Annotated in this window: 121 protein-coding genes and 2 pseudogenes; 85 read left to right on the top strand and 38 right to left on the bottom strand. The window is 59.9% G+C overall.

From position 1 onward, the window contains the following. Positions 1 to 684: 684 nt before the first annotated feature. From msrQ to ACTIEN_RS11415, 4 genes are all read right to left on the bottom strand, one after another. Complete coding sequence (gene msrQ, locus ACTIEN_RS11430; protein WP_439523262.1) at positions 685 to 1,296, bottom strand: protein-methionine-sulfoxide reductase heme-binding subunit MsrQ; 612 nt, start codon at positions 1,294 to 1,296, stop codon at positions 685 to 687. A gap of 15 nt (positions 1,297 to 1,311) precedes the next feature. Further along, positions 1,312 to 2,217: a protein-methionine-sulfoxide reductase catalytic subunit MsrP gene (gene msrP / locus ACTIEN_RS11425; RefSeq protein WP_439523261.1), complete on the bottom strand. Its 906-nt coding sequence runs from the start codon at positions 2,215 to 2,217 to the stop codon at positions 1,312 to 1,314. Positions 2,218 to 2,396: 179 nt separating this feature from the next. Beyond that, complete coding sequence (locus ACTIEN_RS11420; protein ID WP_439523260.1) at positions 2,397 to 2,834, bottom strand: VOC family protein; 438 nt, start codon at positions 2,832 to 2,834, stop codon at positions 2,397 to 2,399. Then, a complete protein-coding gene (locus ACTIEN_RS11415) occupies positions 2,831 to 4,327 on the bottom strand; it encodes an FMN-binding glutamate synthase family protein (protein ID WP_439523259.1) in 1,497 nt (498 codons plus the stop codon). Before ACTIEN_RS11415 ends, ACTIEN_RS11420 begins: the two co-directional genes overlap by 4 nt. Before the next feature lie 100 nt (positions 4,328 to 4,427). Between ACTIEN_RS11415 and ACTIEN_RS11410 the strand changes: the two genes are divergently transcribed. The 3 genes from ACTIEN_RS11410 (at position 4,428) to ACTIEN_RS11400 (ending at position 6,427) form a co-directional block, all read left to right on the top strand. Next, on the top strand, positions 4,428 to 4,874 hold the full coding sequence (locus ACTIEN_RS11410) for a DUF302 domain-containing protein (RefSeq protein ID WP_439523258.1): 447 nt from the start codon (positions 4,428 to 4,430) through the stop codon (positions 4,872 to 4,874). A 184-nt stretch (positions 4,875 to 5,058) separates the two neighbouring features. Continuing rightward, positions 5,059 to 5,547 (top strand): fasciclin domain-containing protein, encoded by a 489-nt coding sequence (locus tag ACTIEN_RS11405; RefSeq protein WP_439523257.1) that lies wholly within the window; start codon positions 5,059 to 5,061, stop codon positions 5,545 to 5,547. Positions 5,548 to 5,692: 145 nt separating this feature from the next. Next, on the top strand, positions 5,693 to 6,427 hold the full coding sequence (locus tag ACTIEN_RS11400; RefSeq protein ID WP_439523256.1) for a BglII/BstYI family type II restriction endonuclease: 735 nt from the start codon (positions 5,693 to 5,695) through the stop codon (positions 6,425 to 6,427). Here ACTIEN_RS11400 and ACTIEN_RS11395 read toward each other — a convergent pair whose 3' ends face one another. The 4 genes from ACTIEN_RS11395 to ACTIEN_RS11380 all read right to left on the bottom strand — a co-directional run bounded on the left by ACTIEN_RS11395 (position 6,428) and on the right by ACTIEN_RS11380 (position 10,471). Beyond that, positions 6,428 to 7,090 carry an MT-A70 family methyltransferase gene (locus ACTIEN_RS11395; protein WP_439523255.1) on the bottom strand — a complete coding sequence of 221 codons (663 nt, stop codon included), beginning with the start codon at positions 7,088 to 7,090 and terminating at the stop codon, positions 6,428 to 6,430. A 174-nt stretch (positions 7,091 to 7,264) separates the two neighbouring features. Next, on the bottom strand, positions 7,265 to 9,880 hold the full coding sequence (gene clpB, locus ACTIEN_RS11390) for an ATP-dependent chaperone ClpB (RefSeq protein ID WP_439523254.1): 2,616 nt from the start codon (positions 9,878 to 9,880) through the stop codon (positions 7,265 to 7,267). A 130-nt stretch (positions 9,881 to 10,010) separates the two neighbouring features. Further along, complete coding sequence (locus ACTIEN_RS11385) at positions 10,011 to 10,259, bottom strand: hypothetical protein (protein ID WP_439523253.1); 249 nt, start codon at positions 10,257 to 10,259, stop codon at positions 10,011 to 10,013. Further along, positions 10,259 to 10,471, bottom strand: a complete 213-nt coding sequence (locus ACTIEN_RS11380; RefSeq protein WP_439523252.1) for a hypothetical protein — start codon at positions 10,469 to 10,471, stop codon at positions 10,259 to 10,261. The genes ACTIEN_RS11385 and ACTIEN_RS11380 overlap by 1 nt, the downstream gene beginning before the upstream one ends. Before the next feature lie 105 nt (positions 10,472 to 10,576). On the opposite strand from ACTIEN_RS11380, the gene pyrF reads away from it, so the two are divergent. Then, complete coding sequence (gene pyrF / locus ACTIEN_RS11375) at positions 10,577 to 11,293, top strand: orotidine-5'-phosphate decarboxylase (RefSeq protein ID WP_439523251.1); 717 nt, start codon at positions 10,577 to 10,579, stop codon at positions 11,291 to 11,293. Here the strand turns inward: pyrF and ACTIEN_RS11370 are convergent. After that, a complete protein-coding gene (locus ACTIEN_RS11370; protein ID WP_439523250.1) occupies positions 11,278 to 11,676 on the bottom strand; it encodes an NUDIX domain-containing protein in 399 nt (132 codons plus the stop codon). The two genes, pyrF and ACTIEN_RS11370, sit on opposite strands and share 16 nt — an antisense overlap. 67 nt (positions 11,677 to 11,743) lie before the next feature. Between ACTIEN_RS11370 and ACTIEN_RS11365 the strand changes: the two genes are divergently transcribed. After that, positions 11,744 to 12,997, top strand: a complete 1,254-nt coding sequence (locus tag ACTIEN_RS11365; RefSeq protein ID WP_439523249.1) for a DNA polymerase IV — start codon at positions 11,744 to 11,746, stop codon at positions 12,995 to 12,997. A gap of 3 nt (positions 12,998 to 13,000) precedes the next feature. Here ACTIEN_RS11365 and ACTIEN_RS11360 read toward each other — a convergent pair whose 3' ends face one another. From ACTIEN_RS11360 to ACTIEN_RS11335, 6 genes are read right to left on the bottom strand one after another with little or no spacing between them, the layout of a single operon-like run. Continuing rightward, positions 13,001 to 13,318, bottom strand: a complete 318-nt coding sequence (locus ACTIEN_RS11360; RefSeq protein WP_439523248.1) for a DUF3775 domain-containing protein — start codon at positions 13,316 to 13,318, stop codon at positions 13,001 to 13,003. 60 nt (positions 13,319 to 13,378) lie between these two features. After that, positions 13,379 to 14,110: an SDR family NAD(P)-dependent oxidoreductase gene (locus ACTIEN_RS11355; protein WP_439523247.1), complete on the bottom strand. Its 732-nt coding sequence runs from the start codon at positions 14,108 to 14,110 to the stop codon at positions 13,379 to 13,381. After that, entirely contained in the window at positions 14,107 to 14,673 is a 567-nt protein-coding gene (locus tag ACTIEN_RS11350; protein WP_439523246.1) for a DUF3833 family protein, read from the bottom strand. Before ACTIEN_RS11350 ends, ACTIEN_RS11355 begins: the two co-directional genes overlap by 4 nt. A gap of 4 nt (positions 14,674 to 14,677) precedes the next feature. Next, complete coding sequence (locus tag ACTIEN_RS11345) at positions 14,678 to 15,910, bottom strand: MFS transporter (protein WP_439523245.1); 1,233 nt, start codon at positions 15,908 to 15,910, stop codon at positions 14,678 to 14,680. Beyond that, positions 15,910 to 16,665, bottom strand: coding sequence for a DUF1365 domain-containing protein (locus ACTIEN_RS11340; RefSeq protein WP_439523244.1), 756 nt, complete (start codon positions 16,663 to 16,665; stop codon positions 15,910 to 15,912). The genes ACTIEN_RS11345 and ACTIEN_RS11340 overlap by 1 nt, the downstream gene beginning before the upstream one ends. After that, on the bottom strand, positions 16,662 to 17,960 hold the full coding sequence (locus ACTIEN_RS11335) for an NAD(P)/FAD-dependent oxidoreductase (RefSeq protein ID WP_439523243.1): 1,299 nt from the start codon (positions 17,958 to 17,960) through the stop codon (positions 16,662 to 16,664). The genes ACTIEN_RS11340 and ACTIEN_RS11335 overlap by 4 nt, the downstream gene beginning before the upstream one ends. Before the next feature lie 283 nt (positions 17,961 to 18,243). On the opposite strand from ACTIEN_RS11335, the gene ACTIEN_RS11330 reads away from it, so the two are divergent. Both ACTIEN_RS11330 and ACTIEN_RS11325 read left to right on the top strand, forming a co-directional pair. After that, positions 18,244 to 18,732: a sigma-70 family RNA polymerase sigma factor gene (locus tag ACTIEN_RS11330; RefSeq protein WP_439523266.1), complete on the top strand. Its 489-nt coding sequence runs from the start codon at positions 18,244 to 18,246 to the stop codon at positions 18,730 to 18,732. An 8-nt stretch (positions 18,733 to 18,740) separates the two neighbouring features. Then, the gene (locus ACTIEN_RS11325) at positions 18,741 to 19,394 is read left to right on the top strand and encodes a ChrR family anti-sigma-E factor (RefSeq protein WP_439523242.1); all 654 of its coding nucleotides are present in this window, start codon (positions 18,741 to 18,743) and stop codon (positions 19,392 to 19,394) included. 58 nt (positions 19,395 to 19,452) lie between these two features. Here the strand turns inward: ACTIEN_RS11325 and lpdA are convergent, their stop codons facing one another. From lpdA to ACTIEN_RS11290, 7 genes and pseudogenes are all read right to left on the bottom strand, one after another. Then, positions 19,453 to 21,192 carry a dihydrolipoyl dehydrogenase gene (lpdA, locus tag ACTIEN_RS11320; RefSeq protein ID WP_439523241.1) on the bottom strand — a complete coding sequence of 580 codons (1,740 nt, stop codon included), beginning with the start codon at positions 21,190 to 21,192 and terminating at the stop codon, positions 19,453 to 19,455. A gap of 13 nt (positions 21,193 to 21,205) precedes the next feature. Then, complete coding sequence (aceF, locus tag ACTIEN_RS11315) at positions 21,206 to 22,474, bottom strand: dihydrolipoyllysine-residue acetyltransferase (protein ID WP_439523240.1); 1,269 nt, start codon at positions 22,472 to 22,474, stop codon at positions 21,206 to 21,208. 19 nt (positions 22,475 to 22,493) lie between these two features. Next, positions 22,494 to 25,154, bottom strand: coding sequence for a pyruvate dehydrogenase (acetyl-transferring), homodimeric type (gene aceE, locus ACTIEN_RS11310; RefSeq protein WP_439523239.1), 2,661 nt, complete (start codon positions 25,152 to 25,154; stop codon positions 22,494 to 22,496). Positions 25,155 to 25,335: 181 nt separating this feature from the next. Continuing rightward, a pseudogene (gene dld / locus ACTIEN_RS11305) lies at positions 25,336 to 26,376 on the bottom strand (D-lactate dehydrogenase); the annotation flags it as partial. Between the two features lie 15 nt (positions 26,377 to 26,391). Further along, entirely contained in the window at positions 26,392 to 27,021 is a 630-nt protein-coding gene (locus tag ACTIEN_RS11300; RefSeq protein WP_439523238.1) for an FAD-binding protein, read from the bottom strand. A gap of 136 nt (positions 27,022 to 27,157) precedes the next feature. After that, positions 27,158 to 27,634: a TRAP transporter large permease subunit gene (locus tag ACTIEN_RS11295; protein ID WP_439523237.1), complete on the bottom strand. Its 477-nt coding sequence runs from the start codon at positions 27,632 to 27,634 to the stop codon at positions 27,158 to 27,160. A gap of 118 nt (positions 27,635 to 27,752) precedes the next feature. Next, positions 27,753 to 28,792: pseudogene (locus ACTIEN_RS11290) on the bottom strand (TRAP transporter substrate-binding protein). Between the two features lie 318 nt (positions 28,793 to 29,110). Here ACTIEN_RS11290 and ACTIEN_RS11285 point away from each other — a divergent pair. Continuing rightward, positions 29,111 to 29,899 (top strand): FadR/GntR family transcriptional regulator, encoded by a 789-nt coding sequence (locus tag ACTIEN_RS11285; protein WP_439523236.1) that lies wholly within the window; start codon positions 29,111 to 29,113, stop codon positions 29,897 to 29,899. A 12-nt stretch (positions 29,900 to 29,911) separates the two neighbouring features. On the opposite strand, the gene ACTIEN_RS11280 is transcribed toward ACTIEN_RS11285, so the two are convergent. Beyond that, on the bottom strand, positions 29,912 to 30,700 hold the full coding sequence (locus ACTIEN_RS11280) for an exodeoxyribonuclease III (protein ID WP_439523235.1): 789 nt from the start codon (positions 30,698 to 30,700) through the stop codon (positions 29,912 to 29,914). Positions 30,701 to 30,846: 146 nt separating this feature from the next. Next, a complete protein-coding gene (locus tag ACTIEN_RS11275) occupies positions 30,847 to 31,752 on the bottom strand; it encodes a LysR family transcriptional regulator (protein WP_439523234.1) in 906 nt (301 codons plus the stop codon). A 213-nt stretch (positions 31,753 to 31,965) separates the two neighbouring features. Here ACTIEN_RS11275 and ACTIEN_RS11270 point away from each other — a divergent pair, with 213 nt between their 5' ends. Continuing rightward, the gene (locus ACTIEN_RS11270) at positions 31,966 to 32,409 is read left to right on the top strand and encodes a DUF4399 domain-containing protein (protein ID WP_439523233.1); all 444 of its coding nucleotides are present in this window, start codon (positions 31,966 to 31,968) and stop codon (positions 32,407 to 32,409) included. Positions 32,410 to 32,459: 50 nt separating this feature from the next. Here the strand turns inward: ACTIEN_RS11270 and ACTIEN_RS11265 are convergent, their stop codons facing one another. From ACTIEN_RS11265 to ubiA, 7 genes are all read right to left on the bottom strand, one after another. Continuing rightward, positions 32,460 to 33,020, bottom strand: a complete 561-nt coding sequence (locus tag ACTIEN_RS11265) for a type 1 glutamine amidotransferase domain-containing protein (protein ID WP_439523232.1) — start codon at positions 33,018 to 33,020, stop codon at positions 32,460 to 32,462. 87 nt (positions 33,021 to 33,107) lie between these two features. Next, positions 33,108 to 35,135: an FAD-dependent oxidoreductase gene (locus ACTIEN_RS11260; RefSeq protein WP_439523231.1), complete on the bottom strand. Its 2,028-nt coding sequence runs from the start codon at positions 35,133 to 35,135 to the stop codon at positions 33,108 to 33,110. A gap of 66 nt (positions 35,136 to 35,201) precedes the next feature. Continuing rightward, positions 35,202 to 36,383 (bottom strand): TIGR03862 family flavoprotein, encoded by a 1,182-nt coding sequence (locus ACTIEN_RS11255; protein ID WP_439523230.1) that lies wholly within the window; start codon positions 36,381 to 36,383, stop codon positions 35,202 to 35,204. Further along, complete coding sequence (locus tag ACTIEN_RS11250) at positions 36,380 to 37,708, bottom strand: mechanosensitive ion channel family protein (protein WP_439523229.1); 1,329 nt, start codon at positions 37,706 to 37,708, stop codon at positions 36,380 to 36,382. Before ACTIEN_RS11250 ends, ACTIEN_RS11255 begins: the two co-directional genes overlap by 4 nt. A 314-nt stretch (positions 37,709 to 38,022) precedes the next feature. Then, on the bottom strand, positions 38,023 to 38,349 hold the full coding sequence (locus ACTIEN_RS11245) for a hypothetical protein (RefSeq protein WP_439523228.1): 327 nt from the start codon (positions 38,347 to 38,349) through the stop codon (positions 38,023 to 38,025). Next, on the bottom strand, positions 38,336 to 40,252 hold the full coding sequence (locus ACTIEN_RS11240; RefSeq protein ID WP_439523227.1) for an OmpA family protein: 1,917 nt from the start codon (positions 40,250 to 40,252) through the stop codon (positions 38,336 to 38,338). Before ACTIEN_RS11240 ends, ACTIEN_RS11245 begins: the two co-directional genes overlap by 14 nt. A 59-nt stretch (positions 40,253 to 40,311) precedes the next feature. Continuing rightward, positions 40,312 to 41,277: a 4-hydroxybenzoate octaprenyltransferase gene (gene ubiA, locus ACTIEN_RS11235; protein ID WP_439523226.1), complete on the bottom strand. Its 966-nt coding sequence runs from the start codon at positions 41,275 to 41,277 to the stop codon at positions 40,312 to 40,314. A gap of 12 nt (positions 41,278 to 41,289) precedes the next feature. Between ubiA and ACTIEN_RS11230 the strand changes: the two genes are divergently transcribed. The 3 genes from ACTIEN_RS11230 (at position 41,290) to ACTIEN_RS11220 (ending at position 44,038) form a co-directional block, all read left to right on the top strand. After that, a complete protein-coding gene (locus ACTIEN_RS11230) occupies positions 41,290 to 42,009 on the top strand; it encodes a 16S rRNA (uracil(1498)-N(3))-methyltransferase (RefSeq protein ID WP_439523225.1) in 720 nt (239 codons plus the stop codon). 64 nt (positions 42,010 to 42,073) lie between these two features. Next, positions 42,074 to 42,604, top strand: coding sequence for a hypothetical protein (locus tag ACTIEN_RS11225; RefSeq protein ID WP_439523224.1), 531 nt, complete (start codon positions 42,074 to 42,076; stop codon positions 42,602 to 42,604). Between the two features lie 63 nt (positions 42,605 to 42,667). Continuing rightward, on the top strand, positions 42,668 to 44,038 hold the full coding sequence (locus ACTIEN_RS11220) for a glutamate--cysteine ligase (RefSeq protein ID WP_439523223.1): 1,371 nt from the start codon (positions 42,668 to 42,670) through the stop codon (positions 44,036 to 44,038). Between the two features lie 40 nt (positions 44,039 to 44,078). Here ACTIEN_RS11220 and ggt read toward each other — a convergent pair whose 3' ends face one another. From ggt to ACTIEN_RS11205, 3 genes are all read right to left on the bottom strand, one after another. Next, entirely contained in the window at positions 44,079 to 45,656 is a 1,578-nt protein-coding gene (gene ggt, locus ACTIEN_RS11215; RefSeq protein ID WP_439523222.1) for a gamma-glutamyltransferase, read from the bottom strand. Between the two features lie 318 nt (positions 45,657 to 45,974). After that, positions 45,975 to 46,409 carry an ATP-binding protein gene (locus tag ACTIEN_RS11210; RefSeq protein ID WP_439523221.1) on the bottom strand — a complete coding sequence of 145 codons (435 nt, stop codon included), beginning with the start codon at positions 46,407 to 46,409 and terminating at the stop codon, positions 45,975 to 45,977. Beyond that, entirely contained in the window at positions 46,390 to 46,728 is a 339-nt protein-coding gene (locus ACTIEN_RS11205; RefSeq protein ID WP_439523220.1) for an STAS domain-containing protein, read from the bottom strand. Before ACTIEN_RS11205 ends, ACTIEN_RS11210 begins: the two co-directional genes overlap by 20 nt. A gap of 93 nt (positions 46,729 to 46,821) precedes the next feature. On the opposite strand from ACTIEN_RS11205, the gene ACTIEN_RS11200 reads away from it, so the two are divergent. Continuing rightward, complete coding sequence (locus tag ACTIEN_RS11200) at positions 46,822 to 47,985, top strand: thiolase family protein (protein ID WP_439523219.1); 1,164 nt, start codon at positions 46,822 to 46,824, stop codon at positions 47,983 to 47,985. Between the two features lie 87 nt (positions 47,986 to 48,072). Beyond that, positions 48,073 to 48,531, top strand: coding sequence for a GAF domain-containing protein (locus ACTIEN_RS11195; RefSeq protein WP_439523265.1), 459 nt, complete (start codon positions 48,073 to 48,075; stop codon positions 48,529 to 48,531). 626 nt (positions 48,532 to 49,157) lie between these two features. On the opposite strand, the gene ACTIEN_RS11190 is transcribed toward ACTIEN_RS11195, so the two are convergent. Both ACTIEN_RS11190 and ACTIEN_RS11185 read right to left on the bottom strand, forming a co-directional pair. After that, positions 49,158 to 49,655 (bottom strand): hypothetical protein, encoded by a 498-nt coding sequence (locus ACTIEN_RS11190; protein WP_439523218.1) that lies wholly within the window; start codon positions 49,653 to 49,655, stop codon positions 49,158 to 49,160. Beyond that, positions 49,652 to 50,332 carry a LexA family transcriptional regulator gene (locus tag ACTIEN_RS11185; protein ID WP_439523217.1) on the bottom strand — a complete coding sequence of 227 codons (681 nt, stop codon included), beginning with the start codon at positions 50,330 to 50,332 and terminating at the stop codon, positions 49,652 to 49,654. The genes ACTIEN_RS11190 and ACTIEN_RS11185 overlap by 4 nt, the downstream gene beginning before the upstream one ends. A 337-nt stretch (positions 50,333 to 50,669) precedes the next feature. Here ACTIEN_RS11185 and ACTIEN_RS11180 point away from each other — a divergent pair, with 337 nt between their 5' ends. Further along, a complete protein-coding gene (locus tag ACTIEN_RS11180; RefSeq protein WP_439523216.1) occupies positions 50,670 to 50,816 on the top strand; it encodes a hypothetical protein in 147 nt (48 codons plus the stop codon). 14 nt (positions 50,817 to 50,830) lie between these two features. On the opposite strand, the gene ACTIEN_RS11175 is transcribed toward ACTIEN_RS11180, so the two are convergent. Next, positions 50,831 to 51,400: a hypothetical protein gene (locus tag ACTIEN_RS11175; protein ID WP_439523215.1), complete on the bottom strand. Its 570-nt coding sequence runs from the start codon at positions 51,398 to 51,400 to the stop codon at positions 50,831 to 50,833. Positions 51,401 to 51,717: 317 nt separating this feature from the next. Between ACTIEN_RS11175 and ACTIEN_RS11170 the strand changes: the two genes are divergently transcribed. From ACTIEN_RS11170 to ACTIEN_RS10830, 69 genes are all read left to right on the top strand, one after another. After that, on the top strand, positions 51,718 to 51,969 hold the full coding sequence (locus tag ACTIEN_RS11170) for a hypothetical protein (protein WP_439523214.1): 252 nt from the start codon (positions 51,718 to 51,720) through the stop codon (positions 51,967 to 51,969). After that, complete coding sequence (locus ACTIEN_RS11165; RefSeq protein ID WP_439523213.1) at positions 51,962 to 52,816, top strand: ParB/RepB/Spo0J family partition protein; 855 nt, start codon at positions 51,962 to 51,964, stop codon at positions 52,814 to 52,816. The genes ACTIEN_RS11170 and ACTIEN_RS11165 overlap by 8 nt, the downstream gene beginning before the upstream one ends. After that, positions 52,809 to 54,962 (top strand): transposase domain-containing protein, encoded by a 2,154-nt coding sequence (locus ACTIEN_RS11160; protein WP_439523212.1) that lies wholly within the window; start codon positions 52,809 to 52,811, stop codon positions 54,960 to 54,962. The genes ACTIEN_RS11165 and ACTIEN_RS11160 overlap by 8 nt, the downstream gene beginning before the upstream one ends. Then, positions 54,959 to 55,735 (top strand): AAA family ATPase, encoded by a 777-nt coding sequence (locus tag ACTIEN_RS11155; protein WP_439523211.1) that lies wholly within the window; start codon positions 54,959 to 54,961, stop codon positions 55,733 to 55,735. Before ACTIEN_RS11160 ends, ACTIEN_RS11155 begins: the two co-directional genes overlap by 4 nt. After that, the gene (locus ACTIEN_RS11150) at positions 55,735 to 56,277 is read left to right on the top strand and encodes a hypothetical protein (RefSeq protein ID WP_439523210.1); all 543 of its coding nucleotides are present in this window, start codon (positions 55,735 to 55,737) and stop codon (positions 56,275 to 56,277) included. Before ACTIEN_RS11155 ends, ACTIEN_RS11150 begins: the two co-directional genes overlap by 1 nt. Further along, positions 56,262 to 56,651 (top strand): hypothetical protein, encoded by a 390-nt coding sequence (locus ACTIEN_RS11145; protein WP_439523209.1) that lies wholly within the window; start codon positions 56,262 to 56,264, stop codon positions 56,649 to 56,651. The genes ACTIEN_RS11150 and ACTIEN_RS11145 overlap by 16 nt, the downstream gene beginning before the upstream one ends. After that, positions 56,632 to 56,895 (top strand): hypothetical protein, encoded by a 264-nt coding sequence (locus ACTIEN_RS11140; protein ID WP_439523208.1) that lies wholly within the window; start codon positions 56,632 to 56,634, stop codon positions 56,893 to 56,895. Before ACTIEN_RS11145 ends, ACTIEN_RS11140 begins: the two co-directional genes overlap by 20 nt. Then, complete coding sequence (locus ACTIEN_RS11135) at positions 56,892 to 57,125, top strand: DNA-binding domain-containing protein (RefSeq protein ID WP_439523207.1); 234 nt, start codon at positions 56,892 to 56,894, stop codon at positions 57,123 to 57,125. The genes ACTIEN_RS11140 and ACTIEN_RS11135 overlap by 4 nt, the downstream gene beginning before the upstream one ends. Beyond that, on the top strand, positions 57,122 to 57,445 hold the full coding sequence (locus tag ACTIEN_RS11130; protein WP_439523206.1) for a hypothetical protein: 324 nt from the start codon (positions 57,122 to 57,124) through the stop codon (positions 57,443 to 57,445). The genes ACTIEN_RS11135 and ACTIEN_RS11130 overlap by 4 nt, the downstream gene beginning before the upstream one ends. Continuing rightward, positions 57,438 to 57,680: a hypothetical protein gene (locus tag ACTIEN_RS11125; RefSeq protein WP_439523205.1), complete on the top strand. Its 243-nt coding sequence runs from the start codon at positions 57,438 to 57,440 to the stop codon at positions 57,678 to 57,680. The genes ACTIEN_RS11130 and ACTIEN_RS11125 overlap by 8 nt, the downstream gene beginning before the upstream one ends. Further along, a complete protein-coding gene (locus ACTIEN_RS11120; protein ID WP_439523204.1) occupies positions 57,681 to 57,911 on the top strand; it encodes a hypothetical protein in 231 nt (76 codons plus the stop codon). Further along, complete coding sequence (locus tag ACTIEN_RS11115) at positions 57,908 to 58,123, top strand: hypothetical protein (protein WP_439523203.1); 216 nt, start codon at positions 57,908 to 57,910, stop codon at positions 58,121 to 58,123. The genes ACTIEN_RS11120 and ACTIEN_RS11115 overlap by 4 nt, the downstream gene beginning before the upstream one ends. Continuing rightward, positions 58,104 to 58,766 carry a DUF3164 family protein gene (locus tag ACTIEN_RS11110; protein ID WP_439523202.1) on the top strand — a complete coding sequence of 221 codons (663 nt, stop codon included), beginning with the start codon at positions 58,104 to 58,106 and terminating at the stop codon, positions 58,764 to 58,766. The genes ACTIEN_RS11115 and ACTIEN_RS11110 overlap by 20 nt, the downstream gene beginning before the upstream one ends. 29 nt (positions 58,767 to 58,795) lie before the next feature. After that, a complete protein-coding gene (locus ACTIEN_RS11105; RefSeq protein ID WP_439523201.1) occupies positions 58,796 to 58,981 on the top strand; it encodes a hypothetical protein in 186 nt (61 codons plus the stop codon). A gap of 5 nt (positions 58,982 to 58,986) precedes the next feature. Beyond that, positions 58,987 to 59,400 (top strand): ASCH domain-containing protein, encoded by a 414-nt coding sequence (locus ACTIEN_RS11100; RefSeq protein ID WP_439523200.1) that lies wholly within the window; start codon positions 58,987 to 58,989, stop codon positions 59,398 to 59,400. Continuing rightward, on the top strand, positions 59,397 to 59,852 hold the full coding sequence (locus ACTIEN_RS11095; RefSeq protein WP_439523199.1) for a gp16 family protein: 456 nt from the start codon (positions 59,397 to 59,399) through the stop codon (positions 59,850 to 59,852). Before ACTIEN_RS11100 ends, ACTIEN_RS11095 begins: the two co-directional genes overlap by 4 nt. Further along, the gene (locus ACTIEN_RS11090) at positions 59,849 to 60,085 is read left to right on the top strand and encodes a helix-turn-helix domain-containing protein (RefSeq protein ID WP_439523198.1); all 237 of its coding nucleotides are present in this window, start codon (positions 59,849 to 59,851) and stop codon (positions 60,083 to 60,085) included. Before ACTIEN_RS11095 ends, ACTIEN_RS11090 begins: the two co-directional genes overlap by 4 nt. Continuing rightward, positions 60,082 to 60,336, top strand: a complete 255-nt coding sequence (locus ACTIEN_RS11085; protein ID WP_439523197.1) for a hypothetical protein — start codon at positions 60,082 to 60,084, stop codon at positions 60,334 to 60,336. Before ACTIEN_RS11090 ends, ACTIEN_RS11085 begins: the two co-directional genes overlap by 4 nt. Further along, positions 60,329 to 60,691 (top strand): helix-turn-helix domain-containing protein, encoded by a 363-nt coding sequence (locus tag ACTIEN_RS11080; RefSeq protein ID WP_439523196.1) that lies wholly within the window; start codon positions 60,329 to 60,331, stop codon positions 60,689 to 60,691. The genes ACTIEN_RS11085 and ACTIEN_RS11080 overlap by 8 nt, the downstream gene beginning before the upstream one ends. A 105-nt stretch (positions 60,692 to 60,796) precedes the next feature. After that, positions 60,797 to 61,411 (top strand): holin-associated N-acetylmuramidase, encoded by a 615-nt coding sequence (locus ACTIEN_RS11075; protein ID WP_439523195.1) that lies wholly within the window; start codon positions 60,797 to 60,799, stop codon positions 61,409 to 61,411. Further along, positions 61,411 to 61,977 (top strand): holin family protein, encoded by a 567-nt coding sequence (locus ACTIEN_RS11070; protein WP_439523194.1) that lies wholly within the window; start codon positions 61,411 to 61,413, stop codon positions 61,975 to 61,977. Before ACTIEN_RS11075 ends, ACTIEN_RS11070 begins: the two co-directional genes overlap by 1 nt. A 34-nt stretch (positions 61,978 to 62,011) precedes the next feature. Beyond that, complete coding sequence (locus ACTIEN_RS11065) at positions 62,012 to 62,350, top strand: DUF2730 family protein (RefSeq protein ID WP_439523193.1); 339 nt, start codon at positions 62,012 to 62,014, stop codon at positions 62,348 to 62,350. Continuing rightward, positions 62,347 to 62,649 (top strand): hypothetical protein, encoded by a 303-nt coding sequence (locus ACTIEN_RS11060; RefSeq protein WP_439523192.1) that lies wholly within the window; start codon positions 62,347 to 62,349, stop codon positions 62,647 to 62,649. The genes ACTIEN_RS11065 and ACTIEN_RS11060 overlap by 4 nt, the downstream gene beginning before the upstream one ends. Before the next feature lie 3 nt (positions 62,650 to 62,652). Further along, complete coding sequence (locus ACTIEN_RS11055) at positions 62,653 to 63,234, top strand: phage protein Gp27 family protein (RefSeq protein ID WP_439523191.1); 582 nt, start codon at positions 62,653 to 62,655, stop codon at positions 63,232 to 63,234. Beyond that, positions 63,231 to 63,530, top strand: coding sequence for a DUF6527 family protein (locus ACTIEN_RS11050; protein WP_439523190.1), 300 nt, complete (start codon positions 63,231 to 63,233; stop codon positions 63,528 to 63,530). Before ACTIEN_RS11055 ends, ACTIEN_RS11050 begins: the two co-directional genes overlap by 4 nt. Then, positions 63,530 to 63,766 (top strand): hypothetical protein, encoded by a 237-nt coding sequence (locus tag ACTIEN_RS11045; RefSeq protein WP_439523189.1) that lies wholly within the window; start codon positions 63,530 to 63,532, stop codon positions 63,764 to 63,766. The genes ACTIEN_RS11050 and ACTIEN_RS11045 overlap by 1 nt, the downstream gene beginning before the upstream one ends. After that, the gene (locus ACTIEN_RS11040) at positions 63,763 to 63,927 is read left to right on the top strand and encodes a hypothetical protein (protein ID WP_439523188.1); all 165 of its coding nucleotides are present in this window, start codon (positions 63,763 to 63,765) and stop codon (positions 63,925 to 63,927) included. The genes ACTIEN_RS11045 and ACTIEN_RS11040 overlap by 4 nt, the downstream gene beginning before the upstream one ends. After that, positions 63,927 to 64,178, top strand: coding sequence for a hypothetical protein (locus tag ACTIEN_RS11035; RefSeq protein ID WP_439523187.1), 252 nt, complete (start codon positions 63,927 to 63,929; stop codon positions 64,176 to 64,178). The genes ACTIEN_RS11040 and ACTIEN_RS11035 overlap by 1 nt, the downstream gene beginning before the upstream one ends. Next, positions 64,178 to 65,827, top strand: coding sequence for a hypothetical protein (locus ACTIEN_RS11030; protein WP_439523186.1), 1,650 nt, complete (start codon positions 64,178 to 64,180; stop codon positions 65,825 to 65,827). The genes ACTIEN_RS11035 and ACTIEN_RS11030 overlap by 1 nt, the downstream gene beginning before the upstream one ends. Then, on the top strand, positions 65,827 to 66,051 hold the full coding sequence (locus tag ACTIEN_RS11025) for a hypothetical protein (protein WP_439523185.1): 225 nt from the start codon (positions 65,827 to 65,829) through the stop codon (positions 66,049 to 66,051). Before ACTIEN_RS11030 ends, ACTIEN_RS11025 begins: the two co-directional genes overlap by 1 nt. After that, entirely contained in the window at positions 66,051 to 66,185 is a 135-nt protein-coding gene (locus ACTIEN_RS11020; RefSeq protein ID WP_439523184.1) for a hypothetical protein, read from the top strand. The genes ACTIEN_RS11025 and ACTIEN_RS11020 overlap by 1 nt, the downstream gene beginning before the upstream one ends. Before the next feature lie 10 nt (positions 66,186 to 66,195). After that, positions 66,196 to 66,453: an Acb2/Tad1 domain-containing protein gene (locus ACTIEN_RS11015; protein ID WP_439523183.1), complete on the top strand. Its 258-nt coding sequence runs from the start codon at positions 66,196 to 66,198 to the stop codon at positions 66,451 to 66,453. A 13-nt stretch (positions 66,454 to 66,466) separates the two neighbouring features. Then, on the top strand, positions 66,467 to 68,104 hold the full coding sequence (locus ACTIEN_RS11010; protein WP_439523182.1) for a DUF935 domain-containing protein: 1,638 nt from the start codon (positions 66,467 to 66,469) through the stop codon (positions 68,102 to 68,104). 426 nt (positions 68,105 to 68,530) lie between these two features. Then, entirely contained in the window at positions 68,531 to 69,391 is an 861-nt protein-coding gene (locus tag ACTIEN_RS11005) for a phage head morphogenesis protein (RefSeq protein WP_439523181.1), read from the top strand. Further along, a complete protein-coding gene (locus tag ACTIEN_RS11000) occupies positions 69,388 to 69,903 on the top strand; it encodes a phage virion morphogenesis protein (RefSeq protein WP_439523180.1) in 516 nt (171 codons plus the stop codon). Before ACTIEN_RS11005 ends, ACTIEN_RS11000 begins: the two co-directional genes overlap by 4 nt. A 103-nt stretch (positions 69,904 to 70,006) precedes the next feature. Beyond that, positions 70,007 to 71,080 (top strand): phage protease, encoded by a 1,074-nt coding sequence (locus ACTIEN_RS10995; protein WP_439523179.1) that lies wholly within the window; start codon positions 70,007 to 70,009, stop codon positions 71,078 to 71,080. Continuing rightward, entirely contained in the window at positions 71,077 to 71,463 is a 387-nt protein-coding gene (locus tag ACTIEN_RS10990) for a capsid cement protein (protein ID WP_439523178.1), read from the top strand. Before ACTIEN_RS10995 ends, ACTIEN_RS10990 begins: the two co-directional genes overlap by 4 nt. Before the next feature lie 12 nt (positions 71,464 to 71,475). After that, positions 71,476 to 72,450: a capsid protein gene (locus tag ACTIEN_RS10985; RefSeq protein WP_439523177.1), complete on the top strand. Its 975-nt coding sequence runs from the start codon at positions 71,476 to 71,478 to the stop codon at positions 72,448 to 72,450. A 12-nt stretch (positions 72,451 to 72,462) separates the two neighbouring features. Next, the gene (locus ACTIEN_RS10980; RefSeq protein WP_439523176.1) at positions 72,463 to 72,855 is read left to right on the top strand and encodes a hypothetical protein; all 393 of its coding nucleotides are present in this window, start codon (positions 72,463 to 72,465) and stop codon (positions 72,853 to 72,855) included. 97 nt (positions 72,856 to 72,952) lie between these two features. Then, positions 72,953 to 73,384, top strand: a complete 432-nt coding sequence (locus ACTIEN_RS10975) for a gp436 family protein (protein WP_439523175.1) — start codon at positions 72,953 to 72,955, stop codon at positions 73,382 to 73,384. Further along, complete coding sequence (locus ACTIEN_RS10970) at positions 73,384 to 73,818, top strand: phage tail terminator protein (protein WP_439523174.1); 435 nt, start codon at positions 73,384 to 73,386, stop codon at positions 73,816 to 73,818. Before ACTIEN_RS10975 ends, ACTIEN_RS10970 begins: the two co-directional genes overlap by 1 nt. Next, positions 73,815 to 73,994 (top strand): hypothetical protein, encoded by a 180-nt coding sequence (locus ACTIEN_RS10965; protein ID WP_439523173.1) that lies wholly within the window; start codon positions 73,815 to 73,817, stop codon positions 73,992 to 73,994. The genes ACTIEN_RS10970 and ACTIEN_RS10965 overlap by 4 nt, the downstream gene beginning before the upstream one ends. Beyond that, positions 73,991 to 74,920 carry a phage tail tube protein gene (locus tag ACTIEN_RS10960; protein ID WP_439523172.1) on the top strand — a complete coding sequence of 310 codons (930 nt, stop codon included), beginning with the start codon at positions 73,991 to 73,993 and terminating at the stop codon, positions 74,918 to 74,920. Before ACTIEN_RS10965 ends, ACTIEN_RS10960 begins: the two co-directional genes overlap by 4 nt. 17 nt (positions 74,921 to 74,937) lie before the next feature. Continuing rightward, positions 74,938 to 75,267, top strand: coding sequence for a hypothetical protein (locus ACTIEN_RS10955; protein ID WP_439523171.1), 330 nt, complete (start codon positions 74,938 to 74,940; stop codon positions 75,265 to 75,267). Continuing rightward, positions 75,264 to 75,605, top strand: coding sequence for a DUF1799 domain-containing protein (locus ACTIEN_RS10950; RefSeq protein ID WP_439523264.1), 342 nt, complete (start codon positions 75,264 to 75,266; stop codon positions 75,603 to 75,605). Before ACTIEN_RS10955 ends, ACTIEN_RS10950 begins: the two co-directional genes overlap by 4 nt. Further along, positions 75,602 to 77,590: a phage tail length tape measure family protein gene (locus ACTIEN_RS10945; protein ID WP_439523170.1), complete on the top strand. Its 1,989-nt coding sequence runs from the start codon at positions 75,602 to 75,604 to the stop codon at positions 77,588 to 77,590. The genes ACTIEN_RS10950 and ACTIEN_RS10945 overlap by 4 nt, the downstream gene beginning before the upstream one ends. Next, a complete protein-coding gene (locus ACTIEN_RS10940; protein ID WP_439523169.1) occupies positions 77,590 to 78,243 on the top strand; it encodes a hypothetical protein in 654 nt (217 codons plus the stop codon). Before ACTIEN_RS10945 ends, ACTIEN_RS10940 begins: the two co-directional genes overlap by 1 nt. Positions 78,244 to 78,247: 4 nt before the next feature. Beyond that, entirely contained in the window at positions 78,248 to 78,850 is a 603-nt protein-coding gene (locus ACTIEN_RS10935) for a hypothetical protein (protein ID WP_439523168.1), read from the top strand. Further along, entirely contained in the window at positions 78,850 to 79,248 is a 399-nt protein-coding gene (locus ACTIEN_RS10930) for a DUF6950 family protein (RefSeq protein WP_439523167.1), read from the top strand. The genes ACTIEN_RS10935 and ACTIEN_RS10930 overlap by 1 nt, the downstream gene beginning before the upstream one ends. Continuing rightward, positions 79,245 to 82,553, top strand: a complete 3,309-nt coding sequence (locus tag ACTIEN_RS10925) for a hypothetical protein (protein ID WP_439523166.1) — start codon at positions 79,245 to 79,247, stop codon at positions 82,551 to 82,553. Before ACTIEN_RS10930 ends, ACTIEN_RS10925 begins: the two co-directional genes overlap by 4 nt. Beyond that, positions 82,544 to 83,152: a hypothetical protein gene (locus ACTIEN_RS10920; protein ID WP_439523165.1), complete on the top strand. Its 609-nt coding sequence runs from the start codon at positions 82,544 to 82,546 to the stop codon at positions 83,150 to 83,152. Before ACTIEN_RS10925 ends, ACTIEN_RS10920 begins: the two co-directional genes overlap by 10 nt. Continuing rightward, entirely contained in the window at positions 83,149 to 84,051 is a 903-nt protein-coding gene (locus tag ACTIEN_RS10915; protein ID WP_439523164.1) for a hypothetical protein, read from the top strand. Before ACTIEN_RS10920 ends, ACTIEN_RS10915 begins: the two co-directional genes overlap by 4 nt. A 10-nt stretch (positions 84,052 to 84,061) precedes the next feature. Beyond that, positions 84,062 to 86,695, top strand: coding sequence for a LamG domain-containing protein (locus ACTIEN_RS10910; protein WP_439523163.1), 2,634 nt, complete (start codon positions 84,062 to 84,064; stop codon positions 86,693 to 86,695). 1 nt (position 86,696) lies between these two features. Further along, a complete protein-coding gene (locus ACTIEN_RS10905; protein WP_439523162.1) occupies positions 86,697 to 86,984 on the top strand; it encodes a hypothetical protein in 288 nt (95 codons plus the stop codon). Next, a complete protein-coding gene (locus tag ACTIEN_RS10900) occupies positions 86,981 to 87,535 on the top strand; it encodes a hypothetical protein (RefSeq protein ID WP_439523161.1) in 555 nt (184 codons plus the stop codon). The genes ACTIEN_RS10905 and ACTIEN_RS10900 overlap by 4 nt, the downstream gene beginning before the upstream one ends. Next, entirely contained in the window at positions 87,522 to 87,974 is a 453-nt protein-coding gene (locus ACTIEN_RS10895; protein WP_439523160.1) for a hypothetical protein, read from the top strand. Before ACTIEN_RS10900 ends, ACTIEN_RS10895 begins: the two co-directional genes overlap by 14 nt. Further along, positions 87,971 to 88,447, top strand: coding sequence for a hypothetical protein (locus ACTIEN_RS10890; protein ID WP_439523159.1), 477 nt, complete (start codon positions 87,971 to 87,973; stop codon positions 88,445 to 88,447). The genes ACTIEN_RS10895 and ACTIEN_RS10890 overlap by 4 nt, the downstream gene beginning before the upstream one ends. Then, a complete protein-coding gene (locus ACTIEN_RS10885; protein WP_439523158.1) occupies positions 88,440 to 88,814 on the top strand; it encodes a DUF1353 domain-containing protein in 375 nt (124 codons plus the stop codon). Before ACTIEN_RS10890 ends, ACTIEN_RS10885 begins: the two co-directional genes overlap by 8 nt. A gap of 136 nt (positions 88,815 to 88,950) precedes the next feature. Next, on the top strand, positions 88,951 to 89,772 hold the full coding sequence (locus tag ACTIEN_RS10880; protein WP_439523263.1) for a DNA adenine methylase: 822 nt from the start codon (positions 88,951 to 88,953) through the stop codon (positions 89,770 to 89,772). 100 nt (positions 89,773 to 89,872) lie between these two features. Further along, positions 89,873 to 90,442 (top strand): hypothetical protein, encoded by a 570-nt coding sequence (locus ACTIEN_RS10875; protein WP_439523157.1) that lies wholly within the window; start codon positions 89,873 to 89,875, stop codon positions 90,440 to 90,442. A gap of 208 nt (positions 90,443 to 90,650) precedes the next feature. Then, entirely contained in the window at positions 90,651 to 92,381 is a 1,731-nt protein-coding gene (locus ACTIEN_RS10870) for a DNA methyltransferase (RefSeq protein ID WP_439523156.1), read from the top strand. Between the two features lie 189 nt (positions 92,382 to 92,570). Next, the gene (locus tag ACTIEN_RS10865) at positions 92,571 to 93,143 is read left to right on the top strand and encodes a helix-turn-helix domain-containing protein (RefSeq protein ID WP_439523155.1); all 573 of its coding nucleotides are present in this window, start codon (positions 92,571 to 92,573) and stop codon (positions 93,141 to 93,143) included. Then, a complete protein-coding gene (locus ACTIEN_RS10860; RefSeq protein WP_439523154.1) occupies positions 93,143 to 93,766 on the top strand; it encodes a LysE family translocator in 624 nt (207 codons plus the stop codon). Before ACTIEN_RS10865 ends, ACTIEN_RS10860 begins: the two co-directional genes overlap by 1 nt. Next, a complete protein-coding gene (locus ACTIEN_RS10855) occupies positions 93,763 to 94,140 on the top strand; it encodes a GFA family protein (protein ID WP_439523153.1) in 378 nt (125 codons plus the stop codon). Before ACTIEN_RS10860 ends, ACTIEN_RS10855 begins: the two co-directional genes overlap by 4 nt. Positions 94,141 to 94,144: 4 nt before the next feature. Continuing rightward, positions 94,145 to 94,768, top strand: a complete 624-nt coding sequence (locus ACTIEN_RS10850) for a LysE family translocator (RefSeq protein ID WP_439523152.1) — start codon at positions 94,145 to 94,147, stop codon at positions 94,766 to 94,768. Positions 94,769 to 94,779: 11 nt separating this feature from the next. Next, positions 94,780 to 97,218 carry a GcvT family protein gene (locus ACTIEN_RS10845; RefSeq protein WP_439523151.1) on the top strand — a complete coding sequence of 813 codons (2,439 nt, stop codon included), beginning with the start codon at positions 94,780 to 94,782 and terminating at the stop codon, positions 97,216 to 97,218. Further along, positions 97,215 to 98,087, top strand: coding sequence for a homocysteine S-methyltransferase family protein (locus ACTIEN_RS10840; protein ID WP_439523150.1), 873 nt, complete (start codon positions 97,215 to 97,217; stop codon positions 98,085 to 98,087). The genes ACTIEN_RS10845 and ACTIEN_RS10840 overlap by 4 nt, the downstream gene beginning before the upstream one ends. A 107-nt stretch (positions 98,088 to 98,194) precedes the next feature. Beyond that, on the top strand, positions 98,195 to 100,639 hold the full coding sequence (locus ACTIEN_RS10835; RefSeq protein WP_439523149.1) for a GcvT family protein: 2,445 nt from the start codon (positions 98,195 to 98,197) through the stop codon (positions 100,637 to 100,639). A gap of 94 nt (positions 100,640 to 100,733) precedes the next feature. Beyond that, a complete protein-coding gene (locus tag ACTIEN_RS10830) occupies positions 100,734 to 101,378 on the top strand; it encodes an RluA family pseudouridine synthase (protein ID WP_439523148.1) in 645 nt (214 codons plus the stop codon). Positions 101,379 to 101,486: 108 nt separating this feature from the next. Here ACTIEN_RS10830 and ACTIEN_RS10825 read toward each other — a convergent pair whose 3' ends face one another. After that, positions 101,487 to 102,926 carry an aldehyde dehydrogenase family protein gene (locus ACTIEN_RS10825; protein WP_439523147.1) on the bottom strand — a complete coding sequence of 480 codons (1,440 nt, stop codon included), beginning with the start codon at positions 102,924 to 102,926 and terminating at the stop codon, positions 101,487 to 101,489. A gap of 129 nt (positions 102,927 to 103,055) precedes the next feature. Here ACTIEN_RS10825 and ACTIEN_RS10820 point away from each other — a divergent pair, with 129 nt between their 5' ends. Continuing rightward, complete coding sequence (locus tag ACTIEN_RS10820; RefSeq protein WP_439523146.1) at positions 103,056 to 103,709, top strand: peroxiredoxin; 654 nt, start codon at positions 103,056 to 103,058, stop codon at positions 103,707 to 103,709. Positions 103,710 to 103,819 lie beyond the last annotated feature (110 nt).

Genomic DNA, 103,819 nt, shown 5'->3' with positions numbered 1-103,819 from the left:
ACTGACATCAATCGGCGTTTTTCTCCGTTTGTATGTGCTTCAGTCTCCTAAGAAACCGAAGAACCGTACAAACAGTGAAGCTGACACTCCATAATCGGTGCTACCGCTTCGCTACTTGAGCACAATATCATCTCGCGACGACACCAACCCAGGCACCAAAACATTCACACCTAAGAGCGTGATATACAGACGTCCGTTCGTCGAAACAAACCAAACCGCCCGCATATCTCTTCAGATATTAGCAATGTCAAAGAGCAACCCAGAGACAAAAACCAGACCAGTGCGCCCTAACTTACCGGCGCGCCCGCCCTGATATACCCCTGAATTATCCGCCTTCAAGTCCTTCCGAACCTCAGTCCGTCGTCCCTTCCGTCGTCCCCGCGTCCGCCTCAGCAGCGCCGGTGAAGGGGCTTTTAGGCCCAACTCCGGACACCCGCAAGCAGAAAATTCACGAAAGAGGGAAAAAACTTCATTTTTTCAATTTGTGCATAAAAACAGGCATTTGGAGCAATTTTCACGACCTTCAGACAGGTCGTTGCGCAAGAAACCTTCCCGTGACCCCAACATGTAGCGGTAGGTCAAAGCGACTCCGCTAGGGACGGATCAATGGTTCGGAAATAATATGAAGAGATGGCGCGATTCACGACCGCTTTGCCGGTCAAGATCCGTGTGATTCAGGTTCGATCAGTCCGAAACGGGCTGATGACGGGACATTTTTGACAATACCCAGGTCTTCTCGAGGCGCAGCATCAGAAGTCCGGCGATGGTGATCGCATAGAGAATGGGCTCCCATTGAAACCCTTTGACCAGCAACAGGAAGTGCAACGCGCCCAAGGCTGCGATCGGGTAAACCAACCTGTGCAGCTTGCGCCAGGTGGCAGCCCCCAGTTTGCGCAGGGACCAGTTGTTGGACGTCAGCGCCAACGGTACCATCAGGACAAACCCCGCCATCCCGACAGTGATGTACCAACGCTTCACGATATCTGCCCAGACGTTCTGGAACTGCACGTCCAGAACCAGCCATGTCAGAAAGTGGGCGAGAATGTAGAAGAATGTGATGACGCCAATGGCCCGTCGGAACTTGAGAAGGTTCACTTTGGCCCAGCGCCGCAAAGGTGTGACAGCCAATCCTGCCATCAGCAGCCAAAGGCTCCACAATCCAAGTTGGTGTTCGATCTGTTTGGCGGGATCGACACCAAGGCCGCCTGTCACTCCGAGATAGTAAATCCACACCACAGGCAGAGGCGCGAGTACATAAAGCACCCAAGCCGGCACGCGACGCAGTGCGAAATTCACGTTATCCCGCATGATTCAGTAAAACTCTCTGAGGTTCATACCCTCATACAGGCGCGCCACCTCTTCTTCGTAGCCATTGAACATCAGCGTTGGCTCCCTTTTTGCGAAGAGACCCCCGCCGATGCGCCGCTCGGTCGCCTGAGACCAGCGCGGATGATCCACCTCGGGATTCACATTGCTGTAAAATCCGTATTCAGCGGCACTGTACTTGTTCCACGCTGTTGGCGGCTGCTCTTCCACAAGCGAGATCCGGACAATCGACTTGATCGACTTGTATCCATATTTCCAGGGCACGACCAAGCGCATTGGCGCACCGTTTTGTTTGGGAATGCCCTTACCGTAGAGACCAGTCGCCATAATGGTCAGGGGGTGCATCGCCTCATCAAGGCGCAACCCTTCGACATAGGGCCAGTCAATCACAGGGGACGACAGCCCAGGCATCTCGTCAGGACGCATCGCGGTTTCGAAAGCGACATACTTGGCCGTGGACTGAACACCGACCCAATTCAGAAGGTCGGCCAGTTCGAACCCGTTCCAGGGAATGACCATCGACCACGCCTCGACGCAGCGAAAGCGATAGAGGCGTTCCTCAACCGTCATCTGGGACATGATGTCGGCAAAGCTGTAATCGCCGGGCTTGTCGACCAGACCATCTATGCGCACGGTCCAGGGATCAATCGTCAGCGCGTGCGCATTGCGGGCGGGATCTTCTTTTCCGGTGCCAAATTCATAAAAGTTGCAATAATTGGTGATCTCTTCCCATGTGTTGGGTTCAAGCGCCTCTTGCGCACCGGCGCCCAAAGGCAAGGATCCGGCGATGCCACCTGCCGCCATGCCAGCCATCATCTGACGTCGGTTCAAAAACGCCGAATACGGAGTCACGTTTTCTGCGGTCAGGGTGTTCTTCCATCGATGCGCCATAAAATCCTCATGTCTTGTGTTCCACACATATATAGATGTCGCGCTGCCGCCGTCCAAAGCACAGTGTCTCACTTGTGCGTGGCGGGACTGAAATGTTCGGCGTCAGGGTGCCGCGACCGGCGCAAGCGCTCCCCCTCAGATCATTGATGACCGGACCACGGGGCGGGACTCACCCGTTTCTACGCTACATGCCATTCGGGCGACGCCGCCACGAGCTCTACAGTGTTGCCGTCCGGGTCGCGGGTAAAAAGACCGCGCCATCCGGCCCACTCGAACTCTTGATACTGCGCAGAAAACCCCTGCTCCTCTAACCATGCCTTGGCGTGGTCTTGCTCTTCCCACGGCAGACTAAGCGCCAGATGATGCAAAGAAGATCCGGTGCCAGAGACAGGTTCTGTACCGTCGCCGTCGAAAAGCGCCAGCACCGCGATGTGTCCAGCGAAACTCTCGCCCAGTCGAAAAAAGGATATGCGATCACGCGGACCGCCGTTTGCTCCGCCGGTCAAAGGCTCCAACCCAAGGACACGACCATAGAAGTCGATCATGGCCGCGTAGTCACGACACCGGATCGCGATCTCTCCCAAGGCCCGTGGACGTATGCCAGAGGTTTCCGTCATATCGCGGAGCCTTCTGCGGGGCCTTGCGGCCAAAGATCCGACATAAGCATCGTCCGTCCATCCGGCTGCACCACGCGCACATGGCTTCGCCGCATCAGGCGTGGTTCCCGCACGCCAACCGAGTGCGCGATGGTTTCGACTTCCTTAACCATTTCTTTTGCATAGGCCGCGACGCGCACCTCCTTGTTCTCGACCACAAGGCCGGACTGAAATCGCGGGTTATGTGTCGTGATCCCGGTGGGGCAGGTGTTCCTGTTGCACTTGAGCGCCTGAATGCAGCCCAGCGCAAACATGAAGCCACGCGCCGAGGTCACGAAATCTGCCCCTGTCGCCAATGCCCAGGCCACGTCACCGGGATTGACGAGCTTGCCGCTGGCCACAATCGGAATGCGGTCGCGCAGACCATGCGCATTGCGCAGGTTCGCCACCATCGGAAGCGCTTCGCGAATGCTCATCCCCACAAGGTCGATCAGCGGCATCGGGGCCGCTCCTGTCCCGCCTTCGCCACCATCCAGCGTGATGAAGTCAGGGGCATCAGCCTCACCGCGCCGTGACACTGCTTCGAACAAACCCGCCACGCCCTCTTGGGAACCAACACACATCTTGATGCCCGTCGGTTTGCCCGTGACCTCGCGCACGCGCATGATCATGTCGAGCAGATCATCCCAATCATCGACCTCTTCGTGCCGGTTGGGCGAGATACTGTCCTGCCCCGCCGGGATGCCTCGGACGCTGGCGATCTCTGGTGTGACCTTTTCTCCCGGCAGGATACCCCCCTTGCCCGGCTTTGCGCCCTGGCTGAGCTTGATCTCGAACATCCGCACTGTTTCATGCGCCGCCACTTCGCGCAGCTTGTCGTCGTCCAGCTTGCCCTCTTTGGTTCTGACTCCATACTTCGCCGTGCCGATCTGAAAGACGATGTCGCAGCCCCCGACCAGATGATAGGGTGACAACCCGCCCTCACCGGTGTTCATCCAGATACCGGCCCGCTTTGCGCCGCGGCTCAACGCCTCCACGGCGGGTTTTGAAATCGCGCCATAACTCATGCCCGACAGATTGAAGAACGACCTGGCGCTGAAGGGCACCCGTGCCCCCTCTCCGATGATCTTTGGTTCGGAGCTTGCAAACTGGTTGTCCACTGGCGGGAATGGCGCATTTACAAAGATCGGAGTGCCGACAATCCCGGTGTTGCGGGTCGAACCGAAGGCCACTGTGTTGCCATGCCCTTCGGACGACCGCTTTACCCATTCGCGCTGCGCACGGTTGAACGGCAGCTCTTCCCGGTCCATCGCGAAAAAGTACTGGCGAAAGAACTCGCCCAAGGTCGAAAACAATCCCCGAAACCGCCCCAGCACGGGATAGTTGCGCCGGATCGCGTCGCTGGTCTGCGTGCGATCCAGGATTCCGAGGATCAACACCACCAAAAGCGCAATCCCGATCAGCACCACCAACAGAACGGCCAGAAACTGCAACGCATACATGGCGACACCCATACCAACCTCACATTCAATTCATTGCATTTAAGTTGTGTTTCGGGCTACCCTGACACATCGATCAAACCTTACGGCAAGGCTTGCCACAAAAGGAGACCCCATGAAACGTCTGCTCGCCACACTCGCCCTGACATTCGCGGCATCCACGGTCTCGGCGGCCGACAGGATCAGCTATGACACCGACCAATCCTTCGACGACGTCACATTCGGCCTCGAGAACGCGATCCTCGATGCAGGTTTGGTTATCGACCACGTCAGCCACACCGGTGACATGCTTGAACGGACCAAAGGCGATGTCGGATCGGACGCGACGCTGTTCCTCAACGCTGACATCTACAGCTTCTGCTCTGCGCAAGTCTCGCGCGAGGTGATGGAAGCGGATCCGATGAACATTCTCTTCTGTCCCTACACCATCTTCGTGATGGTCCGCCCTGACACTCCGGACACCACGACCATCGGATTTCGCACCTTTCCGGATGGCCCGATGAAAGAGGTCGAAGACCTGCTCGATGGCCTTGCGAAGGCGGCAATCGGACTTGAGAACTAACGAAACCCTGACGCCGGATCACAAGAATTTCAATTGAAACCCCAAGGGCTTGCGGCTTAGGCGGCAAGCCGTTTTCGTCAAGGCGACTAGGCGGGATTCCCCGCAAATCCAAACCCGTTCGTCCTGCGTTAAACCTTCAGATGTGCGCGACACATCAGAATGAATGACACAAAGGACGACACACATGTTTCGTAAGACAACACTCGCCCTCACCGCTGCAGCATCCATGCTTGTAAGCACCGCTGGCATTGCAGTCGGTCAAACCAAAGATATCGTCGACACTGCCGTTGAAGCAGGATCATTCGAGACGCTCGTTGCTGCCGTTCAGGCGGCAGACTTGGTCGAGACCCTGAAGGGTGAAGGACCGTTCACCGTCTTCGCGCCGACAGACGAAGCCTTTGCTGCGCTGCCGGAAGGCACGGTCGACAGCCTTCTGCTGCCCGAGAACAGAGACCAACTGGTTTCGATCCTGACATACCACGTCGTACCCGGCAAAGTGATGTCGACAGACCTCATGGACGACATGGAAGCAGAGACCGTTCAGGGCGCCTCTGTGACCATTGATCTTGACGATGGCGTCATGGTTGAAAACGCGACAGTGACAACCGCTGACATCGAAGCGTCAAACGGCGTCATCCACGTTATCGACACGGTGATCCTGCCGGAAGGCTAAACCCGGATTGGAACACATCCAAAGGGCGGTCTGCGGGCCGCCCTTTCTTTTCGGTTGGTCACCAAGTTCGTCAACAGTCACAAGAAACGCCACATCCCGATGTATAGCCGCTTGAGATTGCCGGGGGTTGATCTAGGCTGCCGAGATGTTCGACAGCTTGCGGCAAAAAGGATTTGACATTGAAACCCGCAACCATGCGGGCGCGATCCTGTCGATCGACTTTCCAAAAATCTCGGGCGAACTGGAATCCGCCCTGCATGACCTGTGTATCCCGGCTGAAGAGCTGATCGGGTCAGGCGGCGGCGAAGCGCTGTCGACGCAACGTCTGCGCAAACGCCTTTACGAACAGAATTGGCCGAAACACACGTTCGATTTCAGATTGATCGTCGATGGCCGGGAAACGGTCTCCAACAGCCACGAAATCGATCATGTCCGGCGGGGGGCGTCGGGGACGGTTGCGCTTGAAATCGAGTGGAACAACAAGGATCCCTTTTTCGACCGCGATCTGGAGAATTTCCAACGCCTGCATGCCCAATCCGCGATCTCGGTCGGCATCCTGATCACCCGAGGGGCCAGCCTTCAGAACGATTTGCGCGCCATCATTCAGCGCTGCATCGAAAAGCATGGCTTCATCGACGAATCCGACATGGTCGATTCCTTCGGCATGAAGGACCGCACGAGACGGCAGCGGGAAGCTGTTCAAAAGCTGATGGAGCAACAAACCCCGTTTGCCGAAGCCTTTTCGAAACAGTTCGTCAGCGACAAGTTCGGTGCCGCGACAACGCATTGGCAGAAACTGAAAGACCGCATCGACCGGGGGGTCGGCAATCCCTGCCCGCTTCTGCTGATTGGTTTACCGGCGTCTATCGTGACAGAGTGATCACTCCGCCGCCGTTCTGATCGATGAATTGTGCTTGTAGGTTTTCCAGGTCGGCTTGTAGTCATCACTCGCCTGGTTGCCCCAGACCGTCCAGCCGTCGCGGACGCCGCGACCGAACAGTTCCAGATATGGACCCCAGGAACAGCTTTCGATGATCTTGTACTGCTCGTCCGGTTTGCGACTGTGTTCGCGTTTGCGCGTCTTGAGAACGTCGCCATCCGGTTCGTCGGCTTCCATGTAGTTGACCTGCGACCGACCGGGCCCAAGCGTGCGCACGTCCTTGCCCCGCACACCGAACAGCAGGATTTCGGTCACGTTGCGGAAATAGAATCCAACGCCCCGTCCATCCGGTCCGCCATCCTTGCGCACCTTTTCCCAGATGATGTTGGATTTGTATTCGAAACCCCAGGCGTTCAGCACCTTGAGCCCATCCGGAAGCAACGCGTTCGGCACCCAAAGATAGCAATGCGCCCGACCTTCAAGATGCTCGGCCACAGGCAACGCGCAAATCTCGTCGAGTTCCATTGTCGGGTAGCGCGCAAGCCGCTTGTGTTCGGGGGCCACCTTGCCGGTCCGGTTCTGAAACCGCCACGGCGGATCTGCCATGACAGTGGCAAAGCGGTCGTCGCCCAGAAATTTGCGCAGATCGTCCGCAGCAGTCATGACTCACCTCTTCTTGTGGGTTCGTTCTTGTCTAAATCAATATTTTGTATCGAGCAAACAAAGAACGCACACCAACAGCGAAGTCAGTAACAACGCATTCTTAAACAAATGCAAATGGACGACGGCATGAGATCAAAAAAGAAGGGTGGGCAATCAAGCCCACCCTGCACCGGATCAATGCACCACCGCATCATCCGGACGCGGCCGATTCGACGCGGCCACACGATCGCCGATGATAAGCCCATCGGCCCCTGCGGTGACGGAAATCATGTCGCCATCCGAAACGTCCCCGGCAAGCAGCATCTCGGCCAGCGGATCCTGAAGCGCCCGCTGGATCACCCGCTTCAAGGGACGCGCCCCGAAGACCGGGTCATAGCCCTCGTCAGCGAGCCACTTGCGTGCATCTTCGTCCAGCTGAAGGTCGATCTTGCGCGCCGCCAGTCGTCTGAGAAGACGTGCCATCTGAATATCCACGATTCCATGCATATCCTCGCGCTTGAGCCGGTCGAAGATCACGGTTTCGTCCAGACGGTTCAGGAACTCGGGGCGGAAATGCGCCCGCACCGCGTCCATCACGTCGCGCTTGGCCTGCGCGCCATCGGCCCCGTCCGGCAGTTGCGACAGCGCCTGCGACCCAAGGTTCGAGGTCAGCACGATCAGCGTCTGCTTGAAGTCCACGGTCCGACCCTGACCATCGGTCAGCACACCGTCATCAAGCACCTGAAGCAGCACGTTGAACACATCCGGATGCGCCTTTTCGACCTCGTCGAACAGCACAACCTGGTACGGGCGCCGCCGCACAGCTTCGGTCAACACGCCACCTTCGTCATACCCGACATAGCCCGGAGGCGCGCCGATCAGACGGGACACGGCATGTTTCTCCATGAACTCGGACATGTCGATCCGCACCATCGCGTTGTCGTCGTCGAACAGAAACTCGGCCACCGCCTTGGTCAGCTCGGTCTTGCCCACGCCGGTCGGCCCGAGGAACAGGAACGATCCAAGAGGACGGTTCTCGTCGTTCAGCCCAGCCCGCGCGCGACGTACCGCGTTGGCGATGGCCTTGACCGCCTGATCCTGACCGATGACCCGCTTGTGCAAACCGTCTTCCATACGCAAGAGCTTGTCGCGCTCACCTTCGAGCATCTTGGAGGTCGGAATGCCAGTCCAGCGTTCGACCACACCTGCAATCTGTTCGGCGCGCACGGCCTCTTCAACCATGACATCGTCATCAGCATTTTCGGCTTCGGCCAGCTTCTTTTCCAACTGCGGAATCACCCCGTAGGAAAGCTCACCCGCCTTGGCGAGGTTGCCTTCGCGCTTGGCGATCTCAAGCTCGGCGCGGGCGCGGTCCAACTGTTCTTTCACGTCACGCGCAGACGCAAGCTTGTCCCGTTCGGCCTGCCATTTGGCCGTCATCTCGGACGATTGTTCCTGCAGATCAGCAAGGTCTTTCTCGAGCTTTTCAAGCCGGTCCTTCGATGCCTGGTCGTCTTCAAGACGCAAGGCTTCTGCTTCGATCTGCTTTTGCAGGATATCGCGGTCCAGATTGTCCAGTTCTTCGGGCTTGCTGTCCACTTCCATCCGCAACCGCGCGGCGGCTTCGTCCATCAGGTCGATGGCCTTGTCCGGCAGGAAACGGTCGGTGATATAGCGATGCGACAGGGTGGCAGCAGCCACCAACGCATTGTCCGTAATCCGGACGCCGTGGTGCAGTTCGTACTTTTCCTTGATGCCCCGCAGGATCGAAATCGTGTCCTCGACCGTCGGTTCCTGCACCATCACTGGCTGGAAACGTCGGGCCAAAGCCGCGTCTTTCTCAACGTGCTTGCGGTATTCATCCAACGTTGTTGCACCCACGCAGTGCAATTCGCCCCGTGCAAGCGCCGGTTTGAGAAGGTTCGACGCATCCATCGCGCCATCGGCTTTGCCCGCGCCAACAAGCGTGTGCATTTCGTCGATGAACAGGATGATCTCACCCGCCGCAGTGGTCACTTCGGACAGAATGCCCTTGAGGCGCTCTTCGAATTCACCGCGATATTTCGCACCGGCAATCAACGCCCCCATATCAAGCGCCAAGAGACGCTTGTTGCGCAGGGATTCAGGAACGTCCCCGTTCACGATCCGCAGCGCAAGGCCTTCGGCAATCGCGGTCTTGCCCACACCAGGTTCACCGATCAGAACAGGGTTGTTCTTGGTCCGGCGACTCAGAACCTGCATCGCGCGGCGAATTTCGTCGTCCCGACCGATGATCGGGTCGATTTTTCCTTCGCGGGCACGTTCGGTCAGATCCAGCGTGTACTTCTTGAGCGCTTCGTACTGATCTTCTGCATTTGCGCTGTCTGCTGTCCGGCCTTTGCGAATGTCATTGATAGCAGAATTCAAATCCTGAGCGCTGACCGCACCGGCTTCCAAAGCCTCTTTGGCGGGGCTTTTGACCATCGCCAAAGCCATGAGAATGCGCTCAACCGGGACAAAGCTGTCTCCGGCTTTCTTGGCAATCTTGTCGGCCTCGTCGAGCACCTTTCCCGTGGCGCTGTCCAGATAGACCTGCCCCGCATCCCCCGACACCTTGGGAATCTTGGCCATCTTGCCATCCAGAGCCTGGACAACCCGCTCGGGCGCGCCGCCCGCGTGTTGAATGAGGTTGGACGCCAACCCCTGTTCATCGTCCATCAACGCTTTGAGGATGTGTTCGGGCGCAAGCCGCTGATGGCTTTCCCGCATGGCAATCGTTTGAGCAGCTTGGATAAAACCGCGCGACCGTTCCGTGAACTTCTCTAAGTTCATGGCAATCTCCTTCATGTTAAGCGCCCTAAACGGTCCAAACCCGCGCTTGCGGCATTCAGACCTTGTGGGCCTCGCCTAATGAAATGGAGATTGCCGCGCAGAGGTTCAAGTCTCGCCCGACGATACCACCCTATTCAAAGATGACCTCATTGTCGCGGCCTTCCGGACCTGACGGCGTCGGCACCACGTCTGACCCGTCGCCATCCGGGTCTGTGACGACGTCAGGATCGACCGGGGACGGGCTGGTGTCCAGCGGATCAGTCGTGATCTGTTCCGACGGCGGAACCGCTGGTCCTCCTGTCGGCTCTCCAATCCAGATCATCGCGGCGACGAGGGCCACGAAACCCAGCGGGATCATCACATAAAGAATGCGTCGCATCACACATCCTCCGCTTCGGAAACAGTGCCCTCCGTGTCGCTGATCACTCCTGTCGGGGCCTGCGGGACATCGTTCAGATACGGGTTGGCCCTGGAATAGGCGCTCGGGCCGATCGACCAGAGGACAAGGCCAACAAGTGCGACCGCCAGAACAATGATCGCCGCGGGACGCGCAGTCGGTTCGACCTGGTCGGGATTTGTCTTCGTGTTCATGTATGTCTCCTGTGTTGTAGCAAGAACACTTGGCGGCAAGGGATGTTCCTTGACGTGTCGTCGCACGCGGGTAAGACGGGGCAACTTTTGGAAAAGGAACACCAGATGCCAGATGACCGCCTGATTGTTGCACTGGATGTCCCGAATGCCCTGGCCGGACTGGAGCTTGCTGGCAAGCTTGGCGATACGGTGACGTTTTACAAAATCGGTCTTGGCATGTTGACAGGCGGCGGGCTTGCGCTTGCCAATGAACTGAAACAGGATCACGGCAAACGCATTTTTCTGGATATGAAACTGTTCGATATCGGCGCGACCGTTGAGGCGGCGGTGCGCGGGCTGGCCCAGTTCGATCTGGATTTCCTGACCGTGCATGGTGACCCGCATGTTGTGCGCGCTGCCAAGGAAGGCGCGGCGGGATCGGATCTGAAAATCCTTGCTGTCACGATCCTGACGTCCCTTGAACGCAGCGACCTGGACGAAGCCCTGATCCGCGACGGCGACATTCCCGATCTTGTCACAGAACGCGCAGGCCGCGCCTTCGAGGCAGGTGCGGATGGTGTGATCTCATCCCCGAACGAAGCAGCCCTGATCCGCGCCTTGCCGGAATCCGCTGGCCGCTTGATCGTCACGCCAGGGGTCCGTCCCGCCGGTTCCGACCTTGGTGATCAAAAGCGGGTGGCGACTCCGGCCAATGCCATCAGAAACGGCGTCGATCACATCGTCGTCGGACGCCCTGTCTGGAAAGCGCCAAACCCAAGGGCCGCTGCACAAGCGATTGTCTCAGAAATGCAATCCCCGCAGGCCGTTCAGCCGAACGCCTGATCGAGATAGGTCTGCACAATCTGCGCAAAATGCGGGATGGAATCGGGGTGGGCGATGAAGTCTTGCGGTGACATCAGTTGCCACCCCTGACCTTCTGATCCGAATATGATCCGCCCCTCTGCAAGAACGGGCAGATGCGCAGCAAAGAACACGCCGCGTTTGTGTTGCGTCCGCCAGACAAGATCGCGCCGGTCAAGCAGAAGTCCAATCTCTTCGCGTGTTTCGCGCAGCACGCAGACCTCTGCGGTTTCAATGCCGTCGCGCCCTCCGCCGGGCAAGTCAAGCCGCCCAGGCCACGGGATATCCGGCTTGTCGTCCCGGCGCAGCACAACAAGCCGGTCCCCGATGAACAGGATAAGCTTTGCACCGCCAAAGTCCTGCATGAACCAGCCCTTTTGTCTGTTGTGACTGCGGTGTATTCTGGATCTGCACGTTCGGATACCCAACCCCATGCCTGCCCTTTGCCGTGATTGCCTGACTGAATTCGACTCCGGCGCGCGGTGCCCTGCGTGCCGGTCTCCGCGTGTGCTGGCCCATCCGGAACTTTACGATCTGAGCATCGCCCACATGGATTGCGATGCCTTTTACGCCTCGGTCGAAAAACGCGACAATCCCGACCTCGCAGACAAGCCGGTCATCATCGGAGGCGGGCGGCGCGGGGTGGTGTCCACCGCCTGTTACGTCGCGCGGATCAAGGGTGTCCGGTCTGCGATGCCGATGTTCCAGGCGCTCAAGCTGTGTCCCGATGCGGTGATCGTGAGACCGCGCATGGACGCCTATGTCGACGCGTCCCGCGCCATCCGCCAGCTGATGGAAGAACTGACACCCTCCATCGAACCCCTGTCTCTGGACGAGGCATTTATCGACCTGACAGGAACCGCCCGTCTGCATGGCCATCCGCCCGCAGTGATGCTGGCGCGACTGGTCAAACGAATGCGGGACGACTTGAAACTTACCGGATCCATCGGCCTCAGCCACAACAAGTTTCTCGCCAAGATCGCATCCGACCTCGACAAACCACGCGGGTTTTCGGTGATCGGCCAAGCCGAAACCCAAGCCTTCCTGCGGCCAAAATCGGTGCGCATGATCTGGGGCGTCGGCACCGCCACGCAAGAAGCGCTGGACCGCGCCGGAATTCGAACCTTCGACGATCTGCTGCGTTGGGACCTGGACGACCTGACCCACCGGTTCGGCAGCATGGGCCACAGGCTCTGGCACCTTGCGCGGGGACAGGACCAACGGCGCGTGTCCGCCAACAGCCCGATGAAATCCATCTCGAACGAGACCACGTTCCACGAAGACACCAACGATCCCGATCTGTTGGACGGACACCTGTGGCGCATGTGCGAAAAGGTGTCTGACCGCGCCAAGGCCAAGGGGCTGGCCGGGCGCGTTGTGACGCTGAAGCTCAAGAAATCGAACTTTACGCTGGTGACAAAACGCATGTCTCTGGGCGATCCCACCCAGATTGCAGATCGCATCTACCGCACGGCGCGGATGCTTTTCGATCAGGTCGGGGATCAGGGACCATATCGCCTTTTGGGGGCCGGCATCAGCGACCTGAGTGCCGCGGACGGCGCGGATGTATCTGGAGATCTGCTTGACCCGCAGGGCATCAAACGCACCCAGGCAGAACGGGCCACAGACGCGATCCGGAAAAAGTTCGGACCAGATGCAATCCTGAAGGGCCGTGCGCTCAGGTAGGTATCACATCAACTGGTCTTCTTCGTCGATCGCGGAAATGCCCAGCGCCTCTAGCCCGGATTCAAGATGGTCCGACAGGTGCGGCGTTCCGATCAGGTAATCCGCTGTCGGTGTCGTCGCCTCGTTCATCGCGGTTGCGAACGCGTCATCCCATTCCGAAACATCGAACGCGCCCCGCCCGATCCACATGACCGCGACCAGCGCTGCCTGCTCTTCTTCATCCATGCGGTCAATAAAGCCGCGCAGTTCCCCTTCGGCGCGATCCAGCTCGCGGGACATCACGATCACAGCCGCGACCTTGTCTCTACTGATATGTTCCATGTCGAATCTCCCATGTTGTTGTTTCAAACATGGGTGGAAAACGAATCTTTGACTTTGATCTCAAGCAAACAGCCGATAATAGAGCCAGTCTGGCAGGAACTGACTGCCTCGAAAGACCCATGAAAACACCATGGGAAAGCTTCGCTTGAAGGCGTCCGTGTTCATGTGCTCGAAATATTCCCGCGCCGCGTCCTCGGGCTCCATGATGAACGGCATGTTGAAATCGTTCTTGTCGGTCAGACGCGTCTTGACGAACCCCGGATTGACCAACTGTACCCTGACGTTTGTCTTGTGCAGATCGGCGTAGAGCGATTCCGCCAAGGTCATCACACCCGCCTTGGACGAGGTATACGCCGCAGCGCCCGGCAACCCGCGAAAGCCGGAAAGAGACCCCGTCAGAACGATGTGCCCAGCATCGCGTTCGACGAACTTGGGCACAATGGCCCCCATCAACCGCATCGCACCTGTAAAATTGATATCCGCCATCGCGATTGCCTGATCGGCGTCCCAGTTCTTGGCCCCAAACGGCCAGTAGACACCTGCAATCTGCACAACGCCGTCAATGTCGCCCACCGCCTCGGCAGCCGCTTTGACCGAGTCTGCATCAGACACGTCCACGGTCACGACATCCGCCCGACCCGGCAAAGAGTCGGCCAATGTGTTCAGCTTCTCTTCACTTCGGGCCGACAGAACAAGCTGCACACCTGCCGCGCTCATCTTGTGGGCCAGCGCCGCGCCAAGGCCCTCGCTTGCCCCAACCAACCAATACCGTTTGCCTGCCCAATCGCTCACGCTGCTTCCTTCCTGCGCATCGTGGCCACCAACTCGGCCACCTTAATTCCGTACTTACGAAACTGGCTGCGGTTCACGATGGTTCCATTGGGTGCCAGATACATCCAGTCTGTGGTGTCCAGAACATGCCCTCCTTGTTCTGCGGGCAGTTTAAACTTGTACTTGAGTTGAACCGTCGGGCCGCTTTGCATACCTTGCCCCTCGCCCACGACGTCTGCGGCGGTTGCGCCAATACGGCCATCATTGCCAAGGGTCAGGTTCCATTCGCGCAGCACCTCATCGCCGCTGTCATAGACAAAACGTTCGGTCATCACGCCCTTGTTGCCCGTCCACTTGGCGACGAAGTCTCCCACGAACCGCGATGTGACCCGGCCGGTCGGACCATAGATCACCCCTTCGCAAACAATCGGCCCATTCAGGTGGGTGCGCAGATCGAAAGGTTCTCCGATGGCATCCGAATAATCAGAAGGAGATTGGCCGAAGAACCCGAAATACCTGTTTCTGAGGTATCCGAGAATGAGCATCAAAACTGCTCCGAAACAGACGAGAAAGACGGTCTCCATGACGTCATTCCTTTCCAATAGGCGTTGCGACCAAGAGGCCGATCGCCACCAGTTTCAAGGCGCAGGGGACACCTGCATAAAGCAAAGTCAGGGTTGTCAAGGCGATGTCATCGTTGTCCGTCCCCGAAACAAAGCCGCTGGCCTCAAGGATGGGCAACAGCGCAATGGCGGCAAAAGCCAGCGTGAACTTGGACACGAATCCCCAAAGCGCGAATCCTTCGGATGCGTTGGGCGCAACTGTCTCCATCCGGCGGGCGAAAATGGCAGGCAGCAGCGTCAGATCAGCCCCAACCGCCGCACCCGAGGCAAGGCAGATCACTGCAAACCAGATCGTATCGCCACTGCCCAGCATCATCGCAAAGCTGAAGGCGATAATGGCCAGCACCATTGCCGCCAGAAGCGCCCTTTTCGCGCCGATCCGTTCTGCCAAAGCCCCCCAAAGCGGGGCAGCAGCGGCAGCGGCCAAAAAGAACAAGAGCAGCAGCGGACCTTCCCATCCCGGCGCATCCAGACGGCTTTCGACAAAGAACAGGAACAGCGTCGAACTGATCGCGACCGGGCCTGCGTTCACCAGCGCAATCAGCAACAGCCTGCGGGATATCCGGTCGCGCAGGACGACCCCGAAACCCGCACTTGGTTCGGTGGTCGCACCGCGCCATTCGCTGTGCATCGCCAGCCCGGCAATCAGGCAGGCCGCCGCGAAAACCATTGCGTAGGCCATGAACTCCGGCCATGCAAAAGCGAGAACGATCGACGGCATGACAGAGGCCACACAGACCCCAAGCAACGCCCCCGTTTCGCGCCACCGGGCAAGCCTGAGATAACCGGTGTCCCCCCCAAGCGATTGGGCCTTCTGCACTCCGCGTGCATAGAAATTGATGGTCAGAAAGCTGAAAGCGGAAAAGACCAGCGTCAGCATGACGGCAAACCACAGAATGGGATTGGTCGGCGGAGTGATGGCAAACAAGCCGATCATCGCAGCGCCCATGATGGCGAGGGTCACGCCGACCGCCAGCCCCTGGAACCGGCGCACGGCAACAGCCAGTTTGCCCAGCAACGGATCCTGAACAACATCGAAAAGCCTCAGGGCAAACAGCACTGACCCAAGCGCAGCAAGGCTGACACCGTATTCATCGACGTAAAACTTGGGAGCGTGAATATAGATCGGCAAGCCTGCCGCCGCGAGAACCGCTGCAAAGACAGCGTATCCCCCAAGGTTGTGCCGATCCGCCACCACTACTGGCTGACTTCTTCCAAGGGCGGCTTGGGCCGGGTGCGATAGCGCGATCCTTTCCACCACAGCTTGAGCGCCTGCCAATGGATCAACGCCAGAACACGGCGCGACCCAAAAGGTCGGCGGACCACGGACCGCAGGATAGACCCGTTGCTGATGGGCTTGCGCGGGCCTGTCAGTGTGGCGATCAATCCGCCTGCGCCTTGGGTGTAATCAATCCAGATGCCGATCTTGTCGGGGCGGATGTCGAACCGAAACTCGTACCCGCCTTCGACCGGCTGAAAGGGCGAGACATAGAAAATCTTGGTCGCCTTCAACCTGTCTGTTGCTTCGATTGGCCCATTGTCCGGCTTGCGGCACAGATAGGAATGCCGATCGCCAAAGGTGTTGGACACCTCGGCAATCACGGCAACCAGATTGTCCTGCGCATCATGTGCAAGCCAGAACGAAACCGGATTGAACACATGTCCCAACATCCGCGGTTGCGCCAACAGCATCATCCGCCCGTCGGCACGCACCTGATGCTCATCAAGAACCTCGCGCGCCCAGACCGCCCCCCGGCCCTCACCGGGCGTCCCGCCGTGGTCACGATCCTGAAGGCTGGTCAGGTTGCCGGAATTCCGCGAGAACAACCAAGGCGTTTCGGGCGCGGCTTCGGCATCCACCATCACATAGTCAATCGAATATTTGAACGCATTCCCGGTGCTGCCTTTGCGCCCGTGATAGGTGTGACCGATGATATGATCGACCCCGGTCATTCCGCAGCCACCGCAACAGTGCTGCGGGCCCGAAGCGCATCGACCACGTCCACTGCGCTGCCCAGCCCGTCTTCGTGGAACCCGTTCTTCATCCAGGCACCGCAGAACCACGTCCGGTGCGTGCCGTTCATGTCGCGCACCACCTCCTGCGCCGCCAGCGCCTCAAGATCATAGACCGGATGGCGCAGGGTGCATTCGTCATAGATCAGCTCTTCGCGAATGGGCCGCGTTGTGTTGAGCGTCACGAAATGCGGATCACTTTGCGGGATCGGCTGAAGGCTGTTCATCCAGTATGTCAGGTCGATCGTGTTCATTTCTTTCGCCAGCGCCTCGGTGTAATTCCACGACGACCAGCAAATGCGTTTCTTCGGCATCACGCTTGGGTCAGCATGAAGCACAACCCGGTTGGGTTGATACCTGATGGCCCCCAACGCCCGCTTCTCGGTCGGCGTCGCATCCGACAACATCCATAGCGTGTCGTCGGAATGGGTGGCGAACACGACCTCGTCAAACCGCTCCCAGTCTGCGCCATGTGTCTTGACGTCGGCCCCCAATGCATCCCGGCGCACACTATCAATCGGCGCGCCCAGACGCAGGGTGACTCCACGGCCTGTCATCGACGCCTCAAGACGGCGCACATATTCGATGGAACCACCCTGAACAGTGTACCATTGATGCTGACCCGACGCTGACAAGAGCGCGTGGTTTTCCATGAATTGCACCAGCGCATGTGCCGGGAAATCCATCACCTTTTCAACCGGAGTTGACCAGATCGCTCCGGTCAGGGGCAGCAGATAGCAGTCACGGAACCACTCACCCGTGCCCAAGTGATCCAGAAACGCACCAAGGCTCAGACTGCGGTCGCGCGATACATCCAGCGCGGTCCTGTTGAATTTCGCGATGTCGGCCAGCATCCGCAGAAACTTGGGATTCACCAAGTTCTTCTTCTGCGCAAACACCGATCCCAGCGTCGCAAGCGCATATTCGATCCGACCGCCATCCAGACTTGCCGCAAAGCTCATGTTGCTTTTGGTGACAGGCACATCCAGTGATTTGAACAACCGCGCGAGGTGCGGATAGTTTGCATAGTTGAAAACGATAAATCCGGTATCCACCGGCTGATCGCCATTCCGTCCGGCCATGATGGTCCGGGCATGCCCGCCAAGGCGCGGTTCGGCTTCGAACAAGGTGACATGATGGTCTTCGGACAGCATGTGTGCAGCCCCCATCCCGGAAACACCTGCGCCAATCACGGCAATTTTTTTGGCTTCGCTGGCGCGGGCTTCGAAGGGCATAGTCGTCTCGCTTTGCAGATTGTCTAGTTTTGTTTACGCTTCGGGCTGCCTACCGGATGAAAAGAAAAAGAAAAATATATTTGATCCAAACCTGTGCAGGCGGCGTAAATCTCATATGTTCTCGACCATCGTGCTATCGTCGGACTGCGACCCCTCGCCCGTTGTCAACGGACGTAAAATGAGTGACTCGTGTTCGTCAGCCGTGAACGGGACAAAGACTTTGAATGACGGAACGCCATATAGCGTCACGCCTTGGGTGGATGACCTTCTTGCTGTCCGCGAAATGCGGGATGAAGCTGCGTTTATCAGGGTGTTTGAACACTTTGCGCCGCGCGTTAAGGCGTTCCTGATGCGGACGGGCATGGATGCCGCACTCGCCGAAAAGTGCGCCCAGGAGGTGCTCGTGACCGTTTGGAACAAGGCGCATCTTTATGATGCGACACGGGCAAGTCCATCAACGTGGATTTTCACCATTGCCCGGAACAGGAAAATCGACGTGCTGCGCAAGCAGCGCCGTCCAGAGCCCGAAGATTTGACTTGGGGCCCCGAAGCCGAGCCCGTTCAGGAAGATATCCTCGGGTTCCAACAAGAGAGCGAACAACTGGGTCGTGCATTGCGCGATCTACCGGTGAAACAAAGGGAATTGATTGAACAGGCCTATTTTGGCGATCTGTCGCACAGCGAAATCGCCGAACGGACAGGCCTGCCCCTGGGCACAATCAAATCCCGCATCAGACTGGCGCTAGAGCGTTTGCGCCATTCAATGAAGTGACCAATGCTATGACCGTAAAACATCATCTTACAGACGACCTCCTGATGGCGTATTCGGCAGGCGATTTGCCCGAAGCTGTCAACTTGATCGTCGCAACGCATATTTCACTTTGTGACGAATGCCGGGCCGCACTTGGCACCTACGATTCTGTAGGCGGCGCAGTGCTTGAGACCTGCGATAACGTGCCAATGTCCCAAAGCAGCCTGTCAACGGTGCTTGACATGATCCACACGAAAGACACCGAAAAGTTCGAGCCGAAGGTCGAAGCACCCGCCAAGGACAACGTGCTGCCCGAACCGCTTCTTGGATATGTCAAAGGTGGGCTTGAAAACGTCCGCTGGCGCTCTGCCGGTATGGGTGTGAAACAGGCTATCCTTCCCACCACCAAAGACGCGACTGCGCGACTCCTTTATATCCCGGCGGGCACCGCGATCCCGGATCATGGTCATAAGGGGATGGAACTGACTTTGGTGCTCAAGGGCGCGTTTCAGGATGAAGACGGCTATTTCGGACGCGGCGACATCGAAGTCGCCAGCGAGGATCTGAACCACAGACCGGTGGCCGACATTTCCGAAGATTGCATCTGCCTTGCCGTCACCGACGCGCCGCTAAGGTTCAAAGGGCTGGTGCCCCGCATCGCCCAGCCGTTCCTCGGGATATAAGCTCACAGTCAGAACAACGAAAAAGGGGGCCAAGCGGCCCCCTTTTCTATTGCGACGATTACGCCTTTTTCTTCTTCGGCGGCATCAGGTCGGTGATCGTGCCCTCGAACATCTCGGCGGCAAAGTTCACAGTCTCCGACAGCGTCGGGTGCGGGTGTATGGTGTGACCAAGGTCCACCGCATCCGCGCCCATTTCGATGGCCAATGCCACTTCCGAGATCAGGTCGCCGGCGTTGGTGCCGACGATGCAGGCCCCGATCACACGATCATCTTCGGGATCGAACAGCAACTTGGTGATGCCCTCGCTACGCCCGTTTGACAGGGACCTGCCCGACGCCGCCCAGGGAAACACGCCCTTTTCGTACTTGATGCCTTTGGCCTTCGCCTCGGTCTCGGTCACACCGCACCACGCCACTTCGGGATCGGTATAGGCGACCGACGGAATCAGTTGCGCATCAAAGAACCGCTTCTCGCCCGCACAGACCTCGGCCGCGACCTTGCCCTCGTGCACCGCTTTATGCGCCAGCATCGGCTGACCAACCACATCGCCGATGGCGAAGATATGGTTGACGCCGGTGCGCTGCTGATTGTCGACGGCGATAAAGCCACGCTCGTCCACTGCCACACCGGCCTTGTCGGCGTCGATGATCTTGCCGTTCGGCTTGCGCCCCACGGCCACCAGAACCTTGTCGAACGTGTCGGTGAAGGTCTCGCCTTTCTCGTCCTCGAACGTGACCTTGAGACCCTTTTTCTGCGCCTCGACCGCGGTCACTTTCGTCTTGAGATAGATGTTCTCGTAGCGGTCCTTGATCCGGTTGTGCAGCGGCTTGACGATGTCCTTGTCTGCCCCCGGCATCAACTGGTCCATGAATTCGACAACCGAGATCTTTGATCCCAGCGCGTCATAGACACAGGCCATCTCAAGGCCGATGATACCACCCCCAAGAATCAGCATCCGCTTTGGAATATCCCGCAGCTCAAGCGCGCCGGTCGAGTCGATCACGCGCTCATCATCCGGAATGAACGGCAGGTTCACAGGCTCGGACCCGGCGGCAATGATACACTGGTCAAAACTGATGGAGGTCGTCTTGCCGTCCTGTTCGACCTCGATCATGTTCGGCCCGGTGAATTTGCCAAAGCCCTGCACGGTCGTGACCTTGCGGCCCTTGGCCAGACCCTCCAGACCGCCGGTCAGTTTGCCGACAACGTCGTCCTTGAACGCCCGCAATTCATCGAGGTTGATCTTGGGTTTGCCAAAGCTGACGCCGTGACTGCCCATGTCCTCGGCTTCCGAGATCACCTTGGCGACGTGAAGCAGCGCCTTGGACGGAATACAACCAACGTTAAGACAGACACCGCCAAGGTTGGAATACTTCTCGATCAGGACGGTCTTCTTGCCCAGATCGGCGGCGCGGAACGCCGCAGTATAGCCGCCGGGGCCAGAGCCCAGAACCACAACTTCGGCATGGATGTCGCCAGAACCAGAGGCGCTGCCGGTCGCTTCCACGGATTTCGGAGCCTCTGCGGGGGCTTCATCGCCCCCTTTCGGGGACTCTTCAGTCTTTGCGTCCGCGCCTTCCAGAACCATGATCACGGTGCCTTCAGACACCTTGTCGCCTTCGCTGACCTTGATCTCGGTGATCTTGCCCGCCGCTGGTGACGGTACTTCCATCGTTGCCTTGTCGGATTCGAGTTCCAGCAGCGGGTCTTCTTCGCTGACCGTATCGCCGACGCTGACCAGAACGGTCACGACGGGAACATCTTTGAAATCCCCGATATCGGGTACTTTGATATCCATCAGATCGTCCCCCTTACCACATCAACTTGCGCATATCGCCAAGCAGAGTCTTGAGCGTCACGCAGAAGCGCGCGGCCAAGGCCCCATCGACGGCACGGTGATCGTAGGACAGGCTTAGCGGCTGCATCAGGCGTGGAACAAATTCCTCACCGTTCCAGACCGGCGCCATCTTGGACCGCGTCAGGCCAAGAATTGCCACTTCGGGCGCATTCACGATGGGGGTAAAGCTGGTGCCCCCGATGCCGCCCAGCGACGAAATGGTAAAGGTCGCGCCCTGCATGTCCTTGGATTTCAGCTCGCCATCGCGCGCCGCCTTGGACAGGGTCATCAGCTCTTTCGAGATGTCGACCAACCCCTTGCGATCCGCGTCCTTGATCACCGGAACCATCAGCCCGTTGGGCGTGTCCGCCGCAAAACCGATATTGTAGAAGTCCTTCTTGATCAGTTTGTCGCCATCGGGATGGATCGAAGAATTGAACTCCCAATGCTCTTTCAGCGCGGAAACCGACGCTTTGATCACAAAGGAAAGCAGGGTCACGCGATAGCCGTTTTCCTTGGCCATCGTGTCCATTTCCTTGCGGTACTTGTCGAGATCCGTGATATCCGCCTCGTCATTGTGCGTGACATGCGGAATGTTGAGCCAGGACCGATGCAGCGCCGGACCCGAGATCTTCTTGATCCGGGACATTTCCACTTCTTCGACCGGCCCGAACTTTGAGAAATCGACCGCCGGGATCGGCGGAATTCCCATGCCGCCCTGCGCAGCACCCCCACTGGTGGCAGCCGGCGCAACTTGCGATTTCAGCGCCTTTTCCACGTCTTCACGCAGGATGCGACCCTTGCGCCCCGATCCATTGACGAGGTTGAGATCAACCTCCACCCGTCGGGCATAGGCCCGCACGGACGGCGAGGCGCTGATCTTGCCAAAGCCAGCATCGGTCTTGGCAGGGGCCGGAGCAGACGCAGGTGCCGCGGCGGGCGCGCTCTCCTTTGGCGCTTCGGCCTTTGGTTCATCTTTCGGCTTTTCGGCGGGCGCATCGCCTGCGCCGTCACTTTCCAGCACGAGGATCAACGACCCTTCGGACACCTTGTCGCCTTCCGAGACCTTGATCTCTTTCACGACACCGGCGGCAGAGCTGGGCACTTCCATCGTGGCCTTGTCAGACTCCAATTCAACAATCGGGTCTTCCTCGGCAATCGTATCACCCACGCTCACCAGAACTGTCACAACAGGCACATCGTTGAAATCGCCAATGTCCGGCACTTTTACATCAATAGTCATAATCTTGTTCTCCTCCCGCTCACACCAGACGCGGGTTCGGCTTTTCGCCGTCGATGTCATATTTCTTCAATGCTGCTTTCAGGTCTTTCTCACTCACCGCACCTTCGCGGAACAGATCGACCATCGCGGCAGCCGCGATATGATTGGCGTCCACCTCGAAGAACCGCCGCAGGTTTACCCGGCTGTCCGACCGTCCATACCCATCGGTGCCCAGAACCGTGTAACGGCCCGGCACATAGGCGCGGATTTGTTCAGCAAAGTTCTTCATGTAATCCGTTGCCGCGATAATCGGACCTTTTGCACCCTCAAGCAGCTGGGTCACATAAGGCACCTTTTCGTCGGCAAGTGGGTTCAGACGGTTGTGACGCACACAATCCTGACCGTCCCGCGCCAGTTCGTTCAGCGACGTGGCCGACCAGATGTCCGAGGTGACACCAAAATCTTCCTTGAGCATCTCGGCCGCCTTGAGAGCCTGCACCAGAATGGTGCCCGACCCCATCAGATTGACATGCTTCTTGCCCGGTTTGGCCTCTTTCCGCATCCGGTAAAGACCCTTGATGATACCTTCCTCAGCGCCCATCGGCATTTCGGGATGGTGATAATTCTCGTTCATCAAGGTCAGGTAGAAATACACATCCTCCTGATCGACAAACATCCGCTGCAACCCGTTCTGCACAATCACCGCGACCTCATAGCTGAAGGTCGGATCATAGCTGATGCAATTCGGAATGGTGCTGGCCAAGATGTGGCTGTGCCCGTCCTCGTGCTGCAAGCCTTCGCCGTTCAGCGTGGTTCGCCCGGCGGTCCCGCCCAGCATGAAGCCCCGCGCCCGGCTGTCGCCCGCCGCCCAGCACAGATCACCGATCCGCTGGAAGCCGAACATCGAATAGTAGATGAAGAACGGGATCATCGGCACGCCGTGGTTCGAATACGACGTCGCCGCCGCAATCCAGTCGGCCATCGCGCCCGCTTCGTTGATGCCTTCCTGAAGAACCTGACCGTCCAGGCTTTCCTTGTAATACATCATCTGGTCACGATCTTCGGGCGTGTAGTGCTGGCCCAGCGGGTTATAAATTCCCACCGACCGGAACAGACCTTCCATCCCAAAGGTCCGGCTTTCGTCCGGTACAATCGGCACGACGTTCTTGCCGACCTTCTTGTCGCGCAAGAGCGTCGTCAGGATACGGACAAACGCCATCGTGGTCGAAATCTCGCGGTCGCCGGTGGATTCAAGTTGACCCTTGAACTTGTCCAGCGCCGGAATTTCAAGCTTGGGAGCGTTCCGCCAGTCCCGCTTGGGGAATTCGCCGCCCAGATCCTTGCGGCGATCCGCCAGATAGGCTTTCTGCGCATTGTTCAGGCTGACAAACGGGATGTCCTTTTCCAGCTCCTTATCTGTCACCGGAATTTTGAACCGATCCCGCATCGTCTTAAGCTGATCCAGTTGCATCTTCTTCTGCTGGTGCGTGGTGTTCTGGCCTTCGCCAGCTGTGCCCATGCCGTAACCTTTGACCGTCTTGACCAGCAGACAGGTCGGCGTACCTTTGGCCTGGCTGGCCCGCAGGAAGGCATTGTAGACCTTCTTGGGATCATGCCCGCCACGGCGCAGCGCCCAGATCTGGTCGTCGCTCCACTCTTCGACCAAAGCCGCCGTTTTCGGGTACTTGCCGAAGAAATGCTCGCGGATATAGGCGCCGTCCTTGGATTTGAACGTCTGGTAGTCGCCATCGACGGTTTCATCCATCAACTGGCGCAGTTTGCCGGAGGTGTCACGCTCCAGCAATTCGTCCCAACCGCGACCCCACAGCAGCTTGATCACGTCCCAGCCGGCACCGCGGAAATCGCCTTCGAGCTCCTGAACGATCTTGCCGTTGCCGCGCACAGGGCCATCAAGGCGCTGCAAGTTGCAGTTCACAACGAAGATCAGGTTGTCCAACCCTTCCCGATGCGCCAGATCAATCGCACCCCGGCTTTCGGGTTCGTCCATCTCGCCATCGCCCAGGAAACACCAGACCTTGCGGTCCGCAGCGTCAATCAGACCCCGGTTGTGCATGTATTTCATGAACCGCGCCTGGTAGATCGCCATGAGCGGCCCCAGACCCATCGAAACGGTCGGGAACTGCCAGTAATCCGGCATCAGCCACGGGTGCGGATAGGAACTCAGCCCGCCGCCAGCCACTTCGGACCGAAAGTTTTCCAACTCCTCGGTGCTGATCCGGCCTTCCATGAAGGACCGTGCATAAATGCCGGGGATGACATGACCCTGAAAGAACACCAGATCGCCACCGTGGATCGCGGACTTCGCGCGCCAAAAATGGTTAAGCCCTATATCATATAGCGCGGCAGACGACGCGAATGACGCGATATGACCACCGTATTCGCTGCTCACCTTGTTCCGCTTGACCACGGTCGCCATTGCGTTCCAGCGGTTGATGGTGCGGATACGCCATTCCATTTCCGTATCGCCGGGGATGTCGACTTCGTCATCCAGAGCGATTGTGTTCTGATATGGCGTGTTTGCCGAAAAGGGCAGCTTTGCCCCTGCGGCCCGCGCCTGTTGAACCGCCTTGTCGAGCAGGAAATGCGCGCGATCTGCACCATCGCGAAGGATGACGTCCTCTATCGCATCTTGCCATTCCTGGGATTCGACCGGGTCAATATCGTTCGGGGTGTCTTTCATGTGCCCTCTTCCCTTGGCCAGACCTTTTGGTCTTTAGTTTAAATCCCAACCAACCCACACGATTGAATTGGCCTAATGAAGTCAACGCGCCTCTAGCATGCCGGGTTCCCTTGCGGCAGTAGCGCTTCGGCATAACCTCCATGCGTCAGGTGCATAGCAAATTAGTTCAACGCTAAACAATCTAAGCAGCGTAGTTCTTGCAACGCGACATCTTGCCGATACCCGGGTTGAACGAATTGGTCGGATCAATCGACCGGTAAAAGTCTGCAAGATCCGGCTTGGCTTTGTAAATGTGGCCCACATTATGCTCTGCCGGGTATTCCGCCCTGCGCTGGTCCAGCAATTCAAGCATCTCGGCCTTGAGAGCAGCCACATCCACACCCTTCTTCACGATGTAGTCCTGATGCAGAACGTGACAGAAGAAATGCCCATAATAAAGCTTGTGTACCAGCTTGTCGGCGATTGTTGCAGGAAGCTCTTCCAGCCACACACGTTCATTCCGCTTGAGCGCGATATCCAAAGCAAGAATATCCTCCACCTCTTCCCGATGCACAGTCTGATACCGAATCGCGGCGCCGGCGGCGGCAAAACGGTTGAGCCCGGCCATCTTGCCCTCTCGCGGCGTGCATTCAAAGAAATCCCCGTCCCGCTTGGCGAAAAACCCCGCATGGAAGGCACGCGCTTCGGCAATCCCACCATCTCGCATTTTGAGAATGAGGTGATGTTCAAACCGATCCCGATACGCGGTCAGCCGCTTGGGCAACACCTTGGGCGCGAGACGTGACGCGAATTGCATGAACCGATCCGTGAACCCGCGTGTCAGCGCGAACTTGTTCAACCGCGCATCGACCGCGCCCTTGAGTGCGAAAAAGGTCGGAAGCTTGTCGGTTCCGAGCCAGTCGATCATCATGACCGTGTCTTTGCCGTAGGTCTCGGAAATATCGAAAATCTCGCGGTGCATGTATTCGCCGGACACTGGCAGGCTGTCGAACTCCATCAGGATGTGCCGCCGCAACTCTGTCAACGCATCAGGATCGTTCGTCCCGATATAGAATGTCCGCTCGTCGGTATTGATGGGATAGGTATCAAGACGCACCGCGAACACCGCCAGCTTGCCCGCACATCCCGCAGCCTCGTACAGCCGTCGTTTATCGGCATTGAAGCGCGCAGGCGTGTCGGCCTCTACATCGCGCACCCGATGGTGATACTCGGTATCCGACGCGCGTTTGTTGGTGGCCTACAGATCGGCGTCGGAAAACGCACCCGTCTGAACGCGGGTCAGAATCTCTTCGGGTGTATCCCCCAGGGAAATCCCAAGGTGATTGACCAACTCCAACTGCCCGTCTTCGGTGATGCGCGCAAACAGCGACAGCTCGGTATAGCTTGGCCCTCGTTCGATCAGCGATCCACCGGAATTGTTGCACACGCCGCCGATGATCGACGCGCCGATGCAGGATGATCCGATCACCGAATGCGGCTGCCGCCCCAGCGGTATCAGCAGTTTCTCCAAGGCAAACAAGGTCGCCCCCGGCAGGCTTAGCACCTGTTCGCCACCATTGACCGTATGGATCGCATCCATTCGCCGCGTGTTGATCAGCACCACATCCCGATCATAGGTGCCCTTTGGCGTGGACCCTTCGGTCAACCCGGTATTGGCGGCTTGCATGATGACGATCTTGTCTGCGGCTACACAAGCCTGCAAGACCTGCCATTGCTCAAGAACCGTCGCGGGTTGCACCACTGCCAGCGCATCCCCCTCACCCGAGCGGAACCCCTTTCGGAACCGCTCGGTCTGTTTGGCGCCGGTCAGGACATGACGTGTCCCGACCACATCGCGCAATCGCTTCAGAAGGTCGTCGTCCATCATCGGTCTTTTCCCCTACCCAGGCTCAGTAGGCGACAGATGGCAGCCAAGTCGCAAGCCATGGAAGAAAAAAGACCAAGGCCAACCCGGTCAACTGCAACAAGACAAAAGGCACCACCCCGCGGTAGATATGACCCAGCTAGATTTCCGGCGGGCACACACCCTTGAGGTAGAAAAGCGCAAACCCGACCGACGGTGTCATGAACGAGGTCTGCAACGTCACCGCCACAAGGATCACGAACCACACCAGCGCCGCCTCATCCACCACGCCGAACCCCGGAATATCCAGACCCAGCGCATTCACGATCGGACGCATCAATGGCAGCACGATCAGCGTGATCTCGATCCAGTCAAGCACGAACCCCAACAGGAACACGATGAACAAGATCACCAGGATCGTTCCGTTCGGCCCAAAGCCGGTGCCAAGGATCATGTCCTCGATCAACTGATCCCCGCCCATTTCGCACAACACATATGAAAACACTGTCGCGCCAAGGAAGATCGCAAAGATATAGGCGGTGGTGTTGAAGGTCGACTTGAGGACATTGACCAGTTTCGCAACCGTCAGCTTGCGATACCCCAACGCAAGGACGGTCGCCCCATTTGACGGTATCAACCATGATGGTGCCTCCAGCCCTTCGCCAAAGGGAAACCTCCGGCGTCCACGTTTGAAAAATTGAAAAACGAATGAAGGTGCGGCGACCCGACCATGAGGTCGCCACCGATGCGCAGGATTATTTGCGCGGCAGGAAAGCGTTCTCTTTCCACATGGAGTATCCGGCACGGAACGCGTTCATGTCAGCCAGAACCTTGGCAAAGAATTCGTTGTTCGCCGCTTCTTCTTCCGCAACGGCGTTCCAGGTCTGCTCGAACGTATCCAGCATCTCCTGCGACCACTGCTTGACCTCGACACCGTTGTTTTCGACATTGTCGATCAGCGCCGCGTGCTGGATCGCCTCACCTTCGGCAAAGCTGTCCGCCATTGACGCCTTGCAGGCATTGGTGATGATCGCCTTGTGCTGGTCGGTCGCGTCGGCCCAGACATCCTTGTTGATCATCAACTCGAACACGGTCGCCTGCTGGTGCCAGCCGGGGAAGTAGTTGTACTTGACCAGCTTGTGGAACCCGAGGCGGGCATCGAAAACTCGGTCGCGTCAATCGCACCTTTCTCCAGCGCCGGGAAAATCTCGCCCCCCGGAAGCAGCGATGTCGCCACGCCCAGCTTCTGCGTGACCTTGCCACCCAGACCGAAGAACCGCATCTTCAGACCCTGAAGATCCGCCGGTGTGTTGATCTCTTTCGCAAACCAACCCGACGTTTCCGGCGCCAGGATCGCACAAGGCAGGACATGGACGTTATATCCCGCCTGATCGTACATCTCCTGATAGAGGCTCATGCCGTTCCCGTAATACAGCCATGCCATGTATTCGCCCGCTTCGGGGCCAAACGGTACAGCCGAGAATAGCGGCGACGCGGGGATCTTGCCCGCCCAATACCCGGCGTTGGTGTAGCCCGAATTGATCTTCCCGGTGCTGACCGCGTCCAGAATTTCAAACGGATCGACAAGCTTGCCCGGCTCATACACCTTCATCTTGAGCGTGCCGCCCGACATCAGGTCAAGCTGATCCGCAACACGCGGAATGGGCGTGCCCAGACCCGGCAACGCGGTCGAGAACGCGATGGGTGTCTTGAGCAAAAGCTTGTCGGCGGCATGGGCAGCCGAGGCTGTCAGAACAGCCGCTGCCACAGCCAGGCTGGTGAGTACGTTTTTCATGTTTCCTCCTCAGGGTCATCCGGTCAGCGCCGGGGAAATCACCGGGCCGTCAGCCCGAGATGCAGTGGTTCATATTGTTTACCACACATTCAAATCAAAAATTTTGTGACCACTGCCTTCCAAACTCGCCTAGAATGCAGCCGCATACGGTTTCGGAATGAAAAATATTGTTGGAAACAATTTTCGAGCAAACTACTGATTTTAATATTCTTTTTTCGCAACCAGATCCGCGCCAATTGCATGGCTGCGACATTCTCGTTGATCGTTCTGAAGGATCACTTATTTTACCACTACATGACCTGACACGCGGGGCACCCAATGCCGAACTCAGTCGCAAATCTCTTCGGACCGATCGGTCACGAATCGGTGGCGGACACCATTGTCCACCACATCGAAGAGCTGATTGTGTCCGGTGTGCTCAAGGACGGCACGCGCCTTCCCTCGGAACGCACCTTGGCGGACGAAATGAAAGTCTCCCGCCCAAAAGTGCGCGAGGCGCTCAAACGGCTCGAGGAAAACGGGCTGATCATCGTCCGTCACGGAGAAGGCAATTTTGTCGCCCCGCTGGTCGGGTCAGCCATGTCGCCGGCGCTTGTCGATCTCTACGCGCGCCACGTCACCGCATTCGAGGATTATCTCGAATTCCGCCGCGAACAGGAAAGTTTTGCCGCCATGCTGGCCGCCGAACGCGCCACCGAAGAGGATCGGGAGATTCTCAAAGGCATCGTCCGGGAACTCGAAAAAGCCCACGCCAAAGGTGACGCTGAAACCTCACGCGATGCGGATGTCCGGTTCCATGCCGCCATCGTCGACGCCAGCCACAACTCGCTCATGGTCCACACCATGACGGCGATCTATCAGCTCATGGCGCGCAACGTGTTCTACAACCGCGACTTCCTGCGCGCCATCGACGGCACAGGGGAAATGCTGCTCGACCAGCACAAGGCGATTGCCGATGCAATCGTCAAAGGCCAGCCAGAAGATGCATCGGACGCAGCCGCCGATCACATCGATTTCGTCGCCCGAAGTTTCCGCGTCGGTCGTGCGCAGGATCAGAGGGAAACCGTATCGCGCCGCCGCAAGGCATTGCTGAACATGCGCACATGACAACGCAACTCGTCAAAGATCGAATGTCGCAAAGACAGGCGCATGATCGCTGGGTTTTTCCCAGCCTCGCGCGTCTCTGAACACACGACTCGAATGCGCCGCGTTGGAAATGTCCGGCGTCGCCCAGACGTGATCCAACCGCCGACCCTTATCCGCCGCATCCCAATCCTTGGCGCGATAGCTCCACCACGAGTACAGCAACCCCTCGGGAATATCCTGCCGGGTCACATCAACCCAACGTCCCGCTTCCTGCGTTTCACCAAAATGTTCGACCTCGATGGGCGTGTGGCTCACCACCTTGAGCAATTGCTTGTGTGACCAGACATCATCCTCGCGCGGGGCGATGTTCAGATCCCCAACCAAAATGGCCTTTTCCGGGCGTTCGCTGTGAAACCAGTCCCGCATCTCTGTCAGATAATCGAGCTTTTGACCAAACTTCTCATTCACCTCGCGATCCGGCACATCTCCGCCAGCGGGTACATAGAAATTGTGGATCGTCACCCCGTTCTCCAACCGCCCTGCCACATGCCGCGCATGGCCCAGACCGGCAAAATCCTTGTCACCCACATCTTCAATCGGCAGCTTGGACAGGATGGCCACGCCGTTATACCCCTTCTGGCCCCGCGCGATCATGTGGCCATAGCCCAGCGCCTGAAACTGCTCGAGCGGGATCTTGTCGACCGGGCTCTTGCACTCCTGAAGGCAAAGCACATCCGGCGCCTCTTCGGCCAACAGCTTGGCCACCAGTCCTTCGCGAAGGCGAACCGAATTGATGTTCCAGGTGGCAAGGGTAAAGGGCATGACGGCAACTCCGGAAGGTGGACAGGTCGCCAGACACTGCCCCCGCAAGCCCCCGGTCGCAACCCGGAAACCGACACAAAAAAACGCCCCGAGCTATGGCACTCGAGGCGTGAAGGTTGTCTGCGAACAGACGAGGGAGGATTATGTTACCAGTCCTTGGGGCCTTTGTCGGCGAACTGGTGTACGAGGAAGTCGATGAACGCGCGCACCTTGGGCTGGGTAAACCGGCCCGGTGGGTACACAGCATAAATGCCCTGGGTGTCGACAGGCAGGTCCGGGATCGCATCTTCGACCAGCCCCTGTTCCATCGCATCAGCATAAAGGAACGACGGCAAGTAGGCGATGCCAAGACCCGCCACGCAGGCGTTCAGCAAAGATTGCCCGTCATTCACCGAAAGCCAGCCCGCAGTGCGGATCTGACGCTTTTCACCGGACGGCGCGGTGACTTTCCACACATTGCCGCTGGATTGGTTCGAATAATGCAAAAGCTTGTGTTCGTTGAGATCATCGATGCGCCGCGGACGGCCATATTTCTCGAAATATGCAGGCGACGCGATCATCCGCTTTGTGGTCTCGGTCAACTTGCGGGCACGCAGGGTGCTGTCTTCCAGTTCCCCGATGCGCACCGCCATGTCGAACCCTTCGGAAATCAGTTCCACATACCGGTTGTTCAGAACCATGTTGACCGTGATGTCCGGGAAATCCGACAGGAAATTGCCAAGCACCGGAGACAGATGGTTTACACCGAAATCGGTTGCCACGCTGATCCGCAAGAGACCGGACGGATCCGACTGCATGGACGTGACCAGCGCATCGGCCTCGCCTGCATCGTTGAGTACACGGCGCGCGCGATCGTAATACGCCAACCCGATTTCCGTCGGGCTGACACGTCGGGTCGTCCGGTTCAAAAGCCGTGCGCCAAGACGCGCTTCAAGGCTGGACACATGCTTGGACACAGCAGATTTGGAAATGCCCATCTTCTTGGCCGCGTCGGTAAAGCCACCCTGATCCACAACCGTGGCAAAGGCCTCCATTTCGGTAAGACGGTCCATACGTATTCCTCGTGTTTCGTTACGATGGGTATGAAGACCAAATCAGGCGCGACTTTGGCACACTGCCGACAATATCTGGGTTTTCTTGGACAATGTCTTCGGCATGGAAACAGACTTGATCACACCGGAAAGGCCGCCATGACTGGGCGGACCTGCAACCCGGACTATCTTTCCAAGGGGGTTCTCAAAGCGCCTCATTCTGGGAGGATAGACATGAAACACATTCCACTTGGGGCCGCAATCGTGCTGGCCTTTACGTCATTTGCCTTTGCCGGAGACACCCCGTCGACACCCGGCGCAACCGTCTACATCGTCAATCTGAAAGATGGCGATACCGTCCAATCCCCCGTCACCGTTGTCTTCGGACTAGGCGGGATGGGCGTCACACCAGCCGGGGTCGAGAAAGAAGGCACCGGGCATCACCACATGTTCCTGAACCGCGTCTCATTTGGCGACGGGGCAGAGGACGCAGACCTGATCGCCAATGGCATTCCGGCTGACGAAAACCACATCCACTATGGCGGCGGCCAGACCCAGGCCACCTACGATCTGGAACTCGGAGAATATACCATGCAGCTTGTTCTCGGGGATCAATTCCACGTCCCGCATGATCCACCCGTGGTCAGCGACGTGATCACTGTCACAGTCACCGAATAACAAAAAAGCCGGGCGAAAGGCCCGGCTTTTCCGAAATCACGAGGCGGCCCTTATGCCGCACGACGCTGATGTTTTCCCTCTTCGATCTCTTCCACGATCTTGGCCACAAACGCCTTGAGGTCATCCGGCTGACGGCTCGTTACAATCGCCTGATCAACCACAACCTCTTCGTCTTTCCAATTCGCCCCGGCATTCTTCACGTCGGTCTTGATCGAATGGTAGGACGTGGCATCGCGTCCCTTCAGGATACCAGCCTCGATCAAAACCCAGGGCGCGTGACACACGGCGGCAATCGTCTTGCCCTGATCGTGGAACGTGCGCACCAGTTCCAGCACGTCTTCATCGACGCGCAGCAGGTCGGGGTTGATCTGGCCACCTGGGATCACCAGCGCGTCGTAGTCATCAGCTGAGACATCCGCGATCTTGGTGTCGGCCTCGGCCTCGCGGCCCCAATCGCTGCCTTCCCAACCCTTGACGGCCTTTCCGTCAAGCGTCCCAACATGCAGCTTTGCCCCCTTGGCGCGCAACTGATCACGCGGGAATTCAAGCTCGGATTGTTCAAAGCCGTGGGTGGAAATAAGTAGGATCTTCGCGTCACTGATTGCCGGCATGTGGGCCTCCTGATGTGTTGAATGTCCAAGCGGGGCATGATGCCCCGCCGTCTGATCATTCAACGCATCAGGCGAACAACCCGTTCCCTACAGCGCCGCCGCCAACCGCGTGCCCTGATCAATCGCCCGCTTTGCGTCCAGTTCCGCCGCCACATCGGCCCCACCGATCACATGACAGGTCACGCCATTGGCCTCCAAGACATCGGCCAGCGACCGCTCCGACACCTGCCCGGCACAGAGCACTACGGTATCGCAGGCAATCACTTCGGGCCGTTCACGCGCCTCTCCGTAAGAGACGTGCAGCCCTTCAGCGTCGATGCGTTCGTAATTCACGCCCGCCTTCATCTGCACATCCTTCATCATCAGGCTCATGCGGTGAATCCAGCCCGTCGTCTTGCCCAGCCGCTTGCCCGGCTTTTCCGCTTTGCGCTGCAACAGCGTCACCTGCCGGGCCGGTGGGCTGGGCTGGGCGCCCTCTTCCGCCAGACCAGACCGCTGGTCTGCCGGATCGGTGACACCCCATTCCTTCATCCACTCGGGCAAGTTCTCGGTCGGACTCTCGCCTTCGTGCACAAGATATTCCGCCACATCGAACCCGATGCCCCCGGCACCCACAACCGCAACGCGCTTGCCCACGGGCGCCTTGCCGCGCAGCACATCGACATAGCCAACCACGTTCGGCCCGTCCTGACCTTCGATCTGCGGATCACGCGGCAGAACGCCTGTCGCGATGATCACATCGTCAAAGCCTGTCAGGTCCTCTGCCGCTACCGCCTTGCCCAGAACCACCGTGACACCAGTTTCGTCCAGCATCGTGCGGTACCATTCCACGAAGCCCCAGAACTCTTCCTTGCCGGGGATCAGCTTGGCCATGTTCAACTGCCCGCCGATCTCGTCCGCCTTGTCAAACAGGGTCACCTCATGCCCCCGCTCTGCCGCCGTGATCGCCGCCGACAGCCCGGCAGGCCCGGCCCCCACAACCGCAACGCGCTTGGGTGTATCGGTTTGTTCAACCACCAACTCGGTCTCGAAACACGCTTTCGGATTCACGAGGCAGGACGAGATCTTCATCTGGAACGTGTGATCCAGACAGGCCTGATTGCACGCGATACAGGGCGCGATCTGCGCAGCCTTGCCCGCAGACGCCTTGGCCACGAAATCCGGGTCAGCCAGAAACGGCCGCGCCATGCTGACCATGTCGGCACAGCCGGTCGCCAGCACCTCTTCCGCCACTTCCGGCGTGTTGATCCGGTTCGACGTGATCACCGGAATCCCCACCTTGCCCATCAGCTTTTTCGTCACCCATGCAAAGGCCGCGCGTGGCACGCTGGTGGCAATCGTCGGGATCCGCGCCTCGTGCCAGCCGATGCCGGTGTTGATGATCGTGGCCCCGGCCTTTTCGATTTCCTGCGCCAGTTGCACAACCTCGTCATGGGTCGATCCGTTCGGCACGAGGTCGATCATCGACAGCCGGTAGATGACGATGAACTCCGGTCCAACGGCCTCGCGCACCCGGCGGACCACCTCGATGGGCAGGCGCATCCGGTTCTCGTACGATCCACCCCAGCGATCCGTACGTTTGTTGGTGTGGGTCACAAGGAACTGGTTGAGGAAATACCCCTCAGACCCCATCACCTCTACCCCGTCATACCCCGCCTCTTTGCTGCGTTTCGCAGCGGTCACGATGTCCGAGATCTGCTTCTCGATACCCTCTTCATCCAACTCGATCGGCGGGAAAGGAGAGATCGGGGATTTGACGGGGGACGGTGCCACACATTCCTTGCCATAGGCATAGCGCCCCGCATGCAGGATCTGCATCGCGATCTTGCCGTCGGCGTCATGCACCCGGTCCGTCACCATCCGGTGATTGGCGATGTCCTGATCGGTGAACAGCCCCGACGCGCCGGGAAACACGCCGCCCTCACGGTTCGGTGCCATGCCGCCCGTCACCATGAGACCCACACCGCCCCGCGCGCGGGTCGCATAGAACTCGGCCACCCGGTTCCAGTCGCCGGTTTCTTCAAGGTTCGTGTGCATCGACCCCATCAGCACACGGTTCTTGAGCGTGGTGAACCCAAGGTCGAGCGGGGCCAGCATGTGCGGGTATTCGGTCATGGCAGAACTCCTCTGTTGCTGCCACCTGACACGCACCAAGTTGACGTGTCACGCCCCAACGTCACGTCACGGACGGTCATATTCCGCCGCGTGCCGCCCGGCCCAAAGGCCTGTCGCGAAACAGGCGGTCAGCAGATACCCCCCGGTCGGCGCGTCCCAGTCAAGCATCTCTCCGGCGCAGAACACTCCCGGACAGTCGCGCAGCATCAGAGTATCGTCCAACGCATCAAACGAGACCCCTCCAGCGGTCGAGATCGCCTCGTCCATCGGGCGCAAGCCGGAATGACGAACCGGAACCGCCTTGATCACCTGCGCCAATGCCTTGGGGTTATCCGGCAAAGGATGCACGAACTCCCGCAGGATGGCTTGTGCCGCCAAAGACAGCTTGAGAACCCGACGCAGATGGTTCGACAGGCTTGATTTGCCTTTGGGTTTCGACACCCGCTCTGCCACGGCTTGAATGGACAGATCAGGCAACAGGTCCAAAGTCAGCGCAGCACCTTGACGCAAGGCCGGAGCCAGCGGATAGACCCCACCGCCTTCGAGACCCCGTTTCGAAATCACAACCTCACCGCGCGACACCTGATCGCCGGCATGTAACGCAATATTCTTTAGTGGTGCACCAAAATGCCGGTCCATGTGGTTTGACCAAGTAACATTCAATCCGACATTCGATGGCTGAAAAGGCGTCACTGCGATCCCGTTCTCTGCGAAACGCGGTGCCCACTGCCCATCCGATCCAAGCCGCGCCCAGCTGGCCCCACCCAGCGCAAACACCGTCACGCGCGGGGTCAGCACACGGGGGCCGTCGGGCGTGTCGAAATGATGGATATTGTTTTCCCAATCGACCCAGCGCCAGCGCGTGTGCCGCCCCAACCCAAGCCCGTCCAATCGCTCCAGCCACGCCCGCAAGAGCGGCGACGCCTTCATCGCGTGGGGAAACAGACGCCCGGTCGATCCGGTGAAGGTGGTTTGCCCCAAACCTTCGGTCCAGGCCTGCACCTCTTCTGGTCCAAATGCCTTGAGACAAGCGCGCATCGTCGGGTGCAGACCCATACCGTAGGACGCCAGAAACGGCCCGAACGGCTGCATCCTTGTCAGGTTCAAGCCGGACTTGCCCGCCATCAGGAACTTGCGCCCTATGGACGGTTTCGCTTCGACCAGCGTGACCGTGCGACCGCCTGCCAAAAGCGCCTCTGCCGCCATCAGGCCCGCAGGCCCGCTCCCGATGACCAGCGCATCCGTCATTCCGCCGCGGGTGCGTTGCGGAGTTCGACAACGCGGTGGGGATAGGGGATTTCGATATTGTGCTCTTTCAGCGCGTTCCAGATCAGGAACAACACGTCCGAGGCATATTTGTTCTTGCCGTCGTCGATCCCGTTGACCCAGAACTCGACACCAAAATCAATGCCGCTGTCTCCAAAGCCGCGCAGTTCGACATCCGGGGGTTCAGGCTCGTTCAGCACGCCGGGATGGGTGGCGACGGCTTTTGCCACGATGTCGGGGACCAGGTTGATGTCGGTGTCATAACTCACCGAAAACGCCACCTCGATCCGGTTGGCGCTGCCCTGATCGGAATAGTTGATGATCCGCGTGGTGATGAAATCCTCGTTCGGCACCACGATCCAGCGGCCATCAAAGGTCTCGAGGATCATCGCCCGCGCGGTGGTCTTGACGATGGTCCCGGCCTGTCCGCTGTCCAGTTCGACAAAATCACCAACAGTCGCCTGTCCTTCGAGCAGCAGGATCACGCCTGAGATATAGTTTGATGCGATCTTCTGAAGGCCGAAGCCCAGACCCACACCAATCGCACCGCCGAGCACGGCAAGAGAGGTCAGCGGCACACCCATGATGTTCATCAAGAGAATGAAGGCGAGGCCGAAGATGAACAATTCCGCCGCCTTGGCCGCAAGCTGGCGTGTGGCAGGACGCATCGCTTCCTGGCGGCTGAGGAAGGACGCCGACTGATCGTTCGACCAACGCCCCAGCCAGAACAGGATCACCCCCGCCATCACCCCGCGCAACAAAGCCATGACCGAAAACGAAATGTTGCCGAGCGAAATCATCGTGGCGTTCAGCCGTTCGGTCAGCGGATCAAGCAGATCAAAGGCATAAAGCACCATCACGGGCAGCAACACGAAGCGCCCAAAGATCTTCAGGAACGGATCCGACACGATGTCCCGCACGATGATGCGCGCGGCAAGCACGAGGAACAGACGTTTGCCAAAGGCGATCACCGCGCCGGATCCGAAAACCGAGCGGATCACCTGTTCTCCGATCCCCGCCAGTGCGTAGGCAAAGACCGGAAGCAAAAGCGGGACGAACAACAGCAGGTAATGCCTCAACTTCGACAGGATGCTGGTGCTGTCCTTGGAGGGCGTCAGAAGATTGATCAACGGTTTGCGTGCGCGCCGGGCCAGGACCACCGCCGCAAGATAGACCACGACAAGGATCGCGAATTGCGACCAGGCGGCGGGCATCAGCAGCCATGTCACCGCGATCTCATAGCCTTGCAGCACAAACCCCAATGCCTTTTGGACAATGGGGGGCTGCGTGGACAAATCCCATTCCATGACGATTCCCTTGAATTTTCGCCGCGATGTTTCAGCTAAATGCCTTGACCCTCGTACCAGCACAAGCCTCGCGCGCCGGAGGTTCGACCCAGCGACCAAACCTGATCCGATCTGCCCGTTGTGTTTGCGCCCGATTCCGACCGGTGCAAGACAGATAGGTCAACACCTGCACCCCATTGTTTCGCGCGCGAAACATTTGGTCCGGTCCGGCCCTATTAACCTTTGTCACAACGATTTCTTAAGGGTGGTGGTCAAGAATCTTCGTACGAAGATTCTCAGGGAGAAGATTTTTCGTACGAAAAATCTTTTCCGGTTCAGCCCGCGCTTATGCGTTCGACATAGGCGCGCATTTCTTCCGCCTCATGACGTGCATCGCGCAGGCCTTCCATGGCCGCGGACAGCTCGGCTTCGGTCTGGGCCAACTGGTTTGTCAACTCGGCTTCGCGCTGCTGCAGATAGGTGATCGCCTGATCGCGGGTTTCCTCGGCCTCGTGAAGGTCCTGGCTCATACGCTCCAGCTGATCCATGTCGGCCTGACTGACACGGGTAAAGCGATGCACCAGCCAGTTCGCGAACCACCCCAGGCAGAACGCGACAAAAAGTATGATCGCAGTTGTGATGACAAACTCAGTTCTGTTCATCGCTGGAATCCTCTGCGCCGTCGGTCTGTAATGTTTCGTCTGTTGGCGCGGATTGTTCAATGCTTTCCAGCGTGGTTTCTGTCTCAGGCACCGGTTCAGGACGTCGCAGTTTGAATTCGATCCGGCGGTTGGCCTCACGGCCTTCCTCGGTGTCGTTGGTCGCGATGGGCTCTTCTTCGCCAAAGCCGCGCACTTCGTAGCTTGCTGTGAGAACGCGTCGCTGGCGCAGCGCATCGACCACCGCCTGCGCGCGTTCCTGACTGAGCTGCTGGTTCATCACTTCGCGGCCCTGGCTGTCGGTGTGACCGGCGATCACCAGCGGGATGTCTCCACACAACTGCAACAGTTCGGCTATTTCATCCATGATGTCGCGGGTTGCCGAGTCAAGCGTGGCCGAACCCGGTTCAAAGGTGATCTTGCGGTCCCCGATGATCTCGACGATTTGCGACTCGCATTGTTCCGGAGTCGGGATTCCCAGAAGCGGGTCCAACTTTTCCTGATAGACGACGTCGATTTCGAAGCCTTCGGTCTCGCCCAGCTTGTCGGCCAGAAGGCCCGCAATTTCAGAGCTGGCGTTCTGGTCACCGGTGTTGCCATTGATCGACAACGCCTCGGGCGTCACACGGACGGCACCGTTCGACAGGCGCGACAGCGCTTCGAGACCCGCCAGAACCCGGCTTGACCAGTTTGCCGGAAGCGTTTCATCCACCCGTGCAGTGGTGCGCACCGTCGACGATCCGAACGCGGCGCGGGCAAAGCTGTCGGCGGTCTGGCGCGCGATTTCGCTGTTGATGCGGCCGCGCAATTGCACGTCGCCTTCCGGGCTGCGGGTGGCAATGAATTCGGGGATGCCTTCGGGCGCAGCCGAGGGCGGTTTGGGCAGCGTGGCTTTAACGACAAAGACTTCCGGCAGGCCGTTTTCCAACTCTCCGACCACGCGATCAAACAGGTCCGGCTCGGTCCCTTCCAACGCAAACAGCGCGACGTCGGAATCGGCAAAGGTGATTGTACCACCACCCAGCGTGTCGATGGCGCGGATCCCCATGGCGGCGGCGGCTCCCCATTCGTTGGTCGGGGTCCCCAGACCCAGACGACACTCCACCTTGCCTTCAAGCCCGGCTGCTGCCGCAGCAGACAGGATCTCGGCGCGGTCTTGTTCCGTGGGTGCGGCACAGGCATCGAAGCGAAGCCCATCTGCGTCCTTGATAAAGCGCAGCGTGAAAGGCGAGATGACCGGGCGCGGAGCGGTGATGTCAAGCGCGAGTCGCACCTTGCCGTCGGCGCGGCGGGCCAGATCGGCTTCGACCTGGCGGCGGATGTCTTCGTTCCCGACCGCGCCCTTGATGATCACACGCCCAGGTTCGATTGAAATCTTGGAGCGGTCAAGCACCCGCAGAACAGACACGGCGTACTCCAGCGAGTCATCCCAGCCTTCGGGTACGGGATAATCCGCGACCTCCAGAAGGTCCGATATCGGCGCATCGGGGACAGCGCGCGAGATGTCGTTGACCAATTGGTCGCGATCCGTCGCCGCTGGAAGCAAACCGATCATGGACACGCCACTGTCATTGCGCAGCAATTCGATTGAAAAGCGCGGGGGCGCGATGCCGTCCGTGTCGACAATATCGATCTGATCGATCACGCGGGCGGTGTCGACTACCCGACCCGCCGCGCTGAGTGCCTGAAAGCGGGCGGCCTCGGTCGGCGCGGTTCCGATCAGGAACACCTGTAGCCCGTTGGTGTCCACATCCGCCCATGTCAGCGCATCGCGGTCCAGTTCCGTGCGAACCTCCCGTTCAGAACTTTCCTCGACTGCACCGGCGGCAACCCAGGCGGCCCCCAGACTGAGGGCCGCTGCGACGGCAAAGGCACAGAAGAGAATGAAAACAGAAGACAGGCGCATCAACGTTCCGCGTCAGATGAAGGTGCCAAAGCGATACGACGCAGCGCCGGGGAGTGCAATCATACGAAAACTGCGATGGCGAAAAACAGCACAGGGATGAGTCCGGCATTCCGGTTGGAGCGGAACAATTCCAACAGACGGCCATTGTCGTCAAGCTTTAGCCGCCGCATCTGCCACATCATGTGCCACCCCATCGCCCAAGGCCCCCCCAAGGCAAGCACCAGCGCAAAAATCTCGCCACTGGGCGCGGCAAGGATGATCGCAAAGCCCATCAAGGCAACGGTCAGAACCAGAAACCATGCAAGATATTTCGGGGTTTCGTCCCCAAACAGGCGGGCCGTGGATTTCACCCCGATCAATGCGTCATCCTCGGTATCCTGATGCGCGTAGATGGTGTCATAGAACAGGGTCCACGCCATGCCTGCCACATACAAGAACACCGCTGGCCATTGCAGTTGCCCGGTATGGGCGGTCCAGGCCAGCAATGCGCCCCAGTTGAAGGCAATGCCCAGGAAGATCTGCGGCCACCATGTAAACCGTTTGGCAAACGGGTAAATCGCAACCGGAACAAGAGCGATGATCCCGAGGAGAATGGCCTGTATCGGAAAGGTGATCAGAATGCAGAAGGCGATCAGAGACTGGATCACCGCCCAGACCAGCGCCTGCCTTGCGCTCACCTGCCCAGACGGAATGGGCCGCGACGCGGTGCGCGCCACCGATCCGTCGAAATCCCGGTCGGTGATGTCGTTCCAGGTACAGCCCGCGCCGCGCATCAGGAACGCACCTACTCCGCAGCCAAGAACAATCCAGGCATCAAACAGGCGCACCTCGCCAGTGTGCAGCATCGCCAGAAACACCCCCCAGACGCATGGAAGATACAGCAACCACGTCCCGATCGGCCGATCCGCACGGCTCAGCCGCAGATAGGGCCGGGTCCACCTTGGGGCATGGGTGTCGACCCAGTTTCCCGTGACGGCATCAGCGACCTGACCGCTGTGGTCTGGTGTTGTGTGCGGGCCGGGCATATGTGTTGCTCCATGAGTGCGAAAGTCAGGCTTTTTGTAGATCAGCCGCTCGGTGCGGCACAACCGGTTCCTCTGACACGGGAGCAGGCGCATTACCTCTTTGGTGTGATGCGGCTGGACGTGGGTGCGTTTGTCGCGCTGTTCAACGGCACCGATGGCGAGTGGCAGGCAGAGGTGGCCGAGGCGGGCAAACGCAAGGGCATTCTGGTGTGCCGCACGCAGTCAAAACCGCAAAGCGTGCCGCCGGACGTGTGGCTGCTGTTTGCCCCGATCAAGAAAGCCCGTACCGATTTCATTGTCGAAAAAGCCGTTGAAATGGGTGTGCGGCGCATCGTCCCGGTGCAGACGGCCTTCACCAATTCCGAACGGATCCGGCAGGATCGACTTCAGGCGCACGCGGTAGAGGCGGCCGAGCAATGTGGCGCGACCTTTGTTCCCGAAGTCGGCGATCTGACAAAGCTGGACCGACTTTTGACCAATTGGGACAGCACCCGCCAAATCGCGTTCTGTGACGAAAGCCTTGTCGGTGAAACGGGTCGCCTGCCGGACGCGCCGGGGCCATGGGCCATTCTGATCGGACCCGAAGGCGGGTTTTCCGAGGCGGAACGCACGCGGCTGCGGGCGTTGGATCACGCAACGCCCATCAGCCTCGGACCCCGTATCCTGCGGGCCGACACAGCGGCGGTGGCGGCGCTGACCCTGTGGCAAACGACTTTGGGAGACTGGGCATGACGCATTTTCAGTCGACCGAAAATCGCACATCCGTCGACGGATGTGCCACCTTGGTGGCCAAGCCATGAGCTTTATCCGACCCGATGCCCGCGCCGTTCTCCTGCGCTGGCGCGAGGCGCTTGTGGGTGGGGCGATTCTTTTGCTTGGCCTTTACTGGAGCCTTGGCGTCACACCCGGACTGCTGTCCTGGGTCGGCTATCTGGCGCTGTTCCTGGGGGCCGCCCTGCTGTTCGCCGGGTTGCAACGGGGCCGCGCCAGGATGGGCGGGGGTGGGCCGGGGGTGGTTCAGGTGGTTGAACGCCGCATCGGCTATTTCGGGCCACTCAACGGCGGATTGGTGGATCTTGATGCGGTCACGTCGCTTAGTCTTGATCCAACGGAACACCCGTCGCATTGGGTCATCACCCACGAAAACGGGCCTGCCTTACATGTGCCTGTAAACGCAGAAGGCGCGGATGTCCTGTTTGATGCGTTCGCCAGCCTGCCCGGTCTCAGCCCCGGACGCGTCGCTTCGACCTTGAAACACGAGGGCACCAAACCAATTGTGCTCTGGCGCAGGTCTGACCTTCGGGAACGCATCGCGCGCCTGCATTGACAGCCCCTCGAATTCAGCCCAAGGCTGACCCCGATTAAAGAGCAGCAAGACCGGAGATGCGCCATGTCCATTCCACAGTCCGGAGGCGGGCCCATCGAAAACGAGGCCCAACTGGCCGAGTATCTGGCAGACGGCTGCAAGCCCAAAGACGACTGGCGCATTGGCACCGAGCACGAGAAATTCGGCTATTGCAAAGACACGTTGCGCCCGTTGCCCTATGAGGGTGAACGGTCCATCCTTGCTGTTCTGGAAGGGATGCGGGACACGCATGGCTGGTCGCCTGTCATGGAAGGCCCATACCTGATCGGTCTCGAAAAGGACGGTGCGAACATTTCGCTGGAACCGGGTGGTCAGCTTGAACTGTCGGGCGCGCCGCTGGAAACCATTCACCAGACCTGTGACGAGGTGAATGACCACCTGCGCGACGTCAAGGATATCTCTGACAGGATCGGCGTCGGGTTCATCGGCCTTGGCGCGGCCCCGATCTGGCGGCATGAAGACATGCCCCTGATGCCCAAGGGGCGTTACAAGCTGATGGACAGCTACATGGAAAAGGTCGGCACAGCCGGAACAACCATGATGCGCCGGACCTGTACGGTGCAGGTGAACCTCGACTTTTCGAGCGAAACCGACATGGTGCAGAAGATGCGGGTGGCGCTGGCCTTGCAGCCGGTGGCGAACGCGCTGTTTGCCACCTCGCCGTTTTTCGAGGGCAAGCTGAACGGCCACAAAAGCTGGCGCGGCCGGGTCTGGCGTCATCTGGATGATGCGCGCACCGGGATGTTGCCCTTCGTGTTCGAAGACGGATTCGGGTTCGAAGCCTGGGTGCAATATGCGCTCGATGTGCCGATGTATTTCGTCTATCGCGACGGGGTTTACCACAACGCACTGGGACAGTCGTTCCGCGACTTCCTCAAGGGTGAATTGCCTGCGATGCCGGGAGAAATCCCGACCCTGTCGGATTGGGCAGATCACCTGACGACGATCTTTCCGGAAGCGCGGGTCAAGAAATTCATCGAAATGCGCGGTGCCGATGGCGGCCCGTGGCGCCGTCTGTGCGCATTGCCTGCCTTCTGGGTCGGCCTGACCTATGACCAGGGTGCGCTGGATGCGGCGTGGGATCTGGTCAAGGACTGGGATGCCGAGACCCGCGAGAGTTTGCGGGTTGCCGCGTCTGTTGATGGGCTTCAGGCCGAAGTGAACGGGATCAGGATGCACGATCTGGCCCGCGAGGCGCTGGCAATCTCGGAAGCCGGGCTGGTGGCCCGTGCCCGCCCCGGCGCGGGTGGTCTGGTCCCCGATGAGACACATTTCCTGAACGCGCTCAAGGAAAGCGTCGAGACCGGAAAGACGCTCGCCGATGAACTGATCGACCATCACAATGGAGACTGGAACGGCGTTATCTCGCGGATTTACGACGAATACAGCTATTGAGGCCTGACGTCGGGTCTGAGCGGGGAAGAGCCTTCCGCGCTCAATACCCGATGGCGCACCCATCTTTGCGCGGGTCCGAAGCGCCTTCCAGAACGCCATGTTCGTGGATCAGGATCGCCTGCGCACCACCAATGGCCGCTTCCGGCGTGACAACATCGTGTCCCATGGCCGTCAGCCTGGCACGCACGTCATCGCCATAGCCACGTTCCATCTTGAGCTGGCCTTTTTCGGCAAAACACCGTGGCGCATCCAGTGCCGCTTGCGGCTCCATGCCGAAATCCGTCATGTTGCTGACCACCCGAGCATGGCCCGTAGGCTGATACTGGCCGCCCATCACGCCAAACGGCATGGTCACCCGGCCTGCATCCCGCAGGATGGCCGGAATGATCGTGTGCATCGGGCGCTTGCCGCCGCCATATTCGTTGACATGCCCCGGCTGCAACGTGAACCCGGCACCCCGGTTCTGGAACAGGATTCCGAACTTCTCGGACGCGTGGCCCGAGCCGAAATCATGGAAGATCGAGTAGATCAACGACACGGCCATGCGATCCCGGTCGACCACGGTGATGTAGATCGTTTCCTTGTGGACCGATTCGGCCAGGGCCGCCGGTCCGGTCATCGCTGATTTGGGATCAATCAGCATCGCCAGTTTTTGCGCGGTGTCCATCGACAGCATGTGATCCAACCGGGTCATGTGATCTGCATCCGCCACAAACCGGTTGCGGGCATCATAGGCCAGCTTGGTCGCCTCGGCCTCGATATGAACCCGCTCTGCACCAAACGGGTCAAGCGACGCCAGGTCGAACTGGGACAGGATGTTCAGCAGCAGGATTGCTGTGGCGCCCTGACCATTCGGGGCATGTTCCAACAACTCGCGCCCCTGGTAGCTGCCGCTGATCGGCTCACCGATGGTGGCGGCGGTGTTGGCAAAATCCGCCTCGGTGTGGACACCGCCCAGCCCGTTCAGGGTCTTGAGCATGTCTTCCGCAACCTCACCGGTGTAAAATCCGTCCCGCCCGTCTTTCGCGATGCGCCGCAACACCTCGGCATTGCCCGGAAGCCGGAAAAGATCGCCGCGTTTCGGGACAGCCCCCTGCACGAGGTAGTGCGACCGTCCGTGACCATTCAGAAGATGCGCGTTGTTCTTCCAGTCCCAGGCAACGCGCTCTGCAACCGGCAGGCCGGTTTCCATGTAGTCGATTGCGGGCGCAAGGCTGTCGGCAAGGCCAAGGCGGCCCCACTTTTCCGACATCATGCAGAACGCATCCACCGCGCCGGGGATCGTTACGGCTTCGGGGCCCTGAAGCGGTATGGTGTCGTGCCCGGTCGAGCGAAGATCATCGGCTTTTGCCGCAAGTGGCGCGCGACCCGATCCGTTCACCGAAACCACGTCGTCTCCGCCTGCAGGTGAGATCAGCGCAAAACAGTCACCGCCAAGCCCGGTCATCGCCGGTTCCGCCTGTCCCAGAATCACCGCGCCAGCGATCGCTGCATCCATGGCGTTGCCGCCGCGTTTCAGGATGTCGACTGCCGCCTGCGCCGCCAGAGGGTGCGATGTCGCGCACATCCCGTTCGTCGCCATCACCGCCGAGCGGCCCGGCATCTGGAAATCACGCATAGCCCTTGTCTCCCTATTTTCCGGTCAAAATAGGCAGACACGAGGAGAGGTCAATCGAATGATGCTGTTGGGGGGAAGTAGTACCTCGACGCCGTACACTGGGTGGGGGCTGTTAATGGCACGGCGCCGAGGTGAAGCTATTTGCAGCTACCCTTACCTTTTGCCTGTGAACCGCGTCCAAAATTCGGAGTGATTGAGACCTTAATTGGGCATTGTTCCAAAAATCGGAGACAGAAGCATCTGAAATAGCTTGATTAATTCCAACTTTCGAACAATCTGACTAAAATTGACAAAACTGTGGCAGGGTGATTTTGCGGCCTAGACGTTCAGGATCAACCACAAGTGGTTCTTGCCGTCTTCGCGGGCATAGCGAATCTCGGAAACCAGCGCGCGAATCAGGAACCAGCCATACCCGCCTTCCGACAGGCTTGTCGGATTTGGAAGCGTTCCGTCTGGTGGGGTGCCATCCGACAGCGCGTGACCCCAATCCGTCAATTCGATTTGCAGAGCACCACTGCGTCGGCCCATCCGGACTGCCACAGCCCCTTGATCAAGGTCACGATAGGCGTGTTCGGCCACATTGTTCAGCGCCTCGGCAAGCACGATCTGCACTGTGTCGCGCAGATGAGCGCAGTCTGACCGTGCGAGCGCGCGATTGACCTGTGACAGGATCAGCGGAGTCATGTGGTCCAAGGCAGGCAGGCACAGGTCGACCATCAAGGAGACGGGTTCGTCAGCCGTGCCCAGTGCCAACGCCCTGTTCCGCCGTCTCGTGGATCGTAAAGATCGTGTCCATCCGGGTCAGGCGAAACACCTTCTCCACAATCGGTTGCAACGCCGCGAGTTCCAGGGCTTGTCCGGGGCGCAGTTGCTTCATGGAGGCCACAACCGCGCCCAGCCCGCTTGAATCGATAAATTGGACCGACTGCAGATCAAGGATGAACCGCCCATCCTGCCGCGCGGTCAGGGACCGCATGTCTTCCTTGAATTGCAACGCGGTCGGCGCGTCGATGCGCGACGCATGCACACGGATCACGGTGGCAGTGGGGGTCGCTTCTACAGTCAATTCCATAAGGCCTCGGCAGATTGATATGCAGGGCACCCTAGACGCCAATCCTTACCATCCGGTATGCAAGGGCCACATGCGCATTCAGGGGGGCCAAACATGTCAGAGGTTGTGATCACAGGTGCCGCGAGAACCGCGATGGGCGGTTTTCAGGGCGCGTTCTCGAACGTCACGGCATCAGAGCTTGGCGGCACCGCGATCCGCGCGGCGCTGGAACAGGCCGGACACCCGGCGGTGGACGAAGTGCTCATGGGCTGCGTCCTGCCTGCCGGTCAGGGTCAGGCCCCCGCACGTCAGGCAGGATTTGCCGCCGGACTGGGGGAAGACGTGCCTGCCACCACTCTCAACAAGATGTGCGGGTCCGGTATGAAGTCGGCGATGATGGCTTTTGATGCGCTTGCTTTGGGCCGCGCCACCACCATCGTTGCAGGCGGAATGGAATCGATGACCAACGCGCCCTATCTGCTCCCCAAGATGCGCACTGGCGCGCGGATCGGCCACGCGCAGGTGATTGACCACATGTTTCTAGATGGTCTGGAGGACGCCTATGACAAAGGCCGCCTCATGGGCACTTTTGCCGAAGACTGCGCCGAGGCGTTCCAGTTCACCCGCGAAGCACAGGACGAATATGCGTTGCGCTCGTTGTCAAACGCGCTCGACGCCCAAAAGTCCGGTGCGTTCGACAGCGAAATCGCAACCGTCACGATCTCGACCCGGACGGGCGACGTCAGCGTGATGCAGGACGAACAGCCGGGCAACGCGCGCCCGGACAAGATCCCGCAGTTGAAACCGGCGTTCCGGAAAGACGGCACCGTGACCGCAGCCAACAGTTCGTCAATCTCGGATGGCGCGGCGGCGTTGATCCTGACCACAGCCGACGCGGCGGGCGACACGGCGCGCGCGCGCATCGTCGGTCATGCCAGCCACGCCCAGGCCCCCGGCCTTTTCACCACCGCCCCGGTGCCTGCAGCGCAGAAACTGCTGGATCGGATCGGTTGGAGCAAAGACGATGTGGATCTGTGGGAGGTGAACGAAGCCTTCGCCGTCGTACCCATGGCATTCATGCATGAATTGGGCCTGTCGCGCGAAATCGTGAACGTCAATGGCGGCGCTTGTGCTTTGGGCCATCCAATCGGTGCCTCCGGCGCACGCATCATCGTGACGCTTCTCAATGCTTTGGAAAAGCGCGGTCTGAATCGTGGTGTCGCTGCGATCTGTATCGGTGGTGGCGAAGGCACAGCCATTGCCATCGAACGCCTCTGACCCCTCTGGGTCAAAAAAATCCCGGAGGAGTCGGCGTTTGGGGACGGAAGCAGAACCCGCATTCCCGGTCGAGCAAAAGGCCCGATGATGAAAGTTGACTATCCCACTCTTGCCAAGACAATTGCCGCGCTCTGTGAAGGTGAAAGTGACGCGGTCAGCCTCATGGCCACGCTTGTCTGCGAGGTTCATCACTCCGATGACCGATTTGACTGGACCGGCTTCTACCGTGTCGCCGGGCCAGAGCTTTTGAAGATTGGTCCGTATCAAGGTGGGCATGGGTGTCTTGTCATTCCGTTTTCGCGCGGTGTCTGTGGGGCTGCGGCCCGCACCGGGCAGGTTCAGCTTGTCCCGGATGTCGAGGCTTTTCCCGGACACATCGCCTGTGCATCATCGACCAGGTCGGAACTTGTGCTGCCGGTTTGGAATGGCACGGGTCGGTTGCTCGGCGTTCTGGACATCGACAGCGATCAGCCGAACGCGTTCACGCAAAGCGATGCGGATGCGCTGGCGGACATCCTCGAGAGCAGTTTTGCTGCTGTACTCTGAACGGCGTCCCTGAGCGCAGATGTGGTCGCCGCGATTCAGGATCAAACGCAGGACTTACGCGAGGCCGATGAAGGACAGAATCGCCAGAACGATGACAACGAGACCAACAATATAAATGATGCGGTTCATGGGGGTTCCTCTTTCTTGCTTGCGTGCCTTTTCAACTGCCGGGCTGCGGATTGGTTCCCTTGGCCTTTTCGCGCAATTCATACGAGTGTTAGGTGACAGACATTCTTTCAGTGATACCGGAAGACCCCGTATGAGGCCGGAAGATACCGGATAGGCCAATGAAATAAGGGGTGTGAGGCGATCCGTCGGGCACCGTGAGCGGGATGGCCAATGTTTTTCAGTAAACGCCATTTAGGCCCATTTGGGCGCTCTGAGGCGCTCCGCGTGGCTGGATTGTAATCCAAGGCGCAGAACCGCGCAAACCCCATTAAATAAGGGTTTAACTGGCCCTTGAAGAGGTCGTTAAAGGCAGATTTCGGCCTCTGCGTGGACCGCGAAAGTGGGACGTCGGCGGGAAAGTTGCGCCAAAGCGTCCCACTTAGCGATTATAGACGAAATATCAAATGCATAGGGTACTACGGGCGCGATATGTGCTGAGTCTAAGTGGGACCTGTTTTTCAGTCCGGCAGGCCAATGTCCATGAAGATAGGCTGGCACACTTGCGACGTCATAGCTGTAACCCAATCGCGACCGTATAGGCTGTTGCAAGCCTCTACCGTCCGTAGAGTGACAGCTTGCCTCCGCGCCGATTGCTCCTGTCGCAGACGGGCCTCGACATCATCCTTTCTCGCCTGCTCTTCGCGAGCAGATTGAAGCTTGTCGCGGCGCGATTGAAGAAGCGCTTCGTATTCCGCGTCGGGTAAGAACTTTGATGAACTGTGGTCATATCGCATCGGCTCACCCTTTGCTAAGGAAAGGCATTTTTCAGCCTGGAATATGCCTGCGACTAATTCGTTCTCTCGCTCGATCCGCTCGGCCGCAGATTTTATTCCGGCGCGATCTCCCGCCGCAATCGCGTCGGTGCAGTCGGCTATTGGGCTGCGAGCTGAGGCCGGCGTTACCGCAAGCAGAACGCTGCAACTGCTAACAGCAATAACCAAAATGAATTGTTTCATGTCCTATCACTTCCTGACCAACTTCTGCCTGTCCACACCACCTCACCGATGATCGAAACATTTTCAAGATCGTGGTCCTTGATCACGCGGCTTGCGTGATCGGGATTATCGCTTGTCACAAACAGGATGCCATCATCGACCATCTCAAGGCGCTTTACAAAAAGATCATCTCCATCGCGGAAAGCATACACCTTCTTCGAGTTCACCTTGCGGCGGTTGTGATTGACCAGGGCAATAGAGCCAGAACGTATCGTCGGAGACATACTGTCCCCCTCCACATATATCAAAGACGCGCGATCCGGGTTTACGCCATGACGTGACAACCAAGGGAGTGGAAATCCGAGGCTTGAGACGATTTCGACGTCGAGAGCAAAGCGACCTGGTCCGGCCGAAGCTTGAACATTGTGCAACGCAACGAAGGCGATGTCTTCGTTGTTAGAGCCTGATGCTTCAGTTCTCGCGGTGCGAGATGGTCCGACATAGAATTCCAAGCCTAACGCGATCGCAATCTGGCGAGCAGTCGAAAAATGAGGCCCGCTATTCGAGGTGGACCTCAAGACATTTCGAATAGTGTCTGGAGCTAATCCAGCACTTTTTTCGATCGCAGCAGGCTTTATGCCGAGCTCTGCGAGCCGGTTTCTAACGATGTCTGCAAAGGAAAAATCAAGGTTGCTCACGATTCGGTATTTTTACCGCAAAAATTGACTATTGCATACAGGTAGTTTTACCATCTATAAAGACGGTAGAGTTACCGGAGTAACCAATGATAATCGAGCAAATCCTAAGGCTGGCAGAGGCATACGCCGCCCACCAAAGACTGTCGTTGAGTACAGTTTCCAGCTACGCCGCAAACGATGGGAAGCTGTTCCCAAGGATGAAGAACGGCGCGGGTTGCACCGTTCGCCGCGCAGTCAAACTAGTTGAGTGGTTCGATCAAAATTGGGCCATGGACCTCGAATGGCCGTCTGACATCCCGCGTCCGTCCACAGAGAAACCCAAGAAGCGGAGGGTCGCATGATGGCGCGCGTGGCTCAGTTCCTGCGCGCGGCCAAGCGGGCCGAGGCGCGAATTTCAGACAGTCTGCTGGGGGATGCGATCGGCGCGATCTGCGTGATGCTGATCGGTTACGGCATCATGATTGCCGCATGGGTGCTGCAATGAGCGGCGCGATAAGTTCAGCGCGCCTGAGTGGCCTTCCTTCTGGCCTTTCGCTCTTTGATTTCAATGGCCTTTGGGTATTCGAATCCCTCGAACGAGACAAAGCCTGCAAACGGCTTATGCCACCACGGGATCACGAGACGTTGGTCGCGGTCCCATTCCATGGCGTCGATCGTGTCATTGTAGGCTTTGGAGTCGATCGCCTTCAGCGCGGGGGTTTCATCGGCAGTAATGCGTATCATCCGACTGTACCATTCGGCAAGCTGATCTTCGCTTGGAGCGATCACCCCCTCAATGTCGGCGAGCAAGTGGTAATATTCGCGTTGAAGGGCTTGATGGTCGCGAGCTGCTCGACCGAAATCGAAGACGAGCTGCAGAGCTCCGACAATAGCTATTGCAGCGCCGATGGCTTCGGGCGGCACGCGCAAGTCGAAGACTGTGATCAAGTCGGCCACGGCCGCCGTGCCAAGGACGATCACCATAAAGTTGAAGAACCTGTTGATCCGTTCCAGGGATCGACGCCGCGCGACGTGGTAGAGAGCGTTGCGCAGGACATTGAAGCGGATCAGGTCAAGGTTCTCTTTCATCAGGTCTACTTTTTCTTGGGCGGCGGCGCCGGGGACGTAGGTGCCGATGGTTGCCTCGGTCCGACATGGGTACCAGGGCTGGGTTGTCGTGGGCCCATCGAGTGGATGCTCATGTCCCTACCATCATCCTGTGGAACCATCAGCGCTTCTTGGACTTTCGTTTCACGTTCGTTCTCAGACATCGAGATCGTCTCCGATTGGGTGTTACAATTGGGGTCGTCAGAGGCTGGCGGGTGCTGTGAACACCCGTCAGCTTCGCCATACTACCACACGATGCGGCTTCAGAGTCAACGACCACCACATTTGGGGGTGGCGGCATGAAGCATCGGAAGCTGGGTACGAACGCCACCTTGCAACGCGTTCTGAAGGTGCTGCGGATCGCACGAGGCCAAGGTGATGGCAGCATCACTACCATGCAGATCAGCAAGCGCGCCAAGATCCTCGCCGTCAATTCTGTGATGGCCGAACTGCGCGAGAACGGTTGCCAGATCAGCTGCGAACAGCGCCGAGATGTCGATGGCAAGCCGCGTTGGCACTACCGCCTTGAGAAGGAGCCGAAGAATGGCTGACAAAGCGCGCATTGAACCCATCGACGTGGCCGCAATCAAGGTCGGGCAGCGCACCCGCTTCGTCTCCGAGCAAGCGATCTCGGTCCTGACGATCTCTTACGAGGATCAGGGCGGCTTCACCACACCGATCCATGTGCGCAAGGACAAGGATGCCTACGAGCTGATCGACGGGGCGCACCGCCTGGAAGTCGCCAAACGTCTCGGTCTGGATACGATACTTGCCCGCATCTGGACCTGCTCCAAACAACAGGCGCGGTTTCTGGAAGTGGATGCCAATGTTTCCCAGGCGGACCTGACACCGGTGGCGCTGGCGCGGAGCCTCGCCCTGCGTCACGAGGCCTATGTCAAGCTGCATCCTGGTACTGCACAGGGCCATGCTGGCGCGGCTGCCCGCCACGGGTTGCAAACGAAGGAATTTTCGTTTGCAGACTTCGTGGCCGAAGCGCGGGGACTGTCCACGCGCCGAATTCAGCAGATCATCAAAGCAGGCCAAGGCCTCAGCGCCGAAGAGGCCGACGCGTTGGAGAAGGCACCACGCCGGATCACCGTTGACGATCTTTCCGAACTGTCTGCCATCATTGAGGCAGAGGAACGCGACTACGTCCTCAAGTCACTGGTGAGCGGCGACGCCAAGAAGGCCACTGCGGCGCGCAAGGCATGGAAGGCCGAGACCGGTGAGGCTCCGACCCCGGCAAACCAGACAGAACAAGCCTTTGCTCGTTTGAGCGATGCGTGGAAGCGCGCGCCGAAAGCTGCGCGCACCCGGTTCCTTGAGGCATTCGCAGCGCAGATCGACGAAGAACTGAAAGAGCGGTTCTACGACGACGCGGAGGGCGACGATGCGTGAGCCCGATCAGACATGGTGGAGCGCGGCTGAGTTGGCCGAAGCTGCACTGCCCGACCTGCCCGGCACCAAGCGTAAGGTCAACGAAATGGCCAAACGCGATGGCTGGGATGTCGTTAAGGGCAAGGTGCGCCGCCGCAAGGCGAAGGGTGGTGGTCTCGAATATCATTGGACCGTCCTGCCCATGCGCGCCCGGCTCAAGCTGTCCAGACAGGCGGGCGATCCCACGCCATCGGCGGAGAAGGAGCCCGTGTCTTCGGCCGATGCCTGGTCGGTTTATGCGCAGGTCAAGGATAATGCCAAGGAAGAGGCGCAGCGCCGCTTCAAGGCGCTCAAGTCGGTCGATGCTTTGGTGCGTGCCGGCCTGACCCGGTACAATGCAACGGACGAGGTCGCCAAGGATATCGGTGTCAGCGCCCGGACAATCTGGAACTGGCATGATTTCGTGATAGGGGTCCCGGCCGACGACTGGCTGCCGTACCTTGTGCCGCGCCACCAGGTCGCCAAGCGCAAGTCCCGGAAGGCGGAGATCGATCCCGAGTTCTTCAAGATGGTGAAGAGCGCCTATCTCAGCCCGTCCCAGCCGCCTCTGACGGCCTGCTACGACTGGACCTGCGACTGGGCGATGAAGGAGGGCATTCCGATCCCCCCGATCCACCAGGTGCGGCGCCACTATAAGGCAGCCGTCTCCAAGCCGACAGAAATTTACTGGCGCAAGGGCTCGGAAGCGTTACGGCGGTTCTATCCCCACCAGACGCGGGACAAATCCGCCATGGTGCCGCTGGAATGCGTCCAGGGAGACTATCACAAGTTCGACGTGTTCGTGGCATGGCCCGGCGAGGAAAAACCGGTACGCGTGCAGGCGGTGTTCTTCTCGGATGTCTATTCTGGCAAAGTTCTAACCTACCGGCTAGACACCACCGCCAATAGCCACACGGTGCAGGTTGCATTCGGCGACCTGGTGGAAAGCTACGGCATTCCACAGGCCTGTCTGCTGGACAACGGCCGGGAATTTGCCGCCAAGGCGATGACCGGCGGCACACCGACGCGGTTCCGCTTCAAGATCACGGACGAGGACATCCCCGGCCTCCTGACACTGATGGGGGTCGAGGTCATGTGGGCCACACCCTATTCCGGCCAATCTAAGCCGATCGAGCGGGCCTTCCGCGACCTGTGTGACCGGATCGCCAAACACCCGGCATTCGAGGGCGCCTATACCGGCCACAAGGTCGACGCCAAGCCGGATAACTATGCAAGCCGGGCGATCCCGTTGGAGGACTTCCGCAAGGTGGTCGAGCGCGAGGTTGCCAAGCACAATGCGCGGCCGGATCGGCGCAGCCCTGTTGCGATGGGCAAGTCGTTTAACGAGGTGTTCAACGCCGCCTACAAGACATCGCCGATCCGCAAGGCGACCGAAGAGCAACGCCGCCTGTGGCTGCTGCGCGCCGAGGGTGTTCGGGCCAACAGCAAGAATGGCGCGGTCTCGCTCTACAAGTCCGACTATTGGTCGGAATGGGCGTATCGCATTGCTGGTCAGAAGGTCGTGGTGCGGTTCGATCCGGACGATCTCTACGAGGGTGTCGAGATTTACGACCTGGACGGAGCCTACCTCGGGTTCCTCGGGCTTCAGGTCGAAGGCCCCTTCCGCAGTGTCGAAGGCGCCAAGAACTTCAACAGCAAGCGCAATTCATACGCCAGGGCGGAGCGAAGGCTGGCGAAGGCAGAGCGCGAACTTAGTGCTGCCCAGATCGCCGCGCGTTTGGATGCCAGTGGCGCGGATGCGCAACCCGATGATCTGCCCGAGGCGGATATCCTGCGGCTGCCCACGCCCCACCCTGCCGCACCAAGGGCGCGACGACACCAGCCTTCAATCGACCAGGTCGAGGCAGAGGAGCGCGCAGAGGCACAGATCACCAGACTGGCGGAGCGTCGTGCGGCCGCCGATGCATCGAAAGAGGAAGACGAAGAGGATCCGCGTGTCCGATTTGAGCGGGCACAGGCATTCGAGACAGCACAGGACGAGGGTCACGCACTGACGCCGGAACAGGCGGCTTGGCTCACGGATTACCAGCTGTCCTCGGAGTATCGCGGCTTCGCGCGCATGGCGCGGGCCATTGGCAAAACCGAACAGGATAGGAGCAGCACATGAAAGCTCGGATTGCCGAACTGCGCAACGTTGGCGCATTTCTGGGACTATTGGAACGGGTGGTGACCCGACCCTATGGCCTCGAAGGCATGGCGGTGTTTCACGGGGCCTCAGGCCTTGGAAAGACAACCGCTGTGATCATCGGAGCCACCGAATTCAAGGCCCGTTGGGTCGAAGTCGGGTCGAACTGGACCAAGAAGCACATGCTTCAGAAGATACTGCAGCAATACGGCGTGAAGCCGCCGCGTGCCTCGATTGCGGAGCTGACCGACATCACTATCGAGACGATGCTGGTCAATGACGTTCCGCTGATCATCGACGACGCACAGTATTGCCTGCAGAAGGGCATGATCGAGACCGTCCGTGATCTTTACAAGAAGACGGAAGTCCCGGTTATTCTGGTTGGTGAGGAGGCGCTCCCTGCCAATCTCACCCGCTGGGAGAACATTCATAACCTGCAGCTTGCCTGGGAACCCGCCATCCCTTGCAACGTGGCCGATGCGCGGCGTCTTGCAGCGATCTATGCGCCTGACATCGAGGTTGGCGAAGACCTGCTCAAGCGCATTGTCGAAATCACTCACGGATCGACGCGGCGCATTGCTCACAACCTTGCGGAAGTTCAGGAGAAGGCCCGGCACACTGGCATGAAGCATGTGAGCCTTGCCGAGTGGGATGAGCGCCGCCTGTTTTCGGGCCAGCCGCCCCTGAGTGTCACCCGGCCAGTAGCGTCTGTGACGGGGATCACCCCGCTTCCGCGCAGCAAGAGGGCGGGCTGATGCGGCAAAAGGAAAAAGACACATGGACCCGCGTCTCGGAACTGGACGAGTTCTGCGCCGCGAGCCTTGCCGAATTCGGTGTCCCTCTGGAGACCGCGCGCGGCTATCTTGCGCGTTGGGAGCGGGATCGGATGATCGCGCTCGTCCGGCAGGGTGGCGACGGAACGCTGATCTATGCCCCGCTTCAGAGGGTGGCATCGCCGGACGGAGCCAAGCCATTTGCAATAACCCCCGAGAACAACATGTGGACCGCGATGCGCGGGCTGCGCGAGTTCACAGCTGCGGACCTTGCCGCCTACGCATCCAACGGCGGGATCGACGTGTCGGAGGCGACGGCAAAGACCTATCTGACCCACCTTCTCGACGCGGGATATCTCAAGGTGTTGCGGCGCGCGATCCCCGGCAGGCGACCGGCCCAGTATCGGTTGCTCAGGAACACCGGCCCCTTCGGCCCTTGCGTCAAGCGTGTGAAGGTGCTGGCCGACCCGAATACTGAAGCATTGTCGGTCTACGAGGAGGCGTCGATATGGCAGCGCTTCTGACATCCCTGGACGCATGGGGCGAGAACTTGCCCGACTGGGTGCGCGCGCTGGCAGAAGCCTGCGAAGCATCCAGCCAGAACAAGGTGGCCCAGCAGCTGGGTTATAGCGGCGCGCTGGTCAGCAATGTCCTGCGCAACCGCTACCCCGGTGACCTCCGCGCCGTGGAGAACATCGTGCGCGGAACTCTCATGTCCGAAACCGTCGCGTGTCCGGCGTTGGGCGAACTGTCGCTGGCCGATTGCCAGCACTGGCGGCGCAAGTCCCGGACACCAACCAGCGGCAATTCGCTCGACAACCGCATGGCCCGTGCCTGCCGCAAATGCCCGATCAACACCAAGACAGAGGATGCTCCCCATGTCGAACCTACCGATTGAACCCACGCAGGCCGAACAGGTCAAAAGCGACATTGTCGCCGCCCGTGCCGAAGGCCGCGCCAATGCCGCCCGTGCAGAGCACAAGCCGCTGGCCGCGGTGGCGATCTGCCAGGCGTATTTCCGGATGGTTGCCCAGATGGCGATCAAGAGCCCGGATCCCGACGACGCGCTTGATCGGCTGCTGGCCATTCACAGGGACTCGGCTCGGATCGAGTTGAGGACATTGCGGGAGGCCGGGCTATGAAAACGGAAGCAGACGCCCATCAATTCAACGACATCCTCAAGCCCTTTTATGTGCGGCGGGAGCGCCCAAGTTTCCTCCAAGCATACCGGTTCGCGGTTCGGATTGCGAAAGCTCAGGGCATCCGCGTTCCGTCCCCGCAAGGCGCGAAGCGAGAGCTTCTGGCCTCGATCACTCGGGAGGACGAAGCCATTCTTCGTGACCGCAACGACCATCGGGAGGCAGGGCTATGAACGAACTGCAGACCCGCGTTTGCGATCTGGCACAGAAGCGCGTGCCGCCGCGCCAGATCGCATCGATCCTGAACGTCAATGTCGACAAGGTCTATTCGGCCATCCGCGCCCTCAGAACGGCGGGCGTGGATATCCCCGAGTTTTCGAAGAGCTCTCCCAAGCGGGAAGTCGGTCCCGAAGCGCCCAAGCCGCTGGTGATCGGCCTGCGCCTGCATCGGCTGCTCCAGTACGCCGCCGAGAAGCGTGGCGTCAGCCCCAATGATCTGGCGCGCGATCTGATCGAGACCGCGTTGCTCAGAAAGGCGGCGCAGGATGGCTGAGCGCTGGAGCAATGCCCAGATGTACCGGCTTGCCCGGTCGGGTGCCGTGAAATGTGACATCGGCGGCATTCGGGGCGCGACCCTGGTCAGCACCGAAGAGCAGCTTGCCATGGCCGCTGTCCTGCTGACCTCCGGTGCTCTGCCGACGCAGGCGCAACTGAACCAGATGATCGCGGCCGAGGAGATCGAGGACGCAACGATCGTCACTGAAACCCCGAAGGCCAAGGAGGCTTGAATGACCGATTACAGTTTCGAGAATTATGTGAGCCGCGATGCCGTGTCCGGTGAACTGGGCCAGAACGAGGAGCAGTTCGTCTACGTCATCAGCCAGGCGATCTTGGATATCGATCTCGATGAGGCCATCGAATGCGGCGAACTCAGCGGCACCGCTGAGAACTATCCCGACGACGTCGTCAAGAAGCTCAGGCAACTGGCGGACGCGATCGAGGAAGGGAAGATCACATGAAGTGGGATCGCGAGTTTGAAGACTGGCTCGTGAAAGCACGTCTCGTGCTGGGCCTCGTGGCCAGTGCGACTTTCGTTCTCGCGGCCATCATTGGTTTTCTGGAGGGACGTCCGTTCTGGCAGCTCCTCCTTTGCCTCGCTCTCTCATGGTTTTTCATCGAGCACTCACGCCGAACAAATAGGACATCGAGCAATGACACGCCAACCAACTGACTTCACTCCCGCGCCCGTCCCGACCGGGCGGCGCACGGTCAACGGCACCGAGGAAATCCAGCGTTCCGATGGCGGCTGGATCCCGGTCGAGATGGCCAAGGCCACCGACCTGCTAATGGACGAGGTGGTCCGCAAGATCATGGGGTACGCCATCGCGCTCAGCGACCAGGTGGCGCGCTTCAAGGGCCACACGGTCACCGATCTCGGCGAGTTCGAGGCACTGCTGGAGCAGGAGTACAATTCCGGCGTCGGCGGAGCGAAGGGCAACAAGACCTTCCTGTCCCATGACGGCAAGATGAAGGTCCAGGTCCAGGTGCAGGATCACATCGACTTCGGCCCCGAGCTCCAGGTCGCCAAGGGGTTGATCGACCAGTGCCTGAACGAATGGTCGGCAGATGCCCGGCCCGAGATCAAGGCCATCGTCACCCGCGCCTTCAACACCGACAAGGCAGGCCAAATCAACCGGTCGGAGATTTTCATGCTCCTGCGGCTCGACATCACCGATGCGCGCTGGCGCCATGCCATGGACGCGATCCGCGACGCCATGCGGGTGGTCGGCTCGAAGACCTACATCCGCTTCTACACCCGCCCCTCGGCCGACGCTGGCTGGGAGGCCGTCACTATCGATCTGGCGAAGGCGTGAGCGGGGTGAAAAAGTACTTTGGTCAAATCATGATTGAAGTCGCCAAATGCGCAGGTGTCACGGTGGTTTTCGTGCCGGGTTTCCTGTTGCTGGACTGGTTTGTCAGCGGCGACCTTGTCGCCGCCTTGACCAGCGGCAGTGCCACTCCGTTGGCTTTGTTTCTGGCTGGATTTGCGGGCGCGTGGCTGGGCTCGAACATACGAACCGAGGAGTGAACGGGATGGTCGCCTACAGCTTCAAAAAGGAGTTCGGGCCACCGATCCAGTCCGGTCAGAAGACCGGCACCATCCGTGGTCCGCGCAAGCGCCATGCCCGCGAGGGTGAGCAGCTTCAGCTGTTCACCGGCATGCGGACAAAGCACTGCGCCAAGATCATTCCAGACCCGGTCTGCCGGATGGTGATGCCGATTTCGATCGACGTGGGAGGCCTCCGGATCAGAGAGGTCATCGTTGGCCAATCTCACTGGATGCTGCACCGCAATGGCGCGGACCTCTTTGCCCAGCGGGACGGGTTTGCCGATATAGACGAGATGCACACCTTCTGGCTGAGGGAGCACGGCTTGGGCCGCTTTCAAGGCTTCTGGATTTGCTGGGTGCACTGGAAAGACAACGGGCTGTCGAGGTATTTCGAATGACCCGCGCACTCCAACAGAAGATCCACATCGCCTGCCGCCAGCTCGGGCTGGACAGCGACGCCCGCCGCGATTTGCAAATGGCCGCGACCGGCAAGGCGTCGATGCGTGACATGGACGAGGCCGAACTGAAGCTGGTGGTCAACCGGCTCAAGGAGGCAGGGTTCGAGGATGCCGCCCCTGGTCGCGCCAAACACAAACCCGCGCCCCGCGCCGACCTGCGGCTGATCCATGTGCTGTGGAAGAAGCTGGGCGAGGCCGGCGCGTTGGAGCGGCCCGGCCGGGCCGGGCTGAACGCCTTTGTCCGGAGCAGGTTCGAGGACACCTGGTCGAGCGTCCCTGCCGATATCGACATGCTGCGCGATCACAAACAGATCGACGCGGTGGTCAATGCGCTCGTCCAGTGGGGAAATCGCGCCAAGATCGACTTCGATTGGAAGAGGATCGGCAAATGAGCGACCTGTTCGTCACCCGGATCAAGGCGCGCAAGGCCGCGCTGAAGCTGACCATGCCGCAGATCGCGGAGCGGGCGGGCGTTCCGCAGCCGACGATCGAGATGTATTTCTACGGTCAGGCGCTGCCGACCTTCCCGCGCCTCGTCCGGTTGTCCGAGGCGCTGGACTGCAGTCTCGACTACCTTGCCGGTCTGTCCGATCAGCCGCGCCGGATCGAAGGCCTACGTCCATGAAAAAGCCCCTCTACCGCGTCACGGATCATGCGCTCGTGCGCTACCTTGAGCGGGTAGAGGGCATGGATATCGAAACCCTGCGCCGCCGCATCGGCCACACTGTTCAACAGGGTATTGAACACGAGGTGAACGGCGTGATCTCGGGCGGGATGATCTACCGGCTGAACGGAGTGTCAGTGGTCACGATCGTTCCCCAGAACGAGGTCGAGCGCGGCCACAAGAAGCGACGGGGGCGCAAGCCGCGTGGGTGAAGTGACGGTGCCTGCGCATGTCCGTCCATACGTCGACGCCCTGGGCGTTGATGACGCGGTGACATTCCTTCTGCGGTTCGGGGGTGGTGACCTGCATATCGGGCAGAGGCCGAACGTCCGCAATCCCGTGGCAAAGGTAATGGGCCTGGAAAAAGCCGAAGCGCTGGCGGCAGTGTCGCATCGCCTGCCGCGCCGTGTTCCAACCTCCAAGCCATGGCTGTGTCAGGTTCTCCGATCAAAAGGCTTTACCGTTACGGAAATTGCCCGCAAGATGCACCTTACGGAAACCACCGTGCGCCGCCACCTCAAGGGTCCGGACGGGCACGATCCGAACCAGCTTTCCTTCCTCGACTGACGATTACCCCCGCCAACCCTAGCGGATATTCTGGCACGGGATTTTTGCCATGCTGCATGCGCAGCGCCTCGGACATCCGGGCGCGTGACAGCAGCGAGGCTCCCCATGACATCTGTCCGCCAGATTGCCGAAGAGATTGTGGCCCGCGAAGGCGGCTACGTGAACGATCCGGACGATCCGGGCGGCGCAACCAATTACGGCGTCACGATCCACACGATGCGTCGGCTGGGAATGGACCTTGACGGCGACGGCGACGTGGACACACGCGACGTGCGCGCCCTGACACGCGACCATGCGGTCGATATCTTCGTCGCGCATTATTTCGAGAAACCCCGGATCGACGATCTGCCGGACCCCCTGCAAGCCACTGTTTTCGACATGGCGGTGAACGCAGGGCCAAGCCGAGCGGTCAAGCTGCTCCAGCAGCTGTTCATGGATATGGGCTATGACATCGCCGTTGACGGAGCGATCGGCCCGCAAACGATCCGTACTGCCTTTGCGGCACAGGACGAGGCGGGTGAGTTCCTGGTTGATGCCTACGGGATTGCGCGGCGGGACTACTACTACCGGCTCGCCGATGCCCGTGCCGCGTCCCGCAAATACGCCCGCAGCCGCAACGGTGGCAAGGGTGGCTGGATCACCCGCGCCGAAGAGTTCATCTCGCCCAAGTACCACCTGACGCAGGTTCAGCACCGCGCCCGCACCGAAAGGTGGGGCTGATGTTCGGCTGGTTGGGCAGGCTTTTGGGTTTCGGGAATTCAGGCAAGGCCCCGGTCACGTCGCTGGCCGAGGCCGCGACCGGTGTGGTCGAGGTGTTCACCGAGAACAAGACGAAGCGAATGGAGCTGGACGCTTCGGCGCGTGCTGCAGCGCTTGCCCAGTTTGCGGCCGAATTCAACCACGTCCGCACGGGCTGGTTCGATCGCTTCGTCGACAGCCTCAACCGCCTGCCACGTCCTGTCATGGCCCTCATGACGCTTTGGCTCTTCTTCCAGGCGTGGGCCGATCCCGCCACCTTCTCGGAGGTGATGGGCGCGTTCGCCACCGTGCCGGATCAGCTTTGGTGGATCCTCGGAGCGGTCGTCGCCTTCTATTTCGGGGCGCGCGAGACACATCACTTCCGCCGTAACACCGAGACCCGCGAAGTGATCCGCGCCGCTGCAGAGACGATCCCCGACGAGCCGCTTCCGCCGGTCCCGGATGCTGATCCGGACAACGACACTTCACCCCCAAACGCCGCTCTCGAGGAATGGCGGTCCACCAGATCCCCGAAGAGGACATCATGAACACACTTATCTCATCTGAGGGCGATCCGCTGTGATGATCGACCCCAAGCTCTTTCTCGACGCTCTGGCGCTGCTGATCTCGGTTGCCGTGGGTGTTTATGCCTTTTTCGTGAACCGTCGCACCGATGTCGACCAGCGCTTTCATGATGGCACCCAACGGATGAACCGGTTGCAGGAACGCATTTCCAATCTTGAGACCGAGTTCAAGCAGATGCCGGGCAAGGACGAGGTCACTGACCTGCGCCTTCTGCTGGCCGACATGGGCGGCGACATGAAGGCGATGACGGCGACGATGCACAGCATGGCGAAAAGCATGGAGCGACTGGAGAACTCGGTCACCCGCCATGAAGACCATTTGAGGGACAGCAGATGACCGCCTACGAACAAAAGCTCGCCACGATCCGCCGAGCGATCATTCTCGACTTCCTCGAGAAGTCGCGCGAATACACGTCCAACGCCGACATCCTTGTGCATGTGATCAACAGCACTCCGGATGGCGTGTCGGCATATTTCAAGGATGTGGTTGGTGATCTGCGCTGGCTGGAGACCAAGGGCTACGTCACGTTGTCAGGCAACGAGACAGTGGTCGCGATCGCCACGGCGTCCGGCCTGCGCATCGCGCGCCGCGAGGACCGTGACGACGGTATCGCCCGCGACATTCCGGGGGTCTGAGCCATGCCCCCGCCCCGCAAGGTCGATCTGCTCCCGGCCGAGTTCAAACAGTTCCTCCAGGAAGAGCTCAAGAAGCGCGGCTTTGGCGGCTACGAGGAGCTGGCCGAGGACCTGAACTGGCGGCTTGAAGAGGCCGGTCAGCAGCTGCGCATCGGCAAGTCCGCACTGCATGCCTATGGCCAGGAATACGCCGAGTTCGTGAAGTTCCAGGACGAGGCCTCCGCCTGGGCGGCCGACTGGATGAACGACAACGGGTTGGAGGAAGAAGCGCAGCGCCACAACGTGCTCTTCCAGATGATCACCACGCTGGCGTTCAAGGTCATGCAGTCCCAGATGATGAAGACCGGCGAGGAGATCAATCCGCAGGAGTTGCACTTTCTCGGGCGCTTGATGAAGGACGTCATGAGTTCTTCCGGCATGCGCGAAAAGCTTGTGGCCGATGAACGGGCCCGGATCGCCAAGGAGGCGCGCGAGGCCGCACAGACCGAGGCCGAAGATCGGTTCGAGGCTGTCATCACCGAGGCGGGCCTCGGCGACGAGGTGATCGCCCGGATGCGCAATGGCTTCCTCGGGGTACGATCATGACCCTGCGGGCCATCCTCTACCTCGACCGCACCAAGCACTTCGAAGCCCAGACACCGGGATCGGTTTGGCTTTCCGAGGATCCGGCAAAGGAGCGCCTGCGCACGATGCTGTTCTGGTGTCCCTGCGGCTGCGGCTACCTCGCCCGGATCACTGTCGGAGAAGAACACAAGCCGATCACCGGCCCCAGCTGGAACTGGAATGGCAATGCCGAGAACCCGACGCTGAGACCGTCCATCAACCAGAAGCCCTGCGGCTGGCATGGCTGGCTGACAGATGGCTATTGGAGTGCCTGTTGATGGAACCATTGACGACCGAGGTATCGTTGACGGTCTCGGGACCTGCCTATGCCTTTTTGGCAATGTCAGTGCTTCCAATCCTTGCTGGAAAGATGCTGCAACAAGGTGGTGTTCAATTTGCGCGAGGTGGTCACTGGGCGTTTGAAACGGCGCTGGGTGGACTGGTGTTGTCGGCTCCTTTCCTGATTTCTGTCCTGCTACTGATCTTTGCCGCCTTTAATGGAGGCGGGTCATGATCACGGCATTCGCAGGCATCTTTACCATGTTGATCGGGCTGATCATCCTGTTCAATTCGGCCTTCACGGAGCGGGGCAATGTCGGGTTCGCGGTCTTCTGCATCGGCGTTCTGTTGACGGGTGGAGCCCTTGTCGATGCGATTGTCCAGGCGGTGTTCTGATGGCCAGCCTGAATGAGATTGCCAACGACCTTCAAGCGCAGTCGGACCTGATCAACAAACGCGGCTTCAACGTGAACAGCATGCGCGGCTCGTTGAGCCGCGCGCGTGATGCGCTGCGCCTGGCGGCAACCGATCTTCAGGAGCGCGACCGCAAGATCACGGAACTGGAGGCCAAGTGCGCAGACCTGGAACGCGCGGCCGAGAACGAGGCGCTGCGCTTCGAGCGGTACCGCAACGGGGATGATCTGTGATGCAGACCGCCGTCCTCTCCCGCAATCCTGACGAGCTGCCGAAGGACCTGCCGCGCGGGGCCGAAATCCCCGACGGTCTCGACCCGCTGGCCGATGGCATCCTGATGCGCCACCAGGCAGAATGGCTGGAGGACACATCCGATCTGAAGATCGCCGAAAAGGGTCGCCGCACGGGCATCACGTTTGCCGAAGCGCTGGACGATACGCTGATCGCGGCGGCCAAGCGCAGCGCCGGTGGACAGAACGTCTTTTACATCGGTGACACCAAGGACAAGGGCCGCGAATTCATCGGCTATGTCGCCAAGTTCGCCCAGACCATCGCCGGGGAGTTGCACCCGATCGAGGAGTTCGTGTTCAAGGATGAGCGCGAAGACGGCACGTCGCGCGACATCACGGCCTACCGGATCACCTTCCGGTCCGGCTTCCGGATCGAGGCGCTGTCCTCGAACCCGGCCAACATCCGGGGTCTTCAGGGTGTCGTGGTGATCGACGAGGCGGCGTTCCACAAGGACGTGCGCGAAGTGATCGACGCGGTGAACGCCCTGCTGATCTGGGGCGGCAAGGTGCGCGTTATCTCGACCCATAACGGTCGGCTCAATCCGTTCAACGAACTGATCCGAGAGGCGCTGGCCGGCAAGAACCCCTTCAAGGTCCATCACATCCCGTTCGGGCTGGCGGTGGAGAACGGGCTCTACAAGCGCGTCTGCCTGATGAAGGGCACGGAATGGACACCAGAGGCCGAGGTCGCCTGGGAAGCGCAGATCAGGGGCTCTTACGGCGGGCGCACCGCCAAGATGCAGCAAGAGCTCGACGCGATCCCGTCCGACATGGAAGGCGCCGCGCTGACCCGCGTCCAGATCGAAAGCGTGATGCGCGTCGGCATCCCGTTCCTCAATTGGACCGCCGAGGACAAGCTGAAGGATGCGCCCGAGGAAGAGCGCAAACGACGGGTTAAAGAGTGGTGTGACACCCACCTGAAGCCGGTGTTGAAAACCCTGAACGAGAACCGCAAGCACTTCATGGGCGAGGACTTCGCCCGCAACGGCGACGTGACCGACATCGTGATCTACGAGGAGACCGAGGTGCTCGTCCGCGAGACGAAGCTGATCCTCGAGCTGCGCAACATGCCCTTCGAGGTGCAGCGCGACGTCCTGTTCTACCTGCTGGACCGGGTGCCGAACTTCACCAAGGGTGCGATGGACAAGACCGGGAACGGTGCCTACCTCGCCGAGGTCGCGGCGCAGCGCTATGGCAGTCGGATCGTCGAGGTGTCGCTGAGCCGCGCCTGGTACGAGCTGGAGATGCCGCCCTACATCGAGGCGTTCGGCGATAAGACGATTGTCCTGCCCGAACATGCCGACATTCTGAGCGACCACCAGGCGCTGCAATACGTGGACGGCCTGATCCGTGTGCCCAAGGATTTCCGGTTCAAAGGCTCGGACGGGTTCAACCGCCATGGTGACAGCGCGGTGGCCTGCGCGCTGGCGTGGTTCGCCAGCCGACAGGATCACGTGTCCCACGAAGGTTACAGAGGCCAATCACGGGCCAGCCAATCGGCTGGGTTCGACAGCGCCCGACTTGATCCGAACACAAAGGGCTGGTGGCGACCACCGCTCGGCACACCGCGCGGCGGCAGGGGGATTATCTGATGGCTTGGGAAGACGACATCGAGTTCAGATCGGTTGAGGACACCTTGGAACGGACGCACAAGCTCTGGCTCAACTTCTACCGGGGCGGCAATGGCAGCGTGCATTTCACGCGAGAGACCGCCGACCAGATGGCGCTGGACATCGTGACCGACAATCCGCGCATCGCCTGTGTCCAGGTGGACGCCGTGATCGGCGAAGGGCTGACCAACGAGGAGAACTGGTGATGATCCACTGGCTTTGGCTTCTGCCGGCGGTGGTTGTTGGCATTTGGATCGGGGCCACACTGCCCCGACAATTCGAGCGTGGGTTTGTGACGGGCATTCTCGCCACCATCGCTGCGCTCTTCATGATCGACTGAAGGGATCAACATGACCGACTTCGTCAAAAGCACCTCCGACGCCCGCACCGTCAACAACTCGACGAAGCAGCACTACCGCGTTCTGACCGACGCCGAGAAGGCTCAGGTCGATATCGTCAAGCAGCGCGGCGCGGAGTTCATCGCCTTCCTTCACGAGATTGGCGGGACCGATCCGGAGGCCGAGCGCATGGCCAGCCGCGACCTGTCCCTGGCGATGACGCACATGGAAGACGCCGTAATGCGCGCCGTCCGCCACATCACGAAATGAAGGAACGCCCTTGATGGCCAAGAAACCCACCATCTACGATAGCACCGGCAAGCCGATCAGTCGCGGTGTCCTGACCAAGGAGCTCGCGGCCCCGACCATGGCCGGCGCGCGGTCTCCGGTGGCGACGTATCCCGGAGACGGGCTGGATCCGCTGATCCTCGGTGCGATCCTGCGCGAGGCCGACCTGGGCAACCCGCAGCGCTACATGGCGCTGGCTCGCACGCTTGAACAACGCGACCCGCACTACCTCGGTGTCCTCGGGACGCGAAAGCGCAGCGTGTCGCAGCTCGAGATCACGGTCGAGGCTGGTGACGACAGCGCTAAGGCAGAGGAGATTGCCGACGAACTGCGCCAGTGGCTCAAACGGCGTGAGTTGCAGACCGAGCTGTTCAATGTGCTGGACGCGGTTGGAAAGGGCTACAGCCACACCGAGATCATCTGGGACTATTCGGCGGGCCAGTGGTGGCCGTCGCGGCTTGAATGGCGCGACCCGAGCTGGTTCCGGTTTGACCGGGTCGATCTGACGACACCGCTCATGCTCGATGACAGCGGTGCCGAGGTGCCTTACCCGTCGGGCAAGTTCATCTTTGCGCGCATGCAGGCGATGTCCGGCCTGCCGCTCAGCTCGGGACTTGTCCGCGTGATTTTCTGGCTCTGGCTCTTCAAGGCATTCACGCTGCGCGACTGGGCGATCTTTACCCAGACCTACGGCCAGCCGCTGCGCGTGGGCAAGTTCGGCGCGGGGGCAAGCGAGAAAGATCAGAACACCCTCTTCAGGGCGGTTGCGGATATCGGAGGTGATTGCGCCGCGATCATCCCGCAGGACATGATGATCGAGTTCATCGAGACCAAGAACCTTGGCTCCGGGACTGATCTCTTCGAGAGCCGAAGCGACTGGCTTGACCGGCAGACCAGCAAGGCTGTCATCGGGCAGACCGCCACGACTGACGCGGAAGTTGGTGGTCTGGGGTCTGGCAAGGAGCATCGGCAGGTCCAGGAGGATATCGAGCGCGCCGATGCCAATGACCTGGCGGCGCTGCTGACCCAGCAACTCGTGCTTCCGTTCGTCAAGCTGAACCACGGCGACCAGCCAGTTTATCCCTCGCTGAATATCGGACGGCCGGAGGAAGAGGACCTTGCGGCATGGAGCCAGGGCATCGTGCCACTTGTCGAAGTCGGCTTCCCGGTTCCTGTCGACGAAGTACGCAAGAAATTCGGCATCCGCGCGCCGAACAAGGGTGAGGATATCCTGCTTCCGTCGGCCGTCTATGCGGCGCGGTTGCAAGTGCCGCCGTCCGGTCGGGACGAAAACCCACCTGAGAGCGCCGTTAAATACCCATTTAATACCCAAGTCGCTCCGGAACGGCCCCTTGCCGCCGAACAGGCGGAAGGCCCCTCAGCGGCCAATACAGCGGCTCATGAGATTTTGGCGGAAACGCTGGGGCGCGCCATGCAGCCCCACATGTCCGATCTTATGGCCCGGATCGAGGCGATTGTCGAGGCAGCGACGTCAATGGAGCAAATGCGCGAGGCGCTGTTTGCGGCGTTTCCGAGCCTCATGACCGACGCCTTTGTCGACGAGCTGGCTCAGGGGCTGGCGGCGGCTGACCTGGGCGGGCGCGCGGCGCTGGAGGAGGAGAGCAATGCGTGAGGCACATGGCCGGGTATTCGAGTTTGTGAGTTTGCTCAGGCTCGAGGTTTATAGCCGGATTGTCGACTGGCTTGGTACAGCGATCGAAGCTCGGATGACCGTTGAAGAATTTCGGCAACGATCGGCGCGGGTAGTGTCGCTCTTCGGTAGGCCTCATCACTCATATCTATCGATGGCTTGGTGTAATGCTTGTCCTGGACAAGGTCACTCGTGAGAAACCAGCAGACCAATAGCTCGCGGAGGGCAAATCGCGTGGCCGCGGGCCATGTTAGGACGGCTTGGGCTTCGAGAGTATCGCTCAATGCCAGTCGATTTAGGGCATCGTTGAAGCGAGGCTGTATTCGGCCTAGCGCTTCATCGCACCTCGTTGCGAGCAGAAACTCGAAGAAAGCGGCACTGGTATCTTTGTTCATGGGGAAGCTTTAGATGGCCGAAACCGATTCTACTATCTCGGGCTTGTTCCGCCAGCCCTTCCCGGAACAGGTCGCGGCCTTCAGGCTGCGCCTGGGCAATCTCGTTCCGACCAGTGCCTGGGACGATATCCAGAAATCAGCCCATGACCGCGCCTTCATGGTCGCGGGTGCCACCCAAGCCGATCTGCTGACCGACCTGGGCGGCGCGGTGGACGCGGCTGTCACCAGCGGTGAAACGATCGAGCAGTTCCGTGCAAGGTTCCGCGACATCGTCGAGACGCGCGGCTGGCATGGCTGGACCGGCGAGGGCACGCAAGGCGGTGAGAATTGGCGCACAAAGGTCATCTACCGCACGAACATGGCCACCACCTACGCTGCCGGCCGCCGCGCGCAGCTGATCAAGGGCAACTATCCGTTCTGGGTCTACCGGCATGGCGGCTCGGAAAACCCGCGTCTGACGCATCTGAGCTGGAACGGGCTGGTTCTCACACCCGACCACCCGTTCTGGGCCACACACATGCCCGTCAATGACTGGGGCTGCAGCTGCTACGTTCTCGGCGCGCGATCCGAAGCGGCGGCGAAGCGGCTCGGTGGTGATCCGTCCAAGAAGCTGCCCGACAACTGGAAAGAGATCGATCCAAAGACCGGCGAACCGATCGGCATCGGCAAGGGGTGGGGCTATGCGCCCGGTGCAACGGTGTCGGACGCTATCAATGTTCTGGCGCCAAAGTTCCGGACATGGCCTGACGAACTGGCGATCGCCGTGCTGCGCGAGTGGTTGAGCCAGCCCGAGATCGCCCGCGCCCTCGGGTTCGCGGGTGGCGAGATCACCGACGCGGCGATCCGTGCCATCCTGACGGGGCTGAGGGCGTGAGGATCGATCTAAAGACGGCCGAGGCCGAAGCGGTCTTTGCGGAGCTGATGCGCCGCACTACCGATCTGACACAGCCGATGCAGGACATCGGCGAGCTGATGGTCGAGAGCACGCGTCAGAACTTTATCGAGGGTAGTTCGCCCGATGGGGTGCCCTGGGCTCCAAAGTCCCAAGCAACCCTTGATGCCTATGCTGGCCGAAAAGAGACCGTGAGCACAAAACCTCTGATCGGACCGTCGCGCACATTGTCCACCACGATCTTTTCGCAACCAAACGCCACGAGCGTGGCATGGGGGTCGGCGATGATCCAGGCGGCCGTCATGCAGTTCGGTGCCGAAGCCGGCGAATTCGGCGCGACCATTGGTCGAGACAAGAACGGTCGCGAGTTCATGGTCTCGACGCCTTGGGGCAACATCCCGGCGCGGCCCTTCATCGGTGTCGGCGAAGAGGACGAGACCGCGATTGTGGCGACGCTGGAAGAATGGCTTGAGGGGGCCGACAAGCCCGGTTGACGGATCGCTGTCGCCGGGTCACCTTGTCTTGATGCTGCCCCCGGAGAACCCCCGCCAACGCTAGCGGATATTCTCAGCCAGCAGCTGCAGCGATAAACGCTGCATGAGCACGCAACACCCCATCGCCGCCCTTATGTCCGAAATTCCGCTGCCTGAGTTGGGCGCGGACGGCACAGCTCCGGAGTGGATCCAGATCCTGCCGGCGACCCAGGGTGTGCTTGAGACCTACGACGCGCGCGGTCCGTACCGGATCGATGACATCGACGCGGTGATCGCTACGAGCTTTGCGCAGTCCCGCAACGGCAAAATCCCCATCGACCAGGATCATGCAATCGCCAAGGCAGCGCCGCAGGGCAATCCTGCGCCCGCGCGCGGCTGGATTACCGAGATGCAGGCGCGGGACGATGGTCTCTACGCGAAGGTCAAGTGGACCAAATCGGGTGCCGAGCTCGTTTCCGACGCGTCTTATGGCAGCGTTTCGCCTGTTCTTATGCACACCAAGGACAAGCGGGTCGTCTTCATTCGGGAAGTCAGCCTGGTCAATCGACAAAACCTGCGCGGGATGGCCGCGCTTCAATCTCAGGAGAACAGCGAGATGCTGCAAAAACTGATCAAGATGCTTGGCCTCAACGAGGACGCGACCGAAGAGCAGGTCATGTCCGCGCTCAAGACCAGGATGGAAAAAGCCGCGCCCGCTGCGCAATCCGAGGAGCTCGGCCGTGTGGCCAAGGCGGCCGGTCTGGCGGAGGATGCCAAGGCCGAGGATATCGTTGCGGCCGTGCAGTCGGCTGTCGAGGCATCGACGGGTGATGAAACCCTGATCGTTGCGCTTCAGGCCGAGGTCGAGGTCCTGAAGAAGGACGGCAAACGCCGCGATGCAGTAGCCGCTGTCGCCGAAGCCCGCGCCAAGGGCAAGGGGATCGGCAAAGCCGCCGAAAAGGTGCTGGTCTCGCTCCACATGCAAGGCGACACAGACGCCTTCGAAGAAATGGTGGCCGCTGCGCAAGACGTCAGCCCCACACATACATCCGACATCGCCCCGAACCTCACCAGCGCCACGATGAGCGCCGAGGAGATCAGCGACAAGGCCACCGCCTACATCAAGAAATGCGAGGGCGAGGGTCGGATGATCACCGCCGCACAGGCGGTTGATCATGTCATGGAGGAAAGCCAGTGATCCCGACATTCATCCGATCCTACGTGGCCGCAGCCGCTGTCCTGGGCAACCGCATCGTCAAGTACGCGGCACCGTCCACCGACAAGACGGTCAACACCGCGACCGCAAGCACCCAACCCTTCGTCGGCGTCTCGGATCGCCTCGGCGCAGATGCAGGCCAGATGCTCGACGTGCATCGTGGTGGGCTTGTTGGCGTCCAGTTGGGCGGAACGGTCACTGCCGGTGCTCCATTGACCTCCGACGACGAAGGCAAGGCCGTCGCGGCGGCTGCCGCTGCCGGCTCCACGATCCGGATCATCGGATATGCCGACGAGCCGGGTGTCGAGGATGACATCATCGACGTGATGTGGGCTCCGGGCCTGCTCCACGAAGCCTCAGCTTAAGGAACCAAACCCATGTCCGGAAACCGCCCCTTTGTGGTCAGCGCAACGCTTTCTGCCGTTGCCATCGCCTACCGCAACCCCGAAGCCTTCCGTATTGCCGATCTTGTCATGCCGCGTGTCACTGTGGGCAGCGAGAAGTTCAAGTGGCACGAATACCCGATTGGCGAGGCATTCCAGATGCCCGACGCCAAGGTCGGTCGTCGCGGTCGTGTCCAGCAGATGGAATTCAACAGCATCGAAAAGACCGACAGTGTCGATGACTACGGCCTCGAATTCCCGATCCCTTATTCGGACATCGACGAGGCGCGCGCCCAGCGTGCGGCCAAGCTGTCGAACGCCGATCCGGAAAAGGAAGGCGTGATGATGCTGCAGGAAACCATCATGAACATTCGCGAATTGCGGGTCGCGCAGCTGGTTCACAACCTCGCAACCTACAACGCTTCGATGCGCACAACGCTGTCGGGTACCGATCAGTTCAGTGATTATGACGCCAGCGATCCGATCACCGTCCTCAAGGATGCGATGAACAGCACGCTGATCTACCGGCCCAACACCTGGGTGATGAACCGGTATGCCTGGTCGAAGCTCAGCTCGCATCCCAAGATCGTCAACGCCGTGCGTGGTGGCAACACCACCGACGGCATTGTCACAATCCAGCAGGTGGTCGATCTCTTCTCCGGTGAAGGCCTCAAGCGCATCCTGATCGGCGAGGCGCAGTACAACTCCGCAAAGCCCGGTCAGGCAGTGAGCCTCCAGCACGCGTGGGGCAACCACATCGCCATGCTGCACATCAACCCGCAGGCCACCACCCAGCCCGGCGTCGTGACCTTCGGCTACACCGCGCAGCTCGGCTCCAAGATCGTCGGCCGCATCGACGATCCGGATGTCGGCCTCAAAGGCGGTGTTCGCGTCCGCAACGGCGAGCAGGTCAAGGAGCTGATCGTCGCCAAGGACGTTGGCTATTACCTCCAGAACGTCGTGTCCTGAGGGGGTTGAGCAATGACTGACAAAACCCCCGAACGCGCCGCACTTGAGAAGGAGGCCGATGAGCTGGACCTCAAGGTCCCCGGCAATATCGGCGACGAAAAGCTCAAGGCGCGGATCGAAGAGGCAAAGGCCGCACAAAATGGCAGCGGTGCGGCCAATGCACCGGCGGCGGGTGAACAGACATCCCCCCAGGTGACCGGCAATCCTGCCGTGCCCGCCGCCACCAAGCCCAAAGCGAAGCGCAAGGCTATGCCTGAGCCTGAGATGGACATCTTTGAAGTGATCGACCCGGTCCGGCACAGCGGCAAACTCTACAAGCCCGGTGATCCGATCGAACTGGATATCAACACGGAACTGCCCGGTCTGATCGCAGCGGGTGTGATTGCCGATCCAGACACCGAATAGCGGACGGCTGCTCGCCGCTATGCCCCTCGGGAGCAAGGGGATGGTCCCGGTGGTCTGACACACGCCACCGGGACCTCAAACTTGAAGGACGAGAACCATGGCCTACGCAACACGGACTGACATGATGGACGCCTACGGGGAGCGCCTTCTCGTGGACCTGACGGATCGTGGCGACGTGGCAACCGGCCTGATCGATGACAACACGCTTGACCAGGCACTCGATCATGCCTCGGCCGAGATCGATGGATACATGGCCGCGCGCTATGTTCTGCCGCTTTCGGAGGTGCCGCGTCTGGTCACGGACCTTACCTGTGCGCTGGCTGTCTGGCGGCTGCACACAAACGAGCCTTCGGGCAAGATCAAGGCCGACTACGAAGCCGCCCAGAAGAAGCTGTTGCAAATCTCGGACGGCAAACTGCGCCTGCCCGGTGCGACGGGCATAGAGCCAGCCGGCACCGGTGCCGGAGGCGCGCGTGTCACCGACCGCGAACGTCCGATGACCGAAGATAATCTCAAGAGCTTCATCTGATGATCGTGAAACCGTCCATAACGCGCCTTGCCGCCGAAGTGCCTGCCCTGACAGGCCGGGTGCGCGGCGCTGCCGACTACACGGCGCTTCTGCGCGGCGGATCGCTGCCGCAGGCACCCGCATTTGCCTACGTTCTCTATGGCGGCATCGCCCGTCGCGGCGATCCGCAGGTCGCCGTTGGTGATTTTCGCCAGCCCATCGCGCGCGGGATCAAGATCGTCGTCTTCTACCGCACCACGGATCCCGAAGGTGCGCGCCTCGTCGATGATCTCGAAGAGATGGCGAGCGACATCCTGAAGGCTTTTTGCGGATGGCGGCCGGGCAACGAAATCGGAGTGTTCCAGCTTGCCGGAGCGTCCGTGAACGATTTTCGCGACGGCATCCTGTCCCAGCAGATCGACCTGACCATTTCCGACCAATTGAGGTTCACATGACCAAGAAACGTCCCAAGCTGCCCTCCGGTGGCGGCAGCTACATTCGCAACGCCAATGGCACTCTCCGGGTCAAGCCGAAGCCAACGAAAGAACGGCTGCGCGCTGGGGCTGAGCAGCCTGTTGAAGCCCCCGTTGAAACCCCGCCTGAAACTCCGAACGAGGAGACGTCGACATGACCATCCGCTGGGCAGAGAAGCTTCTCGTCGCCAAGATCGAGGGCACCTACGGTACCGACAGCACGCCGGGCGGTGGGGACGCCGTTCTGGCAACTGCCGTCGAACTGTCGCCGATGGAAGGTCAGGACCTCGAGCGCAATCTCGACAAGCCGTACCTGGGCAATGACGGAACGATCGCCGTCGATCTGCACTCCAAGATCAAGTTCCGGGTCGAGCTGCAGGGATCGGGAACGGCCGGCACGGCTCCAGCCTGGGCGGCATTGATCCGCGCCTGCGCCTTTGCAGAAACCGTCTCGGCCGCCACGTCCGTGACCTACAATCCGATCACGGCGAGCCACGAAAGCATCTCGCTCTACCTCTTCATCGGCAGCACCCGCTACGTCATGAAGGGTGCGCGCGGGAATGTCGCCATCATCCTGAACGCCTCGGGCATCCCGTATCTCGAGTTCGAGTTTACCAGCCTGTTCACCCTGCCGGCAGAGGGCACTCCGCCCACGCCGAACTATGACGGCTACCAGGACCCGACAGAGGTCTCCAACGCGACGACACCGACGTTCACGATCGATGGCGACGATTACGTTCTGCGCAACTTCAAGCTCGATGCCGGCAACGATGTGCAGGGCCGGTTCCTGATCGGCGACGAGCGCGTGATCATCGTCGACCGTGCCGAAATGCTCGATTTCCAGATGGTCGCCGTGCCGCTGTCCACCTTGAACCCTTACGCCCTGGCGAAGGCCAAGACGCAGGTCGAGCTGGTAATCACACACGGCACCGAGGCAGGCAAGATCGCGACGATCGAGGTGCCGACAATGCAGATCCAGCGCCCGTCCGGTCTGGCCGAGGCGCAAGGCATCATGGAATGGCCCCTGCGCGGCAAGCCGCGTCCTGATGCCGGCAACGACCAGTTCACCCTCACACTCACCTGATCCAGAGGACCGCTCCCATGTTCAAGATCGCCAAGGACCACACATTCACCTCGGTCGTGACCATTCCGGTACCGGCGGACGGCGGCCATGAAAACCAAACACTCAAATGCACCTACAAGGTGCTCAACGACGAAGAAATCGGCATGTTTAACATGAACACGCTGGACGGACAGAAGGACTTCCTGCGCGCCTGCATCAAGCACCTCGATGACCTGGTCGATGCTGACGACAATCCGCTCGCCTTCAATGACAAGGTGCTCGAGGACGTGATCGGGCTCATGTACGCGCGAAATCCGCTCTTGGCCGGTTACACGAAAGGCATGGTCCCAGCGCGCCTGGGAAACTGAAATGGGCGGGCGGTGCCTGGACAGATGGATCGCTCGCCCATGACCCAGACGGTCCCAAGCGGGGCGCTGCTCGTGACGCGGAGCTTTGGGGCATTCCCTGGCGGGAGCCGGAGACCGGCGTCTGGCCCGAGAATGCCGAAGCGGTCCGGGCGTTCCTGCGCATCCAGTCGTTGTTCCGGTTTCCGGGTGCGTTCGGAGGCACCTGCGGTCTGGAATACGGCGGCGTCCGGGATGGGCTGGAAATGGCCGGGTTCGAGATCACACCCGAACTTTGGGCGCAGCTGCAATGTGTTGAGCGCGGCGCGATCGACGCCACGATAAGGAAGCTTTCAAGATGACGTTCAAGGTCTACGGCGAGATCGAGATCGACGGGAAAGCCGCCCGCGTCGAGATCAAGGGCGTGGACGACGCACTCGAGAAAGCTGCGCGCGGGGCCGACAAGTTCAGCTTCAGCGGCAAAGGTGCCGCTGGCGGCATGGGCAAACTCAAGGGCGAAACCACGCTTGCCGCCGGATCGGTCGCGAACCTCGGGGCGCAGTTCAACGACATCGGCGTGATGCTCGCGGCGGGTCAGAACCCACTGCAGCTTGCCATCCAGCAAGGCACCCAGATCACACAGGTCTTCGGCAATGCCGGGGCCGCTGCGCGCGTAGGCATGCTCAAGCAGGCGTTCCTGAGCGTAATCAGCCCGGCAAATCTTCTGACGATCGGCGTGATCGCCGGTGCGGCAGCGCTGGCTCAGTGGGGGATCGGTGCCGCCAGTGCCGGGGAGAAAGCCGACGAACTCGGAAAGAGGATCGAGGCCGTCGATGAGCGCCAAAAAAGTCTGAACGAAGAATTGCGAAGAATGCGGCTCGGTGTCAGTGCCGAAGAGTTGACGTTGATGGACGGTATTGCAGCTGCGCGCCGTGAAATCCTCATTCTTGAGGAAGAGATCGGCGACACTCAGGACATCAACAATATGCACGCTGTCGCTGCACTGGCAGAGCAGCGCACGAACCTCGCCGATCTGATGGAACAGCTGCAAGCACTTCGCTGGCAACAGACCGCACGCGAGCGCCTGGTCGCGGCTACAGGTGAACTTGCCGACCAAGAGCGGTTGCTGGGCGAGCAGATGCGTGATGTTGGTCAGGAAGCCGCCGAAACAGAGAACATCGTGGCTCTGCTGAAGGACGGCATCAAGGCCTCGACCATCGAAGCCATGGCGTTGGCTGGGGTGGACCTCGCCTCGCCTATCAGCGCAGCTGCACAAGACGCGGCACTTCTCGCCCAAAATCTTGGCATTGCATACGCACAAGCGGTCGCGCTCCAATATGCCCGCACCACTGACCGTTATTCCGGTCGAGGAGGCGATCCTCGTCAATTCGACAGTGAAAACCGGTTGGGCGGTCAGTTCGTTCCCTCACCCGATGTGGTCAAGGCGGCCGATGATTTGCTTCGCCCGACGCGCACCGGTGGCGGCCGACGCGGCGGGCGTGGCGGTGCCAGCGAAGCCGAACGCGAACGGGACGCCGTCGAGGACCTTGTCCGGTCGCTCACGGAGCAGCGCGACATCCTTCGCGAAACCGATCCCGTCCAGAAGGAGATGATCCGCAACCGAGAGACGCTGAAGGCGGCGACGGATGCCGAGAAGCAATCGGTCGAGCAGCTGATCGCCACGCGGATCGCCGAGGAGGCGGCGATCGAGCGGGCGACGGAACAGTCCGAGTTCTTCAAGGACAGCACCTATGACGCGCTCGAAGGTTTGATCCTGCGCGGTGAGCGGGGCGCGGACGTGATTGCCAACCTGGCCGATGCCTTGGCGCAGGCGGCACTGCAATCGGCGCTGCTGGGCGAAGGGCCGCTGGCCGGGCTCTTCGGCATGGGTGACAGTGGCGGATTGCTGGGCATCATCGGCGGGGCGTTGTTTCCCGGCGCAGATGTCCCTGGCAACGCTGATGGCGGCATGCAGTACGGCCCAGGCGGGCCGCGCGACGATCGCAAGCACGTCCGGGTCAGCCCCGGCGAATTCATCGTCAACGCGCAGTCGACGGCGCAGAACCGCGCACTCCTGGAATACATCAATGGTGGCGGGCTGGTCAGCCGCGAGGGCTTTGCAAATGGCGGCATGCCCATGCCCGTCGCGATGCCAGCTGCGCAATCCGGTGGGTTTGGCGGCGGCATGGGCCGCATGGTGGTGCAGATCATGCCGTCCGAGCTTTTCGAGGCCCGCGTGATCGAGGCGTCGCAGGGTGTGTTTGCCGAAGGCATGAACGAATACCGCTCGCAGGGGCTGCCCGGCGACATGGAACGGATCAGCCTTGATCCGGGGAGGCGTGGCTGATGGCCCTGAGTTTTCCTCTGTCCACCGCGCAGTTCTTCGATCTTTTGCCGATCCGGCGTTTCGCCATGAAACCCGGTGACAACCGCGCCTTTACCGAACTTGGCGGGGGTGAGCTGATCGCGGCCGGCCGGGGCCAGCGGCTATGGCAGGGCGAAGTGACACTCGACATCGATGTGCATGACACCATTGCCGGTCTCGACGCCACCCTGTCGCTGCTCGAGGAGGTCGGCGCGTCGTTCCTGCTTTACGATCCGCGCAAGCCGTTTCCGGCAGCTGATCCGGGTGGCCTGCTGATCGCGGGGAGCAGTCCGCAGATCGCCACGCTGAACGCCAACAACCGCGAGCTGACCCTGAGCGGCCTGCCAGCGGGCTATGTGCTGACACCCGGCGATCTGATCGGCTGGACCTATGGCGCCAGCCCCACGCGCTACGCGGTGCACCGGATCGTGACCGGTGGGAGCGCAAACGGATCGGGGGTGTCGCCGTCGCTCGAGGTGACGCCGTTCATCCGCCAGGGCGTCAGCGCCGGCGCATCCGCTGCGTTGGTGCGCCCGCCGATGAAGGCAAAGTTTCCCGAGGCGTCTTATGGCGCAGGCCGTGCGGTTGTCAGCGAGGCCGGGTCCTTCAGCTTCATCCAAGTGCTGAGGGCCTGATCACATGCCCACGATCGACACCCTCATCCAGTCGCAATTCGCACAGCGTCGTGGCGTCGAGCCGCGCGTGCTGTTCTGGATCGAACCGCGCAACCGCGCGACCGGCCTGCGCGAAGAGCTCGGTCTGTCCAACCTGGACGATCACCGCGAGTTCGATGTCGAGGGTGAGACACGCACGTTCTACGGCGCGGGCAACGTGCTGGGCCTGTCGCCGATCCGCAGCGTCACTGGTCTGGACGTGATGTACCACTCGATCACGCTGCCGCCATTCACCGATGAGGTGCGGCTGATACTGGATCAATACGACGCCCATCTCGCGCCGGTGCGGGTCTATTCGGTCGCCCTGGACATCGACACGATGGAGCCCTTGGCCGCACCGATCCGTTTCGTGAAAGGCACGGTGCAGGAGGCCCCGAGGACGGTGGGTGCAAAACGCACCGCGTCCTCCAAGGCTCCCCTGAAGATGGCGTCCAACGCGCGCCGTCTGACGCTGAGCTTGCCGATCTATCGTTCTCAGGATGCGCTGGAGCGCCGCTCTGCGGGTGATTTGGGGCGTGAGCATATCGGCGTGGCCCCGGACTGGGTTGTCCCGTGGGGGGAAGATTGATGGACCGCGTGGTGGCATTGAACGGCTATTTGAACGTGGCGCGTGGGTTCTCGATCGACCCCGGCCAGTTCGACTGTGCGCTGTTTGTTGCAGGCTGGGTCGACACGCTGCGCGGCACACAGTTCATGGAGCGCTGGATCGGCCGGTACCGGACCCTGCCCGAGGGGCGCGCGCTCTTGAAGGCGGAAGGTATCCGCAGCTTGCGCGATCTGGCGGGTCGCGAACTGACGTCGGTCGGCGGCTGGGTGTTCGCACAACCGGGCGACGTGGCGCTGATCAAGGACCGCAGCTTGTGTTTCGGGATCGTGGGTTCCGGCGGGATCATCCATGTCGTCTCTCCGGTTGCTGGCCTTGATGTCGTGGCGATGGACCGCGCATGGGAGGTCTACCGCCCATGATCCGGCTTCTGCTTCTCAGCCTTGCGACGCTGCTGATCTTTGCCGAGCCCGCCTCGGCCGATCCGCTCTCGGGTCTGCTTGCTGCCGGCAAGGCGTTCCTTGCCACCAAGATCGGTGCGATCGTCGCACAGGTCGCGCTGAGTTCGGGTCTGAGCCTCATCGCGCAGCGCTTGCGCAAGAAGCCGAAACAGCCGGGCCTTCAGAACCAGTTCAAGGGGCGTGGCGGGTCCGAGCCGGGCAGCTTTGTGCTGGGCCGCGCGGCAGTGAAGGGCCACCAGACCTATCACAACAGCCGGGGCGACAATTCCAAGTTCTATCACGAGGTGATCGAGCTGTGCGATCTGCCGGGGGCCACCCTGGAACGGCTGATCATCGACGGCGAATATTCCGAAATCGGCGACGATTATCTCGATGACAATTTTGACAGTGAAGATCCGCGTGCTCAGCTAGGCAACATCGTCGTCTCCAAGAACAAGGACAGCGACAGCCACCGCGCCTGGATCAAGTATTACGATGGCACGCACACCACGGCGGACGCGATGCTTGTGTCGTTCTTTGCCAGCGATGACCGGCGCTGGACAACGGATCACAAGTTGCTCGGGATATGCCACACCGTCGAGAGCTACTATTTCGACCGCAAGCGGTTCCCGCGTGGACAGCCGGAAAAGAGCTACGAGATGCTCGGGCCACCCTGCTACGATCCGCGCAAGGACACGAGTGTCGGCGGCTCCGGATCGCATCGCTATGACGATCCTGACACATGGGAGCAGACCGAGAACCTGATTGTCCTGGTCTACAACATCCTGCGCGGGATCGACGCACCCGGCGGCGGTGTCTGGGGCGGCGATTGTGAGCACGAAGACCTGCCGATGGCCAACTGGGTCGCGGCAATGAACGCCTGCGACATCGATGTGGACGGCCGCGCGAAGTACACCGGTGGGATCGAGGCGCGCTGGACCGACGAGCCGCGCGACATCATCGATCAGCTGCTGGCAGGCTGCAACGGGCAGATCACCGAGTTGGGCGGCGTCTACCGCGTCCAGGTCGATGCGCCCGAGACCGCCATCGTGTCGCTTACCGACGATGATTTCTCGGTCTCCGATCCTTCCGAGCTCGATCCGTTTCCGGGTCTGGACGGCACGTTCAATGGCGGCAGCGTCACCCATCCCGATCCCGCGCAGCTTTGGAACGCAAGCGCCGCTCACACGATCACCAATCCCACCTGGGAAACGCAGGACGGCACCCGCCGCCTGTTCGATCTGCAACTGCCCGTGGTCCACAACACCGCGCAGGCCAAGCAGGTCCTGAACGCCGCGATCAATGACGGCCGTCGGTTCCGCCGCCACAAAGGCACGCTCCCCCCCGATCTGTTCTTCATGGACACGCTCAACACCTTCGCCTGGACGAGCGTGGCAGAGGGTTATTCCAACAAGCTCTTCGAGATATCGGAGACGGCTTATGACCTGCTGACCTTCAACACGGTGCGCTCGATCCGCGAGCGCGACCCGAGCGATTTCCCGATCGTGCCGGGGTTGGAATTACCCGGCCTGCCCACCGCGACAGGCACCATCGCGCGTCCCGATGCCGGCGTTCCGGGCTTTGATATCGTGCCGGTCACCGTCGATGACGGCAACGGCAACCGTCGCATCACATTCAAGCTGATCTGGACCGCTGCCGCCATCGAGGACACGGTGGATGGCATCTCCTACGAGCTGCGTCTCAACAGCAGCGAGGAGCTCGTCCTGACGGGTGACATCGCCGATGTCTCCGCAGGTCAGGCGTTCTTGCCCGGCTCCTACATTCCTGGTTCATCCTATGACGCGCGGGGCAAGGCCATCAGCCGCGTGCGCGAAACAGGCTGGACCTCATGGATTACGGAGATTGCGCCTGCCGTCTCTGATGGTGTTCGAATTGTGCAGCTCACCACGGGTGTGCAGGTCTTCACCTACAACGCGGCCGGGGCCAGCCCTGCGCCCACCAGCACCGTCTTCACCGCGACGCCACGTGGCGCAGGCGGCACGCCTTACTATGAGTTTTTCGTTGATGATGTGAGCCAGGGCGCGCCCTCGACCACCGCGACCTTCACCTACACGCCCAAGGCCAGCGCGGCCAATATGCCCGACGTGGTCCGTGTCGAGATGCGCGACGGAGGCGCGACGGAACCGGTGGTCGCCTCCGATCGCGTCACGGTCATCGGCCTAGTGCCAGGCGAAAAGGGCGTGGCGATGATCCTGACCAACGAGGCGCACACTGTGCCGGCCGCGCCGGATGGTTCGGGCGAGGACCTCGCTGGAGCTTTCACGGATGTGCAGGTCTATGTCGGGGCCCAGCTAGACACCTCGAACTGGACGATCTCCCGCGTGAACGGAACGGGTGTGAGCTCCTCGCTCAGCGGCAACCGGATCACGGTCACTGACCTGAACGTCGATGCAGGTCACGTGGACATCACGGCCAGCCGCTCCGGCTTCTCGTCGATCACCAAGCGCTTTACGCTGACCAAGGCACGAAAGGGCGTCACCGGAGATGAAGGGCCACCTGGGGCACCCGGATCGCCCGGTCCGCGTGGGCCGGGTGAATACTTCATCCCGGTGTCATCGATCCTTCAGGCGGACACGGCAGGAGAAGTAAACACCAGGTTCATCAGTGCGGTCGGAACCCCTGTCGAAATGGACACCGCCACGTTCTACACGGGCACTTTGGCAAACCCGTCCGACCAGATCACCTGGCGACGCAGCGGTGGCGCATGGACCCAGATCGTCAAGCGGTTCAAAGGATCGGTGATCATTGATGAAACCGTGTTCGCAAATGCGCTCGTTCTGGATGGGCTACGACTTCAGAACAATAGCGGTCAGCTAAGCATCACAACCGGCGGTGTGTCGACGCCCTACCTTGCTCTGAATGCAACAGGGTATGTCGGTCGCGGCGGAAGAAGTGTGGCAGTGTGGGGAACCGGTTTAGCGTCAGCCAAGCTTGCAGGACTTGTCTCGCTCGACCTGCCCCCGGGCGAAACCGTAGACATCCTGATCACATTGGGCCTGGATCAAGGTTACAGCGGGTCTGGCGATTGGGGCATCAAGATCACCCGGTCAGGCGACAGCAGCCTCATCAGCACAACCGACCTGCTGAACAGATCCGGCATGGCGGCGACGGTCGATTATCCGACACTCTTCGTGACCGATCAGGTCACAACACAGTCTTGGATGTCTCCAACCGCGAACGAATACAACGTGACCGCGAATTGGTACGGCGAGTCGACAGTGCAGCTTCGCAAGGCATTTCTTGGAGTTTCATTCAAATGGCGGTGATGCAGGTCATCTACGAAAAGGCGTCCGGAGACCCCATTGGGTTCAAGCAGGACAGCGGATCAGAAAGTTCTCTTCCGGAAGAACTCGGGGTGATCACAGTCGAAGAGCTGCCTGAGAACCTGGCGAAGTATCGCGTTGTTGATGGTGAGCTTGTGTCCCTGACACAAACGCAAGCCGATCAGAAAGCTGCTTCAGAAATCGACGCCGACAAGGCCACGGCGGCGTTTGAAGTGAACCGACTAATCGGTAAGCTTCGACGCGCCTTCGCCACCGAAACAGCATTCCAGGCGCAAGCCTACCTCAACAAGCGCGCAGAGGCTGAGGCCTATTTGGCATTGACGCCACCACCGGCCACGCTGGACGCCTTTCCGCTGCTGAAAGAGCTGACCGTTGCGCGGGGTATGTCGGCCGCTGATCTGGCGCAGCTCTGGCTCGACACGAACAACGAATGGACCCCGGTTTTGAACCAGACGGAGATCCTGCGCGACAGCACCGTATTCGCAATCAATTCAGCTACCACCCGCGCCGAGATCGACGCGGCCGTCGGAGCGTTCAACACCGCCTTAAACGCCATTTCAACACCCGGAGACACGCCATGACCTGCACCGTCACAGGCAATGTGATTGACCTGCAAGCCCAGCCCAAAGCCGGTCTGATCCTTACCTTCGGCCCGCAACTTCGGTCGATCTCCAAAGTGGACAGCAGCGCCGCGATCCCTGGACCGGTCACCGTCACAACCGACGCCTCGGGCGATTTCTCGGTCGCGCTGTTGCCTGGCACCTACACCGCGAAAACCGAAGGCGGTTCACGCGCGGCTGTCCAGATCGTTGTCCAGGACGTCGCAGCCGCGAACTTTGCCGACATCATGAATACGCAGCCGACGCCGCCGCTAAGCGATGCAGAGGCCGCCGAGCTCGCCGCTCAGGGCTATGCCTCCGAGGCCTATCTTGCCGCCAATGCGCCGCGCGATCAGGAGCTGGAAGGCGGCGGGTTCTCCACGCGGCACTATGCCGAAGTCAACACGGAGATCGAACAGACGATTGCCGGGCATGTCACGGCGGTGGACGAAGACCGTCAAGCGATTGTCTCGCTGGAAGAGACCATTGCCGATCATGTCCAGTCGGTCGATCAGGACCGCGCTGCCATTGTCGATCTGGAACAGACCATTGGCGAGCATGTGACGGCCGTCGATGAGGACCGACAGGCCATCGTTGGTCTGGAACAGACGATCGCCGGTCACGTCCAGTCAGTTGATCAGGACCGCCAAACCATCGCCGATCTTGAACAAACGATCGCGGGCCACGTGACGGCCGTCGATGAGGACCGCGCCGCCATCGTTGACCTCGAACTAACCATCAGCGGGCATGCACAGACAGCGACGGACAAAGCACAGGAAGCGTCTGACGCAGCCGCCTCTATCGCAATCCCCCTGGCCCAAATGACAGCCGCATATGCGGACCAATCAACGCGTTTCGTAAACGCACACGCTTTCGAGTGAGGAAGAACCTATGAGCATCGAAGAAGCCACAACGCAAATGGGTGTCGCCACAGCGGCGATGAACACTCTGACTGATGCTGTGAACGTCAAGAAAGCCACGTTGGACGCCTCGGTGGCCGACGCAGAGGAAGCCCGAGACACGACGCAGGGATACCGGGACACCACTGAGGGCCATAAGAACGAAGCAGCCGGAAGTGCCGCAACATCAAAGGTCTGGGCCGACAGTGCCCTTGCAGTCTCAGGGAACGCAGCGGCAGCCTATGTTGCTTCTCTGCCTTACGGAACAGACCCCGTTGACGTGTTTGTCGCACCGTGTGGCGTGCCTGAATGGCTCCGTCTCGGGATGGGCATGGAATGGGCGAACGAGGAAGTTCACACCGGCCCACAGATCGGGATGTTTGCCAGTGAAGCGCAAGCGCGTGCGTACTGCCAAGCACAAGACCCCGCCATCACTGAGGAAGGCGTGATATTCGAGTCGGCTGGTGGTGCGTTCTTCAAGTTGGCTGCAGTCTCAGGTTTTACTCAGATCACACGGGCCGATCAGCCAGAAATGCCGCGAACCTTTATCGGTGTGCTGCTGGGCCATCGCCTCATTCTGCGCAATGGCGACAAGCCCAACGCGCCGATGTGGTGTGATCTCGATATGGGTACCGGCAACATGAATGCCGCAAAGTTCATCAATGGTCGGGCCTATGTCTCAGTGTCCACCGCTGGCCTGTTGTGTTGGGATTTCACGCAATCACGGCTGTTTCGGTGGGTGGTATTTGGTCTACAGGAACAACCCTGGACGCGTGACGGCGCGGGTGCAGGGTTCACTACCATCGACGCGTCAAAGTCGACCCCTTCCAGCGCCGTGGCCCATTTCGATACACATGTTCTGACGGATGCGCCGATCGAAAACGGTGTGCAGGTGCCTACTGTGGCCGTTGCCCACGACCCTGACGGCGCTGGATACCTGTCCATCATCAAGGACACTGGCGAGGTGGTCAGCTATGCGGCCTCAACGTCGTCCGAAGGTTATGAGTTCTACCACGTTAATTTTGATGATGTTGGCAACCTCTATGCCGTTCATTCTTTTGTCCCTAACGGGCAGTTTTCCACTATCAATTTCTTCGCTTCGGAGACGCTACGCGATCTTGAGGGGAATGCTTCGCCTTCGCAGGGTCACGGACAGATAGATTGGGGCTTCGGAAATAAGGATACGTCGCTTTCCTTCACAGACGAGGGGCGCAACGTATCTTGGCGCGTGACTGATATATGCGCCGGTCCCGAACGGCAATTTGTCATCGGAAATGCGCGAGGGGCTTTCCTGATGTTCCCCGAGGGCGACGACGAAACGGGCGGCATGACCCGCCACATCGCGAACACGCATGACACCGGCATGATGCTCAACGGCACAGTCTTTGCAGGGCTGTGTGAGGATGACGATACCGATCTGGTGGGGAACGCATACGTCGAAGAAGACTTCGCGGACGATGTGGACGCATTCGAAGGGGTCCTCTCTGGCACCATTGAGCATGAAGCTTCGGACGGAGGTTCCGCTGTATTGACGGGCGATGGAGTGTCAGGCAACGTTCGAGATGGTATCTCGATCAGCCTTGCAGCGGGACAAACCGTTTACCTTGAAACCGAGTTTGAGCAAGACAGCGTAAACCCCGGAAACCTTGCAGGCTTGCGGGTGGGGAACGGGACTCCCAGTTTCGTTAGCCTCAAGCAAGAAACGACGACAGACGATAGTGGCATTCTTCGTCTTTGGTACACCTCGCCCACAAGCCAAACAGTGCAAGCCGTTATCCTTGGCTCTTCCGTGTCAGGTCAAATTACTCGGTTTAAATATCTGAACGTCAAACTCGCCGACCCCGACCGCTCCGACAAAGGCAAGGGGATTGTCCCGAACGGCACGGTCACGCGCACCCGCGAGAACGGTGTTGTGTGGTATTCGGGTTTCTCAGGGGATGACTACCTAGAGCAGCCGTACAATCCTGATCTCCCAACTGGCCTCGATGAACTTTCAATCGCGGGCTGGCTGAAAATGACCTCGGTGGCTGACTATATACTTCACCGGGTAGAACAAGGTCAGAACACAAGTGACGAGCATATGCTGGTCTTTGTGCAGGCTGACGGGTTTCTGCAGTTTTCCACGCGCTCGGGCGGGACGACCTCAAACGCCCTTGGCACGAAAGTGGTTAATACAGGCAAACCAGTTTTCTTCTGCATCACGCTCGAAGATGCTGGTGAAACGGTCAAGTTCTACGTCGATGGCGACCTGGATGCCAGCGAAACTATTGTCGCTCGCAATATGGCGTTCTCCAACGAGGTTTTGCGGATAGGGACGCGTGGTGACGGCCAGTTTGAGTTTCTTGGCTCACTTGCCCGCCTCCGCATCGCCAACCGAACAGCTACCGCCGAACAAATTACTCGCATGAACGCCGTCGAGCGCACGCTGTTCTACCCCGATGCGCAGGCGACGCTTCTCGACAAGGTGGTGCGGAAGGTCTCGTGGGATCCGATCCGGCGCATCTATCTGGTACTGACCGATGGCGGCTTGGTGGAAATGACCGAGTGGGGCCAAATCCTGCGCACCGACGCAACAGTAGACAGCAACGCCGTCGCACAACGCGGTGGCCTGAAAGTGGTGGCCTGACATGACCGATATTAGCAGAGAAGCCCTTAACCCCGCGGACATTGCGGCTCGGGTCGAAGCGTTGGAGCAACGCCCATCCGTTTCACGGATACGCTGCAACAACCATGACGGCGATGAATCCACCACCTTGTTCGACGTGGCCGATGGCTGGGTGCCGGTCCTCGTTATGGTCGATGGCGACAGCGTCGTTGAAGGGACGATCTGGCGCTTCCGGGATGGGCAGGTCCAGTTCATGGACCCCTACGTTCCCGCTGCGGTCAAAATCCAAGTCATAGAGGTGAAATCATGAGCATCGACACCGATCTACTGAACGCCTTGGAATTGAACAAAGGGTTCCCGCCTCTGTCCGACGCAGAGTTCAACAACCGCGTCATGTCCGTTCACCGCCTGCGCTGGCCCAAGGCGATGCGAGACGTGATGCCGCTCGATCCGGACATGCAGTTGGCCTATCAGGCGTGGCTGCAAGAGATCGGCCCGACGCTGAGAGCGGCGCGTGCGTACAGGCCGTTCAATGATGATTTGGACGCCTACCGGGCTGCCACAGCCCGTCTTGCTCGTGTGCGCCTGTCTACGGGTCGTGAAGCGATCTATGAGGATCAGCCGACAGGTGAGCTTGACGAACAGGGTCAGCCGATCACCGAAAGCGTGCTGGTCAGCCCTGCGGTGGAGCCACTGCCAGCACAGATCGAGGTCGAGACACGCGACGTAGATACCGGCGAAATCACCGGAGTGGAAATGGTCGACAACCCAGCTATCACTCAAGACGAAGCTGAACGGGATCAGGCTCAGGCTGTGATCGACGGGACGCCACAAGAGGTAAAAGACCATGACGCCGAATAAGGCACTCTACCGGATCAGGCAGGACTTCCGATACGTCTCAGACGACAAGCGCGACCGCTGGGTGATCGGACCCTTTGAAGGCCCGTTTGAAGGCGACTGCGAGGACTTCGCTTTGACACTGCTGATGCGCATCGCAGACAGTGAGGCGATCATGTGGGTAATGCTGGCCAAGGGCGACGCGCGGATCGAGCATGTATTGTCGGATCGCGGCAATGGGCACGCCGTGCTTTGGGTGAAGGATGCAGGCTATGTGGACAGTATCCACCAGGTCTGGCGGCCGGAGCGCATGTTTGAGCATGAGTTCACCTACAGCTCTGCCCAAATCCGCAAGAAGCTGTCCGGAAAGACCGTGCGCAAACCCGCAAACAAGGGACTGATGCTGGTCGCTCTCGCCTGCGCCGCTTTCGCTTTCTTTACGCTGACACAGAGGTTCAGATGAACCACTCCCCAACCGGCCCGCTGGGCATCCTCAAGAGCGGCAATGTCCTGACCGCGCGCCCTAACGCCATTGTCGATCGAGACGGCTTTGATTGGCGTAAAGGGACATTTCAATGGATGCGCGATGGCGAACCGATCCCAGGCGCCGACAAGCAGGTCTACACGCTGATCGACCAGGACGATGGGGCCCGGATCACGGTCCGGTTCAGCTACACGGATGATGGCGGCACGGATGAAGTCGTCATCAGCAAGCCGGAGCTGATCCCAGACGCCGAGATCGAGGCCGTCAGAACGCTCTATACCTATGGCCTTGATCGGGAGCCTGACTCAGAGGGGCTGGCATTCTGGTCGGATTACCTGGACGAGCTTGTTTCTTCCGGTCAGGACCGCGTGCTGGCTCTGGCTGACGTCATGCTGGCCTTCACGCAGAACGACAATTATGCAGCCGAGTTGAAGGTTGCCACACGTGGTTGATTTCAAGCGCCCAGAGACCTGGTCGGAGCCCGTCGGTGGCATCCGGTACCGGACCACGGCTGCGATCGACTGGGGCCTTGGAACACCCCTTTCAAAGACCCGTTTAATCATTCCGGCGGGGCGCGTGTTCGACGTGTCAGTTCCACGTGGGCTTCGCTGGCTCTTTGATCCGCATGATCCGCGTTACCGCTTGGCCGGGCTGATCCATGATCACCTGATCCACATCGATAAGTGGACCCGCATCCGCGCGGGTGGCGAGTTCCATGACGCTCTGCGCGCCGGCGGCACGCCACCCTTGCGCGCCCTGATCATGTGGTTGGGCGTGTCGGTCTTCAAATACCCGCTCGAAAGCAACCTGCCCGAGTGAGGGGCCGGTGGCGCGTCAACGCCACCGACACGGGGAAGGCTACGGACCCAACCCCCGCCGACCCGAAAGGCATCAAGGCCGCCCTCTGCTCGATCGAGCGTGGCCCTCATGGACTGATTCTGCCGTGCCCCACAATATGCAATCCGTTACGCCGACAAATCCCGTCGCACCTTACCTTGGCGGCAAGAAGAACCTCGCCAAGGTTCTTATCCCTCTGATCGACGCACAACAGTGCACCACCTATGCCGAGCCGTTTGTAGGGATGGGAGGCATCTTTCTGCGCCGCACCACGCGTCCGAAATCCGAGGTGATCAACGATCTCGGCCGGGATGTCAGCAACCTCTTCCGGATCCTTCAGCGGCACTATCCGCAGTTTCTTGAAGTGCTGCGCTTCCAGCTCACCACACGCTCCGAATTCAACCGCCTGGTGGACACGGACCCGACCACGCTGACTGATCTAGAACGCGCCGCGCGGTTCCTTTACCTTCAACGCACGGCGTTCGGTGGCAAGATTTCCGGGCGCAATTTCGGGGTGTCCAAGGATCGGCCGGGCCGGTTTAACCTCACGACGCTGGAGCCGATGCTCGAGGACTTGCATGTCCGGATGGCAGGCGTGGTGATCGAATGCCTGGACTATGCGGACTTCATCCGGCGCTATGACAGCGCTGGCACCCTGTTCTATCTCGATCCGCCCTACTGGAACTGCGAGACTGACTACGGCAAGGACATGTTCTCACGCGCGAGTTTCGAGGCTATGGCCGAGCAACTGACGGCGATCAACGGTCGGTTCATCATGTCGATTAACGACACGCCCGAGGTGCGGGAGCTGTTCGCGGCGTTCGAGATGATGGAGGTCAACACCACCTATTCCGTCGCCAAGCAGGCGGCTGGGAGCGGCAAGGTCAGGGAGCTGGTGGTGCTGAACTTTGAAACGCCACTTCAACCTGCTCCTCTGTAATTCATGTATTCACCAAGCCAAGTGTTGGCTATCGTTCCTGCCAGTGAGCACCATACTCTGAGGACAAGCAGATTTTGAAGTTTTGAATTAGGAAAGACAAATGATGGAAAATTGGATTGATTGGGTCACTTCGCCTGGCAACGTTCTTACCTTAGCGCAATTAGTTGCGACGGTAATCATAGCTTTCGCGACAATCGCACTCTGGCGCGTTACCCGAGTTTTGGCCGATGAAACTTCTGTTCTTGCCAAGATGACTTCGCAGCCATTCGTAGTTTGCGCACTTGAATCTAGTGAGGTCTCAGCGCACGCCTTGAACCTAAAATTAAAAAACAGCGGCAATGGAACCGCCTTTGATATCAAACTGAAAGTCTCGCCCCCATTACCTAAGGCCGATGGCACTCCCAAGGATGGCGAAAACATGGAGCGCAGCGTGTCATTGTTGCCTCCAGGCTCCGAGTTAGCGATGCAGGTTGTGATGGGAAGAGATGTCCACGACACCGTCTTTTCAGCAGAGGTCAGTTGGGCTCACTTGCCAGGATCAAGCGAGCGCGAAGTTCTCAAGTATACATTCAGCGCGTTAGATGGTTTCCGCGGCGGCGCCGTCTCAAAGGGGCCGCATCATATCGCCGAAGAACTTGAGAAAATTCGAAAACACGTCGAAAAGGGTTAGGCAGGCTGGCTTCTTCAAGCCCCATCTAAAGATGCCTGCGTATTGCTACATCTTGACGTGGCCCACTCCTGATACACAACACGCGTTGCACTCCTGCGACAATGCTCGACGAAAGATGCTGTTGGATCAACGAATTCGAAGAAAAGCCTGATTCGTTTGACCTTCTTCCGTGCATCGTCGCGCGGCCACCTGGGGGTGGAGAAGAGCAGTGAACAAACTCTATTTTGGTGACAATCTTCAAGTGATGCGAGAACAGATCGCCGACGAGAGTGTCGATCTTGTTTACTTGGATCCTCCGTTCAATAGCGACGCACGTTACAACGTACTGTTTCAATCACCAGACGAAAAGATCGCGTCGGCGCAGGCTGAAGCTTTCCGTGATACTTGGTTTTGGGATCAAGAGGCAGAGTGGGCATTCGCCGAAACAGCGAGGATCGGCGGTAGTTTGGCCAGCTTCGTGAATGCGTTGCATACGGCCTTGGGTCGAAGCGACCTCATGGCTTACTTGGTGATGATGGCAGTGAGGCTTCATGAGCTTCGACGGGTCCTTAAACCGACGGGGTCGCTGTACCTGCACTGTGACCCAACTGCGAGCCACTATCTCAAGATCATTCTGGACGGCATTTTTGGGCCTGACAGGTTCCGGAACGAAGTGATCTGGAAACGGACCAGCGCGCATTCCAGCGCCAAGCGATGGGGACCGATTCACGACGTGATCTTGTTCTATTCCGCTGGTACGAAGTTTCGTTGGAACAGAGCTAACCAAGCGTATGATGAAACATATATCGAAGCATTTTTCACACACGCCGATGCCGATGGGAGAAGATGGCGTAGAGGGGATCTGACCGGCTCAGGAACCAGAAACGGGTCGTCGGGTTTGCCTTGGAAAGGAATAGACGTTACTGCGAAGGGCCGTCACTGGGCGGTACCGATTGATGTTCTCGATGAGATGGATGCGGCTGGACTGATCCATTGGCCAAAAAAGCAGGGCGGCATGCCACAGAAGAAGCGTTATCTTGATGAGTTGCCTGGTATGCCGGTTCAGGACATCATCGACGACATCCGTCCGGTCCACAATGTGGGCAAGGAACGCATTGGCTACCCAACCCAGAAGCCGGTCGCTCTCCTTGAGCGAATTCTGGAAGCATCAACTAATCCTAATGACGTCGTGCTTGATCCCTTTTGCGGCTGCGGAACGACAGTTCACGCAGCCCAAAATCTGGGCAGGAAATGGATCGGAATAGATGTCGCATATCATGCGATAGAAGTGATTTCTGACAGACTGGAAGCGACCTTCGGCATCAAGCCAGATCGAGATTACGAACTAGGCGGACGCCCAAACGATGTCGCCAGTGCTGTACGTCTCGCAGAGAGGGATAAATATCAGTTCCAGTGGTGGGCAAATTACCTCGTTGGCGTTCAACAATTGAAAGAAGTTCGACGTGGTCGGGATCAAGGCATCGACGGTGAAATTTTCTTCCCTGGCGGTCCTGGTCGTGGTTTTGGGCGAATTCTAACGTCAGTGAAAGGCGGCAAGAACGTCGGTGTATCTGATGTGCGTGATTTCAGGGGTGTTCTAGAAAGAGAGAAGGCTGAAGGAGGACTGTTTATCTGCCTTAAGCGTCCGACACGAGACATGCGATCCAACGCGGCAAGCGCAGGTTTTTTCTCGATTGGAAGCAGCCAGTATCCTCGGCTGCAGGTCGTTTCGATAGAAGAATGGTACGAAGAGGGTTTCCGTCCTGTGCTCCCCAACATGGCACACATTGCGCGTAGAACAGGACCAGCGTCTGCGCCTAGGCGAAGTAAGGGAAAGGCCGACCCACGCCAAGCGGAGATGAAGCTACCTTTTGAGGGCGGTTTAAAGGACCGTTCAACGGTTCATTTGAATCCTCGGACTGCATTTGGTTTCGACGACGACGCGGCTGTCAAAGGATAGCCACCATTTAAGGACCGCTGAGCACTAACTGGTAAAACTCGGTTGCTGAAAAACTTAATGTAATTCACTGAAAAACTTAGCGTCACGCTACAACGAGACAGTGCGAATGGGTTTTCGGCGTGAAAATTCCTTTGGTTTTTTCACCAAACCGTGGCATGAAATTCTAGCAGGAATTTTCATGGGCGAGTCGTGCAACACGATCCGGTTCTTCACAGCAAGACGCTTGGCGCCGACCTTCGGGCGCTGCGCAAGGCGCGTGGACTGACCTTGCAGGACATCGCGGATCGGATGGGGCGGTCGGTCGGCTGGGTCAGCCAGATCGAGCGCGATTTGTCCGAGCCCTCGATCACCGACCTGCGCCATATTGCAAGACTGTTCGATGTCCCCGTGTCGTTGTTGTTCGGCACCCCACAAGCTGCGGCGCTCGAGGCGGGGTATGTTGTTCGAGCGGGCGCGCGGCGCCCTATCGGCAGCGGAGAGTCCGGGCTTGTCGAAGAACTACTGTCCCCGGATCTGTCGGATGATTTTGAAGTGGTGCATTCCACCTTCCAACCCCACAGCCGCATCGGCGAGGTTGTGAGCCGACCCACGCAAGAAGTAGGCTATATCCTGTCCGGAAAGCTCGACCTGATCATCAGTGATCGCAAATTCACCCTGACAGCTGGTGACAGTTTCAGGATCAAGGGTGAACCGTTCGAATGGAGCAACCCTTATGATACCCCTGCCAAAGCGATCTGGGTCATCGCACCACCGGTGTATTGATGACATTTGAAGGCTGGACCATTTTCGCACTGTTCTGGGTGGTTTTCGTGACCTCTCCCGGTCCCAATGCCGTCAACTGCATCCAGAACGGCATGACGCATGGTTTCGTGAAGTCGCTTTGGGGCGTTCTGGCGATTCTCACGCAGGCGCTGCTGTTCCTGTTCCTGTCGGCCGTTGGAATCACCGCGCTCTTGACCACGTCGCCGACGGCTTTTCTGATTGCCAAGATCATCGGCGCCGGGTTTCTGATCTGGCTTGGCATCCGCGCCTGGTTCAATGCGCGGACCCCACTGGAGGGGCATGACGTGACCTCTGGTTCGATCTACGGTCGCGCCTTTGCCATTTCGACGATCAACCCCAAGAGCGTGGCAGGATACCTTGCCGCCTTTTCACAGTTCGTCATGCCGGACGTGCCCATCGCCCAGCAGATGTGGGTGATCGTTCCCACCGCGCTGACCATCACCGCCGCCAGCTATGTCACTTACACCGCGCTTGGCGCAGGGCTGGGGCGGGCTGCTTTCAGCGCCATCGCAAATGCGGTTGTGCGCCGTGTTCTTGCGGTGTGTTTCATCGTTTACGGTGTCGCTCTTGGCGCATCGTCTTTGCCGGGATTTTCAAGATGAGCCTGACCGGAAGCTGCCTCTGCGGGGCTGTCACCTATACCGCCCATGGCGATGCCGGAGCCCCTGCCGCCTGTCACTGCACCCAGTGCCGCAAGCAGTCGGGTCATGTCTGGGCGTCGTCCTATGTGCCCGACGGCACGCTTGAGATCCAGGGTGAGGTGCGGTGGTTCCAATCCTCCGAAAAGGCACGGCGCGGGTTCTGCCCGACCTGTGGATCGGCGCTGTTCTGGTCGCATGTCGATGAGCCCTTCATCTGTTTCTCGACCGGCTCCGTCGACGGCCCTACCGGTCTGACCCTGCGGGGCCATATCCACACGAGAACCAAGGGGGATTACTACGCTATCAACCCCACCGACCCCCAGCGCGAGGACTGACGCAATGTTCGACCTGGCTCTTGCCATTCCGCTTTGGACCTACGTCACCTTCATGGGGGCGGCGCTGGTGCTCTACATCACGCCCGGTGCCGACATGATGTTCACGCTGGCCAGCGGGATGCGCGGAGGCGCGCGGTCCGGCATGGCGGCGGCGGCGGGGATTGGGCTGGGCGTGATGGGGCATGTGGTGATCGCGGCGGCGGGTCTTGCGGTGCTATTGCTCACTTATCCCATCGCCTACGACGCCCTGCGCTATGCGGGCGCGGCCTATCTGCTCTGGCTTGCGTATCATACATGGACAGACACGTCCGAAACTGCCCGCCGCGAAGGCCGCAGCGACACCTGGCGCGCGTTCCGGCGCGGTTTCCTGACCAATATCCTGAACCCCAAGGTAGGCCTCTTCGTGTTGGCCTTCCTGCCACAATTCGCCAACCCCGCCATCGGCCCGGTGTGGCAGCAGATCCTGATCCTCGGCACGCTGCTCGCCGTCGGGGAACTGACGGTCTACTGCGTGCTGGGCGGCTTTGCCGGACTGGCCGCCGCCCGTATCCAGCGCGCTTCTGGCTGGATCAACAAGCTTTCCGCACTCGTCTTCGGCGGGCTTGCACTGCGCCTTGCATGGAACTGAGGAGACCACCCATGTCCGATTTCCCCACCACCACTCGTGTCGTCATCATCGGCGGTGGCGTCGTCGGCGCGTCCTGCGCCTATCACATCGCCAAGGCGGGTTGGGACTGCGTGCTGCTGGAGAAAAACGAGCTGACCGCCGGATCGACATGGCACGCCGCCGGGAACTGTCCAAGCTTTTCCACCAGTTGGGCGGTGATGAACATGCAGCGCTATTCTTTGTCGCTGTATCGCACCCTGGCGGACGAGGTGGATTACCCGATGAACTACCACGTCACCGGGTCGATCCGTCTGGGCCATACCAAGGAACGGATGCAGGAATTCGAACGCGCCCGCGCGATGGGTCGGTATCAGGGGCTTGATCTGGAGATGATGTCGGTCGCGGACATCAAGCAGCGTTATCCCTTCATCGAAACCCACGATTTGGCGGGTGCCTTGTATGACCCCGACGATGGCGATATCGACCCGGCGCAGCTGACACAGGCGCTGGCCAAGGGCGCGCGCCAGATGGGTGCAAAGATCGAACGGTTCTGTCCGGCCACCGGTGTGTCGCGCAAAGGCGATGAGTGGATCGTGCACACCGACAAGGGCGACATCACCTGCGAAAAGGTGGTCAACGCCGCAGGCTACTACGCCCAGCGCGTCGGAGAATGGTTCAAGCCTTATGGCGGGCGCACCGTGCCGATGACCGTCATGTCGCATCAGTTTTTCCTGACCGAACCCGTGGCCGAGCTTGAGGCGTGGTCCAAGGAAAACGGCAAGCTGCCGCTGCTGCGGGACGTGGACAGCAGCTACTACCTGCGGCAGGAAAAGTACGGTCTGAACCTTGGACCGTACGAAAGGAACTGCAAGGCGCATTGGGTGACACCAGACGATCCGATGCCGGAGGATTTCAGCTTTCAGCTTTATCCCGACGATCTGGAACGGCTCGAATGGTATATCGAGGACGCGATGGCCCGCGTGCCGATCCTTGGTGCCTCCGGTGTCGGCCGGGTCATCAACGGCCCGATCCCCTATGCGCCTGACGGCCTGCCCCTGCTGGGTCCGATGCCCGGCGTGCCCAACGCGTTCGAGGCCTGTGTTTTCACCTTCGGCATCACGCAAGGCGGCGGCGCGGGCAAGGTGCTGGCCGAATGGGTGACCGAAGGCCAGACCGAATGGGATATGTGGGCGGTCGATCCGCGCCGCTATACCGATTACACGGATGCCGATTACTGTACCCAAAAAGCGATCGAGGTGTATGGCCATGAATACGCCATGCATTTCCCGCGCCACGCCTGGCCTGCGGGACGCGACAAGAAGCTGTCGGCGGTGCATGACAAGATCATCGCGGCAGGCGGTGTGATGGGGGCTTATAACGGCTGGGAGCGCGCCAACTGGTTCGCGCAGCCGGGCGACGACACCTCCAAGGACGCGACCCAGACATGGGCGCGGTCCGGCCCCTGGCAGCAGCGCATCAAGGAAGAATGCGAAGCGGTGCGCGACGCGGCTGGTGTGATCGCCATTTCCGGCTTCACCCGCCTGTCGGTCGAGGGACCCGGAGCGCGCGACCATGTCGATGCGCTCACCTGTTCGTCCCTGCCAAAACCGGGGCGCGTTGGTCTGGCCTATTTCCCCGATGACCGGGGTCGCATCGTGACCGAGATGTCGGTGATCCCGCAAAACGATGAGGCGATCTGGCTCATCACCGCTGCCGTCGCGCAATGGCACGATCGCGATGTGCTGATGCGCAACCTGCCAGAGGGGGTGGAGGTCCATGACCGCACAACGAAATACGAATGTTTCCTCGTGACCGGCCCCAAGGCGCGCGACATGCTGACCCCGCTCACCGATGGCGACCTGAGCCTGCCATGGCTGTCCTATCAGGAAGCGCAGGTCTGCGGCGCGTCTTGCGTTCTTCTGCGCGTGTCTTTTGCGGGTGAACTGGGCTGGGAGGTGCATTGCCTGACCGACGATGCGCCCGCGATCTACGACTCCATCCTTGATGCCGGTGCAAAACCCTTTGGCATGTACGCGCTGAACGCGCTGCGCATCGAAAAGGGATACCGCGCGTGGAAGGGCGATCTGTCGACGGATTACAGCATGCTGCAAGGTGGGCTGGACCGTTTCGTCAAACTCGGCAAGCCGCAGGACTTCCCCGGCAAGGCAGCACTTCAGAGCGAAAAACAGCAGGGCGTGACCAAACGCTTTGTCACCCTGATCGTCGATGCGGGTAACCATGATGCGCCTTACATGTCGACGCTCTGGCATGACGGACAGGTCGTCGGCGAAACCACCAGTGGCGACTGGGGCTACCGGGTAAATGCCTCGATTGCACTTGGCATGCTGCGCGCCGATCTGGCGGTGCCGGGCACCGAGCTTGAGATCGACATCTACGGCGAAATGCGCAAGGCGGTGGTCCAGAAGGATGAACCCCTCTGGGATCCGAAAAACGAAAGGCTGCGCGCATGACGATCACGATTCTGGACGGTGGAATGGGTCAGGAACTTGTCCATCGCTCCGGTGCCAAACCAACCTCGCTCTGGGCGACGCAGGTCATGATCGACATGCCGCATCTGGTGCGGGACATACACGCCGATTACTTCGCCGCCGGTGCAAATATCGCCACGGCCAACACCTACGCGATCCACCGAGACAGGCTGGCGGGCACCGGTTTGGACGACCGGTTCGAGGCGCTGCACCGCACCGCGCTCGACATGGCGCTGGCCGCGCGGGAATCGCATGGATCGGGACAAATCGCTGGCAGCATTGGGCCGCTGGGCGCATCCTATCGCGCCGATGTACAGCCGCCACATGACGAAGCGGTGCGGCTTTATGCCGAAGTGGCGGAATTGCTGGCACCTGATTGTGATCTGCTCTTGATCGAAACGGTGGCCTCACTGGCGCAAACCCGCGCCGCGCTTGAAGGCGCCTTGGGCCATGGCAAACCGGTCTGGATCGCCTTCACCGTGGATGACACGGATGGCACGCGTCTGCGGTCAGGAGAGCCTTTGGCCGAGGCTGTGGCGCTGTCCACCGGCGCGGCTGCCCTGCTTGCCAATTGCTCCGCCCCCGAGGCGATGCCTCATGCCATCGACATCCTCAAGGCCAGCGGCAAACCGGTGGGAGCCTATGCCAACGCGTTCACGACGATCACCAAGGAGTTCCTGCAGGACAAACCAACGGTCGATGCGCTCAGCGCGCGCCGCGACATGGGGCCGGAGGCCTATTCAGATCAGGCCGCGATCTGGGTTGATCACGGGGCGACGATCCTCGGCGGGTGCTGTGAAACGGGCCCGGCCCACATCACCGAGCTTGCCCGGCGGTTTGCCGAGACCTGACCGGGAATGCGCGCGTCTCTGCTTCTTCTTTTTCCAAATATGCAAACGCCCGCTTTGCCAAGCAGCGCGGCATCAGGCATCTCGACCCATCTCCAAGGAGACCTTCCATGACCCTCCCAACACATGCCCGCGCCGTCATCATCGGTGGTGGTGTCGTCGGCTGTTCCGTCGCCTATCACCTGACCAAGCTGGGCTGGACGGATGTGGTACTGCTGGAACGCAAGCAGTTGACCTCTGGCACGACATGGCACGCTGCCGGGTTGATCGGGCAATTGCGGGCCTCGTCGAACATGACGAAGCTCGCGAAATACACCGCTGATCTTTACTCCACCATCGAAGCGGAAACCGGTGTTGCCACGGGATTTCGACAGGTCGGGTCGATCTCGGTCGCACTGACCGGTGAACGGCACGAAGAGTTGCGCCGCAGCGCCGCCATGGCGCGCGCCTTTGGTGTGCCCGCCGAGGAAATCGACACGGCCGAGATCAAGACCAAATACCCTCATCTCAACACCAGCGATGTCGTGGGCGGCGTCTACCTGCCCAGCGACGGTCAGGGTGATCCGGCCAATGTCGCGCTTGCGATGGCCAAGGGCGCGCGTCAACGCGGGGCGCAGATCGTCGAACGCGTCAAGGCCACGGGGATTTCCCGCGACGGACGGCGGATCACCACTGTTGATTGGGCGTCGGAAGACGGCAGTACAGGCACGATCACCTGTGACCATGTCGTCAACTGCGCCGGCATGTGGGGCCGCGAGGTGGGGCGGATGCTGGGGGTCAATGTCCCGCTTCAAGCCTGCGAGCATTTCTACATCGTCTCCGAACCCATCCCCGGGCTGGAGGCTCTGCCAGTGCTGCGGGTGCCGGATGAATGCGCTTATTACAAGGAAGACGCCGGCAAGATGATGCTGGGCGCGTTTGAGCCTGTCTCGAAACCCTGGGCGCTGGGCGGCATTCCCGAAAGCTTTGAATTCGACCAGCTGCCCGAGGATTTCGACCATTTCGAACCGATCCTCGAAGCGGCGGTGAACCGCATGCCGATGCTGGCCGAGGCGGGGATTCACACCTTCTTCAACGGCCCGGAAAGCTTTACCCCGGACAACGCCTATTACCTTGGCCAAGCGCGCGAGATGGACAATGTGTGGGTCGCCGCCGGGTTCAACTCCATTGGTATCCAGTCGGCGGGCGGTGCCGGGATGGCGCTGGCGCAATGGATGGAGGACGGAGCAAAACCGTTCGATCTCGGTGACGTGGACATCGCCCGCGCACAGCCCTTCCAGCGCAACCGCCGCTATCTCAAGGAGCGTGTGACCGAGACGCTTGGATTGCTGTACGCCGACCACTACCCCTACCGGCAAAAGGCCACCGCACGCGGTGTGCGTCGGACGCCGTTTCATCAGGAGCTTCTGGAACGGGGTGCCGTCATGGGGGAAATCGCCGGGTGGGAGCGCGCCAACTGGTACGCAACCGAGGGCCAGACCCCGGAATACGCCTATAGCTGGAAGCGGCAGAATTTCTTTGACAACGTTGCGCGCGAACACAAGGCGATCCGCGAAAATGTCGGGCTTTATGACATGTCGTCCTTCGGCAAACTGCGGGTCGAAGGCCCGGAGGCGGAGGCGTTTCTGAACCATATCTGCGGTGCCGACATGTCGGTGCCCGTGGGCAAGATCGTCTATACGCAGTTCCTGAACACACGCGGCGGGATCGAGGCGGATGTGACCGTCACGCGCCTCTCCGAAACCTGCTATCTCGTGGTCACCCCCGCCGCGACGCGGGCGGCAGATCAGACGTGGTTGCAGCGTCATGTGGGCGACATGCATGTGGTGATCACCGATGTGACGGCAGGCGAAGGTGTGCTGGCGGTGATGGGGCCGAATGCGCGAAAGGTCCTGCAGGCGGTGTCGCCGGATGATTTCTCGAATGACGCCAACCCGTTCGGAACTGCGCAGGAAATCGAGATAGGCCTGGGCATCGCACGGGTACACCGGGTGTCTTATGTCGGCGAGTTGGGCTGGGAGATCTATATCTCGGCCGATCAGGCGTGCCATGTGTTTGACACCGTGTTCGAGGCCGGTCAGGAATTCGGGCTGACCTTGTGTGGCATGCACATGATGGACACTTGCCGCATCGAAAAAGGCTTCCGCCATTTCGGCCACGACATCACTTGCGAGGATCATGTTCTTGAAGCGGGGCTTGGTTTTGCCGTGAAGACAGACAAGCCCGACTTTATCGGGCGCGATGCAGTGTTGCGCAAACAGGACGAGGGGCTCGGATCCCGGCTGGTACAGTTCAAATTGACCGATCCCGAACCCTTGCTCTATCACAACGAACCCATCCTCAGAGACGGGCAGATCGTCAGCCATCTGAGCTCTGGTGCCTATGGACATCACCTTGGGGCGGCGATTGGTCTTGGGTATGTCCCCTGCGTCAGCGAGACGCCCGATCAGCTTTTGGCATCGCGGTTCGAGATTGATATCGCCGGGACGCGCGTGACGGCCGAAGCGTCGCTCAGGCCGCTCTATGATCCAAAAGCGGAACGGACGAAGCTGTAGTCAGAAACTTCGTACGAAGTTTCTGGTGGGGCAGGATTTTCGTACGAAAATCCTGTGCCTTGTCGCGGTGAGGCTAGCTGCGTAGACGGGGGGAATGAGTGATTACCTTCCGCCTGACACCCCTTTGGACATCCTGCACGAGGACCACGAGATCCTTGCCGTCAACAAACCGGCGGGTCTTCTGTCGGTCCCCGGCAAAGCGGCCGAACTGGCGGATTGTCTGATTGCGCGTCTTGAGGTGGCCTATCCGCAGGTGCTGCTGGTCCACAGACTGGATCGCGACACGTCAGGTGTGATGATCTTTGCCTTGACGCCGCATGCGCAGCGTCACCTTGGCCTGCAATTCGAGAAGCGTCAGACAAAGAAGACCTATGTCGCGCGGATTGCCGGGCGTCTTTCGCCGAAAACGGGCACTGTCGATCTTCCCCTGATTGTCGACTGGCCCAATCGCCCGCTGCAAAAAGTCGATCACGAGACGGGTAAGTCTGCCGTCACGGATTGGCGCGTCATGAAGGCGTCCGATGATGAAAGTCGGGTGCAGCTTTTTCCGCACACCGGACGAAGCCATCAATTGCGGGTGCATATGCTGGCGCTTGGCCATCCGATTCTTGGCGATCCGCTTTATGCACCGGACACCGCGATCACCTATCCGCGCATGATGTTGCATGCCGAAGAACTGCGTCTGCGCCATCCGGATGGAGGTTTGGGGATGAAGTTTCGCGTCAAAGCTCCATTCTGAGACGTGCCCGACGCTATTGAACGTCATTGGTGCGCAGCCGTTGGCCGTGCTTTTTGCATATTTGGAAAAAGAAGAAGCAGGGGACCACCGCCCCTGCCCCAAGTGGTTCTATTCTGCGGCCCAGCCTGCGACGGCTTTGACCTCGAGGAAGTCTTCAATCCCCCAGACGCCGCCTTCGCGCCCATTGCCGGACTGCTTCATGCCGCCAAAGGGTGATCCGGCAGAGCGGCTTTCGCCATTCATTTCAACCATGCCGGAGCGCAGTTGACGGGCCAGCCGATTGCGGCGCGCGCCGTCCGTGCTTTGGACATAATTTGTCAGTCCGTAAGGCGTGTCATTGGCGATGCGGACCGCCTCTTCCTCGGTGTCGAACTTCATGATCGACAGGACCGGGCCAAAGATTTCCTCGCGGGCGATGGTCATGTCGTTGGTCACGTCGGCAAACACGGTCGGGCGGACATAAAAGCCCTTGTTCAGGCCTTCCGGGCGGCCAAGACCCCCTGTCACAAGACGCGCGCCTTCGTCGATGCCTTGCTGGATCAGATCCTGAATCTTCTGCCATTGGGTGGCGTTGACAACCGGACCGATGTGACGCCCTTCGGCGGAGGCAGGACCGACGCTGACTTTGGCTGCGATCTCGCCAGCCTGATCGACGGTCTCGTCATAGATCGACGACTCGACCATCATGCGCGAGGGCGCGTTGCAGGACTGGCCGGTATTCTGCATCATGTGCAGCACGCCCCGCTTGATCGCCTTTTCATCGGCATCGGCAAAGATCAGGTTGGCCCCCTTGCCGCCCAGTTCCAGATGCACGCGCTTGAGCGTATCTGCGGCCGCCTTGGAGATCAGCTTGCCCGCGCGGCTGGAGCCTGTGAAGCTGACCATGTCGACATCTTCATGTGCGGAAAGCTGCGACCCGACACCCGCGCCGTCACCGTTCACAAGGTTGAAAACGCCCGGCGGGAAACCAGCTTCGTGCATCATCTCGGCAAAGAGCATCGCGTCGAGCGGGCTTTCCTCGGACGGCTTGAGCACCATCGTGCAGCCGGCGATGGCGGCAGCGCCGACCTTGAGCGTGACCTGGTTCATCGGCCAGTTCCACGGCGTGATCAACGCGCAGACACCCACGGCTTCGTAGATGATACGGTCCTTGGGGCTGTGGTCGTTCAGCGGGCGGTCGAACTCGAACGATTTGGCGGCGTCGATGAAATTCTGGAGGTGCCATGTGCCCGCCCCCACCTGGCTTGAGCGGGACATGTCGATGGGCGCGCCCATCTCGACACTTATGGCCTGGGCCATTTCATCGCCGCGGGATTTGTAGATCTCGAGCAGGTTCTCGACCAGCGCGATCCGCTCGGAAGGTGGGGTCGCCATCCAGGACGGGAAGGCCGCCTTGGCGGCGGCAACGGCGGCATCCGTATCGGCCTGACCACCCAGGGAAATCACCGCGCAGGGCTCTTCGGTGGACGGATCAATGACATGATGATCGCGTCCTTCGATGGGATCGGCCCATGCACCGTTGATGTAGAATTGGCGTTTCTCGATCATCTGATTATCTCCCCTCAGAGCATTCCAGACGACACTGTGTCACCCCCGGGTTTCGCTCGCAAGGGGGTGTAACTGACCGGCGTGCTGCCTATGTTCCGCTCAAACGTCACATCCCAGAAGGAGGCAAACATGGGCCTGCGTATCAATGACGACATCCCCAACCTGACCGTCGAAACCGATCAGGGCACACTTCAGTTGCATGACTGGATCGGCGACAGCTGGGCCATCCTGTTTTCGCACCCCAAGGACTTTACCCCTGTCTGCACCACCGAGTTCGGTGCGGTCGCGCAACTGGCCGATGAATGGGAAAAGCGCGGCACCAAGGTGATGGGCATTTCCGTCGATGGTGTCGAGGATCACAAGAAGTGGAAGGGCGATATTGAATCGACCTCCGGCTCCAAGGCCGGGTTTCCGATCATTGCGGATGAAGACCTCACCGTGGCCAAGGCGTTCGACATGTTGCCCGCCGAATACGCGCTGCCCGATGGCCGCACCCCGGCAGACAGTGCCACTGTGCGCGTGGTGTTCATCATCGGACCGGACAAGAAGCTGAAGCTGTCGATGACCTATCCAATGACCGTAGGTCGCAACTTTGCCGAAGTGCTTCGGGCGCTGGATGCGCTGCAGACCTCGGCGCGCGAAAACGTGGCAACTCCGGCGAACTGGACCGTGGGCCAGGATGTGATTGTGCCGACATCGGTCAGCGATGCAGATGCCATCGCCAAATACGGCAAGATCGATACGGTTCTTCCCTATCTGCGCAAGGCAAAGCTGCCGGTCTGAAGTTTCTTTGGGCCTCAAATACCTTGGGGGTCTGGGGGTGAAACCCCCAGCCGGTCGGATCGGGCGCAGCCCCAACCCAAAACAAAATACACACAAAAAAGAAACCCCGC

Origin of the sequence: Marivita sp., assembly GCF_051859345.1 — a bacterium.
Lineage (GTDB): Bacteria > Pseudomonadota > Alphaproteobacteria > Rhodobacterales > Rhodobacteraceae > Marivita.
This window is presented reverse-complemented; position numbering and strand designations above follow the sequence as displayed.

What these genes read in the sequence shown, in the direction of transcription:
- ACTIEN_RS11400 (WP_439523256.1), top strand. Translation starts at nt 5,693, where the DNA reads ATGTTCGACAGCTTGCGGCAAAAAGGATTTGACATTGAAACCCGCAAC.
- ACTIEN_RS10840 (WP_439523150.1), top strand. Translation starts at nt 97,215, where the DNA reads ATGACGATCACGATTCTGGACGGTGGAATGGGTCAGGAACTTGTCCAT.
- ACTIEN_RS10845 (WP_439523151.1), top strand. Translation starts at nt 94,780, where the DNA reads ATGTCCGATTTCCCCACCACCACTCGTGTCGTCATCATCGGCGGTGGC.
- ACTIEN_RS11015 (WP_439523183.1), top strand. Translation starts at nt 66,196, where the DNA reads ATGACCGACTTCGTCAAAAGCACCTCCGACGCCCGCACCGTCAACAAC.
- ACTIEN_RS11060 (WP_439523192.1), top strand. Translation starts at nt 62,347, where the DNA reads ATGACCGCCTACGAACAAAAGCTCGCCACGATCCGCCGAGCGATCATT.
- ACTIEN_RS11020 (WP_439523184.1), top strand. Translation starts at nt 66,051, where the DNA reads ATGATCCACTGGCTTTGGCTTCTGCCGGCGGTGGTTGTTGGCATTTGG.
- ACTIEN_RS11330 (WP_439523266.1), top strand. Translation starts at nt 18,244, where the DNA reads ATGCGGGATGAAGCTGCGTTTATCAGGGTGTTTGAACACTTTGCGCCG.
- ACTIEN_RS11160 (WP_439523212.1), top strand. Translation starts at nt 52,809, where the DNA reads ATGCGTGAGCCCGATCAGACATGGTGGAGCGCGGCTGAGTTGGCCGAA.
- ubiA (WP_439523226.1), bottom strand. Translation starts at nt 41,277, where the DNA reads ATGCCCGGCCCGCACACAACACCAGACCACAGCGGTCAGGTCGCTGAT.
- ACTIEN_RS10825 (WP_439523147.1), bottom strand. Translation starts at nt 102,926, where the DNA reads ATGATCGAGAAACGCCAATTCTACATCAACGGTGCATGGGCCGATCCC.
- ACTIEN_RS11230 (WP_439523225.1), top strand. Translation starts at nt 41,290, where the DNA reads ATGAGTGCGAAAGTCAGGCTTTTTGTAGATCAGCCGCTCGGTGCGGCA.
- ACTIEN_RS11190 (WP_439523218.1), bottom strand. Translation starts at nt 49,655, where the DNA reads ATGAAACAATTCATTTTGGTTATTGCTGTTAGCAGTTGCAGCGTTCTG.
- ACTIEN_RS11075 (WP_439523195.1), top strand. Translation starts at nt 60,797, where the DNA reads ATGACATCTGTCCGCCAGATTGCCGAAGAGATTGTGGCCCGCGAAGGC.
- ACTIEN_RS10820 (WP_439523146.1), top strand. Translation starts at nt 103,056, where the DNA reads ATGGGCCTGCGTATCAATGACGACATCCCCAACCTGACCGTCGAAACC.
- ACTIEN_RS11065 (WP_439523193.1), top strand. Translation starts at nt 62,012, where the DNA reads ATGATCGACCCCAAGCTCTTTCTCGACGCTCTGGCGCTGCTGATCTCG.
- ACTIEN_RS11335 (WP_439523243.1), bottom strand. Translation starts at nt 17,960, where the DNA reads ATGCCCTTCGAAGCCCGCGCCAGCGAAGCCAAAAAAATTGCCGTGATT.
- ACTIEN_RS11095 (WP_439523199.1), top strand. Translation starts at nt 59,397, where the DNA reads ATGACCCGCGCACTCCAACAGAAGATCCACATCGCCTGCCGCCAGCTC.
- ACTIEN_RS11280 (WP_439523235.1), bottom strand. Translation starts at nt 30,700, where the DNA reads ATGCCCTTTACCCTTGCCACCTGGAACATCAATTCGGTTCGCCTTCGC.
- ACTIEN_RS10830 (WP_439523148.1), top strand. Translation starts at nt 100,734, where the DNA reads ATGAGTGATTACCTTCCGCCTGACACCCCTTTGGACATCCTGCACGAG.
- ACTIEN_RS11125 (WP_439523205.1), top strand. Translation starts at nt 57,438, where the DNA reads ATGGCTGAGCGCTGGAGCAATGCCCAGATGTACCGGCTTGCCCGGTCG.
- ACTIEN_RS11220 (WP_439523223.1), top strand. Translation starts at nt 42,668, where the DNA reads ATGTCCATTCCACAGTCCGGAGGCGGGCCCATCGAAAACGAGGCCCAA.
- aceE (WP_439523239.1), bottom strand. Translation starts at nt 25,154, where the DNA reads ATGAAAGACACCCCGAACGATATTGACCCGGTCGAATCCCAGGAATGG.
- lpdA (WP_439523241.1), bottom strand. Translation starts at nt 21,192, where the DNA reads ATGGATATCAAAGTACCCGATATCGGGGATTTCAAAGATGTTCCCGTC.
- ACTIEN_RS11070 (WP_439523194.1), top strand. Translation starts at nt 61,411, where the DNA reads ATGTTCGGCTGGTTGGGCAGGCTTTTGGGTTTCGGGAATTCAGGCAAG.
- ACTIEN_RS10995 (WP_439523179.1), top strand. Translation starts at nt 70,007, where the DNA reads ATGAGCACGCAACACCCCATCGCCGCCCTTATGTCCGAAATTCCGCTG.
- ACTIEN_RS11150 (WP_439523210.1), top strand. Translation starts at nt 55,735, where the DNA reads ATGCGGCAAAAGGAAAAAGACACATGGACCCGCGTCTCGGAACTGGAC.
- ACTIEN_RS11045 (WP_439523189.1), top strand. Translation starts at nt 63,530, where the DNA reads ATGGAACCATTGACGACCGAGGTATCGTTGACGGTCTCGGGACCTGCC.
- ACTIEN_RS10855 (WP_439523153.1), top strand. Translation starts at nt 93,763, where the DNA reads ATGAGCCTGACCGGAAGCTGCCTCTGCGGGGCTGTCACCTATACCGCC.
- ACTIEN_RS10955 (WP_439523171.1), top strand. Translation starts at nt 74,938, where the DNA reads ATGTTCAAGATCGCCAAGGACCACACATTCACCTCGGTCGTGACCATT.
- ACTIEN_RS11010 (WP_439523182.1), top strand. Translation starts at nt 66,467, where the DNA reads ATGGCCAAGAAACCCACCATCTACGATAGCACCGGCAAGCCGATCAGT.
- ACTIEN_RS11275 (WP_439523234.1), bottom strand. Translation starts at nt 31,752, where the DNA reads ATGGACCGTCTTACCGAAATGGAGGCCTTTGCCACGGTTGTGGATCAG.
- ACTIEN_RS10850 (WP_439523152.1), top strand. Translation starts at nt 94,145, where the DNA reads ATGTTCGACCTGGCTCTTGCCATTCCGCTTTGGACCTACGTCACCTTC.
- ACTIEN_RS11395 (WP_439523255.1), bottom strand. Translation starts at nt 7,090, where the DNA reads ATGACTGCTGCGGACGATCTGCGCAAATTTCTGGGCGACGACCGCTTT.
- ACTIEN_RS11105 (WP_439523201.1), top strand. Translation starts at nt 58,796, where the DNA reads ATGATTGAAGTCGCCAAATGCGCAGGTGTCACGGTGGTTTTCGTGCCG.
- ACTIEN_RS11030 (WP_439523186.1), top strand. Translation starts at nt 64,178, where the DNA reads ATGCAGACCGCCGTCCTCTCCCGCAATCCTGACGAGCTGCCGAAGGAC.
- ACTIEN_RS10985 (WP_439523177.1), top strand. Translation starts at nt 71,476, where the DNA reads ATGTCCGGAAACCGCCCCTTTGTGGTCAGCGCAACGCTTTCTGCCGTT.
- ACTIEN_RS11040 (WP_439523188.1), top strand. Translation starts at nt 63,763, where the DNA reads ATGATCACGGCATTCGCAGGCATCTTTACCATGTTGATCGGGCTGATC.
- ACTIEN_RS11240 (WP_439523227.1), bottom strand. Translation starts at nt 40,252, where the DNA reads ATGCGCCTGTCTTCTGTTTTCATTCTCTTCTGTGCCTTTGCCGTCGCA.
- ACTIEN_RS10905 (WP_439523162.1), top strand. Translation starts at nt 86,697, where the DNA reads ATGACCGATATTAGCAGAGAAGCCCTTAACCCCGCGGACATTGCGGCT.
- ACTIEN_RS10960 (WP_439523172.1), top strand. Translation starts at nt 73,991, where the DNA reads ATGACCATCCGCTGGGCAGAGAAGCTTCTCGTCGCCAAGATCGAGGGC.
- ACTIEN_RS11410 (WP_439523258.1), top strand. Translation starts at nt 4,428, where the DNA reads ATGAAACGTCTGCTCGCCACACTCGCCCTGACATTCGCGGCATCCACG.
- ACTIEN_RS10975 (WP_439523175.1), top strand. Translation starts at nt 72,953, where the DNA reads ATGGCCTACGCAACACGGACTGACATGATGGACGCCTACGGGGAGCGC.
- ACTIEN_RS11285 (WP_439523236.1), top strand. Translation starts at nt 29,111, where the DNA reads ATGCCGAACTCAGTCGCAAATCTCTTCGGACCGATCGGTCACGAATCG.
- ACTIEN_RS11180 (WP_439523216.1), top strand. Translation starts at nt 50,670, where the DNA reads ATGATGGCGCGCGTGGCTCAGTTCCTGCGCGCGGCCAAGCGGGCCGAG.
- ACTIEN_RS10890 (WP_439523159.1), top strand. Translation starts at nt 87,971, where the DNA reads ATGAACCACTCCCCAACCGGCCCGCTGGGCATCCTCAAGAGCGGCAAT.
- ACTIEN_RS10935 (WP_439523168.1), top strand. Translation starts at nt 78,248, where the DNA reads ATGCCCACGATCGACACCCTCATCCAGTCGCAATTCGCACAGCGTCGT.
- ACTIEN_RS11195 (WP_439523265.1), top strand. Translation starts at nt 48,073, where the DNA reads ATGAAAGTTGACTATCCCACTCTTGCCAAGACAATTGCCGCGCTCTGT.
- ACTIEN_RS10910 (WP_439523163.1), top strand. Translation starts at nt 84,062, where the DNA reads ATGAGCATCGAAGAAGCCACAACGCAAATGGGTGTCGCCACAGCGGCG.
- ACTIEN_RS10965 (WP_439523173.1), top strand. Translation starts at nt 73,815, where the DNA reads ATGACCAAGAAACGTCCCAAGCTGCCCTCCGGTGGCGGCAGCTACATT.
- ACTIEN_RS11200 (WP_439523219.1), top strand. Translation starts at nt 46,822, where the DNA reads ATGTCAGAGGTTGTGATCACAGGTGCCGCGAGAACCGCGATGGGCGGT.
- ACTIEN_RS10980 (WP_439523176.1), top strand. Translation starts at nt 72,463, where the DNA reads ATGACTGACAAAACCCCCGAACGCGCCGCACTTGAGAAGGAGGCCGAT.
- ACTIEN_RS10940 (WP_439523169.1), top strand. Translation starts at nt 77,590, where the DNA reads ATGGCCCTGAGTTTTCCTCTGTCCACCGCGCAGTTCTTCGATCTTTTG.
- ACTIEN_RS11370 (WP_439523250.1), bottom strand. Translation starts at nt 11,676, where the DNA reads ATGCAGGACTTTGGCGGTGCAAAGCTTATCCTGTTCATCGGGGACCGG.
- ACTIEN_RS11155 (WP_439523211.1), top strand. Translation starts at nt 54,959, where the DNA reads ATGAAAGCTCGGATTGCCGAACTGCGCAACGTTGGCGCATTTCTGGGA.
- ACTIEN_RS11120 (WP_439523204.1), top strand. Translation starts at nt 57,681, where the DNA reads ATGACCGATTACAGTTTCGAGAATTATGTGAGCCGCGATGCCGTGTCC.
- ACTIEN_RS11140 (WP_439523208.1), top strand. Translation starts at nt 56,632, where the DNA reads ATGTCGAACCTACCGATTGAACCCACGCAGGCCGAACAGGTCAAAAGC.
- ACTIEN_RS10970 (WP_439523174.1), top strand. Translation starts at nt 73,384, where the DNA reads ATGATCGTGAAACCGTCCATAACGCGCCTTGCCGCCGAAGTGCCTGCC.
- ACTIEN_RS11115 (WP_439523203.1), top strand. Translation starts at nt 57,908, where the DNA reads ATGAAGTGGGATCGCGAGTTTGAAGACTGGCTCGTGAAAGCACGTCTC.
- ACTIEN_RS10920 (WP_439523165.1), top strand. Translation starts at nt 82,544, where the DNA reads ATGGCGGTGATGCAGGTCATCTACGAAAAGGCGTCCGGAGACCCCATT.
- ACTIEN_RS11100 (WP_439523200.1), top strand. Translation starts at nt 58,987, where the DNA reads ATGGTCGCCTACAGCTTCAAAAAGGAGTTCGGGCCACCGATCCAGTCC.
- ACTIEN_RS11005 (WP_439523181.1), top strand. Translation starts at nt 68,531, where the DNA reads ATGGCCGAAACCGATTCTACTATCTCGGGCTTGTTCCGCCAGCCCTTC.
- ACTIEN_RS11225 (WP_439523224.1), top strand. Translation starts at nt 42,074, where the DNA reads ATGAGCTTTATCCGACCCGATGCCCGCGCCGTTCTCCTGCGCTGGCGC.
- ACTIEN_RS10925 (WP_439523166.1), top strand. Translation starts at nt 79,245, where the DNA reads ATGATCCGGCTTCTGCTTCTCAGCCTTGCGACGCTGCTGATCTTTGCC.
- ACTIEN_RS11325 (WP_439523242.1), top strand. Translation starts at nt 18,741, where the DNA reads ATGACCGTAAAACATCATCTTACAGACGACCTCCTGATGGCGTATTCG.
- ACTIEN_RS11135 (WP_439523207.1), top strand. Translation starts at nt 56,892, where the DNA reads ATGAAAACGGAAGCAGACGCCCATCAATTCAACGACATCCTCAAGCCC.
- ACTIEN_RS10895 (WP_439523160.1), top strand. Translation starts at nt 87,522, where the DNA reads ATGACGCCGAATAAGGCACTCTACCGGATCAGGCAGGACTTCCGATAC.
- ACTIEN_RS11085 (WP_439523197.1), top strand. Translation starts at nt 60,082, where the DNA reads ATGAAAAAGCCCCTCTACCGCGTCACGGATCATGCGCTCGTGCGCTAC.
- ACTIEN_RS11025 (WP_439523185.1), top strand. Translation starts at nt 65,827, where the DNA reads ATGGCTTGGGAAGACGACATCGAGTTCAGATCGGTTGAGGACACCTTG.
- ACTIEN_RS10860 (WP_439523154.1), top strand. Translation starts at nt 93,143, where the DNA reads ATGACATTTGAAGGCTGGACCATTTTCGCACTGTTCTGGGTGGTTTTC.
- ACTIEN_RS11110 (WP_439523202.1), top strand. Translation starts at nt 58,104, where the DNA reads ATGACACGCCAACCAACTGACTTCACTCCCGCGCCCGTCCCGACCGGG.
- ACTIEN_RS11055 (WP_439523191.1), top strand. Translation starts at nt 62,653, where the DNA reads ATGCCCCCGCCCCGCAAGGTCGATCTGCTCCCGGCCGAGTTCAAACAG.
- ACTIEN_RS11270 (WP_439523233.1), top strand. Translation starts at nt 31,966, where the DNA reads ATGAAACACATTCCACTTGGGGCCGCAATCGTGCTGGCCTTTACGTCA.
- ACTIEN_RS11365 (WP_439523249.1), top strand. Translation starts at nt 11,744, where the DNA reads ATGCCTGCCCTTTGCCGTGATTGCCTGACTGAATTCGACTCCGGCGCG.
- ACTIEN_RS11175 (WP_439523215.1), bottom strand. Translation starts at nt 51,400, where the DNA reads ATGAAAGAGAACCTTGACCTGATCCGCTTCAATGTCCTGCGCAACGCT.
- ACTIEN_RS11385 (WP_439523253.1), bottom strand. Translation starts at nt 10,259, where the DNA reads ATGCGACGCATTCTTTATGTGATGATCCCGCTGGGTTTCGTGGCCCTC.
- ACTIEN_RS11205 (WP_439523220.1), bottom strand. Translation starts at nt 46,728, where the DNA reads ATGGAATTGACTGTAGAAGCGACCCCCACTGCCACCGTGATCCGTGTG.
- ACTIEN_RS11250 (WP_439523229.1), bottom strand. Translation starts at nt 37,708, where the DNA reads ATGGAATGGGATTTGTCCACGCAGCCCCCCATTGTCCAAAAGGCATTG.
- ACTIEN_RS11165 (WP_439523213.1), top strand. Translation starts at nt 51,962, where the DNA reads ATGGCTGACAAAGCGCGCATTGAACCCATCGACGTGGCCGCAATCAAG.
- ACTIEN_RS11350 (WP_439523246.1), bottom strand. Translation starts at nt 14,673, where the DNA reads ATGGAGACCGTCTTTCTCGTCTGTTTCGGAGCAGTTTTGATGCTCATT.
- ACTIEN_RS11245 (WP_439523228.1), bottom strand. Translation starts at nt 38,349, where the DNA reads ATGAACAGAACTGAGTTTGTCATCACAACTGCGATCATACTTTTTGTC.
- ACTIEN_RS10880 (WP_439523263.1), top strand. Translation starts at nt 88,951, where the DNA reads ATGCAATCCGTTACGCCGACAAATCCCGTCGCACCTTACCTTGGCGGC.
- ACTIEN_RS11415 (WP_439523259.1), bottom strand. Translation starts at nt 4,327, where the DNA reads ATGGGTGTCGCCATGTATGCGTTGCAGTTTCTGGCCGTTCTGTTGGTG.
- ACTIEN_RS11340 (WP_439523244.1), bottom strand. Translation starts at nt 16,665, where the DNA reads ATGACCGGGGTCGATCATATCATCGGTCACACCTATCACGGGCGCAAA.
- ACTIEN_RS11360 (WP_439523248.1), bottom strand. Translation starts at nt 13,318, where the DNA reads ATGGAACATATCAGTAGAGACAAGGTCGCGGCTGTGATCGTGATGTCC.
- ACTIEN_RS11035 (WP_439523187.1), top strand. Translation starts at nt 63,927, where the DNA reads ATGGCCAGCCTGAATGAGATTGCCAACGACCTTCAAGCGCAGTCGGAC.
- ACTIEN_RS11145 (WP_439523209.1), top strand. Translation starts at nt 56,262, where the DNA reads ATGGCAGCGCTTCTGACATCCCTGGACGCATGGGGCGAGAACTTGCCC.
- ACTIEN_RS11130 (WP_439523206.1), top strand. Translation starts at nt 57,122, where the DNA reads ATGAACGAACTGCAGACCCGCGTTTGCGATCTGGCACAGAAGCGCGTG.
- ACTIEN_RS10915 (WP_439523164.1), top strand. Translation starts at nt 83,149, where the DNA reads ATGACCTGCACCGTCACAGGCAATGTGATTGACCTGCAAGCCCAGCCC.
- ggt (WP_439523222.1), bottom strand. Translation starts at nt 45,656, where the DNA reads ATGCGTGATTTCCAGATGCCGGGCCGCTCGGCGGTGATGGCGACGAAC.
- ACTIEN_RS11260 (WP_439523231.1), bottom strand. Translation starts at nt 35,135, where the DNA reads ATGACCGAATACCCGCACATGCTGGCCCCGCTCGACCTTGGGTTCACC.
- ACTIEN_RS10945 (WP_439523170.1), top strand. Translation starts at nt 75,602, where the DNA reads ATGACGTTCAAGGTCTACGGCGAGATCGAGATCGACGGGAAAGCCGCC.
- ACTIEN_RS11380 (WP_439523252.1), bottom strand. Translation starts at nt 10,471, where the DNA reads ATGAACACGAAGACAAATCCCGACCAGGTCGAACCGACTGCGCGTCCC.
- ACTIEN_RS11405 (WP_439523257.1), top strand. Translation starts at nt 5,059, where the DNA reads ATGTTTCGTAAGACAACACTCGCCCTCACCGCTGCAGCATCCATGCTT.
- pyrF (WP_439523251.1), top strand. Translation starts at nt 10,577, where the DNA reads ATGCCAGATGACCGCCTGATTGTTGCACTGGATGTCCCGAATGCCCTG.
- msrP (WP_439523261.1), bottom strand. Translation starts at nt 2,217, where the DNA reads ATGGCGCATCGATGGAAGAACACCCTGACCGCAGAAAACGTGACTCCG.
- ACTIEN_RS10930 (WP_439523167.1), top strand. Translation starts at nt 78,850, where the DNA reads ATGGACCGCGTGGTGGCATTGAACGGCTATTTGAACGTGGCGCGTGGG.
- ACTIEN_RS10900 (WP_439523161.1), top strand. Translation starts at nt 86,981, where the DNA reads ATGAGCATCGACACCGATCTACTGAACGCCTTGGAATTGAACAAAGGG.
- clpB (WP_439523254.1), bottom strand. Translation starts at nt 9,880, where the DNA reads ATGAACTTAGAGAAGTTCACGGAACGGTCGCGCGGTTTTATCCAAGCT.
- ACTIEN_RS10875 (WP_439523157.1), top strand. Translation starts at nt 89,873, where the DNA reads ATGATGGAAAATTGGATTGATTGGGTCACTTCGCCTGGCAACGTTCTT.
- aceF (WP_439523240.1), bottom strand. Translation starts at nt 22,474, where the DNA reads ATGACTATTGATGTAAAAGTGCCGGACATTGGCGATTTCAACGATGTG.
- ACTIEN_RS11265 (WP_439523232.1), bottom strand. Translation starts at nt 33,020, where the DNA reads ATGCCGGCAATCAGTGACGCGAAGATCCTACTTATTTCCACCCACGGC.
- ACTIEN_RS11170 (WP_439523214.1), top strand. Translation starts at nt 51,718, where the DNA reads ATGAAGCATCGGAAGCTGGGTACGAACGCCACCTTGCAACGCGTTCTG.
- ACTIEN_RS11255 (WP_439523230.1), bottom strand. Translation starts at nt 36,383, where the DNA reads ATGACGGATGCGCTGGTCATCGGGAGCGGGCCTGCGGGCCTGATGGCG.
- ACTIEN_RS11090 (WP_439523198.1), top strand. Translation starts at nt 59,849, where the DNA reads ATGAGCGACCTGTTCGTCACCCGGATCAAGGCGCGCAAGGCCGCGCTG.
- ACTIEN_RS11300 (WP_439523238.1), bottom strand. Translation starts at nt 27,021, where the DNA reads ATGATGGACGACGACCTTCTGAAGCGATTGCGCGATGTGGTCGGGACA.
- ACTIEN_RS11050 (WP_439523190.1), top strand. Translation starts at nt 63,231, where the DNA reads ATGACCCTGCGGGCCATCCTCTACCTCGACCGCACCAAGCACTTCGAA.
- ACTIEN_RS10835 (WP_439523149.1), top strand. Translation starts at nt 98,195, where the DNA reads ATGACCCTCCCAACACATGCCCGCGCCGTCATCATCGGTGGTGGTGTC.
- ACTIEN_RS11420 (WP_439523260.1), bottom strand. Translation starts at nt 2,834, where the DNA reads ATGACGGAAACCTCTGGCATACGTCCACGGGCCTTGGGAGAGATCGCG.